The organism is Massilia sp. IC2-477 (assembly GCF_020707265.1).
Lineage (GTDB): Bacteria > Pseudomonadota > Gammaproteobacteria > Burkholderiales > Burkholderiaceae_D > Telluria.
The window spans coordinates 56,301-171,643 of sequence record NZ_JAJFEQ010000007.1; the positions used below are offsets into that span (position 1 = coordinate 56,301).

Genomic DNA, 115,343 nt, shown 5'->3' on the forward strand with positions numbered 1-115,343 from the left:
TCGATCTTCCAGGCCGCGACCCAGATCAACGAAGCGACCCTGTCCTTCATCCCGAAGCTGGTCGGCATCTTCATCGCCCTGGTTGTGGCCGGGCCCTGGATGCTGTCCACCATGCTCGACTACATGCGCCAGGTGTTCACCAGCATCCCGGGACTGATCGGCTAATCGCATGTTGAGCCTGACCACGGGCGAGATGAACGCCTGGATCGCGGGCCTGATCTGGCCGCTCACCCGCATCCTCGGCCTGGTCGCCTCCGCGCCCCTGTTCGGCAATGCCGGCGTGCCGATGTCGATCAAGGTCGCCCTCGGCGTGCTGCTGGCGTCCGTCATCGCCCCCACCGTGCCCGAGATTCCGGCCGTCGACCCGAGCTCCTGGGCCGGCATCCTGATCCTGGTAAAGGAACTCCTGATCGGCGTGGCCATGGGCTTCGCCATGCGCATCGTGTTCGCCGCCATCGAATACGCGGGCGAGGTGGCCAGCATGACCATGGGCCTGGGCTTTGCCGTATTCTTCGACCCGTCCACCCGCGGCCGCTCGGCGGCGGTGGCACAGTTCCTGACGCTGGTGGCGACCATGGCCTTCCTGGCGGTGAACGCGCACCTGGTGCTGCTGGCGGCGCTGGCCGAGAGCTTCCATGCGATGCCGATTTCCGCCACGCCGTTCTCGGGCAATGCCCCGCTGGAGCTGGCGCGCTGGGGCGCCAAGATCTTCTCGAGCGGGCTGCAGCTGTCGCTGCCGATCATCGCTGCCCTGCTCGTCACCAACGTGGCCCTCGGCATCCTGACGCGCGCCGCGCCCCAGCTGAACATCTTCGGTATCGGCTTTCCGGTAACCCTGGGTGTCGGCTTCCTGACCCTGAGCCTGGCCATGCCCTACCTCGGCATGCCGATCGTGAACCTGTTCAACGAGGGCATCGAAGCCGGCCGCGCCGTGCCGCGTGCCGGCCTGCAGCGCAATGCGGCGCCGCCACCGGCGCCTTCCGTCCCCGCGCCCGCGCCCGGCTAGGTAGCGGCACGCGCGAAACCGGATTTTCGGTTAGGGTGGCAACAACGGAACTTCCTGCGATTCCCATGCCGACCATCCGCTTCCTTGCCTCCAGCGTCCTGGCCGCCGTTTGCCTGAGCGCGAACGCCGCCCCCACCCCACCCGCCATCCGCGCCGAGATCGACGGCCTGATGGCGAAGATGAGCAATTCCGGCTGCGAGTTCGAACGCAACGGCAGCTGGCACAGCGGCGCCGATGCCCGCAAGCACCTGCTGCGCAAGCTCGACTACATCGAAGGCCGCCGCGAGACGCTGCAGAGCACTGAGCAGTTCATCGATCTGGCGGCATCGAAAAGCAGCTTTTCCGGCCGGCCCTACCGGGTCAAGTGCAGCAGCGGCGAAGCGCTGCCCAGCCGCGACTGGCTGCACCGTGAACTGAAGACGCTGCGCGGCACTGGACGCCAGGCGGGATAGGCAAGCACTTGCGTGGCGACACGCCGGCGCTCGCCCGGCTACAGTCGAGTCATCAATTGCCACCCGCACAGGAGTTTCCAAATGTCTATTCGCAGCCTCCTCCCTTCCTTCCTGATCGGCGCCGTCGCCAGCGCCCGCTCGATGACGCCGATGGCCACGATCGCGACGGCGCGCCTCAAGGGCCGTGCTACGCCGGGAGAACTGTTCCTGCTGGATCGCCCGCTGTTCAAGTACGGCGCACTGGCCATGGGCGTGGGAGAACTACTGGGCGACAAGATGAAAACGGCGCCCGACCGGACCGTTTTCCTCGGCCTGCTGGCGCGGGTCATGAGCGCCGGGATCGCCGGCGCCGCACTGGCCGCGCCTGGCCGGGAACGGGCTGGCGCGGCCGCGGCGGTCGCTACCGCGGTTCCCCTCGCCTACCTGACCCTGGCCGGCCGCAAGCGCGCGATGGCCAGCATCGGGCAGACGAAGAGCGGCCTGATCGAAGACGCACTGATCGTCGCTGCCGGCAGCGCCGTCGTGGCCCTGTCGACCAGGCCGGAATACCGCTGACCGGTCTATACTGGCGGCCCCGCAACCATCTGGATCGACATGAAACGAAGTTCAAGCGGCGGCCTGGTGTATTCCACCGAGAGCGGACGCATGTGTCCGGAATGCCGCAACGCGGTGGCGCAGTGCACGTGCAAGGCGAAGGCCGTTCCTGCGGGCGATGGCGTGGTGCGCGTATCGCGCCAGACCAAGGGCCGTGGCGGCAAGTGCGTCACCCTGGTGAAAGGACTGGCGCTCGACGCCACCGCCCTCGCCCTGCTGGGCAAGCAGCTGCGTACCGCCTGCGGTTCGGGCGGCACCGTCAAGGATGGGGTGATCGAGATCCAGGGCGACCATTGCGACCTGGTGATGGACACGCTCGGCAAGCTCGGCCACGCGCCGAAGCGGGCCGGCGGCTGAGAATTACAGGTAATTGAAGAGCGACAGGCCCGACATGGTCTTGAACGACATCTGCGCCGCCTGCAGCGTGTTCTGCTGCATCGAGAAGTCCGAGATCGCCTTGACCATGTCGAGGTCCTGCAGGTCGCCCAGGGTGGCGGCGTACTGGATGTCGAGGTCGTCCCCGGCGCTGTCCAGGTAGTCCAGTTCCTTCATGTGCGCGCCGACCGAGGCCTGTACCGTCAGCACGTTGTCGTGGGCGCCCTTCAGGTTGTCGATCGCGGTATTGAGCCTGTTGGTGAGGGCCGCCTTGCCGGTCGAGCCGTCGACCGGGGCGCGCAGCGCGGCGACCAGCTCGGTCACCGTCTCGAAGACCGACTTGTTCTTGCTCGGCTCGGCCGTGAAGACGTCGCCATTGGCGGGCACACCCTTGATGTCGAAGCTCAGGCCACCGAAGCTGATGGTCTTTCCGTCTTCATAGGGAATGCCAGTATGGGTCGCGAGCGCGACGTCGGTGCCGCTGGTGGTGTCGTACACCGTGTAGGTGGTCTGCGGCGGGGTGCCCGGCGCCACCGAGAAAGTCAGCTTGTAGGAAAGGTCGTCGTTGACCAGGTCGCGGTCGACCACCGCGCCCGAGGAGATGATGGCGGCGCCGGTGTTGAGCGCGCCGGCCTGGGTCTGGAAGGCGCCGTTGCCGGTCGGGTTGGCGTCGAACACGGCCGTGCCGGAAGCCGACAGCGGGATCTTGCGCGAGGCGCCGACCTGCAGCTGGCGCTGCCCCTGGTCGCCCTGGTAGTCGGCGCCCGTCGGCGTGCGGGTGTAGGGCTGGGTGGTCGCCTTGTAGCCGGAGAACAGGTAGCCGCCGGCGCCGTCGGTGGTGTTGGCCACGCCCAGCAGGTCGTCCAGGCGCCCTTCCAGCTCGATGGCAAGGGCTTCGCGGTCCTGCGGCAGCATGCTGCCGTTGCCGGCCTTGACCGCCAGTTCCTGGATATCCTGCAGCAGGTTGCCGGCATTCTGCAGTGCGCCTTCGACTGCCGCCAGCGAGGAGCGCGCGCTGGCGCGGTTGCTGGCGAATCCCTCGTTCATCGCCTTCGACTGGCTCACTTCGAGCGCACGCGCCGAGGCCACCGGGTCGTCGGCCGGGGTCAAGATGCGGCGGTTGGTCGACAGCTGCATCTGGGTGCGCGCCAGTGCGCTCTGCAGCGTGTTCAGCTGGGAGGTGGCGTTGCCGTAGATCGACAGGGTACTGATGCGCATGAATGCCTCGTAATCGGTTTCGTCTTAATCGTCAGCGGCCGATCGACAGCAGGGTGTCGAAGATGGTGCCGGCAATCTGCATGACCTTGCCCGCGGCCTGGTAGGCCTGCTGGTACTTGATCAGGTTGGTCGCTTCCTCGTCCAGGTTCACGCCCGAGACGTCGGAGGCGCTGGCCTTGGCCTGGGTCAGCAAGGCCTCGGCGGCTTCGCCGTTGGCCTGGACCTCGCGGGTCTTGTTGCCGACCGTACTGACCAGCTGGGCGTAGGACGACTGGATGGTCGCGGTGTTCTTGTTGAAGATGTTCTTGGTCTGCAGCTCGCCCAGCAGGCCGACGTTGCGGGTGTCGCCGATCCCGTCCTTGTTGCTGGCAATCTTGAAGCTGTCGTTGTTGCCGGGCGCGCCCGTCATCGTCACGCTCATGCCGCCAAAGCTGTAGGTGGAGCCGGCGGTGAAGGCGACGTTGGTGGCCGGCGCCGGGTAGTCGATGAACGCGCCGGCCGCATTGGTCACGCGGACCGCCATGCCGGCCGGGAAGCCCGACAGAGTGCCGGTCGTGGCATTGCTCTGGAAGCTCAGGGTCACCGGCAGCGATACGCCGCTGGTCAGGAAGCCCGCATCGACCTTGCCTTCGCTGATCTTGCCGGTACCGGTATTGGTGTTCGGGAAGCTGGTGGCGATCGGCGCGGCCGCGGCGATGCTTTCCGTGTCGCCGGGATTCAGCAGCAGCTTGAAGTTGGCGGCGCCGCCGATGGTCGGACGCACCAGGAACTCGTCGCCCGCGGCGCCGCTGCCGGTGATGTTGAATTCGATGCCGTCGGCACTTGGCGGAGTGCCGGTCAGGATGACCGGCTTGTTGTCGGACAGGCGGATCACGTCGTAGCCGCTGCCGTTGTACTTGACCTTGTAGTCGCTGTCGACCAGCTTGGCTGGATCCCTGACGATGGCCTTGACGGCCGCGGTACTGGATTGCGCGTTGTTGATGTTCTTGCCGACGAAGGCTTCGGCCACGTTGAAGACATCCTTGCCGGGCTGGCCGTTCTGGTCCAGGCCCAGCTTGTGCTGGGCATTGAACTCGATGGCCAGGCCGATCGCCACCTTGCCCAGCGCACTCTGGGCAGGGTCGAGCGTCTTGCTGCGGAATTCGAGGGCGCCGCCGAGCGTGCCGCCGGACAGCGCGTTGTCTCCCAGCACCGAGACCTTGTTGCCGGCCACGTAACCGACTTCGATCCGGCCCTTGTCGGTCGGCGAGGCGATCGCCGCCAGCTGGAAGGTACGCTGGCCGACCACCAGCGGCTGACCATTGCCGATCGAGATCGTCAGGCTGTTGTTGTCGCCCGGGGTCACGTTCGCCTTGACCTGGGTGTTCAGTTCCATCACCAGCTGGTCGCGCTTGTCGAGCAGGTCGTTCGGCGCGCGCTGCTGGGCGGCGGCGAAGGTACCGATCTGGTCGTTCAGGTCGGCGATCTGCTGGGCGTAGGAGTTGATCAGGGTGACGCTGGACTCGATGGTGCCGTTGACGCCGTCGCGGATCTCGTCCAGGCGCGTGTCGAGGGCCTGGAAACGGGTCGCCAGGGTGTCGGACGCGGACAGCATCGACTGGCGCGAAGGCAGCGAGGCACGGTTGCGCGCCATGTCCTGCAGGCCTTCGAAGAAGCCCTGCAGCGCCGGCGACAGGCCGGACGTCTGGTCGGCCAGCATGTTGTCGATCTGGCTGATCTGGGAATAATAGGAATCCAGCCCGCTCTTGCTGGACTGGGCGCTGCGCACCTGCGAATTCAGGAATTCGTCGCTGTAGCGCTTGATCTGGGAAATCTGGGTGCCGGTGCCCTGGAAGCCGACGCCGGTATCGAGCATCGGGCCGGTGGCCTGCACCACGACCTGGCGGTTGTAGCCGGCGACGCTGGCGTTGGTGATGTTGTGGCCGGTCGTGGCCAGGCCCGCCTGCGCCGCGAACAGGCCGCTCTTGCCAATGCTGAGGAGGTTACCGGACATATGCGTATTCTTTCTCTGACTAATCCATCAACGGCAGATTTTGGGAAAACTTGATCGTGTCTTTATGCCAACGAATTCTTGATAATGCGCGTCAGCTTGGCCGCGTACATCGGGTCGGTGGCATAGCCGGCGCGCTGCAGGCCGTGGGCGAAAGCGGTCGCGTCGCCACCGCTGGCCAGCACCTTCTCGTAGCGCGGGTTGCGGGCCAGCATGTTGGCGTAATCCTTGAACGAATCCGCCGGCGTGTCGTAGGCGCGGAAGCGCTCGACCTTCTGGCGCGCCACGCCGTTGACGTATTCGGTGGTGACGGCGGTGGCGACCTTGCCCTTCCAGCCCGGGCCGGCCTTGATGCCGAACAGGTTGTTGCTGCTGGTGCCATCGGCGTTGCGGATCATGCGCTTGCCCCAGCCGCTTTCCAGCGCCGCCTGGCCCAGCATGAACTTGGCCGGCACGCCGGTGGCGCGCTCTGCCGCGGCGGCGTGAACGTGCAGCTTTTCCTGGAAGGCGCGCACGTGCGGCGCCTGGATGCGGCCGCTATCCGTGGTGTAGGGCAGCGCCGGGGCACCCGGCTGGGTGGCGCCGGTCTTGAGCATGGTGGCCGCGTCCATGCCCGGACGCATGCTGCCGTCGAGCGGCGCCAGGGCCGATGCCGCAGCCGCCGCCTTGCCCGCGGCCACGCCGTCGGCGCCGATGGCGAGCGCCTGGGCGCCCACCTGGTTCGAGGTCAGCTGGCGGGTCAGCACGTCGGCCAGGCCCATGCCGCGCTTGGCCAGGTTCTGGCTCATCTGCTGGTCCAGCATGCCGGTGAACATCTTGGACTGCTGGTTGTCCATCAGCCCTTCCTGCGGCGTCGCGTCGCGCATGCTCTTCATCATCATGTTGATGAACATGGCTTCGAACTGCGTCGCGGCCTCCTTCAGCGCGGCGGGCGAGCCGTTCTTGGCGCCTTGCTTGAGTTCGCCCAGACCCTTGGTGTCGAGGGCGAACTTGCTGGTCAGGTCAGTGGAAGGAGAGCCGATCATGGGGTGCCTTGTTGCTGATTAGATGATCTCGAGTTCGGCGCGCAGCGAACCGGCGGCCTTGAGCGCCTGCAGGATCGCCAGCAGGTCTTGCGGAGTGGTGCCGATCGCATTCATGGCCTTGACGACTTCGGCCAGCGACGCGCCGCCCTTGATCATCAGGACGCGGCCCGGGTCTTTCTTGACGTCGACCGAATTGGTCTGGGTCACGGCGGTGACGCCGCGCGAACCGGCCTGCGGCTGGCTGACGTTGGTCTCGGCGCCCACGGTCACGGTCAGGTTGCCGTGCGAGATCGCGCAGTTGTCCAGCATCACGGCCTGGTTCATCACGACCGAACCGGTGCGGGCATTCATGATGACCTTGGCCGCATCCTTGGCGCGCGCGACGTCGATGCCTTCCAGCTGGCCGATGAAGGCCACCCGCTGGTCGCTCGAAGACGGGGTGCGCACCCGGATCACGCGGCCGTCCAGGGCGGTGGCAATGCCGGCGCCAAACTGGTCGTTGATGGCTTCCACCACGCGCGCGGCGGTCGAGAAATCGGTCTGGTTCAGTTCCAGGCGGATCTGGTTGTCCGCGCCCAGGTTCGAGGCGACGGCGCGCTCGACGGTGGCGCCGCCGGAGATCTTGCCCACCGACAGGTGGTTGACCTGCACCTGCGCCCCGCCCGCCTGGGCGCCGACGCCGCCCACCAGCACATTGCCCTGGGCCATGGCATACACCTGGCCGTCAGCGCCGTGCAGCGGGGTCATGAGCAGGGTGCCGCCGCGCAGGCTCTTCGCATTACCGATCGAGGACACGGTGATGTCGATGGCCTGGCCCGGCTGGGCAAAGGCCGGCAGCGAGGTCGTGACCATCACGGCCGCGACGTTCTTCAGCTGCAGCTGGGTGCCCGGCGGCAGGTTGATGCCCTTCTGCTGCAGCATCGCCTGGATCGACTGCACGGTGAAGGGCGTCTGGCTGGTCTGGTCGCCGGTGCCGTCCAGGCCGACGACGATGCCGTAGCCCGACAGCTGGTTCTGGCGCACGCCGGCGATGCTGGCGAGGTCCTTGATGCGCTCGGCCTGGGCTAGTGGCGCGGCGCCGAGCAGTGCGGCACAGACGAGGGCGATGGAAGCGATTTTCATGACAACGATCCTCAGAACGGCAGCATCGACTGGAAGAAGCGCGAGAACATGTTGCTCAGTTCGGCGCGGTCGACACGGCTGTTGGTGCGGTATTCGACGCGGGCGTCTGCCACCACGGTCGAGGAGACGATATTGCCCGGCTGGATGGTGTCCGGCGCGACCATGCCCGAGAAGCGGATGAACTCGACGCCCTTGTTCATGGCGACCTGCTTCTCGCCGGCCACGATCAGGTTGCCGTTCGGGAGCACCTCGGTGACGGTGACGCCGATCGTGCCGCTGAAGTTGTTCGACGCGCTCTGGGTGTCGGCATCGGCGAACTTGTTCGCGCCTTCCAGCCCCACGTTGGCGCCGATACGCGCCTGCAGCGGGCCCGGCACCGCGAAGCTGGCGCTGCCCGACTTGCTGCCGGTGCTGGCGCCCGACTTGCCGGCCGAGGTGCGCTCGGTGATGTTCACGGTCAAGAGGTCGCCGATGTGGCGCGCGCGGCGGTCTTCAAACATCGGACGGTAGCTATTGGCGTTGTAGATCGCGCCATCGCTTGGCGGCGCGGTCTGCACCAGCATCGGGCGGGCCGTGGTCGGGCCCTGCACGATGGTGCTCGGGGTGGTCGAGCACCCGGCAATGGCGACCAGCGCGGCCGCGGCGAAGATGGTTTTCATGCTCATGCTTTTGCTTACAGCTGCGACAGCTTCTGCAGCATCTGGTCGGACGTGGTGATCGCCTTGCTGTTGATCTCGTAGGCGCGCTGGGTCTGGATCATGTTGACCATTTCCTCCACCACGTTGACGTTCGAGGATTCGACATAGCCCTGCATCAGCACGCCCGAGCCGTTGGTGCCCGGCACGTTCAGGTTCGGGTTGCCCGATGCGCCGGTCTCGACGTACAGGTTTTCGCCGCGCGACTCGAGGCCGGCCGGGTTGATGAAGGTGGCCAGCTGCAGCGAACCCACCTGGGTCGGGGCCACGGTGTTCGGCAGCTTGACCGACACGGTGCCGTCGCGGCCGACGGTGATCGACTCGGCATTGGCCGGGATGGTGATGGCGGGCTGGATCACGAAGCCGCTGGAGGTGACCAGCTGGCCGTTCTGGTCAGTCTGGAAGGAGCCGTCGCGGGTATAGGCCTGGGTGCCGTCCGGCAGCAGGACCGGGAAGAAGCCCGAGCCGTTGACCATCACGTCCTTCGAGTTGCCGGTCAGCTGGGGATTGCCCTGGGTGTGGATGCGCTCGGTAGCGACGGTGCGGACACCGGTACCGATCTGCAGGCCCGAAGGCAGGTTGCTCTGCTGCGAGGACTGGGCGCCCGGCTGGCGGATGTTCTGGTACAGCAGGTCTTCGAACACCGCGCGCGAACGCTTGAAGCCATTGGTGCTGACGTTGGCGAGGTTGTTCGAAATGACGTCGAGGTTGGTCTGCTGCGCTTCGAGGCCGGTCTTGGCAATAAACAGCGAACGGATCATGGAATTCTCCTTAAGGCGGCAGACGAAGTCCGCCACGTACAGGAGAATTATGCTGGAGCAACTATCAATTCAAAGCGAGGATCTGGGTGGCTTTCATCGCGTTATTCTCGGCGTTCTTCATCAGGCTCATTTGTGTCTCGAAAGAACGTGCGAGGTTGATCATGTTGACCATGGAATCGACGGCGCTGACATTGCTGCCCTCGAGGGCGCCGCCTGCCACGCTCACCGCCGGATCCGGCTGGGCCGTGCCGCCATCCTTCAGGCGGAACAGGCCGTCGTCGCCGCGCACCATGTTCTCCGTCGGTGGATTGACCAGCTTCAGGCGGCCCAGGATATTGGCGGCTGCCGGCTGGTCGGTGGTCGAGATCGTCGAGATGGTGCCGTCGCCGCCCACGGTGATGGTCACGTCCGGCGGGATCGTGATCGGACCGCCCTCGCCCGCGATGGTGGCGCCGCCGGCGGTGGTCAACAGGCCGTTGGGGCTGGTTTGCAGGGAACCGTTGCGGGTATAGGCTTCAGTCCCGTCCGGCATCTGCACCGCGAACCAGCCCTGCCCCTTGATCGCGACATCGAGGTCGCGTCCCGTGACCTGCAGCGCGCCCGCCGTGAAGTCCGCCGCCGGTGTCGAATTGACCACGAAGGCGCGCGTGGGCAAACCTTCGCTCTGCACCGGCACCGCGCGGAACACGTCCAGCTGGGCGCGGAAGCCCGTGGTGTTCACGTTAGCCAGGTTGTTCGAGGTCGTGGCCTGCTGTTCCAGGATGTGCTTGGCGCCGCTGGCGGCGGTGTAGATCAGGCGGTCCATTTTGTTCTCTCCATTGTACGGCTGCGCTTATGCTGGCTGAACGCGTGGGCGGGAGACCCGCCCACCCTACGGTTCGTGGAGTCTGTAGGGTAGGCGGCTCGTAATCAGGGCCGCTGGCCCTGATACCCCACGGGTCAGCGAGCGTCTGCTATTTCGATTAGCGCAGATTGACCAGGGTCTGCAGCACCGAATCCTGGGTCTTGATGGTCTGCGCATTCGCCTGGTACACGCGCTGCGCCGTGATCATGTTGACCAGTTCAGCCGTCAGGTCGACGTTCGAAGCTTCCACCGCCGATTGCTGCAGCACGCCGAAGCTGCCCGAGTTCGGGGTGCCGAGCAGCGGCACGCCGGAGTTGGACGATTCGGCGAAGGCGTTGTTGCCCAGCGGCTCGAGGCCGTTCGGATTGGTGAAGTTGGCCAGGATCACCTGGCCCAGCGGCTTGGTCTGGCCGTTGCTGTACTGGCCCAGGATCGTGCCGTCGGTACCGGTGCTGAAGCGCTGCAGGGTGCCGGCCGCATAGCCGTCCTGGCTCAGCTTCTTCTCGCTCATCTTGGTGCCGTACTGGGTGGTGCCGTCGAAGTCGATCGTGATCGGCATGGTGTTCTCGGAGCCGGTCGACGGGAAGACCGGCAGACTGATGGCGAACTTGCCGCCCGCCGTACCGGCGGCATCCTCCGTGAGGGCCTTGTTCAGGCCGCCGTTGGTGTCGAACACCAGCTTGCCGACCGGGAGCGCCTTCACCTTGACAGTCTTGGTCATGGCGGCGTCGATCTCGTCCGGGGTCGCGCCCGGCACCGCCGCGGCATTGGTGGCGGCGGTGGTGATCTCGGTCTGGTGCGTGGTAGTCGCGCCGGCACCGCCGGCAGCAGCGCTCACCATCGCTGCGGCAGCGGTGGCATAGGTGTTCAGCGCGGCGGCAATGGTGGCCGGCACCGGCGGTACGGCCTTGGTCGCGGCTTCCCAGGCGGCGCGGGCATTGTTCACCGCAGTAAAGGTGGGGCCGGTGCCGGTGGCGGCGCTGGCGACTTCCAGGTTGGTCACTTCGGTGCCGTCGTTGGCGGCGTACACGTCCCAGGTGCCCGGGCCGGTCTTGACGTAGTAGGTCGACATCGTGTGGGCATTGCCCAGCGTGTCGTACACGCTCATCGGCACCTGCTTGTTGTAGGTGGTCGGATCGTCCGCGTTGAAGGGCGAATTGGTCGGGTTCAGGCTGCGCGAGTCGAGGTTCAGCTCGATCTTCGCCGCCGTGGTCGTCACCGGCGCAAGGTCGGACGTGTCGATCTGCAGCGGGGTCGGGGTGCCGGCCACCAGCTGGCCGTTCTGGTTCAGGCCGTAGCCGGTCAGCTTGGCGCCCTGGGCGTTGATCAGGAAACCGTTCTTGTCCAGCGAAAACTGGCCATTGCGGCTGTACTGCACGATGCCCGAGGCTTCGGTACGGAAGAAGCCGGCGCCATTGATGGCGATGTCGAGCGGGTTGTTCGAGGCTTCCACGTTACCTTGCGTGAACTGCTGGGCGATATTGGCCACCTTCACGCCGATACCGGCCGAGATGCCGCCGGCGCCGTTCAGCGAGCTGGCGTAGACGTCGGCGAACTGGGTGGTCGAGCCCTTGAAGCCGACCGTGCTCGAGTTGGCGATGTTGTTACCGATGACGTCGAGGGATTTGGCTGCGCCGTTCAAGCCGCTCAGGCCTTGTTGGAAAGACATGGTTTGCTCCTGAAAATAAGTGGTGCGAAGTAAGCGGCTCGGCTTACAGAACTTGTTTAATGTCGGCCATGGTGACCACGCCCTTGACCGGCAGGTTCAGCTTGACGCCATCCTTGCTGTTGGTGGTGACGCTGGCAACGCTGTCGAAGGACAGTGCCCGGGCATCGGTCAGGGCTTCGCCAGAGCGCGTCGCATTGATCCGATAGGTATAGGTCCCGTCCGGCAGCACCTTCGCCTTGCCGTCGGCATCCAGGTCGTCCGGGTCGGGCACGCCGTCCCAGGCGACCGGCAGCACGCCCGCTTCCTGGGCGCCGAGGTCGATGGTGGCGACCACCTTGCCGGTCTTGGCGCTGGTGATCTCGATCTCGACCTTGTCGGCGTCGCTCTCGAGCTCCACGCCAAGGATGGCCTTGCCCTGGCTCAGGCCCAGCTTGTTGCCTTCGACCAGTACGCCATGGCCGATCAGGTTGGTCGCCTGCATCGCTTCGGCCGACTGGTAGCTGGTCTTGAGCGATTCCAGGGTGGCGTTCAGCTTGTTGACGCCGGTGACGGTGGAGAGCTGGGCCAGCTGGCTGGTGACCTGGGCATTGTCGAGCGGGTTCAGCGGATCCTGGTTCTTCAGCTGGGTGACGAGCAGGGTCATGAACTTGTTGGTATCGGCTTCGACGCCGTCGACTTCGGCCTTCTTGCCGTTCATGGTCGACATCAGGTCGTTGATGTTCGCGGTGCCAGTGGTGTTGGTGACGGTGGTCATGATCTAGTCTTGGTTATTGACCGAGGGTCAGGGTCTTGAGCAGCATGGTCTTGGCCGCATTCATGGTCTCGACGTTGGTCTGGTAAGAGCGCGAGGCCGACAGCATGTTGACCATCTCGTCCACCACGTTCACGTTCGGCATCGAGACATAGCCCTTTTCGTCCGCCATCGGGTGCTTGGGGTCGTAGACCTGCTTCAGCGGCGACGGATCCTCGACCACTTCGCGCACGCGCACGGCGGTGGCGCCGGACTGCTGGGGCACGGCCTCGAACACCACCGCCTTGGCGCGGTAGGCTTCGCCGGTGGGGCTGGTGGCGCTGTCGGCGTTGGCCAGGTTGGAAGCCACGGTATTCAGGCGCTGGGCCTGGGCGCTCATGGCCGAACCGGAAACGTTGAAGATATTGAAGAGCGACATAAATTAACCTTATTGGCCCTGGATGGCCGCCAGCAGGCCCTTGATCTGGTGGTTGATCATGGTGATTCCCGCTTCGTAGCGCAGCGCGTTGTCGGCAAACTGGTTGCGCTCCACGTCCATGTCGACCGTGTTGCCGTCCACATTGCCCTGCACTTCGCCGCGGTACAGCACCGGGGTGCCGTTGGCCAGCAGGTCGCCGCCCGGCTTGCCGCGGCCGATGTGGTTCTGTGCGGTAGTCGCCAGCTGGGCCGGATTGCCGGTCTTGCCGGCAAGGGCGTTCTGCAGCGCGTTGCTGAAATCGATGTCGCGCGCCTTGTAGTTCGGCGTGTCGGCATTGGCGATGTTCGACGCCAGCAGTTCCTGGCGCTGGGCACGCAGGGACAGGGCTGTTTCGTTGAAACTCAGGTACTGGTCGATCTTGCCGATCATGCCGCCTCCTGGCGAGACTTGTTGGGACAGCACCGATGATACGGACAGGCAACACTTCCCAATCGATCGATAAAGGCCGCCAAACCCCGGCTATTCAAAGTTTCACTACGGAATCACGCTGCCTACAATGGCAGCATTCCCAGTTTCCCTGCCGGACTTTTCCATGAAACGCAGCCTTGCCGCCTTCCTGCTCGTTTGCGCGCCTTTCGCGTGCGCGCAACAGGCCCAGTCCGCTCTCCAGCGCCAGAACCTGCCGGCGCTGCGCACGGTCGTCGAGCAATACCTGCAGACCCAGACCGCCGGCCTGCCGGGCCAGGTGACGGTCAAGGTCGGCCAGGTCGACCCGCGCACCAGCCTGGCCAGCTGCCCGGCGCCGGAAGCCTTCCAGCAGCCGGGCGCGCGGGCGTGGGGAAAAACAACGGTCGGGGTGCGCTGCACGCTGCCTTCCCAGTGGACGGTGTATATTCAGGCCACCGTGAACGTGGTGGCGGATTACGTCGCGGCCGCCGTGCCGCTGGCCCAGGGCCAGCCGGTGGACGCAAGCCAGCTCGTCATGATGAAGGGCGACATTGCCGCCATGCCGAACGGCATCATCACCGACATGAGCCAGGCGATCGGCCGCACGCCAACCGCTTCCCTGCCCGCCGGTACGCCGCTGCGCCTGGATACGCTGAAATCGAAGCCCGTGGTGCAGCAGGGCCAGGCGGTACGCCTGGTGACGAAAGGCACGAACTTCTCGGTATCGAGCGAAGCGCGCGCAATCAGTAATGCCGGCGAAGGTCAGGTGGCGCAAGCGCGCACCCAGGCGGGCACCGTGGTAAGCGGCACGGCGCGCGCTGGCGGCATCATCGAAGTGGCGATCTGACGCCCTTGGCAGCGAAACCGCATATTTTCATTCGACCACCTTCTTCTGCGCTAAAGTTTGTGAAATCCTTGCCGATACACGAAGCAGATACCGGAGTTTCCGGCTCCGACCAGAGAAGGATGATGCTGTGAAAATCAACGATACCCTCAAAAGCAACCCAGGCCTTCAGCCGACCAATACCAACGGCACCGCGAACGCGCGCGGCGCCGACAAGGCGGCCACGACGTCCACCGCCGCCGCATCGACCCCGACCCCGGCAGCCACCGACAGCGTGCGCCTGTCCTCGGCCGGCCAGGCCATGGCCAGCGCCGTGGGCGGCAACAACGGCGTGTTCGACACCAAGAAGGTCGAACGCATCAAGATGGCCATCGCCGATGGCCAGTTCCAGGTCAACTCCGAGAAAGTCGCCGACGGCCTGCTCGACACCGTGCGCGACTTGCTCCATTCACGCAAGCGATAAACCTTCATGCCCACCAGCCCAATCACGACCGTCCCTCAAGAAGTGCAACACGTCAGCTCCCTCATCGAGCTGATGAAACAGGAACAGCAGCTGCTCGTCGCAGCCGACGCCGATGGGCTGGCGCAAACCACTCCCCGCAAGAACGCACTGCTGCAGGCGCTCGCCGAACTGTCGGCCCAGCGCCACGCGGCGCTGCTGGCGGCCGGCTGCGAAGGCTCGGAAGCCGGCATGGAGCCCTGGCTGGCCGTGGGCGGCAGCGAGGAGGCGCGGGCCCAGTGGGAAGAGCTCCTGGCGCTGGCGCGCGAAGCCAAGGAACTCAACCGCGTCAACGGCATGCTGATCAACAAGCAGCTGGCGCACAACCAGGGCGTGCTGAACGCACTGCGCATGCCGGCCGGGCCTGAAGCCGGCGGCGTCTACGGCGCCAGCGGCCAGGCAGTCGGCAGCGGGCCGTCGAAACGCTATGTGATCGGCTGAACAGATCGCCGGACAGGGTATATCACTTAAGTTGATTGAACTTTTCGAGCTACTCTTGCCCCTTGATCAGTAGCACATCCTGTCTTCTTCTCCAAGCACCGTATCTTTCTTTTGAACTATCGCTTCTTTCCCCTGCACACAATTGACGATAGCAAAAAAACCACGTACCCTGCATATTTCAGTGAAGAAATGACTATCTGTTAAGGGTTTACGATGCTGGGACGAGTTGATGACCGCTTGGAAAAAGATATAAGCTCGCCCCAAAACGCCTTTTCAGGGCACCTGGTCTCCTGGTGTCTTCGCAATGATGTGCGGCTTGCCGAGTTTGCGATCCTGGCATTTCTTAGCATTCTTGCAAACCTCTACTTTATTTCCACGTTTTCGCTGTCGATTGACGACGAGCTGGCAGCTATCAGGTCAACGCCGGATATATGGATAGCACAGAACCGTTTTACCGTGTTCTTGGTAGAGCTCCTTTTATTTCCACAGCCTGCCCTCCCTTATTCGCCATATCTTTTCCTGGCCTTAACGCAGGCGGCAGCATATATCTTGCTGGTACGTAGCCACGGACTCCAGGTTAGCTGGAAGACGTATGTCAGCTATTTCGCTTTTGTCTGTTTCCCGGCATGGTGGGCAATTTCTGAGTTCGCCGCTAATGTTCCAGCAACTGGACTTGGCTTCTTGTGCGCGACCTGCGCCGCGTATCTGGCGCGAAACATTGATGGGATGCGGTTCTTCTCCAAACATCCTTCGCGAGCTGCTTGTATCGTCCTGTTGCTTACCATTGCTGCAGGCGCTTATCAGTCGCTGCTGCTGGTATTCTTGAGCATATCCTTGGGGATCCGCCTCGCTCGCAGCATGCAAGGATCCCACACGCAACCCCAGCCGCTAGCCCAATCCTTCCTGGAATTGATACGGCACGTCGTGCCAAGCGGCATGTTGCTAGTAGCCTCAGTAGTTCTTTATGCCGCCATCAACAAGGCATTACAGCATACGCTGCACATTGCGCCCTCGTACATCGAGCAGTTCGTGCATCCAGAAATCATGCTGCATGCTCCCTTCTGGTTCTTTGGCAATCTAGCGAAACATATTCTCGAAACCTACGTCGGCTCAGCTAACGTGTATGGCGCCAGCATGTGGGCTGCCCTTCCCTTCATGCTCGCAGCAATACTGGCCACATTTCGCGGTAGCCGGAAGGCGTGGTTGGGCTCAGCCGTGCTCTTATGCTGCATATTGCTGATGCCGTTTTTCCTTAATATCGCAACGGGATCCGTGAAGTTACCCAACCGTTCGATGCTGGCGCTGACCTACGTTGTCTGGCTGTTAGCGATCGTGCTGCTCAGCAAAACGAGCAAACGGTGGCTGCCGTGCGCCGTCTTAGTCCTTGGACTTTATCAGTTGCAACTCGTTAACCTGTTATCCCAATATATCGCCAGCGCTTCTATGAGCCAGGCGTTCGACAGGATGATCGCCCAAGATATTGGCAAACAAATCTTGACAATGCATAACGGACCCGCGAACAAACCTGTTCTTGTCGACTTTTATGGTTACCGCGCTAATATCCAGGCTGGCGTCTACCCTCAGCAGGATTCGAGTGTGACCAGTGCGTCCTTCTTCGGCTGGGACAAAGGCAATATCGCACGCATCACCGGATACATGAAGGTATTGGGGTTCGGCCAGCTCGGCGCGCTAGATCCTGCATCGCGCCTTGCACTCACGCCAGAATTCGCCGCTATGGAGGTGTGGCCTCGTCCTGGCTCGATAAAACGTGTCGGCGATAATTTCTTGGTAAAACTCGGTGATCAGCCTGATCAAGCCCATATTCCATCTAAATAGTTCAAGGATTTTTGATGCAAGCGATTGTTCCCCTCTTCTCTGCAGCAACAGCCAATGCGGGACTGGATCTCGTCGGTCCGATGAAGCGTGTGGTAGAACGCAACTGGTTCGTCCTTGGTGAGGAAGTAAGCAAGTTCGAAGCCGAATTTGCCGCTTACGTTCAAGCCAGATCCTGCATCAGCGTTGCCAACGGCTCGGATGCTCTTGAAATCGCGTTGCGCGCACTAGGTATTGGTCCCGGCAAAAAGGTTGCGTTGATCGCCAACGCGGGTTTTTATGGAAGTACTGCAGTCCATGCGGTGGGCGCCACACCTGTGTATATCGATGTCGACACGCAGACTCTGACGATGGCGCCGGCTTCCCTTCGGTGTGCGCTCCAGGACGGCGTCGATGCAGTAATCGTCACCCACCTGTTCGGACAAATGGCCGCCATCGAGGAATTGTCGGAATTGGCACGCACGGCCGCGGTGCCGCTCATTGAAGATTGTGCACAGTCGCACGGCGCGCGGCGAAATGGCAAGATGGCAGGCTCGTTCGGCGATCTCGCCTGCTTCAGTTTCTACCCGACAAAGAATCTCGGTGCGATCGGTGACGGCGGTGCCATTGTCACCAGTGATCCAGAACTCGACAAGAAGATCCGCCAACTGCGTCAGTATGGATGGTCGAAGAAATACCACGTCGACGTGCCAGGGGGACGTAACAGCCGGCTGGACGAATTGCAGGCCGCCGTGCTACGAACCAAACTACCGGAACTGGATGCGTGGAACGCGGCGCGACGTGACATCGCCCGCCGTTACAACGACGCCTTCGCCGACCTGGGGTTGCAGTTGCCGCATTCTCTGGGGGAGGACTACGTGGCGCATCTATACGTTATCCGTGTCGGCGAGCGCGCCCGATTTATCGAAACGATGCAGGCAAAAGGTATCGGTACAGACATCCACTACCCCGTTCCCGACCACTTGCAGACAGCTTATCCGGGATTCGAGTCGGTATCGCTACCGGTGACGGAACAGGCATGCGCACAGATTGTCACACTTCCGTGCTTCCCCGGCTTGTCGGGCGAAGATGTCGAGCGCGTCATCGACGCGGTGCATGCTTACGCTGAAGCAGCTGCCTGAAATGCTAAGCTTGGTCATTCCGGTCTATCGCAATGAAGAGTCGCTCGACGACCTGCTGGCGGCCATTCATGGTCTCGATACCAGCCTGAAGGGTGATTTCGAAGCGGTGTTCGTTGTTGACGGCAGCCCCGACGCCTGTTATCCAAACTTGCGCAGGCGCCTGCCGGGCTGTGCGTTTCGTTCGCAACTTATTCTGCTGTCCCGCAATTTTGGCTCGTTCACGGCGATCCGCACTGGACTCGAGCATGGCAAGGGCGACAGGTTCGCCGTAATGGCCGCCGATCTCCAGGAGCCGCCCCAGCTCGTGCTGGACATGAATGAGATCCTCGTGCGCGACGAGGCCGATGTCATTCTTGGCGTACGCGAGGCCAGGAACGATCCGTTGAGCTCGAGGATCTTCTCGCGCCTGTACTGGGGGATGTACCGAAAGTTCGTGATGCCAGATATTCCTCCCGGCGGCGTCGATATGTTCGGATGCAACAAATTTTTCCGCGACATGCTGCTTGAATTGCAGGAGCAAAACACCTCGCTCGTCGGCCAGCTATTCTGGCTCGGTTTTCGTCGCAAGACGGTGTCGTATATCCGTCAAGCGCGCCAGCACGGCAAGTCAGCCTGGACCTTCCACAAGAAGTGGCGCTATGTCATGGACAGTCTGTTTTCGTTCACTGATCTGCCAATCACCTTGTTAGTCCGCCTGGGCGCACTGGGGACCATGGCTGCCGGTCTGCTCGGCATCATCGTCCTGGTCGCGCGCCTGCAAGGCCTGATCGATGTCCCCGGGTATGCAATGACTATCCTGACCATTGCGCTGCTCGGCTCCATCAATCTCCTCGGCATCGGCATCGTAGGTTCCTACGCTTGGCGAACCTACGAAAATACGAAGAAGCGCCCGCTTGCCATCCCCATGAAAGTATCTGTTTTCGGATCAAACAATGAACGCCAAACCTGATTATTTCGTTCACTCGCATGCTCTGTGCGAGTCGGAACATGTCGGCGCGGGCACGCGCATCTGGGCGTTTGCCCATGTATTACCGAATGCGCGCCTTGGTGCGGAATGCAATATTTGCGATCATGTTTTTATCGAGAACGACGTGCTGATCGGCGATCGGGTCACCATCAAATGCGGCGTGCAGGTATGGGACGGTGTGACGCTGGAAGACGATGTCTTTATTGGCCCGAATGCCACCTTCACCAATGATATTTTTCCACGTAGTAAAAAATATCCTGAGCAATTCGGGCGCACGGTAATCCGGCAAGGCGCTTCGGTTGGTGCCAACGCCACCATCCTGCCTGGCATCACGATTGAAAAAGGCGCCATGATCGGGGCGGGCGCGGTGGTGACACGTTCGGTCCCTCCGAATGCGATTGTCGTCGGGAACCCTGCGAAGATCGTCGGCTATGTCGATGCGCGGCCGACCGGCACTGAATTCTCGGCGCCGCGTCCGGCCGAAAAACCTCCACGCGTGATTCCCACGACGGTGAAGGGCGTCACCATCCACCATATCGATGAAGTCGCGGATATTCGCGGCAAGCTGGCGGTGGGGGAATTTGGCAAGGAAATCCCGTTCGAACCCCTGCGTTACTTCCTGGTGTATGACGTACCGACTGCGGAAACGCGAGGCGAACACGCCCACCATGTTTGCCACCAATTCCTGACCGTACTCAAGGGCTCGGTGCACGTCGTGGCTTTCGACGGGGTCAACCGAGAAGAATTCGTGCTCGACTCAAGCAAAAAGGGAATTTATCTGCCGCCAATGGTATGGGGTATTCAATACAAGTATTCGAGCGACGCGGTCTTGCTCGTCTTCGCTTCCCATCATTATGATTCCGCCGATTACATCCGGAATTATGACGAGTACCTGCGCCTGGTAAATGCATAAGAAGAAAGACAGCGGCTGATGGCTGAGCTTTATCTTCGCGCGGGTGCGCTTTTGCAGCGGCCCGTGGTGCGCTTCCTGCTGGCAGGAGGCTTGAATACATTGCTGACCTATGTACTCTACCTCGTCCTGCTGAACGCGTTTTCCTACAAGACCAGCTACGCCATTACCTATGTGGCTGGCTTGGTCATCGCCTACCTGCTGAATCGCTTATTTGTGTTCAACAGCCACCGCGGTGCGGCCTCGGCACTCTTGCTGCCCTTGGTCTATCTGTTCCAGTACCTGATCGGCGCCGGCATCGTGTATGCATGGGTCGAACTCATCGGCCAGGACGAGCGGGTAGCACCATTAATCGCAGTCGTGGTCACCATACCGCTTACCTATGTGCTTTCCCGCACGATTTTCGTGAAACACGCATGAGAACGACCGTTTGGACGCACCCTTCTCGGCTCAGCGTCCGGCGGCCTGACTGAGCGCGATGGGGCCAATCGCTTCCGCAGCATTCGCCCCAGCATGACTAGCCAACAGCAAGATCGCCACGAAGGCGGCGGCAAACAGGCGGTTGAGTTTCATCCAGGCTCCATAATTGTTCTAACAGGAAACAATTATGGGGCTTATGTTGTTCAGGGAGGCCCCCCACGGGTGGTGGAATCGGCCCACGCCAGGCTAACTCCTGGCCAGCAAGACCGCGATGCTTGCAGGCGCCACCGGCCGGCTGAAGCAGTAGCCCTGCATCTGGTCGCAGCCGTGTTCCTGCAGGAAGGCCAGCTGCTCGCGGGTCTCGACGCCTTCGGCGATCACGTTCAGCTTCATCGAATGGGCCAGCGCGATCACGGCGTTGACGATGGCGGCGTCGTCCGCGTCCTGGGTCAGGTCCATCACGAAGGAGCGGTCGATCTTCAGGCTGTGGATCGGGAAGCGCTTCAGGCTGGCCAGACTCGAGTAGCCGGTGCCGAAGTCGTCGATCGCCAGCTGCACCCCCATCGCCGCCAGCCGGCCCATGGTCTCGGTGGCCGCGGCCGGGTTTTCCATCAGGACGCTCTCGGTGATTTCCAGGGTCAGCATGGCCGGGTCGCAGCCGGTTTCCTCGAGCAGCGCTGCCACGCGCTGGGCCACGTCCTGGCCCAGGAACTGGCGCGCCGACAGGTTGACGCTGATGCGCACCGGGTCCAGGCCCGCCTCGTTCCAGGCCACCTGCTGGCGCATGGCCGTGGCCAGCACCCAGTCGCCGATCGGCACGATCAGGCCGGTTTCCTCGGCCAGCGGGATGAACTCGGCGGGCGACACCATCGGCCGGCCCACCGGCTGCCAGCGCAGCAGGGCTTCGACGCCGGCCACGCGGCCGCTGCCGATGTCCACCACTGGCTGGTAGACCAGCAGGAATTCCTCGCGCTGCAGGGCGCGCTGCAGGGCGCCTTCCATGCGCAGGTGCAGGGCCGCCTGCTCGCCCATCTCGCTCGCGTAGAAGGAATAGTGGTTGCCGCCCTGCCCCTTGGATCCGTACATGGCGCTGTCGGCGCACTTGAGCAGGGTGGCGCTGTCCGCGCCGTCGCGCGGGTACATCGCGATGCCGATGCTCCCGGAAGGGAACACCTCGTGGCCGCACAGCAGCATGGGCTGGAACAGGTTGTCGAGCAGCTTGCGCGCCACCTTGGTCGCGTCGTCCTGGCCGGCCAGGTCGGGCAGCACCACCACGAATTCGTCGCCGCCCTGGCGCGCCACGGTATCGCTCTCGCGCAGGCTGGCGGACAGGCGGCGCGCGATCTCGACGATCAGGGCGTCGCCCGCATCGTGGCCGAGGCTGTCGTTGACGTGCTTGAAGCGGTCCAGGTCGATGAACATGACCGCCACCTGGCGCCCCGCGCGGTGCGCGTGCATGATGGCCTGGCCCAGGCGGTCCTGCATCAGCACCCGGTTCGGCAGGCCGGTCAGGGCGTCGTGATTGGCCATGCGCAGCAGCGCTTCCTCGGCCTGCTTCTGGCGCTGGATGTCCTTGACCACACAAATGAAGCGCTGTCTGCCGTTGGCGTCGCGCATGGCGGAGACGCTGACGCTGACCCAGACCTGGGCGCCGTCGCGCCGCTGCAGGCGCTTCTCGCGCTGGTAGTCGCTGATCTCGCCCGCCTTCAGGCGGTTGATCAGCGCCTGTTCCTCGGCCAGGTCTTCCTCGCACATCAGCTGCTGGTAGAAGCGCTGCAGCAGCTCGATCTCGGAGTAGCCGAGGATCTGCGACATCTTGCTGTTGGTGCGCAGCACGCGCCCATCCCCGCCCAGCAGCACGATGCCCACCGCGGCCTGGTTGAAGGTGAGGCGGAAGAACTCCTCGCTTTCCTGCAGGCGCATGCGCGCCCTGCGGCGGAAGGTGATGTCCTGCCCGATCAGCAGCAGCATGTAGCTGCCGTCCTTGCGCGTGCGGCGGATGTTGAAGTCGACATAGCGCACGCCGTCGGCGCGGCCGTCGAGCGTGACCAGCACGTTGTCGTGCGGCGCGCCCGAGGCCAGCGCCTCGGCGGCGCGGTTGGCCAGTTCGTCGCAGGGAATCAGCGCTTCCAGCGCCGGGCGCTGCTCCAGCAGCAGGCCGTCCGGCACGCCCAGCAGGTCGGCCATCATCCGGTTCATCGAATGGGCGCGCAGCTCGGCGTCGACCACCAACAGCCCGGCCGGCATGCCGTCGATGACCTGTTCGAGGTAGTTCTGGTTCTGCAGGCTGCTGCGCTGGCTGGCGTGCGCATAGGTATCGAGCGCCAGGCCCATGTCGAAGCAGACGATCTTCAGCACCGCATCGACCGCCGCCTCGTAGCGCTCCGGCTGCGCCTGCAGGCGCCGGCCCAGCATGCCGACCATCTCGGCCAGGTACTTGCGGTAGGCCCCGATGTACCACTTCGGATCGAGCCCGATGCGCTGGTGGGTGGCGCCCACGCGCAGGCGTTCGCGGATGTAGTCTTCGTCGTAGTCGCCCGCCGTGAGGCTGCTGAAGTAGGACGCCTGGACGTGGCGCAGGCGGCGTTCGGCGCCATCGCCCAGCATCGCGCGCAGCTTCGGGAAGGACATCAGGTGCGCATAGAAGCGGTCCGAGAACGCGTCACGGTTGCACTCGAGCAGCTCGTGGACGTCGCGCAGGGCCTCGACATCCGCCTCACTCAGTTCCAGGAAAGCCTTGCGCGCTTCCACTTCCTCGCGGTCCAGTCCGATCTCGCGGGCGAGGTCGTCGACGTAATTGTGGAGGCCGTTCATGACCGGCCTCCCGTGCGCGCAGGGCGGGAGGGGGACTGGGAGTTCATCGGAGAAAACCTGCAGGAAAGGAGTATTTACTTGCGGATAGAGTGATTGCATCATAGCAATGCACTGCCAATTAATCGAGCAAATGTTGAACAAATGACCAGCAATACACGCTTCTGTTGTTAATTGGCCATATTGGCAGTGTGGTTTTGTTGCCCGCAGTAAATATACGCTTGGGATTGCTCAAGGTGGGCGGGAAGCGCCGGCGCACAGTAGGCAGGTAGCCATTCCTGAGGAGCCCGCCATGCATCGCCGTTCGTCCCCCTTTGTCCTGCCAGCCCTGGCCCTGTTCCTGCCCGTACTGGCCCTGCCCGCGCTCCCTGCCCTGGCGCAGGAAGTCAGCGTGACGATCGCGCCGGTGCGCGACAAGTTCGCGCGCAGCGACGAGGTGCTGGTGCGGGTCACCCTGCTCAACAACAGCGCCGCGCCCCAGTTCCTGCTGAAGTGGCATACCCCTGCCGGCGCCATCGAAGCGCCGCTGTTCGAGGTGCTGCGCGACGGCCAGCCCGTGCGCTACCTCGGCATCAAGGTCAAGCGCGCCGCGCCCGGGCCCGGCGACTACCTGCGGCTCGAGCCGGGCGCCTCGCTCAGCAGCACGGTCGAGCTGTCGGCGCTGTACGAGATGAACGTGACCGGTCCCTACCAGCTGCGCTACCGCACCGCGTCCAGCGGCCTGTTTGCCGCATCCGGCATGCGCCCCCAGCCCGGCGCGCTGGCCTCCACCCCGGTCTCGATCTGGATCGACGGCCGCCTGCCGCGCGGGGCCAGGGCACCAAGCAAGCAGGCCGCGGGCGGCGGCGGACTGGAATTCAGCAAATGCTCCAACGCCCAGCAGGAACAGCTGGTGGCGGCGGTCGACGCCGGACGCAGCATGACCGTCGACGCCCACCAGTACCTGGCGGCCGGAGCCGGGGGCGCGCAATACGGCGCACGCTACGGCAGCTGGTTCGGCGCTTTTGACGCCGGCCGCGCCGCCACCGTCAACAGCAATTTCAGCGCCATCCGCGACGCTTTCGAGACCAAGCCCGTGAAAATTGACTGCGGCTGCAATGCCGACTATTTCGCCTATGTCTACCCGGCCCAGCCCTACAACATCTATGTCTGCAAGGCGTTCTGGACCGCGCCGCTGACGGGCACCGATTCGCGCGGCGGCACGCTGCTGCACGAGATGAGCCATTTCGACGCGGTGGCCGGCACCGACGACCACGTCTACGGCCAGCAGGGCGCGGCCGAGCTGGCCCGCAGCGACCCTGCGCGTGCGGTGCGCAACGCCGATTCGCACGAGTATTTCGGCGAGAATTCGCCGCCCCAGCAGTAGCATGCAGATGTCGAACACCCAGCACGCATAGTCCTTCCGGCCGGGCGCTCGCCCGGCCGCAACTCCCCCCTCCCGGGGTGGTTTCTTGCTCGCAACTTCTAACGCACACTCCTGCCCGTCAGAGATCGCGTGCGGCCCTGGTCCCGCACCCATCTCGTTTTCCTTGAATCCCGCCTTCGTTCCGTGAGCCGGCGAGCCGACAGAATCTGAGGCGCACAAGCGTGCACGGTCTTGCGCCGACGCCCGCTTGTCCGATCAGAGCACCCGGAACACACCGGGAAATTTTGATCCTGAAAGGAGCAGTATATGTACGATAGCAATACCCAGGCGGTCAGCGACAAGCTGAAAGCGGCCTCTTCGACGGTCTTCAGCCAGGAGACCATCGACAGCATCCTGTCGCTGGTAGCCACCAGCACCGATACCAAGGTCGTGGTCGATACCGTGGACGGCGCCAACAACGGCACCGTCAGGCCAGCCGCGGGCACCGAAGTCGTGTTCGTCAGCACCTCGGAGACCTCGGTCACCAAGCTCACGGTTAGCGCTAATACGCCGGCCGTGTTCTTCCAGGGCGCCGGCGGCGTCGATGCGACCATCACCACCCCGCCGCCGAGCGCCGCGGGCAACCAGTCGGCAGCCGTGGGCGATCCGGACGCCATCCAGCGCGTGATCGTGGGCACCGCGGGCGCCGATACCATCACGGTCGCGGACAACAGGAACACCCAGATCATCGCCGGCGACAAGGACGTGATCAAGGCGGGCAGCGGCCACACGGTCGTGGTCGCGGCCCAGGGCAGCAGCACCGTGATCGGCGGCGCCGAAACCCTCGTCCAGGCCAAGGGCGATGACGACGACTTCACCATCACCGTGAACGGCGCCCACGCCAAGATCAGCAACGGCAGCACCAAGGTTGCGGTCGACCTCGTGAACGTGCACTACGTCCAGCTGGACAACAAGCAGGCCCTGATCTTCGCCGACAACGTCAAGCAGGCCACCGTCGCCAACCTGTACCAGGCCGTGCTCGGCCGTACCGCCGACTTCTCCGGCCTCGACTACTGGTTCGACCTGGTCGACAAGGGTGTGTCCGTGCGCTCGATCGCCCAGAACTTCCTGGCATCCGGCGAGTACAAGCTCGGTGCGCTCAACAACACCCAGTTCGTGGACGCGCTGTACCACGGCATGATGGGCCGTAATGCCGACGCCGCCGGCGCCCAGTACTGGGCCGACGCGCTGGCGCACGGTGTCTCGCGTGCCGACGTGGCACTTGCCTTCGCCGAAGCGGCCGTGACCGGCAACGAGGCGAGCGTGGTCGGTTCGGTCACGATCGTCCCCGACATCTTCACCCACCAGTAACAGCACCGCCATGCACGATCCAAAAGGGGGCCCCGCCCCCTTTTTCCTCTCCACGTGCGCGCCCCGCCTGCGGGACGACGCACTCCTGAACCGCGCCTTGGCATCGTTCGCGGCGGGCCGGCTCGCCGATGCGCTGCTGGACGCCGAATACGTTTGCCGGCGCTTTCCCATGAAGCCGATCCCGGCCATCCTGCGCGCCCGCATCCTGCACAGCGCCTACCCCCGGTTCGGCGCGCGCGCCTGGCATGCGGCCTGGGCGATCGCCCCCGAAAACCCGCTGCTGCAAGACCTGATGCTCAAGAGCTGGCTGGAAGAAGGCGGCCGCCGCGACGTCGCCAGCCTGGGCCCGGCCTTCCTGCCGGCGCGCTGCCGCGCCAATCGCCACGCCAGCCTGCTGCCGCTGTTGCGCGCCGCCGGCGTGGTCCATACCGGCGCCTGCTGGAAGGACGGCGAGGCGATCGAGGCCATGGTCTTCCTGGGCGCGGTGGCCGGCAGCGCCGGCGCCGAACGGGCGCCGCGCGCCACCCTGCTGCTTTCCAACGAGACGGACGAGTACCGCGTCGAGGTCCCGGGCGACGGCAGCCGCGTGCGCCTGGCGCCTCCGCGGCCAGGGGCCGTGTGGTCGCTCACCCTGCTCTCGCCCGACGGCCGGCGCCGGCTGCTGCCCGGCTCGCCCCTGGCCTTCTACCCGCCGCCCGCGATCGCACCCACGGCCGCCCCCGCGCAAGACGCTGCGGCCTGCCCGCGGCCGGTGGCGATCGTGGTGCCGGTCTACCGCGAACTGGCCCTGGTGCGCGCCTGCCTCGACAGCGTGCGCGCCAGCCTGGCGCACAACCGCATCCCCAGCCGCATCGTGGTGGTGGACGACGCCAGCCCCGAGCCCGCACTCTCGGGCTGGCTCGACACCCTGGCCGCCGGCGGCCACATCACGCTGCTGCGCAATGCCTGCAACCTCGGCTTCATCGAGACCGTCAACCGCGGCATGCGTGCCGCACCAAGCCACGACGTCCTGCTGCTGAACGCCGACACCCAGGTCCATGGCGACTGGATCGACCGCCTGGCGGCAAGCCTGTACGGCGCCCCCGACGTCGCCTCGGTCACGCCCTGGACCAACAACGGCGAAATCAGCAGCTTCCCCGTGATGCGCCAGGCCGCCCCTGCCCCCGGCGCGCGCGAACTGGCACTGCTCGACACCGGCGCGGCGCGGGTGCGCGCCGCCGGCGGCCGGGACGTCGAACTGCCTTCCTGCTGCGGTTTCACGATGCTGATCCGGCGCGAGGCGCTGGACGCGATCGGCATGCTGGACGGCAGCGCGCTGGTGCGCGGCTACGGCGAGGAAGTCGACTGGTGCATGCGCGCCCGCGCCGCCGGCTGGCGCCACCTGCAGGCCACCGGCGTGTTCGTGGCCCATGCCGGCACGGTGTCGTTCCGCGCCGAGAAGACCCTGCGCGTCGCGCAGAACCGTAGCGTGCTGCTGGCGCGCTATCCCGGCTACTACCCCGAGTTCGCCGCCTTCGTGCGCACCGACCCGCTGCGCGCGGCGCGCGCCGCCCTGCGCGAAGCACTGGCGGCCACTCCAGCCTGCGACTGGCTGGAAAAGGCGGCAGGCACGCCGCACAAAGCGGCCTTGCCCGACACCGTGGCCGCGACCCCGCTGCCGGCCGCGCCGGCGGCCCTGCCTTCGTCCTGCCGGCGCATCGGCGTCTGGCGCCTGGTGGCCGGCACTCCCGCCGCGCGCGCGGTGCTGGCGCTGGCGCGCCTGATCGCCGGCGCGCCCGGACTCGGCCTGCGCCTGCTGGTAACCGGCGACGGCAGCGAAGCGTTGTGGCGCAGCGGCGTGGCCGACCAGCTGCCGGCGCCGGAGGGCGACACGCCGGCCCTGCTGGACGACGCCCAGCTGCTGCAGGCGGCCGGCTGCCGCACCGTGCTTGCCGCCGACCCGGCGGGACTGCCCGCCGGCCTGGACACCGTCCTGCTGGACGCCGGCTTCGACGCCGGCGCCTGGCTGGAAGACTGGATCGATCGCAACGAGGCCGCCCTGGCCGCCTGACCGGAAACCTGACATGCACTTCGAATCAGATATCACCGTGGCGGCCGGCGCCTCCACCCTCCGCTGGCACGGCGCCGTCGACGGCGTCCACCAGCGCCTGTTGTACGGCTGGGCCTTCGACAGCGCCCGTCCCGACGCCCGCGTGGTCGTCGAGATCTGCCTCGACGACCTGGCGGTCGGCTGCGTGGTGGCCGATTGCGCCCGGGCCGACCTGGCTGGCCGGCTGGAAGCGCTCGGCGCAGCCGATCTGTGCCACGGTTTCGTCGCCGATCTCGGCGCACTCCCCTTCGAGGCCGGCGGCTCCGTTTCGGCGCGCGTGGCCAACACCGCAGCCGTGCTGGCGGGTGGCTTCCGGTTGGACGCGCCGAAGGCGGCCTCGCCTGGCGCCGTCAGCACAGTGACCGGCGACGGCGGCCTGCGCCTGCACGGCTGGGCCCTCGACCCGGCCGATCCCGGGCGCACCGTGAACGTGCGCGCCTACGTCGGCCACACCCTGGTGGCGGAGGCGCCCGCCAATGTGATCCAGCCCGCGATGCGCGGCCACATCGACGGCGCCCACGGCTTCGACCTGGCCCTCCCGGCCAGCCTGGCCGACGGTCGCGTGCACAGCGTGCGCGTGGTCGACGAGGACGGCCGTCCGCTGAACGGCAGCCCGCTCACGGTCTGCTGCACCCTGGACGGCATGGCCGCCCTGCTGCCGGAGGCCAGCGACGCGCTCCTGCAGCGCGTGGCCGACACCTACGAACGCCACCTGCCGCGCAGCCTGCCGCTGTCCGCCTGGCCGGAATGGTCGGCGCGCTTCGACGCCGAGGGCCCGTTCACGCTGCCGGCCCTGTCAGCCGCGGTACTGGTCACGGGTACGCCCGATGCCGGTACGCCTGACCCCGACGCGCTCGAGGCCACGCTCGCCAGCGTGCGCGCCCAGCGCGGCATCGCGCTGCAGGTGTTCGCCGGCGAAGCCTTTCCGGCCATGCTGGCGCAGGCGCTGGAATCGCGCTGCGAGGTGCTGTGCTGCCTGCGCGCCGGCGAAACGCTGGCCCCGCACGCCCTGGCCTGGGCCCTGCACGGCTTCGCGGTCCCTGGCGCCCAGCTAGTCTACACCGACAGCGAAACCGATGGCCAGCCCTGGTTCAAGCCGGCCTGGAACCCGGACTACGCGCTGGCCAGCGACTATCCGCTCGACCTGCTGCTGGTACGCCGCGCCCTCGCCCGGGACCTGGTCGATGCGCGCAACCACGCCGAGTTTGCGTGGTCGGCGCTGGCCGCCGCCTGGCCCCGCGGAATGGAGGCGATCGTGCACGTGCCGCGTGTTCTGGTGCGCAGCCTGGCGCCCATCATCGATGAACGCGCGCAGCGCTTCGCCGCGGCGGCGCGCGCACTGCGGGTCATCGCGCCGCAGGCCGTACTGGAAGAACTGGACGACCTCCCGTCTGGCCTCACCCATGCCGCCCGGCGCGTGCGCCATCCGCTGCCGGACAGCGCGCGTGACATGACGGTCAGCCTGGTGATCCCGACACGCGACCGCGCCGACCTCCTGCAGCGCTGCCTCGACAGCATCGGCCAGCATACCGACTGGCCGAAACTGGAGATCATTGTGATCGACAACGGTTCGGCGGAGGAAGCGACCCAGGCGTATTTCGACCGCATCGCCAAGGGTGGCGTGCGGGTGCTGTCCATGCCCGGCCCCTTCAACTACGCGGACCTGAACAACCGCGCCATCGCCCAGGCCAGCGGCCAGATCATCGGCCTGGTCAACAACGACATCGAAGCCCTGCACGCGGACTGGCTGGAAGAAATCGTGTCGCAGCTGCTGCGCCCGGAGGTTGGCGCGGTCGGCGCCAAGCTGCTGTGGCCGAATGGCATGGTGCAGCACGGCGGCGTCGTGATCGGCGTCGGCAACGTGGCCGGCCACTACGGCAACCGCCTGCAGGACGCCGACTGGGGCAACCATGGCCGCAACCAGCTGGTGCAGCAGCTCAGCGGCTGCACCGCCGCCTGCCTGTTCCTGCGCCGCCAGGATTATTTTGCGCTCGGCGGCATGGACGGCCACGCCTTCCCGGTGGCCTTCAACGACGTCGACCTGTGCCTGAAGCTGCGCGCCGCCGGCAAGGCGATCGTGTGGACGCCGCACGCCAGGCTGCTGCATGCCGAGTCGGCCAGCCGCGGCAGTGAGGACACCCCGCAGAAGAAGGCAAGGGCCCAGCGCGAAGTCGACGGACTGCGCCGCAAATGGGGCCACGTGCTGCTGCAGGACCCGGCCTACCACCCGAGCCTGAACCTGGACCCGGCCAGCCAGGCCTTCGGCGGGCTGGCGCTGCCGCCGCGCGAGCGCAAGCCGCGCACAGCCGGGATCGCGTCCTGCCAAGCGCCAGCGTAGCTGAACTCCTCGTTGGCACCATGCCGTCCATGAACCGAACACCAGAACCATGCAGATCAACCTGAGCCACAAGAAGTTTGTCCTGTTGAACGACTACCTGCCGTTTGGCTCGGCAGACGTGGATACGTTCACGCTACTGCGTTTCCTGAGCCACCCGGACAATATCGGCAATATCGTCTTCCTGGACGCCATCAATCGCTCGCTTCCGGGCATCCGCAACGTTTCGTCGCGCGATTTCATCCGCTTTCGGGAGCAGTTCAGCGCCGACCATGTGATCGTGCTGGCGCTTGCGAACTTCCTGTCCGCGACCTGGACGGCGCCGGAAGGCTTCGTGGAAGCGCTCGCACAGCACCGCATCGTGCTGTTCTCGGTCGGCGTGCAGAGCGAATTCGGCGAAGAAGACAGCATCTGCCTGTCCAGGGACGCCCAGGCCGTGCTGGATCTCGCCAGGACCTCGGGCACGCTGATCGGGGTGCGCGGGGACAAGACCCAGCGCTACCTGGCACGCAGCGGCATCGCGTCCCAGGTGATCGGTTGTCCTTCCGTGCACCTGGCTCCAGAACGGATCGCTTGCGACAAGCCCCTGGGGCGCGCCCGGGTATGCACCTCCAACACGATGCTCGGCATTCACCGCGACATCGCCAAGCGCGTCAACACCTTCGCCACCAAGTTCTGCTCCGGCTACATGCTGCAGACGGAGGCCTCGATCATCGCGGACTGCATGGAGCTGCCGGAAGAAGTCATCGGCTACATCGCAGATCAGTCGGGCAATCCGCACCATGCGGGACTGCTGCGCAACAAGGTGTTCGACTACGGCTACTACAACGAAGACCCGGAACAATGGAAGGTGCTACGTGCATGGTTCAAGGAACATGCGCGCTTCCACTACACGGTGGCGGATTGGCGCGCCTACGCCGCCGGCTTCGATTACTGCATCGGCACCCGTTTCCACGGCAATGTCATGGCGCTGCAGGCAGGCGTTCCTCCCCTGATCATCCCGATCGACTCGCGGGTGGCCGATATGGCGGAGTTCCATCGGCTTCCGCGCGTCTCCATGGAAGATTTCGAGCAGATCCGCGACGTGACGGAACTCGCCCCCTACCTCGACTTCACTGACTACAACGATCACCACACCAGCAACAAGAAACTGTACTTCCAATTCCTGAAAGAGAACTTCCGATGAAAAAAAATAGAAAAGACACGCACGTCCTCGTCGAGAAATCCACGCCCGAGCAAGCGCCCAACAAGCGCGTCTGCATCGTCACCGAGGAGTGGCCGGGCCTGCCGGGATGCGGTGGCATTGGTACGGCCTTCTTCGAACTCGCTACCCTGCTCGATCGCTCGGACTGGGCAGTCACGGTCCTGTTCGTGCCGATGGGCGAAGCGCCGACCCAGCTCGCAGGCCTCGGGAACATCCAGTTCACCGTGCTGGACCTGAAACAATACGTGTACGAACCGTTCTCGTACGAGAAGAAGAGCTTTGCCGTCGCCATGTGGCTGCGCGCGCAAGCCGCGTTCGGATCGGTGCACTTCTGCGACTACAAGGGCCTGGGATGTGCGGCTACCAGCATGAAGTCGCAAGGGATCGCATTCGGATCGAGCACCCTGTGCGTGCAGCTGCATGGATTCACGCGCTGGGCCACGGAACTCAACGGCTGCTTCTTCGACCACGAAGACCAGATCCTCATCGACCACCTCGAAAGGACCTCCTCGCTCAATGCCGATGTCATCGTCAGCCCGAGCCAGTATCTGCTCGACTGGGCCGAGGCGCGCGGCTATACCAGCGCGGCGTCCGTCAAACACTGCATCCCCAACTGTCACGTCGCACTCGAGGGACGCCGTGCGCTTCTCCCCGCGCGGGACGCGCGGGCTGTCACTGAAATCATCTTTGTCGGGCGCCATGAATCACGCAAGGCGCTCGACGTGTTTGTCGGCGCGATCCTGAACAACGCCGATGACATCCTGAGGCGCAACATCCAGGTCAGCATCCTCGGTTCCTTCGGGACGGTCAACGAAACCCCGTCCGGCCTGTACCTGATGGACGCGCTTGGCCCGACCGGCATTTCTGTCAACCTGATCACCGGCCTTGACCGGTTCGGCGTCATCGACTACCTGTGCGAGCGCCAGCAAGCGCTGGTGATCGTCCCTTCGCCGGAAGAGAATTCGCCATACACGGTACTGGAGTCGCTGGTGCTGGGCATTCCCGTGATCACTTCCGAGCGTGGCGGCGCGCGTGAACTGTATGCAGACGACAGCGTCGGCGAGTATGTGTTCGAGCCGAGCCTGTCCGCCCTGTCCGACAAGCTCGCCGCCATCCTGGCGCAGGGCGCCAGGGCGGCTCCCGTCTCCGCCGCCGTCCGCTGCACGCACGAGACCTGGCTGGCGCTGCTGGCCGGCATCGCAAGGCTTCCCGCACCGCAGGCCCAGGCCGCACACGACCTCATGGTCACCGTCGGCATCACCCATTACGAGCGTCCGGACAAGATCATCGACGCGGTGAGCTCGATGCTGCTGCAAACCTACCAGAACATCGAACTGCTGGTGGTGGACGACGGCTCGCGCAGCGACGAAGCCCTGCAGACCCTGGCCTATGTCGAAGCACTGGTCACGCGCGCCGGCGGCCGTGTGATACGCCAGCCGAACGGCTACCTTGGCGCCGCCCGCAACGCCCTCATTCGCGAAGCGCGCGGTGAACTGCTTGTCTTCCTCGACGACGACAACGTTGCGCTGCCGCATATGGTCGAAACGCTCGTGCAGGCGATCCAAAACAGCGGTGCCGATGCGGTGACTGCACAGTCGATCTTCATGCCCCTGTCGGCACGCAACGAAATGATCGCGAAGAAGACCAGCCTCGAGGAGCCGGTCTCGTACGTGCCGACGGCAGGACCGCTGGCGCTTGCCCCGATCAGGAACGTATTCGGGGATGCATCCGGCATCTACCGCAAGCAAATGCTGAAGGACCTGGGCGGCTATACTGAGCTGCGCAATGTGGGCTACGAAGACTACGAGCTGTACACCCGCATTGCCCTGGCCGGCTACCGCATCGCGAGTTGCCCGCTGCCGCTCTACCTGTACGAGATCGGCCGTCCGAGCATGCTGACCAGGAACAGCATGGTCAAGGACTTCCAGCGCGTCTTCCGGACCGTGAAGGAGGGCGCGGGCGACCCGCGCTTCGTCGATCTGATCGAGATTGGTACCGGCGCGCGCGTACGCGAACTTGCTTTCAACCGCAAGCACTGGGAATACAGCCATCATCCGGACGCGGAACACATGCTGCCGCTGCTCGAAGATCCCGACAACAAGGAACGCTACATCAACTGCCTGCTGCAGCTGGCGATCGGCCGTGGCTACCGGAATTTCGTCAGCGCCCTGCTGCTCAGCCAGACGCCGGCTACCCTGCAGGTGGCCAAGCCGCGTGCGATCGTCGCCGAATGCAAGCACAGCCTGCTGTCGATCGGCGAGCTGAGCGCGCTGTCGTCCAGCTGCTGGGACGAGGATCCCAACCTGTTCATCCTGAATTTTGCCAAGGCGGCCTTGACGACTGTCGGAACCGAACCGATGGTCGACCAGCTGCTGAACACCTGGCTGGCGCGCTTCGACAGCGATGCTCGCCTGGTCCGGGCGCTGTCGCCACAACTGCTCCACACGCTGGCCGTGATGCTGCGCGACGACCTGGCCAGCCGTCCGCAATTCCTTTCCATGTTCCACACGCTCGCGCTGCACGCCGTCAAGGCAGGGGCGCCAGACGTGTTCAAGGTCGCTTTCGGCGAAGTTTTTTCGCTCGAAACCGCAGAGTATCTCGAGCGCTACCGCGACGTCGGAGAAGTCTTTGGCAAGGTCCCTGCCAAGGGCTTCATGCACTTCCTGAGGCTGGGCGGAAAGGAGAATCGATCAGGCTTCGCCAACACCTTCCCGATCGTGAAGTCCTGTCTCGCCGACGACCCGAACGCGGAGATCCCGATGCACTTGCGCACCATGCTGGCCAAGGCGGACGAAGCCGCGCTTGCCTGAGCCGAACGCTCAGCCATTTGCTAGCACTTGTATACACAGATAGCCAGCGCACGATTGCGCATTTTTGCGTTTTATTGACACTTCGCAAAAATTGTCACGTTCAGGCTGATTCAACTTTACACATGTCCATGTTTCCGTAAATATGCTTTGAGTTATCTCATGTCATATGGGTAACGCGATAAGGCTGAAGCAAAGCCACATAACTAATTTTCATACGGAGAATGAGCATGAGCTTGAAAGGCATCTGGAAGTCGGCATTGGGCATGGCTGCGCTCGCGGCAGCATGCAACGTACAGGCGGCGCCGAAAGGCGTGGCCGTCACCGTGGTCCCCGAAAAGACCGCGCTCGGCCAGAGCGACGACGTGGTGGTGCGCGTCACCATCACCAACAATTCGGGCGCGCCGCAGTACATCCTGAAGTCGCGCACGCCCTTCAACGGCGTGGAGGAAGCGCTGTTCGAGGTGCGCCGCGACGGCCAGCCGGTGGTCTACCTGGGCGCGCACATCAAGCGCGCCGCCCCGACCGCGGCCGACTACTTCCTGCTCAAGCCGGGCGCCTCGCACAGCGTCAAGGTGGAACTGTCCGCCCTGTACGACATGAGCGTGAGCGGCGACTACCAGATCAGCTTCAAGCAGGCCTCGCCGCAGCTGTTCCTGGCCACGCCGGCAGCCAGCGGCCGCAGCGGCGCCGCGGCGGCCTTCGATGCCGACGATGCCAGCGGCGACAACGCCAGCCTGGTGTCGGCCCCGGCCTCGGTCTGGATCGACGGCCGCGTGGCGCGCGGCCAGAAGTCGCAGGTGGTGCTCGACATCGAAGCGATGAAGCAGGCCGCGGTCCAGCCGGCCGCCGCCAGCCTGAGCTTCAGCAAGTGCACCACCTCGCAGCAGACCACCATCTCCCAGGCGATGTCGGCCGGCTCCAGCATGGCCAGCAACAGCGACGCCTACATGCAGCGCGGCGTGATCGGCACCCGCTACACCAAGTGGTTCGGCGCCAACAACAGCAGCCGCGTGGCCACCGTCAAGTCGCACTTCGTGGCGATCAAGGATGCCTTCGCCAACAAGCCGGTGACCGTGGATTGCGGCTGCAACCAGAACTACTACGCCTACGTGTATCCGACCCAGCCGTACAAGATCTACGTCTGCAAGGCCTTCTGGTCGGCGCCGATGACGGGCACCGATTCGAAGGGCGGCACCCTGGTGCACGAGATGAGCCACTTCAACGTGGTGGCAGGCACCGATGACCACGTGTACGGCCAGTCCGGCGCCGCCAGCCTGGCGATCAGCAACCCGGCCCAGGCCGTCGACAACGCCGACTCGCACGAGTACTTTGCCGAGAACACCCCGGCGCTGAACTAAGCTGCGTTCCACATGGCGCGGCCCTTGCCGCGCCATGCTACTTCCTAGCGCGCCGGCGGCGCCAGCCCGCGCTGGACGACATAGTCCGCCACCCGGTGCGACATCGCGATCCCCGCCTGCTTGTCGAACTGCCAGTGCACGCCGAGGTAGATGCGGCTTTGCGCGCCCTCCTCTTCCGCATGGCTCAGGTTGCGGTAGCTGCGCGAGATCTTCGGCCGCACCCGGCCGTTGTTGTCGCGCGTGACGCCATTGAATTCGTCCGAGACGAAGCTGAAGGGCTGGTTGTCGCCGTACAGCCGGCGCAAGGTATGGAACAGGGCCCCGCCCAGGCTCGCGTGGCCGGACGGATAGGACGGGAACGAAGGCGTGAAGTCGGGGCCGGTCAGGTTGCTGGCGGGCGAACCGAGCGGCGTCCAGTTCGGATCGCCCTGGGTGTCCGGATTGCCGTCGCCCCTGCCGGTCGGGCCGCTGCCTGGGCTGGCTTCGCGCACCCCGTGCACCGGGCGCCAGACATCGTAGTGGTACTTGGCGTCCCAGCCGGCGATGGTGGCGTCGGCGATCGCCACGTTCACCAGGGCCAGCGCGCGCGCCAGCGCCATCGGATCGGACGTCTTCCTGAGCAGCAGCTGGAGCGCGATCTGGTTGTACATGCGCACCGGCGTGCCGAGCCAGGCGACGCTGTCGTAGCCCCAGAAAATGCCGGTCACGGTCTGGTCCGGCGTGCGCCGGGTGGGCGTCCGGACGCCATCGCCGCCCAGCTGCTTCACCTCGTTGAAGGCTTGGGTGTAGGCACTGCTGTTCAAGGCCGGCGGCGGCGCCGGGCGGAACTGGCTGGCTGACGGGATCACGAAGGGTTTCACCCGTCCCCACCAGGCGCCGACCGCATACGGGATCCGGCTCACCGGGTCGGAGCGCCACTTGCCGGGCTCCTTGTGCAGCGGATAGTCCTGCCCCACCACCGGTTCGCCCTGGTAGCTGCCGTCATTGGCGCGCAGCGCCAGGATCGCGGCGGCGGCGCGGCGGCCGACCTCGATGCCGTTCAGCTTGGCGCGGCCGTCCGGCAGGCGCGCCAGGTCGTCGCGCAGCCAGGCAGCGATGCGCGCGGCCTGGCGCGGGTACAGCGCCGCCAGGGTGTCGTGCGCGGCCTGGGCGATGGCGGCGTCGCGCGAGCTGTCGGGATAGGCCGGGAGCGGGCCGACATACGGCCGGTATTGGCCGCAGATCGCGGCCAGCGCATCGTGCATGGCGATGTGGACGATCGCGAACACGCGGCTGACGCGGGTGCGGCCCATCTGCTCCGGCATCGGCGAGGTCGCACCTGGCCGGCTCGGGGGCGTGTGGTCGTAGCCCTGCACCCGCTGCGCCAGCTCGTTCCAGTAGGCCAGCCGCAGCGCCGGATTGGCGCCGTTCGGGGCCGCGTAGCGCCATGGCGGCTCCTTCGAGTCGGGCTGGGTCAGGTACTGCACGGGCATGGGTGGCGGCGCGGAGAAGCTGGACGGCGGGGAAGCGCCGGCGGCCAGGGCCGGCATGGCGAGGACACAGAGCAGGATCCTGATGCGCGATGTCATGGTGGTACTCCGGTGGTGGGCCCGGCTCCGGGATGAAGCCGGCGAGGTAAGCGAACTGACTGGCTCGACAGTACAAGCCGGCCCACCGGCCCACAAGCGGAAGCGTCAGGACAATTGATTGACCACAGGAGGGATGCCAGCCGGCACCGAGCCGGCGTTGGCTTGACGCAAGAACCTGGATTTTCTTGCGTTTTTACATGTCTCGCAGGACAGCTTCAGCGGCCCGTGAAGCTGAAGCGCAGCGGCGCTGCGGGACTCTGGCGGATCGCGTCGAGCTGCGCCGTGTCCGGCAGCCAGGGACCGTCGTAGCGGATCTCGTAGCTGCCCTTCCCCTTCCTGAACGCGTAGGTGGGGGTGATGTCGATGGTGTTCATGTGCATGCTGTGCGGGGCCACGGCCTGCCAGTCGGCCGCCGTCAGCGGAGCGCGCTTGACCATCATGCCGGTATAGGCCAGCGGCTGGCCGGCCTTGCCGGCGCGGACTTCGCGCACATCGAAGCGCGGACCGGTCAGCTCGTCGCCGGCGGCCACTTCGCGCGGCACGTAGATCGTGGTCTCGCCGTGGTTCTCGACCAGCAGGCGCAATTTCACCCTGCCCCCTTCGGTCTCGACTTCCAGGCGGTGCTGGACAGTCTGCTCGGTCTCGACGGCGCCGACGGTAGTCACGAGGCCCCCGAGGACGAGCAGCAGCGGTGGCAGGAATCGTTTGGCATGCATGGAAACCCCTGAAATATTATTTCAAACCAAGCACTAAAATGAAAGATTATTGCACCCCGGCTGGCAGGGCTTCCGGCACCGACGCCAGGATCATCACGGCCACCCGCCGGTTGCGCGCCTGGCCGGCCGGGCTATCGTTGGCGGCAACCGGACGCGTGGCGCCGTGGCCGATGGCCGACAGGCGCGCATCTGCAATCCCGTTCTCGATGAACAGGCGCACCACGCTGGCGGCGCGCACCGCCGACAGTTCCCAGTTCGACGCGTACTTGTCGTTGGTGATCGGTAGCAGGTCGGTATGGCCTTCGACCTCGATCCGGTGCGGATCCTTCTTCAAGAGTCCCGCCACCTGGCCCAGCACCTCTCGCGCATCCTGCTGCAGGGTCGCCTCCCCTTGCGCGAACAGCACGCTGGCATTGAGTTCGATGCCGATCCCGCGCGCGTTCTGCGTCACCCTGACCTGCCCCGACTTCACCAGCGGCAGCAGGGTCGCATTCAGGTCTTTCGCCAGGGTTTGCATGCGCTCGCGCTCGCGCTTTGCGGCCTCGATGCGCTTGCGGTTCACGATGTGCGACAAGGGCAGCACCGGCTCGACGCTGGTATAGGCCTGGGGCGCGACCTGGCGCCCGCCGAAGGCGTCGCCCAGGGCTTCGGACAGCACCGCGTACTTGCCCTCGTTGACGATCGAGATCGCGTACATCACCACGAAAAAGGCGAACAGCAGCGTGATGAAGTCGGCGTAGGAGATCAGCCAGCGCTCGTGGTGTTCGGCTCCTGTTCCCTCGTCGTAGCGTTTGCGCGCCATGGCCTGGTCACCCCGTCAGTGGCGTGTCAGCAGGCTCGCCACCCGTTCGTCGACCACGCGGGTGTGGTCGCCGGTGGCGAGATCGTGGAAGACTTCGGCGAGGATTTCGTACTGGGCCACCTTGTCGCTGACGATGGCCTTGAGCTTGTTCCCGACCGGGTAGAAGAACAGGTTGGCCAGGCCCACGCCGTACACGGTGGAGACGAAGGCCACCGCGATGCCCGAGCCCAGGCGCGAGGGATCGGACAGGTTTTCCATCACGTGGATCAGGCCCAGCACCGCACCCAGGATGCCGATGGTCGGCGCGTAGCCGGCGGCGGATTCCCAGATGCGCGCCGCCTGGCGCTGCGAGAATTCGTAGGCCGTGATTTCGCTTTCCAGCAGGCTGCGGATCTTTTCGGGGGCGATGCCGTCGACCACCAGGCGCAGGCCCTTCTGGATGAATTTATCTTTCGTGGCCATGTACTGCTCGAGCGAGAGCAGGCCGTCGCGCCGCGCGGACAGGCTCCACAGCGCGATCTCGCGCGACAGCTTGTCGCGGCCGGAGGGTGGCGGGAAAAACACCCAGCGCAGCATGGAGAGGCCCAGCATGAAGCTGCGCCGCTCGCTCTGCAGCAGCACGGCGCCCGCGGTGCCGATCACCACGATGGCAAAGGCCGCCGGCTGGATCAGCGACGCGAAGCGACCGCCGTCGAGCGTATGCCCGACCAGCACGCCCGCGATCGCGAGCACCAGGCCGGCTACGCTGGCCCAGTCCATAACTGCTCCTTGAGTGCGGCGCGCAGGCGCGAAACGGCCTGGGTGTGCAGCTGCGACACGCGCGATTCGCTCACGCCCATGACGGCGCCGATTTCCTTCAGGTTGAGCTCTTCTTCGTAATACAGGCCCATCAGCATTTTCTCGCGCGGCGGCAGGTTATCGATGGCGTCGATCACGGCCTGGCGGAAGCCCGTATCGAGCAGGCTGCGCAGCGGATCGTCGTCGTCCACCGCATAGCGGTCGAGGAAGCCGTCGCTGCCGCCTTCCTCGTCGTGGAAGTCTTCGTAGTACAGCAGCTGGTGGCCGCCCGAGTCGCCCAGCATCTCCTGGTAGTCGGCGAGCGACATCTTGAGCGATTTGGCGATCTCGGATTCGCTGGCCGGACGGCCCAGGCGCTGCTGCAGCGCCTCCATCGCGGCTTCGACCTTGCGCATGTTCTGGCGCGTCGAGCGCGGCATCCAGTCGCTGTTGCGCAGCTCGTCCAGCATGGCGCCGCGGATGCGCAAGACCGCATAGGTCTCGAACTGGGCGCCGTGGTTGTCCTCGTAGCGGTTGATCGCATCGAGCAGGCCGATCATGCCGGCCTGGACCAGGTCATCGACTTCCACCGAAGGCGGCAGCTTGGCCTTCATGTGGTGGGCAAGACGCTTCACCAACGGCATGTGCTCCGTCAGCAAATGGTTCTTGTCCGCTTTCCCTTTGACCGTGTACATGCGTTCTGCTTATCTTTCCCGCGTTTCGTGTTCTTCTTAATGCCCGACATGTGCGCTGCCTCCCCTGCCCAGCCCGGGCATCGCGTGCAGCGCGAACTTGCCCGCCAGGCGCCGGAAGGCGACCGAGGCCCCCGCCAGCGGGAAGGCGTCGACCACCGCCCGGCCCAGGCGCGCGGCCCGGTGCAGGTATTCGTCGGCCGGCACCGAGCCCATCGAACTGAGGCTCACTGCCAGGTAACGTGTTGCCGCGGTAGACATATTATCGTATACCACCTTGGCCTCCGCCTCTGTCGCGCCGGTCACGAGGATGCCGAAGGGACGGCGGCCCAGCTGCTGCGACAGGCGCTTGATCAGCGCGTAGGCATTCGTGATCGAGGCGGCGGACGTGCCGACCTGCACCACGATCTCGGAACTGGCCATCAGGGGCAGCGGGAATTCGCCATCCGGGCCCAGTTCGCCGTCGACCATCACGATGCCGGCCTGCTTGACCAGCACGTCGAAGGTCTTGGCCAGGCGGCGTGCGTCGGTGTTGCCGATCGCTTCGCCGAGCGAGGCCACGGAAAAGCCCTGCGGCACCGCGTGCAGCACCTGGTTCAGGCCGCACTCCTGGCGGGCCACGTTGGCCAGCGTCGCCGCGCGGGACAGTCCCAGGCGGCGCGCCACGCCGTAGTCGCGTTCGCAGGCGTCGACGATCAGGACTTCGTCCCCTAGCTGGGCCAGCGAGGCGCCCAGGTTGACCAGCATCGCGCCCTTGTCGTCTTCAGGGGTGGCGGAAAGGAAGGTGACGATGCGCGGGCGCGGGCCCTGCAGCATCCGGCGCAGGCCTTCGGCCTGGTCGAAATCGAAACTAGCCAAGGTGCACCTCGCGCAGCGAACGGTCGGCGGCAGCTGCCGCCATCATCAGCGGCAGGTCGGCGTCGCCGAACTGGGCGGCGCTATTTTTGGTGTTGCGGAAGGCGCGGTCGATCAGCATGGCGCGGTCTGCCAGGTGCAGGTCTTCCGGCACGCGCTGGCCGTTCGAGATGTAGTGCAGGTTCAGCTTCTGGCGGATGACCACGTCGAGCACGTTGCCGATCGAGGCGGCTTCGTCCAGCTTGGTCATGATGCAGCCGGCCAGGCCCGAGCCTTGATAAGCACGCACCACTTCGTTCAGGGTCTCGTTGGTCGAGGTCGCGTTCAGGCACAGCAGGCGCTTCACGTCGGCGCCCGATTCGCTCAGCATGGCCACCTGTTCGGTCACCATCTGGTCGCGCTGCGACATGCCGATGGTGTCGATCAGCACGGTGTGCTTGTTCTTGAGTTCCTTCAGGGCGATGCGCAGGTCGGCCTCGTCCTTCACCGAGTGCACCATCACGCCCAGGATCTTGCCGTAGATGCGCAGCTGCTCGTGGCCGCCGATACGATAAGCGTCGGTGGTGATCAGGGCCAGCTTGTCCGGGCCGTGGCGCATCACGCAGCGCGCGGCCAGCTTGGCGGTGGTGGTGGTCTTGCCGACGCCGGTCGGACCGACCAGGGCGAACACGCCGCCGCGGTTCAGGAGGTCGTCTTCGTTGGCGATGGTGGTCAGGTTGCGCGCCAGGACGGTCTTGATCCAGCGCAGGGCTTCGGCCGCATCCTTCGTGACTGGCATCTTGTCGATCAGGTAGCGCGCCAGGGTGGCCGAGAAGCCGGCGGCCAGCAGCTCGCGCAGCACGGCCGCCTTTTGCGGCTCGCGCTGGGCGGTGGCGTTCCAGGACAGCTCGGCCAGCTGGGTTTCCATCAGGCCGCGCATGGCGCGGATCTCGTTCATCATGCCGCTCATTTCCACCGCGGCCGATTCCTTGGCCTGGGCGATGGCGGCGCTCATCATCTGGGTCATGGCGGCCATGTCGACCGTCGCCTCCGGCGCCGGGGCACGGCGGTTGACGTAGGTCGGCGGCACTTCCGGTTCCGCTACCGGAGCGGCGCGGCGTTCCACGTATGGCTGGCCGGCGAACGGGTCCAGCTTGGCTTGTGCGGCGGCGGCGCGCGGGGCCGGGGCCGGGGCGCGGGTGAAGACCGGTTCCGGGTCGAAGTCGTTGTCGAAGGCGGCGAAGCTGGGGGCCTGCGGCTCTTCGATGGCCGGCGAAGCCAGCGAAGCGACGTCGTCGTTGTCCAGGGCGAGGATCTCGACCACGCCGTCGACCGGACGGTTGGAGAGGATGACCGCGTCAGGGCCGAGCGCCTCGCGCACCTTGCGCAAGGCGTCACGGGAAGTAGCCGCTGTAAATTTCTTCACGTTCATCGTTTTCTCCGCACTTCAATCAGCTGTTCTATGTTTGCTGCGGGCGCAATTGCCCGTCCATAGTCAGCATTATTGGCGATGCCGCAAGGAAACCATCGAGCGAAAAGGATGGGAAAAGCCTGTTATTTCACTGGCGCTGGGTGTTGGAGCGTGGCGCCAGCAGATACGTCGAGTGAATTGGCTGCGATGGCGGCCAGGGGCCAGCTCAAGTCAAAGTGCCCGCCGCGATAAGCATAGGTATTCCCACATTCCAGGCTTTCGACATAGCGGAAAAAGGGATCGTCCTCAGGCAGGTAGAAGGCATCGTCCGGCAGGTAGCGAAGATCGGCAGACCTGGTCTGCTTGAAGGCCACGGCCCGGTCGACCAGGGAGGACACGGAGGCCATGTCTACCGTCGTCAGTTGGCCAATCTGGGAACAGAATGCCGCCCGGTCGAAGCTCTGGCTGGCGAAGGTCGGGCAAATAAACGAGCGCGAAAGGAAGCTGGTTTGCAGGTACATGGCAAGCCAACAACCAAAGGAATGCGCAATCAGATGCGCCGGCTTGTCGCCGATATGCGCATCGATCTTCGCTGCCAACTCGCCGGGAGCGTCGCTTGAGCGGAGCAGCGCGTCGTAATCCACGCTGACCAGGGTCAGATGGAAATCGGCGAAGCGTTCCAGGTAAGGTAGCCAGAACGCGCTGTTGGTGAACAGGCCGTGGATCAGCACCACCTGGGCGGGCGCGCGCCGCCGCAGCGTTTGAACCTGGAGCAAAGGCGTCACTCGCCCGATCGGTGGACGGCGATCACCTTCGCCGGGCTGCCAAACACCGTGACATGGGGCGGCACGTCCTTGGTGACGATCGAGCCGGCACCGATGACCGCCCCCTCGCCCACGCGCACATCCGGCAGGATGCTGGCGTGCGGATGGATGGTGACATTGCGCCCGATGTGGGCGCCGCCGCCGATGAAGACATGCGAACTGACGGTGACGCCGTCCTCCAGCACGACGTCGTGGCCGATGCACGCGAAGCCCTGGACCAGGACGAAGCGGCCGACCTCGACGGTGGAGGAAATGCTGCAGACACCGAGGAACATACCGCCGGGGACCTGCGTCACGTCGGATGCATAAAGACCCATCGGCGCCACCATGGTTCCCATGCGCGCACCGCGGGCGAGCAAGCGCTCGCCGACCGCGATCCGGTCGGCGCCATTGCCGAGACAAACGAGATAGTCCGCGTCCGGGACGATGGTGTGGGTGTCGATGCGCCCAAGCACCTGCTCGGCCGGTTTGACGTCGTCGACGAAACCGCAGACGACATTTCCGCTCGCATACGACGGGAGCCAGGCCGCTATTTCGCGGCCAAATCCCCCGGCTGCGGCCAATACATATTTTTTCATGTTATTGCACCGAGTAGCCGCCGTCCACAACCAGGTTCTGGCCTGTCATGAACGACGCATGGTCGGAAACCAGGAAAGCGATCACGCCTGCCACCTCGCGCGGCTCCGCGTACCTGTTACCCAACGGGTATTTGGCCAGGTCGATTTTCTTGGCCTCCTCCGAGAAGGAGCTCAGGTTGTCCACCAGCTCGGTGTTCACCATCCCGGGCGACACGCAGTTAACCCGGATGAGCTTGGGGGCAAGCTCCAGGGCCAGCACCTTCGACATGCCGACCAGTGCCGCCTTGCTTGCCGCATAGGCTGAAATGCCTTTCGTGCCAATGCTGGTGCCGCTGATCGAGGACACGAAGACAACCGATCCCTTCGGGTTGAGCTTCGATGCGCGCACCAGTTCGGACGTCAGCAGCAATGGGGCCGTCTGGTTCGTCGCGGTGATCCGCTCGTATTTTTCGAGGGAGAAGTAACGTATCGGGGCGTTCTCCACGATACCCGCCGAATGCACTACCCCGTCAAATCCCGGCAAGCGGGCCACGAAATCGCGGTAGGCGTCAAAGTCCAGCATGTCGAAGGCCAACGCATTGCCGCCCCCCAGGCCCCCTGCCGCCAGCGCCTCGAGGCGTTCGGCATTGCGGCCCAGTCCCCACACTTCGGCGCCCATATCGACCAGGCAGCGCGCCGTGGCCAGGCCGATCCCCGAGGTAGCCCCGGTCACCAGCACGCGTTTCCCGCTCAAGTTCATGACATCATCCGCAAATAGGTTTCGTGAAAATGTGCCAGCCGCCCTTCGATCTCCTGCAGCTGATGGGGGCCGCGCGCATGGCGGATACCGATCTGGGAGTTATTTAGCACGACCAGGTCTTCGCCCAGCACCTTGCGGGTAAAGTCGATGGCCTGCTGTTTGATGTAGTTGCGCACAGCTGTCTTTTGCGCCATCAGCAGCGGGGTTTCGAACAACTCCCATTCCAGTAGCGTCTGTCCGGCCGACTGGGGCTTGAAGTGCGAGATGAACCCGACGAGACCGCCCGTGATCGACACGAACAGGTTGGGGAAGATATAGGCGTGCAGGTAGTCTCCTGTCGCTCCCGGGATCAGCCGGCCCTTGCTGCCATCCTGGTTCTTGTTCGCCGTATGGGCGCAGGAATCGCGGCCGAAGAACTGGTTCGTGGACCGGGATGTCGACGAGATCCCGGTCGGCACGAAGCTGGACTCGTGCACGATCGACACATGGTAGGCTTCGATCACATTCTCGACCAGGAACTTCCAGTTCGCGCCATGCTCCAGCGTCTCGTTGTGGAAGCTTTCACCGAGCTCGAACCCGATTGCGTCCAGGGCCGCGACACCGGTGCCTGGGTCGAGCTCGCCTTCGGGCGCCACGAACACCATTCCGCGGTTCTCGACAGTCGCATACGACTGCAACTGCCGGCGGCCGATACATTCCTGGTTCGCCAAGGGCGCGCGCTCGAGCGTCCCGTCGGCGTCGTATTGCCAGGCGTGGTAGGCGCAGCGAAACGGCCGGTTACCCCGGCCGGGCGGGTCGATCAGGTTGGCGCGGTGAAGGCAGATGTTCTCGAAACTGCGCGGCTTTCCGTCGATGTTACGGGTGACAATGGGCCGGCCACACACCTGGTAACTGCTGTAGTCGCCTTCGGCGCGCAGCCCGTTCGCGTTACCGGCGTAAAACCCGCGCGAGAAGATCCGCTGATATTCCTGCTCCAGCACGTCCTCTTGCCAGTACGCCCTGGGATCAATAGACATGATCGCTTTCGAACAGGTGCAGGACCGTGCCGGGCTGGAAAACGACCGTGGCACTGCCCCAGGACAGTCCCACCCCGAAACCGCATAGCAGGACCCGTCCGCCCTGTGCCAATTGTTCCGCCCCCGCGGTCAGCGTCAACGGAACGGAGACAGAGCTCGTATTGCCGTACTTCCTCAAGGTGCTGATCTCGTGTTCCGCCGTATAGCCAAGCTTCTTGCGGATCATGTCGTTGATCATCTTGTTGGCCTGGTGCAGGACGAAATAATCCACCGATCCCACTTCCCAGCCGGCAGCATCGAGCACCCGGCGGATGCTGGGCGGCACGGAGCTGATCGCGAAACTGAAGATGTCGGCGCCCTTCAACTGGAGCTGGAAGGCGTTACGCGCAATCCCGGCCGACACCTCCACTTCCTCGAAGTCGCCGGGCTGGGGCGGATGGCGGGCAGCCAGGCCGCCTGCCGCGACGATGATGGCGTCCTTGCCGCTGCCGTCGGAATTCAGGTCGAAATGGATGGGCTCGGCCGCATCGTCCAGCTCCAGCGCCGTGGCCGATCCGGCATCGCCAAACAGCGGCCAGCTCGACTTGTCGTTGTACGAGCACACGCGGCTGGACACATCGCCTACCAGCAGCAACGCACGCGTCAAGCCCAGGGTACGCATCATCGAACCCAGGATCGCGATGCCATAGGGATAGCTCGAGCAACCCAGGTTGACATCGAAGGCCGCGCACGATTTCGGCAGGCCGAGCTTGTGCTGGATAATGATCGAGGTCGCGGGTATCGGATAGTCGCCGGACTGGGTGATCATGACAAGGGCTTGCACCCCTTCTTTTTCCCATCCCAGGCGCGTGAGCAAGTCCTCCGCCGCGGCGATGCACAGGTCGGACGAGTATTGCTTGTCGGCTGCAAGGCGGCGCTCTTCGATGCCGGTACCCTGGCTAAACTTCTCGCGCTCCTGTTCCGTCAACAGCGTGTAGTCAGCAATCCTGGCAACCCGCGTCGGTACGGCCGTACTGATGCCGCGAATCGCAACACCCTTCAGCGCTTCCATCATGCAATCCGTTGCGCCAGGCGGTCCCACAACTCCTGCAGGGTGCGCGACTGTTCGAGGTCGGCGCCACCTACCGCAACGTTGTACTTCTCGTCCGTCATCGCGATCACGGTCAGCGCTGCCAGCGAGTCCCAGTTCGCCAGTTCCTTGAACTCGGACTGGGGCGACAGCTCGCCAGGGCTCATCTCAAGCGCCTCGGCGAAATTCTCGATAAAGGTTTGGACCGTCATATTCTGTTCCACATAAAATTAAATGATTCAGCCAGCGCACTAGCCACCCTGCAAGTATCCCACGTTAAACCAAAGCAAAACAAGGCATGTCGTTCTGGCGCGACGTCGTGTCATGCACGCTTGAAGCGGTGGCCGACACTGACCGCCTCGATCCGGACCCGCTTGGGGACCATGTGCGGCTGCAGCCTGCTCTTCAAGTACGCGGTCAAGGCATCCTTGTCGACAAGGGTGTCGGGCACGGCCTGGACTGTCAGTTCGACATGCTGTCCGGTGATCGGATTCGATTTCGGGAACGCCTTCACCAGCGACACGTTCGGGAACTCCAGGGCCACGCGCTCCACTTCGGAAGCCATGAACTTCAGTCCGCCCACATTGATCACGTCGCTGACGCGCCCCACCACCTTGTAGTGGCCGTCCTTCACCTCGACTACATCCTTCGTGTCATACCAGCCCTCGCTGTCGAAGGGAGATGGCGCGTTGAGATAACCGAGCATCCGCGAGGCCGAACGGATCTGCAGCACATTGTCGACCACGCGCGTCTCGACGCCCTCGCCGCCCACCTGCATGAACAGGCTGTCGCGCGCCGCCGACTTCACGCGCACGATGCCCAGTTCCGACATGCCGAAGGTCTGCCGGAAGTCGACCTCCGGCAGCAGGCGGCACAGTTCATCCAGCGTCGGCTGGTCCATGCGCTCGGTGCCGTAGGTGATGACTTTCAGGGTGCCTGGCACCTTGTCCGGCACGGCCCCGCTGATCAGCATCAAGCGCAGGAAAGTGGGCGTGGTCGGAAGGACCTCGACCTCGTACTTCCGGCAGACCTCGAGCACGGAGTCGACCGTCCTGGCTTCCGGCGCCACCACCACGCCCTTGTTGAACAAGGTATGGAGCAGCGTGTTGATGCCGCCGATATGATCGAACAGCAAGAAATTAATGGTGCGTAGCGTCGGCCGCGGCGTGTCGAAGCGCTGCAGGAACAGGGTCAGGTCGTGCAGGATCGCCTTCGGCCGGCCTGTGGTGCCCGTCGAAAAAAGAACCAGGCCCGCGTGCCCCCGCTCGCGCAGCGAATCGATCAGCGGGTGCGACCCGTCGTGCGGTCGTCGTACCACGCGGCCATCCTCGATGACCACGTCGACCAGTGCCGATTCGAAGAAATAGTCGTGCTGGTTCGCGGTGTCGACCGTGAGCGGCACGACGATCACGTTCAGGTCGATCAGGCGCAGCAAGGTGAGAATGGACGCCGGGTTGAAGTCGCCGATGAGGGCCACGACGTCACCCGGCTTGACCTGCGCAAGGTCCACCGGGTGTTGCGACGCGATCTCCGAAAACCTCAGCGCGTTCCCGTTATGAATCAGGAAGGGCCAATCGACCCCGCTCCAGATCTGCCCCAGCTTTTCCAGGAGCTTCATCAGGCGCCCCCCACATGCAGGACCTGTCCCGACAGCGAACTGCTGCGCGGATCGAACAAGAGTTCGACCAGGTCGGCGACTGCGTCCGGCGTGAATTGTTTCGGAATAATTTGTTGAGAAACGATCTTGCCAATCTGGCTGGAAGTAATCCCTTTCAGCAGGCTGGTATCGATCGGCCCCGGCGCAATGCAATTCACGTTCACGTTGAAGTCGGCCATTTCCCGGGCAAACGCGCGCGTGAAGCCTTCAACGCCGGCCTTCGATGCCGCATAGATCGACTCGCCCTTCAGGCCGAGTGCCACCGCGATGGTCGAGAAATTGATGATGCTGCCTTGCTTATGCCTGAGCATCAGCGGTGCGATTTGCTGGCAGCAATAGATGGTCCCGAGCAGATTGGTCTGGACGATATTTTGCGAAACAGTTGCCGGGGTAGTGACCGCCAGGTTCATGGACGCGATACCCGCAGCGTTGACCAGCCCGGTTACCTTCGCGCCCTGCTTCTTCAGCGCCTGCGCGAGGGCCTTGACCTCATCGGCCGAGGAAACATCGCACCGCATGCCGGGAAACGGCAGGCCGTCGACATTGCGGGCGACGCCGAAAACCTCGACATTTTTCGCCAGCAGCCTTTCACAGATTGCCCGGCCAAGCCCTTTGCTCGCGCCCGTGACAACGATCATTGCTTCGCTTCCATTTGCTTGATGAACTCGTCGGCAAGCGCGCCTGCGGAACGGAACATGCTGCGCGAACGCGACATGGCGACATCGGACGTCCAGTCGAAGTCGAAACCGATGTCCGACGCCTTGTCCTCCAGGGCGATGCACAACTCCACCAGCTTCATCGAATCGAGCACGCTGCCGTCGCCGATCAGCGGGGTAGCGTCGGATACCACCGCAGCCTTGTCTTCCAGGAGTTCGGCAATGACGGCAAACACGTCGGATTTAATGGTGCTAGCGGTGGACATATAAAAACCTCATTGATGTGTGTTGTGTTCGATCAGGTCGGCCACTGCCAGCGGGCCAAGCGACAGCGAGGCGGACGCCCAGGAATAGCCGACGCCGAAACCGAACATGGCCAGTTTCTGGCGGCCCTGCTTCAACCCCTGCGCCATGTTCGTCGTCAACAGCAGCGGAATCGTCGCCGAACTCGTGTTGCCGAACCTGTCGATATTGACCGGAACCTTATCCATCGGCAGTTTGCACTTCTTCGCGAACTGCTTGAGCATGAAATGGTTCGCCTGATGAAACAGGAAGCCGTCGTACTCATCCACCTTTGCAGCGGCGAATTCCATCGTCCGCGTGGCCAGGGCCAGTACGGTTTGCAGCGTGAAGACGAAGACCTCTCCGCCATCCATGTACATGCAGTCCGGATCGCGGCCATCGAGGCGCTTGTCTCCGCTCAGCGAGTAATCCCTGAACCCGCCCCGCGGAATGATCAGGTTGGTGGCGCCAGTGCCGTCGGAGCCGAGGACGAAATGTGCCACCTCGTCTGGGCCACCCTGTTCGACCGCGGTGACCGTGCCCGCGTCGCCAAACAGCATGGCTGTGGAACGGTCATTGTGATCGATAATCTTGCTCATCGTTTCGCCAACCGCCAGCAGCACCCGGCGGGCGGCGCCGGATTGCACCATCGTCATCGCCAGCCACAAGCCGTAGGTGTACCCCGAGCAGCCCAGGTTGACATCGAAAGCGATACAAGCGGGCCCGATGCCAAGATCAGCCTGGAGTACGCAAGCGGTGGCCGGCATGCGGAAATCGGGCGTCTGTGACACGAACAACACCGCGTCCACGGTGGCAGGATCCCACTCCAGCCTGTCCATCAGGTGCAGGGCGGCGGTCCGGCACAAGTCGCGCGTGGTGGTCGATTCGCCCGCCCAGCGGCGCTCCTGGACGCCGATCATTTTGGCGACTTCGTCGATCTTTTCCTGGCCAAACGATTCACGGAAGTGCTCATTGGTCACGATCGTCGAAGGAACGCAAGAGACGACTCCAGCGATGCGGGCACCCGTCGTCGCGTTTTCCCGCCCAATGGACAAGCTCATTCTTTACTCCGCCCAGATCTGCATGATATTTATTTTGCAAAAGCCTTCATTCGACCCACAAGTATCCCACACCGCTCGTAGGCAATACAAGCAATCAATTGCCTTGTAGCAACAGACTGCGCGCGCCCTTTCCCACCGCGGAACTGATCGAGATGCCGGACCCAGGGCGATCACATCGGCACACCCACCAGGCTGGTCACCCGGATCGTCTTCGATTCCGGGATCTCGTTATGCGACAGCACCTTCAGCTGCGGCACCGCGCGGCGCAGGAAGCGCGACAGCAGCACGCGCAGCGGGGCCGGCACCAGCAGCACCGGGGACAGGCCCATCTGCTCCTGCTGGGCCGCGGCGTTGGCGGCCTGCTGGGCGATGGTGTCGGCCAGGCCCGGTTCGATGCCGGTGCCGTCGCCGCCCGCGCCCATGGCCTGCATGAGCAGGCGCTCGAGGCGGTTGTCGAGGGTCATGACGGACAGCTCGTTGGTGCCCGGGAACAGCTGCTGCACGATGGCGCGGCCGAGCGCCACCCGCACCATGGCGGTCAGCTCGCTCGGATCCTGGGTGAGCGCCGCGTTTTCCGACAGCGATTCGATGATGGTGCGCATGTCACGGATGTGCACGCCTTCCTGCAGCAGGTTCTGCAGCACTTTCTGCAGGGTCGACAGCGAGACGACCTTCGGCACCAGGTCTTCCACCAGCTTCGGGGTCTCCTTCTGCAGGTGGTCGAGCAGCGCCTGCACTTCCATGCGGCCCAGCAGTTCCGAGGCGTGGGTCGTGATCAGGTGGTTCAGGTGGGTCGCTACCACGGTGCCGGCGTCGACCACGGTATAGCCCAGGCTTTGCGCTTCGTCGCGCAGGCTGGCGTCGATCCAGGTGGCCGGCAGGCCGAAGGCCGGATCGGTCGTCACCAGGCCCGGCAGCGTGCCGCTGGCCATGCCCGGGTTGATCGCCAGGAACTGGCCGTTCATTGCTTCGCCGGTCCCCACTTCCACGCCCTTGAGGGTGATGCGGTAGGCCGAAGGCTTCAGCTCCAGGTTGTCGCGGATGTGCACGGGCGGGGCCAGGAAGCCGACTTCCTGGGCGAACTTCTTGCGGATGCCCTTGATGCGCTTGAGCAGCTCGCCACCCTGGGTCTTGTCGACCAGCGGGATCAGGCGGTAGCCCACTTCCAGGCCCAGGGTGTCGACCGCCATGACGTCCTGCCAGGTCGCTTCTTCCGACTCGGCCGGGGCGCCGCCGCCGGTGGCTGCCGTCGCCGCTGCCGCTTCCGCCGCCGCGGCAGCCTCCTTGGCCGGCGCTTCCTTCTTGCGCTTGGCGATCATCCAGCCGCCGCCGCACAGGGCGCTGCCCAGCAGCAGGAACACCAGGTTCGGCATGCCCGGGATCAGGCCCAGCGCGAAGATGATGCCGCCGGTGATGTACAGCGCTTCCGGGCGCGCGAACAGCTGGTTGGTGACCTGGCTGCTGATGTCGTCCTCGTTGGCCACGCGCGAGACCACCATACCGGCCGCGATCGAGATGATCAGGGACGGGATCTGCGCCACCAGGCCGTCACCGATGGCCAGCAGCGTATAGGTCTCGGCCGCCTGGCCGAAGGCCAGGTCGTGCTGCACCACGCCGACGATCAGGCCGCCGATCACGTTGATCAGGGTGATCATGATGCCGGCGACGGCGTCGCCCTTCACGTACTTCGAGGCACCGTCCATCGCGCCGTAGAACTCGGCTTCCTGCGCCACTTCGTTGCGGCGCTTGCGGGCGTCCGCTTCGCCGATCAGGCCGGCGTTCAGGTCGGCGTCGATCGCCATCTGCTTGCCCGGCATCGCATCCAGGGCGAAGCGCGCGCCGACTTCGGCGATACGGCCCGCGCCCTTGGTCACGACCGAGAAGTTGATGATGGTGAGGATGACGAAGACCACGATACCGACAGTGTAGTTACCGCCGATCAGGAAGTGGCCGAAGGCTTCGACCACCTTGCCCGCCGCCGCGCCGCCGGTGTGGCCTTCAGTCAGGACAATACGGGTGGACGCCACGTTCAGCGCCAGGCGCAGCATGGTGGAGATCAGGAGGATGGCCGGGAAAGCCATGAAGTCGAGCGGCTTGACCGTGTACAGGGCGGTCAGGAGCACGATGACGGACAGTGCGATGTTAAAGCTGAAGAACACGTCCAGCACGAAGGCCGGCAGCGGCAGGATCATCATCGCCAGCAGGACGACGATGAAGATCGGGGCCGCCAGGGCGCTGGCGCCGCGCGCCCCGAGGCCGCTCATCCATGCCGGCAGTTTCATGCTATTCATTAATGCAATACTCCATTATTCGCGCTGCCCGGCCCTTTGTAGGCGGGATCGTTCGGGTCCATCTCGGCCGGCACCGCCAGCTTCGCCGGGCGATCCGGGTACTGGCCTTCGCCCTTCTTGTAGGCGCGCAGCTGGTAGACATAGGCCAGCACTTCGGCCACGGCCGAGAACAGCTTTTCCGGGATCTCTTCGTCGATGTCGGTGTGGCGGTAGAGCGCACGGGCCAGGGCCGGGGCTTCCAGCAGGGTGACCTTGTGTTCGGTGCCGAGCTCGCGGATCTTGGCCGCGACTTCGTCCACGCCCTTGGCCACCACCCGCGGCGCGCCCTTCTGGCCGTCGGTGTACTTCAGCGCCACCGCGTAGTGGGTCGGGTTGGTAACGATCACATCCGCAGTCGGGACATTCTGCATCATGCGGCCCTGCGCCATTTCGCGCTGCATCTGGCGAATCTTCCCCTTGATCTGCGGATTGCCGTCCGACTCCTTGGACTCCTGGATCATCTCCTGGCGCGTCATCTTCATCTTGTCGTGGTAATGCCACAGCTGGTAGGGGCCGTCGATGGCGGCGATCACGCCCAGGGCGCCGACGATGAACAGGAAGGCCTTGGCCACCATTTCGCCCACGTGGGCGCTGCCGGCGTTCAGGGGCTCGACCGCCAGGCCCAGCACCGCTTCCTTCTGGCCCACGATGACGACCCAGGCCACGGCGCCGACCACCAGGGTCTTGGCGATGGCCTTCAGCAGTTCGATCAGGGCGTTGGTGGAGAACATGTTGCCGATGCCGCTGATGGGGTTCAGCTTCATGAAGTTCGGCATGAAGGCCTTGGACGAGAAGTTCCAGCCGCCGATCAGGAGCGGCGAGGCCAGCGCGACCAGCATGACCAGGCCCGCCAGCGGCAGGCAGGCCAGCAGCACCGCCACCAGGTCGGTGGTGATGCGTTCGATCAGGATGCTCGGGTTGTAGACCTGGTCGCGACTCAAGGAAAGGCCGGAATGCAGGGCCTGCTCCAGCTTGCCGATCAGGGAGCCGCCAGTGGCCCACAGGCCGGCGCCGGCGGCCATCAGGACGGTGAAGGTGGCGATTTCGCGCGAACGGGGAACGTCGCCATCCTCACGCGCCTTTTCAAGCCGCCTGGGTGACGCTGGTTCTGTCCGTTCTGCGTCGCTGTCGTCCGCCATCCACCGCTCCTGTTAACGAAATACATCCGAAAACAGGATTATCGCAGGTGTTGCCGTACGGCTATAAGGGGAGAAGGATGGGAAAAGCCCGCTTATTTGGGGTCAGGCAAAGGTCTCGGCCGCCGCGAAGGCCAGGCCCTTGTCATCCTTGCCAGACACCAGCGGCGGGTTCTTGAGGGGCCAGTCGATCGCCAGCGTCGGGTCGTTCCAGGCAATGCAGCGCTCGTGCTCGGGCGCATAATAGTCGGTGGTCTTGTAGAGGAATTCCGCCGATTCCGACAATACCATGAAGCCGTGGGCGAAACCTTCCGGCACCCATAGCTGGACCTTGTTCTCCGCGCTCAGGATCTCGCCCACCCAATGTCCGAAAGTAGGAGATGAACGGCGCAGGTCGACGGCGACGTCGAACACGCTGCCGGCGGTGACGCGTACCAGCTTGCCCTGGGTCTGCTGCACCTGGTAATGCAGGCCACGCAACACGTTGTGGGCCGACTTCGAGTGGTTGTCCTGCACGAACCCGACCTTGCGGCCAAGCGCCTCCTCGAAACGGGCCTGATGGAAGCTTTCGAAGAAGAAACCACGGTCGTCGCCGAACACGCGGGGTTCGATGCGCAGGACATCGGGAATGGCAAGGCGGGTAATGTGCATCAGAAAACCGTTTCTCGTAATACGCGCATCAGGTACTGGCCGTAGCCGTTTTTCTTCAGCGGTGCGGCGAGGGCCTCGAGCTGCCCGGCGTCGATCCAGCCCTTGCGGTAGGCGATCTCCTCGGGGCATGCCACCTTCAGGCCTTGGCGCCGCTCGATGGTGGCGATGAACTGGCTGGCATCGAGCAAGGACTCGTGGGTGCCGGTGTCGAGCCAGGCGTAGCCGCGTCCCATGATCTCGACATCCAGCTTGCCCATGTCCATGTACAGGCGGTTCAGGTCCGTGATCTCGAGCTCGCCGCGCGCCGACGGCTTGAGGGTACGCGCCAGTGCCGACACGTTCTCGTCGTAGAAATACAGGCCGGTGACGGCATAGTTCGAGCGCGGCACCGCCGGCTTTTCTTCCAGGCTGACCGCCTTGCCGGCATCATTGAATTCGACCACGCCGTAGCGCTGCGGATCCTGCACATGGTAGGCGAACACGCTGGCGCATTCGGTGCGCGCATTGGCGCGCTCGAGCAGCGTGTTGAAATCATGGCCATAGAACAGGTTATCGCCCAGCACCAGGGCGGAAGGTGCATTGCCGAGGAAATCTTCGCCAATCAAGAATGCCTGGGCCAGGCCGTCCGGCGATTCCTGCACCGCATACGTCAGGTTCAGACCCCAGCGGCTGCCGTCGCCGAGGAGCTGCTGGAAGCGCGGCGTGTCCTGGGGCGTGGAAATAATCAGGATGTCGCGGATCCCACCCAGCATCAGCGTGCTGAGCGGGTAATAAATCATGGGCTTGTCAAATACCGGCAACAGCTGCTTGGAAATCGCGAGCGTGGCAGGATGCAGGCGGGTTCCGCTGCCGCCTGCGAGGATGATGCCTTTGCGCTTCATGGAATCACTCATGGATGTCCCTACAGATTACCCTGGGCGGCCAGCTCGGCGACCAGGCGATTGACGTGGTAACGCCAGTCCGGCAACTGCATGCCGAAACTTGCGCAGAATTTACTGCTATCGAGACGAGAATTGGCGGGGCGGGCAGCGGCGACGGGGAAACTGGCGGCGGGAACCGGCAGCACCTGCTCCGGCCCGGCCTTCAGGACCGCGCCATGCGCCCTCGCCTGCGCCAGGACATGGCAGGCATAGCCATGCCAGCTGGTGTCGCCGGATGCGGCCAGATGGTAGGTACCGGACAGGTCCGCGCCGCCCGGCAGCGCCAGGCGGTACAAGGCCAGTGCCGTGGCGTCGGCCAGCAGCTCGGCCCCGGTGGGCGCGCCGAACTGGTCGGCGACGACGGTCAGCTGCTCGCGCTCCCGGGCCAGGCGCAGCATGGTCTTGGCGAAGTTGCCGCCGCGCGGCGCGAACACCCAGCTGGTGCGCAGGATCAAGTGGCGTGCACCACTGGCGCGTATCGCTTGCTCGCCTTCGCACTTGGTCCGCCCGTACACCGACAGCGGCGCGGTCGGATCGCTCTCGACCCAGGCGCCGGCCTTGCTTCCGTCGAACACATAGTCAGTGGAATAGTGCACCAGCCAGGCGCCGATGGCGGCCGCTTCCTCGGCCAGTACGCCAGGGGCGAGCGCGTTGACGCTGCGCGCCAGCGCTTCGTCCGTTTCGGCCTTGTCGACCGCGGTGTAGGCGGCGGCATTGACGATCGCGTCCGGCGCAAGCCGGCGTACCAGCGCGCGCAGCGACTCGGGATCGGCGAAGTCGGCGCCATCGCGGCCGAAGGCATGCAGCTCGCCGAGCGGCGCCAGCGAGCGCTGCAGCTCCCAGCCGAGCTGTCCGTCCTTGCCGAGCAACAGGATCTTCATGGTCTCAGGGCGCAGGCGCGTACTGGCGCTCGACCCAGTCGCGGTAATGGCCGCTCGTCACGTTGCCGACCCATTCCTGGTTCGCCAGATACCATTCCACGGTCTTGCGGATCCCGGTCTCGAAGGTCTCGGCCGGGCGCCAGCCCAGTTCGCGTTCCAGCTTGCCGGCGTCGATCGCGTAGCGGCGGTCGTGGCCCGGACGGTCTTTCACGAAGGTCATCTGGCTCGCGTAAGACTGGCCGTCGGCGCGCGGGCGCAGTTCGTCGAGGATGGCGCAGAGCGTGCGCACCACGTCGATATTGGCTTTTTCGTTGCAGCCGCCCACGTTGTAGGTCTCGCCCAGGCGTCCCTCGGACAGCACGCGGCGGATCGCGCTGCAATGGTCGGTGACGTAGAGCCAGTCGCGGATCTGCTGGCCATCACCATAGATCGGCAGCGGCTTGCCGGCCAGCGCATTGTGGATCACCAGGGGAATCAGCTTTTCCGGGAAATGGTAGGGACCGTAGTTGTTGGAGCAGTTGGTCGTCAGCACCGGCAGGCCATAGGTATGGTGGTAGGCGCGCACCAGGTGGTCCGATGCGGCCTTGCTGGCGGAATAGGGACTGTTCGGCTCGTAGCGGTTCTGCTCGTTGAAGGCGGGCGCCTCGCTCGACAGCGAACCATAGACCTCGTCGGTCGAGACGTGCAGGAAGCGGAACGCCGCCTTCGCCTCGGCGTCGAGGCCATTCCAGTAGGCGCGGACCGCTTCCAGCAGGTTAAAGGTACCGACGATATTGGTCTGGATAAAGGCGCCCGGGCCTTCGATCGAACGGTCGACATGGCTTTCGGCGGCAAAATTCAGCACCGCCCTGACCTTGTGCTCGGCCAGCAGGCGCGCCACCAGGTCGCCGTCGCCGATGTCGCCACGCACGAAATGATGGCGTGCGTCGCCGGCGAGGCTGGCCAGGTTTTCCAGATTGCCGGCATAGGTCAGCTTGTCGAGGTTCACTACCGGCTCGTCATGGTGCGCGAGCCAGTCGATGACGAAGTTCGAGCCGATGAAGCCCGCCCCGCCGGTCACGAGGATAGTCATTCCTGTTAGTCCTAGTCTGTTCTGTTGTCGAAGATGTGCGCATTGCGCACGGAGAGCGCTTGCCTCAGCTCAAGAATTGTAAATGAAGAACAGTTTTGCTGTCTGTTTGGCAAAACCAATCGTGTGCGGCATACCACGGCGCATTCATGCCGTTTTGCTACGACAGTTAACAAGCAGTCATCATTCTGGGCTGTCGTTAGCGCCGTGTCAATATGAGGCTGGGCTGTTTACAGGCCGCGCTGGATGAAGGAGGAATTGGGCTGCTCGAGAGCGATGTCCGACAGGGGCGCGGACAACGACGCGGCCAGACGCGCCGAGCGCTTGTGGCGGCGGCGCGCCCACCAGGCCGAGACCACGAAGGAGTACACCGACAGGTAGAGCAGGAAGCTGGCCAGCACGCCCTGCAGCAGGGCTTCCGGCACGCTGGCGAAGCGCACCGCCGTCATGGCCGGCACCAGCGCCACCAGCCAGGACACCGGGGAGACGCAGGCATTGCGCAGCGGCGCCGGCAGCGCGCGCAGGTAGCGCGCCACGAGGGCGGTTTTGACCAGGCTGTGCAGGTGCCAGCTGTCCGGGTGGCCCGGATGGCGGCGGCACCACAGGCGGCGCAGGATGGTGAACACGGTTTCGAAAATCGGATAGCCGCAAGCCAGCAGCGGCGCCCAGGGCGAGACCTGCGGATTGCGGTAGACCAGCATCACCGACAGCCAGGCCAGCAGGAAGCCGAGCAGGTAGGCGCCGCCGTCACCGAGGAACAGTTTACCAAAGGGGAAGTTGACCACGAAGAAGCCGGCCGTGACGGCGCAGACCACGAAGCACAGCTGGGCCAGGGTAGCGTCACCGGCTTCCTGGGCGATCATGCCGAGCGCCGCCATGCCGATCAGCACGGTGCCGCTGGCCAGGCCATTGAACCCATCGATGATGTTGACGGCATTGGCCACGCCGCCCACCGCGAAGGCGGTAAACAGCACCGAGGCCGGCAGCCAGGCAAGCAGGACGTCGAGCGGCTCGACGCCGACGTGGATCAGGGTGACGCCGGTCAGGCCCCAGCAGCACACGCCGCTGGCCATGGTGGCGAGCAGGCGCGCGCGCACCGAGACATTGCGGGTCAGGTCTTCGGCCAGGCCGAACACAAAGGCGGGCATGCTCGATACCAGCACCGGCAGCAGCAGCTCCTGCTGCTGCGGCGGCAGCACGCCCAGCGAGAGCCAGAGGCCGAGCATGATGGCGGCGCCGCCGATGCGCGGGGTCGGAGTGAGATGGAATTTCTGCACGCCGTGCGTCGCGTCGAGCGAATAACGCCCGTGCCAGCGCGTCGTCAGCACGAGCAGCAGCGAACAGGCGAGCGACACGGCAAAACCAAGCTCGAGGCCGGCGAATGGCAAATTAATAATACTCATAGAACCAGTTTGTTAACTCGTCAATTCTATCGCATTTCTATTTAACCAACGCCCAATCGTGTTACAGACTGTTTCCTGGGCTGGAAGCGCAAGTTGTTGATTGTTCAAGCACAATTCGGCGATTCTAGGGACCTTGATATGTCGCAATCAACCGCCCTGAAACTTCTCCTAATATTCTGGACAATTCGATACACTTTATCGGCGGCAATATTCCGTAAGCGCCGAGCTCAAGGGAGAGAGCATGGGTTTCACCCGCAGCATCATCCTCGCCGCCCTCCTCCCCCTTCTGTTTCTTCAACCGGTCCTGGCCCAGCCGTCGGGCGAACTGGCCGAACTGCGCGCGCGCCAGCTCGAGGCCGAGGCGCGCCAGGCCCTGGCCGAGGCCGAACGAGCCGAGCTGCTGGCGCGCCTGCCTCCGAGCCAGTCCAAACCCCTGGCCGGCACGGTCGACACCCGCGGTTTCGGCGCCGCCGGGCTGGTGCGCGCGGTCGACCTGGCGCGCGAGCTGGCGGCCCTGCTGTGCACCCGCCTGCCTCCTGGCCGCCCGGTCGCCCTCTACGATCCGGCCGCCGTCCAGGGCATGGTGGCGGCGCGCAGCGTCGACAGCGCCTTGAGCCGCCTGTCGAACGACATGGCCGAGCGCAACAAGGCCCTGCAGCGCTACCTCGACACCCACCGCCCGCCCGGCTCCACCGCGCTGCCACCGGCCCTGCTGGGCGCCCTGACGGTAGTGCCGGCCACCGTGCGCGCCGGCGCCGACCTCGCCGCCCTGCTGCGCAGCGACGTGACGGCAAGCGGCATCGGCTACGGCGAAGGCGCGCGCAGCCTGTTCGCCAGCGCCCTGGCCCAGGCTTGTCCGGAGCGCGTCACGGGACTGGGCGCCGGCTACCTGGGCGAACTCGACTGGGACCGCTACGACAAACTGCTGGGACGGGTGAACGCCCTCGCCGTCCACCGCGCCGGCTACGCCCAGCGCATCGCCGAACTGCAGGCCTTGGCCGATGCGGCCAAGGGAGAGGAAAAGAAGGAATTCGCGCAAGTGGCCCAGGCCGCGCTGGCCCAGCTGAAGGTGGTGGATGCCTTCATCGACTCGCTCAAGGCCGGCGAAGCGAGCGAGCGCAGCCCGCTGTTCACGACGGCGCGCTATCTCGGCTATGGCGAGCGCACCGCCGGCAGCGTCGTGCTGGACATCGACCTGCGGCTGGAAGGCCTGAGCCTTGTGAAGGAAAACCTGTTCAGCGGCCAGCAGCTGCGGCTGTCGGCGGTCGCCTTCCTGTGGTACCGGCTGCACGAGCCGGACGGGCGGCTCCTGCGCGCCGAGGTGCTGCGCCGGATCAGCCGGCCGGTCGAGGTCGACCTACGCGGCAGCGGCGCGCCAGACGGATTCTGGTCGGAGCCTTGATCTTCAAGGCTCCAGCTTTTTGATGGCCTGGTCGATGGCGCCGAAAATGGACTTGCCTTTCTCGTCCAGCATCTCGATGCGGATGCTGTCGCCGAAGCGCATGAAGGGCGTGCTCGCCTGGCCGTCGGCGATCATCTCCAGGCAGCGCTGCTCGGCGATGCACGAGTAGCCTTTACTTGTATCCTTGTTCGACACCGTGCCCGAGCCGATGATGCTGCCGGCCCGCACCCGGCGGCTCTTGGCCAGGTGGGCGATCAGCTGCGGGAAGTTGAACACCATGTCGACGCCAGCATTCGGCTGTCCGACCAGGTGGCCGTTCCAGCTCGAGCGCAGCGGCAGGTGGACCTTGCCGTCGCGCCAGGCCTCGCCCAGCTCGTCCGGCGTGACAGCCACCGGCGCGAAGCTGGTGGCCGGCTTCGACTGTAGGAAGCCGAAGCCCTTGGCCAGTTCGTCGGGAATCAGATTGCGCAGCGAGACGTCGTTGGCCAGCATGAGCAGGCGGATCTGCCCGTAGGCTTCGTCCGGCGTCGCGCCCATGCCGACGTCCCCGGTGACCACCGCCACCTCGGCCTCGAAGTCGATGCCCCACTCTTCATGGGCCAGCACGATGTCGTCCATCGGCCCGATAAAGTCATCGCTGCCGCCCTGGTACATCAGCGGATCTTCCCAGAACGAGGCCGGCATCTCGGCCTTGCGCGCCTTGCGCACCAGTTCGACGTGGTTGACGTAGGCCGAACCGTCGGCCCACTGGTAGGCGCGCGGCAGCGGCGCCATGCACCTGGCGGGCTCGAAGTCGAAGGGACGGCGCGCGCGGCCCTCGTTCAGCAGCAGGTAGAGGTCGGCCAGCTGGGGCGCGATGAAGCCCCAGTCGTCGAGCGCGGCCTGCAGGGTGGGCGCGATGCCGTCGGCGACGTGGGCGGTCTTGAGGTCGCGTGCGACGACCAGCAATTGGCCGTCGCGCGTGCCGTCGTTGAGGGTGGCGAGTTTCATGAGGCGGACTCCTGTTGGGAACCCGCCATTCTAACGTTACCGAGCTTAGTATTGCACCACGACCCCGGCGCCGATGGTGCGCTGGAAGTAGTTGTAGTCGATCAGGCTCTGGCCATAGCCGGAGAACCAGTGCACGTAACCCTTGAGCGGACCGGCCAGCGGAAAGGCCCAGCCGAGCTGGGTCGCGCCCTTGTTGGTCGACAGGTTACGCCGGAGCATGGCCGAGAACTCGTGGCCGTCGACGCGGTAGGTACCGGCCAGCTCGGCGCGGCCCATGTAGTCGACGATGTCGGGATTGTTGTCATCCTCGAGCGACTCATTGATGCGCTTCCACACCCGCGCCGTCATCGACAGGCGGCCGCGCTCCAGGCCCACCTGGGCATACACCCGGTTCCAGCTGCGCGACAGGGTCGAGGACTGGCCGTTCGACTGGTGGTTCAGGCCCAGGTTCAGGTATTTCAGGTTGGCGCCGAAGACGCTGAAGTTCAGCGGCGTCACCACCATCAGCTCGGGCTGGTAATTGGTCTCGCGGAAGGGACTGGAAGCCTCGCGGTTGCCGGCCTGCCAGAAGCTGTTCTGGGTATAGCCGAACCAGACGTCCACCGGCAGCTCGAAAGCGGTCTCGACCATCTTCATCTTGAAGCCGAGCTGGTACTGCAGTTCGGCGTGCGAGAGCTTGCCGGTGAAGTCGGCCGCGCGGAAGGGTTCGTAGGGCGCCTCGTTGGGGCGGTAGGTCCGGGCCGCGATCAGGTAGTTCGGGTTGTGCGGACGGAAGGCGAAGACGCCGCGGCGGTGCTTCTCGTCCAGTTCCCAGTGGCCAGCCATGGTGTATTCCGAAGCGGCCTCGACTACCGGATCGACCGAGGCGGCCGGGTCCGGCTGCGGCTTGGCCGGGAAGGCGGTCGGCGCCTGGCCGGGCGTCATGCTGGCCACGGGCGCCGGCGCCGTTTCGGCAGGCACGGCGGGCGCGGCCGGCGTGGCGCCATGGGCGGCGGCCAGGCGGTCGAAGCAGCTCAGGCGCGCATTGGTGTCGGCGAGCCTGCTGCAATCGCCCAGCTGCTGCTGCACGCTTGGAGAGGACTGTTGGGCGGTGGCTGGGAGGGCGAACAGGAGAGGCAGTAGCGCTGCGGGAATCTTCTTCAAGTGCATGGGATCTTTTCGAAAACGGCTGTGCGGCCGCGATGGCATGGACAAGAGCGTCCATGACATAGCGGATTGTCAACAGCAGTGTCGCGTAAAAGACCAGATCATGGCGCACTGTTTGCGCTTTTTGCTAGGCGCTGTCAGCGTTGGATGTGGAAAATGCCGATTGCTGCTCGCAGCAGATGCTCAGGCTCGGTAATACGCCCTTCGTCCAGCGCCCAGCGCCAGCCAAGGTAGTTTGGCAAGTAGCGTGAGGCCACGCCATGGAAGCGCGACAGCCAGCTGCGCAGGCGCTGGTGATAGGCATTGACGTTTTGCACATGAACGGCGCCGCGCATGCGCTCACCGGCCCGCAGGTTCACATACGCATGCGCAATCCCAGCCTCGCGCGCGAAAGTGCGGTACGCAACATGCCCATCGGTCACCAACAGGACGTCTGGGTCGAGCACGGGCAGCAGGTGCCGGTGCAGCTGCCTGGCCGTGACGGCAGCCCGTCCGGTCACGCAGCAGCAGGTCTGACCGCTGCGGTCACGGGCCACCAGGATGCAGTCGTGCTCGTGGCTGATTCCCCGGCTGTGTGCGCTGCCACCGCGCTTGCGGGCAGGCCGGTCCAGGCAGCGCGAACCCTTTTGCGATTCGAGGATGAACATCTCGTCTGCCTCGGCAATGCCCGCGAGGCGATCGGGCTGGTCCAGCCGCGCCCCGTCAAGGAATCGATGACGCCAGCGAAAGCTGGTGTTGCGGTGCACCCCAATACGCTTGGCCGCCGCGCGCACGCTACGCGAGTTGAGCATGTCCCTGAGGTAGTCGATCCATTTCGCGCGGTGGCGCAGCCTGGCGAGGGGCGTGGCGGTCAAGGCGCTGAAGGTGCGGCCACAAGCACGGCAGCGGTAACGCTGCAGGCCTCGAACGATGCCGTGACGATAATGCCGGGTGCCGCTACAGCCGGGACAACAGAGGGGAGCAGGCCGGACCCCATCGATGGCTTCGCACACCTGATCCAGGCCAAGCGCAGGGCGCAGGAATTCGATCAGCAGCGATCGTTGCTGGCGGCTGAGCAAGCCTGCCTGCTGCAGCAAACGACGAAAGCCCGCGGCATTCATGGTCTCTCCTGGTCATCGACCCAGGTTGGACATCCATTCAGCTCAGCAGTTCAGTTTCTACACGTAGCGGTGACAGCGCCTTTTGCTAACGGTTCAGGCGCTTGAGCAGCTGCATGCGCAAGGCGCGGGCGCTCTCCGCGTCCAGCGGCGCCAGCACCCCGCGCGCAGCCGGCGGGATGTGGACCGCCTCGCTGCCGTCGCTGTCGAACACGTAGTGGCGCAGCAGCTCCTGCCAGGCGCGCCGCTGGGCGGGCGGCAGCTCGCGCAGGGTGAGCAGGGCCAGCATCAGGGTGGCGGCCGGCGAATCCATGTGCGGGGGCGACTGGCGCCACCAGTAGTTGACCAGCACATTGAAGGGCTCGAGGGCCTCGATGTGGTGCCACCACATGGAGGGGATGAAGATGGCGTCGCCCGGCCCCAGCTCGGCCGCGCGGGCGCTGGCCACCGCCTGGGCAAAACGGGGAAAGCGCTGCAGGTCGGGCTTGGCGAAGTCGACCAGGCTGATCGCCTGTCCGGCCGGCGTGAAATCGAGCGGCCCGATGTACAGGTTCGACACCTGCTCCGGCGGAAACAGCGTGAAGCGGCGGCGCCCCGCGGCCACCACCGCGATGTTGTCCGGCACGTCGTAATGGGCGGCGATGCGCGAGCGGTTGCCGATCCAGATGCTCACCAGCGGCTGGCGCGCACCCAGGTCGAGGTCGTTCTCGGTGCGAAAGCCCGGCAGGTAGTGGTCGATCATGGTCGAGCCCACGTAGACCGAGGGCGGATGCACGTCGTCCCGGTGGTCCTCCAGCTCTTCCAGCACCTTGTCGAGCGGCGCCTTGATGGCGGCATAATTGAAGCCGCTCAGGTCCGCGTTGTAGAAGTAGCGCCCCGCCATCTCGGGCGCGCCGAGGAAGGCCAGCACCTGTTCGCCGCGGTAGAAACGGCGCAGGTAGGCGCCCGCTTCGCCCTGCGAGGCGCGGCTTCTCGCCACCATCGGCCAGCTTGACGTCAGGCCGCGCAGCACCACCGGTTCGGTGGAGCTCAGCAGCGCGTCGCCCAGCACGCCTGGTGCGCGGCCGTCGAGCTCGCGGATCGGCGCGGGTTCAGGCAACATGGGGTTGTCCGCGGCGCTCGCGGCGCGCGATCAGGTCGCGGAAGTTCGCCAGCGAGGCCAGCACCATGTAGATCGCTTCCAGGTGGCCGGCGCGGTTCAGGCCTTCCAGCGCGGCGCCCGGCAGGGCCTGCAGGCGCTCCTCGTGAATCGTGTGGAAGCCAGAGAGGCGGTGCTGCGCACCATCGTTCAGCTCGATATCCAGCGCAAACGATTCCAGCAGTTCATGTTCGACCAGCGCCTGTATGAAGGCCGGCATGGCCTGCAGGCCCTGGTGCAGGGTGATCAAGACCGAGTGCATGCGCTCCAGGTAGGGGCTGGTGCCGCCATACGGCAGGAACAGTTCCTCCCCGGCGGTGCGGCTCAGGCGCGGGTGTTCAGGGTCGATGTGGATGTGCAGCTCGTCGCCGTGGCGCCCGATCATGAAGGGCCGGCGCTCGATGTTCAGCGGGATGTAGTGGGCGTCCCAGCCTTGCGGGCCCAGGAACAGGTTTTCTCCTGCTTCGAAGCCGAACAGCGCCAGCGCCTCGTAGCCGGCGGCGTCGGAGGTAGCGCGGAACACGATCGGGTAATGGGCCTGGACCTGGCGGAACTCCTGCGGGAAGGTCAGGCTGAACATCACGCCGTCACCATAGGCGGCGCTGCGCTCCGCAATGACGCGCAGGTCCTTGTGTTCCAGGTTGTTCAGCAACACGGATTGGCTCATGCTCTCCCCTGCTCTTCAATGTAAAAAGGCAGGCCGCGCGAACACGGCCTGCCGGAAAAGGGCGGCGCCTAGGCGAGCGCCGCCCTGCCCACGAACTAGAACTTGTAGCGCGCGCCGACCATGTAGCGGCGCCCGCCGGTGGAAACCTGCAGCACCTGGCTCTCGGAGCGGCCGTGCACGCGCTGGGTGGCGTCGTTCACGTTGATCGCCTCGAGCGACAGGCTGAGGTTCCGGTTGACGTTATAGCCGATCGAGATGTCCAGCTGGCCGTAAGGCTCGACATAGCTGGGATTCGGCTTGCTGTTGTCGTTGGTCGAGGACAGGAAGCGGTCGCGCCAGTTGTAGGCGGCCCGCACCGACCAGTTCGCGTCTTCGTAGATGCCGACCACGTTGGCGGAATCCGACAGCCCGACCAGCGCGAACTGGTTGCCCACCCCCAGGTTGTCGAAGGTCAGGTCCGACTTCACGTAGGTGTAGTTGGCCTGGAAGCCGAAGCCGTTGGCGAACATGTGCTGCCAGTTGACTTCGGCGCCCTTCAGGGTATCGCCCTGGGAGTTGACCAGGGTCGAGACCTGGTAAGGCAGCCCCGGATCGCCCGTGATCCCCGTGATCGTGCCCTGCGCGACGCCCGAAGAATTGTCGCCGGTGTAGGTCACGCCCGGCTGGCCGCCGAAGTTACGCAGGATGTAGTTGCGGATGCAGATGCGGTTGGATACCGAGCAGCCCGACGCCACCGCCGCATTCCAGTACTTGCCGCCCACCGGGGTGGTCGCGCTCGGCGAGGCCTCGGTAATCACGGTGGAACCCGTGTAATCGGTCAGCTTCTTGTGGAACAGGCCGAGCGACAGCATGCTCTGCTTGTTGTAGTACCACTCGGCCGACAGGTCCAGGTTCTTGGACTTGACCGGTTCCAGCGCTGGGTTGCCGCGGCTGACCGTCACGCCGGTGACGCTGGCGGTGGTGCCGTAGGTACTGCCGCCGGCAATCTGGTCGTAACGCGCACGGCCGATCGACACGCCGTAGCTGGCGCGCAGCTTCAGGTCGGAACGCAGGTCCATGTCCCAGTCCACGCTCGGCAGGAAATTGTTGTATTTGCCTTCCAGGGTCTCGAACTGCTGCGACCCGAAGTCGACCGGCAGCTCGTTCTCCGAGATCCAGCGGATGCCGGTCGGCACCTTGGTCAGGCCGGTCGAGGCGACCCGGGTCTGCTCGTAGCGGAAACCGATACCGGTGTGCATCGGCAGCGTGGTATCCCAGTCGGTGTTGAACTGGAAGTAGATCGACTTGGTCTTCTCGATCGTGGTGCGGTCGTAGGCAGGGTTGGCCAGGCTCGGGGTATAGCCGGCGCGGTCGCCCGTGATGGCGATGGCGGCGTTGCGCACCGCCTCGAAGTCGAACGGGTGGATCTGGGTGAACAGGTTCGGGTTGTCGGCGCCGCCCAGCTTGCTGAAGTAGTTGCGCAGGTTATCCGCGTGCCACATGTTCTGGTTGTAGGCGTTCGAGGTGACCGGCACCGTGCCGCCCCAGGTATCGCGCTGCACCTGCTGGAAAATCGACTCGTTCTTGTTCCTGGTGAAGGCCGCGCCGAAGTTCAGGCCGGAGCGCTCGAACAGCTTGAGCTTGCCGCCAAGCTGGGCCTGGTCGAGCATCATCTTGTTGCGGCCGTCCTGGAACCACGAACCGGCTACCTGGTGCGGCCTGCCGACGAAGTCGGCGCCCTGGATCGACAGCACCGGCATCTCGCTGGTGAAGTCGGCGCGCGTGGTGCCGCGGCTGAAGCTGGCGGTCGCCAGGTCATTGTTGAAGCCGTAGGGGCTGTCCGACTTCGCTTCCGCAATCGAATGGTGCGCGTCGAAGCTCAGGGTCAGGTCGGGGCTGGCGCGCCACTGGGTGTTGAAGCCGAGCGAGTTCAGGGTCGACTTGCGGGCCGCGTCGCCGCCGTTCATCGAGATGTCCTGCGGGCTGGTGTAGCGCTCCTCGTAGTACAGCGGCGAGGACAGCGGGCCGCCGCTGAACTGGGCGCCCTGGATATCCATGTTATGGCCGAACCAGGCCGACAGCTCGCTGTAGCGGTGCTGGAGCTTGTTCTCGGCAAAGGTATAGTCCAGGGTGGCGGTCAGTTCCTTGACGGGGCGGAACTGGAAGGTCAGCTGGCCGTTGGTGCGCTGGCGCTGGTAGCCGTTCATCTTGTACGACATGTTCTGCGGCGACAGGTACAGGTCGTTACCGCTCGGCGGATTCTTGATGTTGACGAAGTTCGGGTTGTTCGGCTGCGGGATCGCGCCGTCCGCGGTGTCGCCGATCTTGAAAGGGCCCATCCAACCGTTGATGACGGCGGCCGTGTTGATGCCCATGTTGCGTTCCTGGTAGCTCGCGCTGGCGGACAGGCCGAACATGCCGTCGTTCCAGGTATTGCTGTACAGGCCGGAGACTTCCGGAGTGGCCGAGCGCCTGGCCTTGTTCTGGTCGGGCAGGTTGTTGTTCGACTCGTCGTACACGACCTTGGCGCCGAAGCTGGCCTGTTTGCCGAGGTCGAGCGGACGGCCGGTCATGACGTTCAGGGTGGCGCCGATGCCGCCAGGGGTGACGTCGGCGCGCACGCTCTTGTACACCTGGATCTGCGACACGGCTTCCGCGGCCAGGTTGCTGAAGTCGAAGGCGCGGCCGGACTGGTCGCCCAGGTTCGCGGTCGGCATCTGGCGGCCATTGAGCAGCACCAAATTCAGGTCCGGGCCGACGCCGCGCACGGTGACGAGGGCGCCCTCGCCGCGGTTGCGGTCGATCGACACGCCGCTGATGCGCTGCAGGGCTTCGGCCAGGTTGGTATCCGGGAACTTGCCGATGTCGTCGGCGGCGATGCCGTCCACGAAGCCGTCCGAGTTGCGCTTCAGGTTCAGCGTCGATTGCAGGCTGGCCCGGATGCCCGTCACCACGACGGTGCTGGGGGCGGTGCCGGTAACGCCGGCGGGATCGGCCGCGGTGCTCGCGGCCGGGCTGTTGGTCGTCTCCTGATTCGCTTGCTGTGCATGGGCCTGGGTGACCAGGGTGGCGCAGGCGCTGGCCACCGCAAGGGCAATCAGCCTGTGCCTGGTGGCCAGGTGAAGCGAATCTGCTTTCCTTTTATCGTGCAACACTGTGTCTCCTCTCTTCTACAAATGTGGCGCCGCGCCCGGATGGGAACGTGCCGCTGGTGGCGTTGCTGAAAAACACCTAAAAAACAAATTTGTAGTGGGGTCGAGTCCGTTGTGCCGTGTGCAGGGATCGCACCGCAGGCTTAATAAGATTGCCTGTCGGACTTCATATATTTACCAAAGCGTAATATCAGGAATAGAATTAGTCAATTCGTCGAACAAACGAAATGGGATACGGCATCTATGACGCAGCGCAGCAAATTCATGCTGAAAAGGGTTCGGAAGCGCGCCTGGGAAGCGCGGAACTCGGTTCGAGCATACTGCGTCCCAAGCATTATGAAATCGATTTCACAAACAAATCAAGGACTTCGCGTTTTTCCCGAAAGCGCATTCTTCCTTCAGGGAGAGGGTTATACTTGCCGTTTTGATCCCGCCCTGCCGCAGCAAACGGGTTTTCCGGACCGCGCGCAGCTGTTGCATAATCATCACATTCAACCCCTATCGACCCCATGCCAGTCACCGGTGACCACCAACTGCTGAAGCAACTCAACCGGATGGCCCTGGTCCGGCAGGTCGGCAACCAGCCTGGCCTGTCGCGTGCCTCGCTGGCCGAGGTATTGGGGCTGACCAAGTCGACGGTCAGCATGCTGGTGCGTGACCTGATGGACGAAGGCTGGCTGATCGAACGCGAGCTGATGGCGACCGGCGAAGTGGGCCGGCGCGCCACGCCCCTGCACCTCGATCCGGACCGGCTGGCGCTGCTCGGCGCAGAAATCGGCGTGGACGAGGCGCGCGTGGTGGCCACCAACCTCCTCGGCGAGGTGCTCGAGACCCGCGTGGTGTCCTACGACGACAGCGCCGATCCGGCCTCGTGCGTCAAACTGGTGGCCGCTGCCCTGGTACGGCTCGCCAAGCGCCTCGCGCGCACGGCGGGCACGCCTGGTGCGCGCCAGGTGCTGGGCATCGGGCTCGGCCTGCACGGCGGGGTGGACGAAAAGCTGGGCGTGCTGCGCTACGCACCGCACATGGGCTGGCGCAACGTGGACGTGGATGGCCAGGTGCGCACGCACTTCGCGGGCACCCTGCTGGAAGGCCTGCCGCTGTACATGCAGAACGAGGCGAACGTCGCGGCGCTGGCCGAATTCGAATTCACCGGCCAGACCGGCCTGGATCCGCTGGTCTACCTGTCGATCGGCTACGGCGTGGGCGCCGGCGTGATCGTGGGCGACAACCTGCTCACCGGCCTGGGCGGCTTCGCGGGCGAAGTCGGGCACGCGATCCTGCAGGCCAACGGACCGCTGTGTTCCTGCGGGCGCTCCGGCTGCGCGGATGCGCTGATCGGGCTCGCTTCGCTGCTGGGTACGGAAAAGCCGAGCCCGGCTGCCCTCGAGCGCCTGTTCGACAAGGTGGCGCAGGGCCAGGCGCAGACCTGCGCGGCAGTGGCCGCGGCCGGCGAACAGCTGGGAATCCTGCTGAACAACCTGTGGGCCGCCTTCGACCCGATGGCGATCGTCATCGGCGGCCCGGCTCTGCGGCTGGGCAACACCCTGATCGAACCGGCGCGCCGGGTGCTGGGCGGCTATGCGGATGCGGCGATGCTGGCGGCGCCGGAGATCCGCACCTCACGCTTCGGCGCCGATGCGGTCGCGGTGGGCGCCGCCGCGCTGGCGCGCCACCGGCTCACGCGGCCGCTCGACCTGCAGAGCATGGCACGGCGGGTCGACAAGGCCGGACGCCAGGGGCGGCCGACGGGCCTGGATTCCGTAGGGGTGATCTGGTCCAGTGGACCAAATCACGGTCTCCCGCCCACGCGGTGATAGTTAGCGGCGAAATTATCCGGCAAGAAATAGGAGCCTTCGCGTATCACCGCGTGGGGTAATCAGGGCCGGTGACCCTGATTACGAGCCGCCCACCCTACGGCACCAGCAGCGCCAGCTGTTCCGGCTCCAGGTAGCACCACTCCCCTTCCTTCAGTCCGAGCGATTCCAGCGTCAGGCCGCCGATCTGCGAGCGGTGCAGCGCGCTGCAGTGGTTGCCCGCAGCCGCCAGCATGCGCTTGACCTGATGGTACTTGCCCTGCTCCAGCACGATCTCGAGCAGGTGCTCGCCGCGCTGCACGCAGGAGACCGCCTTCAGGGGCGCCGGCTCGTCGTGCAGCTGCACGCCGGACAGCATCTGGTCGACCAGGGCCTGGGTCACCGGTTCCGCCGTGGTGGCCTGGTAAACCTTGGGCACGTGGCGCTTGGGCGAGGACTGGGCGTGAATGAAGGGGCCGTCGTCCGACATCAGCAGCAGGCCGGTGGTGTCGTGGTCGAGGCGGCCGACCGGCTGGACTTCGCGCCAGCCGAACTGCTCGGGCAGCAGGGTCAGCACGCCCGGATGGTGGCTCGGCTTGCGCGAGCATTCATAGTTGGCCGGCTTGTACAGCGCGATATACAGGTGTTCGCGGTAGCGCCATTCTTCGTCGAACACGGTCAGCACCAGATCGTCGGTCTCGATGCTGGCCTTGTAATTGTCTTCTACGGTGCCGTTGACCAGCACGTCGCCGTCCTCGATCAGGGCGCGGCAGTATTTGCGGGTGCCGAATCCCTGCGATTGCAGGATGCGGTCGAGGGAAAGTTTGCTCATGGGGCGCCACTGTAACAGAAGCGGCCGGGAAGCGGCAGGCCCGGCGACGCCCCTTCCAAAGTGGCAGCGCTTACCCATCGCGGATGGGGCCCGCCCCCTCCTCAGGGGTAATGTTTTCCGACAGCCTTCAGATGCGTCCGTTCATTTGACGCGCGTCAAGCCTAGGAAGTTTCCTATTGATAGACTTCAACGCGTTAGGAATCTGCCTAATGACCCGAGACTTCATCCAGGTTAGCTTCACATAACCCAATAGGAATAAAAACCGTGCACACCAACGCGCAACCGATCGATGGCCCACTCCCGTTCGCAGTCGACCCTGAGGAACGGCGCCGGATGGCCAGATTCCACGCCGCCCTGTTTCCGACCCGCCTCGCCCTGGCGCGCTGGCAACACGGCGGGCACATCCCGCACCTGCACCATGGCGCCCCCGCTTTGCGCGCTGCCTGGTACGCCGCGGCCCGGCGCGACTTCCAGGCCTGGCTCGACCGCGGCGGCTTCAGCCAGCACGAGGACGCCCCCACCCTGTGCCCGCCGCCCGTCATCGACTACCAGCCGGCGCAGGACGGCGACACCCGGCACCTGGGCACCTGCTCCTGAACCCGCGACCCCGGCGGTGGAAATGAAAACGACGGCCGGAGCCGTCGTTTCCACTTCCTGAGAAGGAACACTACTGTGAGGAATTGAATTCTCTCGAAGCTGCACCCGCGGTGCAGGGGGCGCTCCTCTCGATCCGGGTGATCACGATCGGTGTGTGTCGTGGCCGGCCCGCCGTCAAGTCGCTAAACCCAATATAGAACATGTTCCGCAGGATGCAAGCAAAATGTCATCGAACCTGCGGCACCGCCCCCTTGAAGGCCGCACTCACGGCGCCGTGGCCGACCGACGCGCCGAATTTCTTCAGGACGCGTTCCGGCAAGCCTTCGTGGGCCGTGTAGTCGACGATGTCCTCGGCCTTGACGATGTCGCGCGCGACCGTGTCGACCGTGCCGAAGCCGTCGGCCAGGCCCATCTCCACCGCTTTGGCGCCGGTCCAGTACAGGCCGGAGAAGGTTTCCGGGGTTTCCTTCAGGCGCTTGCCGCGGCCGGCGCGCACCACCGAGATGAATTGCTGGTGGATTTCGTTGAGCATCGCCTGGGCGTGTGCCTTGTGCTTGTCCGACTGCGGGCTGAAGGGGTCGAGGAAACCCTTGTTCTCGCCGGCGGTGAGCAGGCGCCGCTCGACGCCCAGCTTTTCCATGGTGCCGGTGAAACCGAAGCTGTCCATCAGCACCCCGACCGAGCCGACGATCGAGGCCTTGTTCACGTAGATGCGGTCGGCCGCCGAGGCAATGTAATAGCCGCCCGAGGCGCAGATCTCGTCCACCACCACGTACAGCGGCTTGTCCGGGTAGCCGCGCTTGAGGCGCTGGATCTCGTCGACGATGATGCCGGCCTGTACCGGGCTGCCGCCGGGGCTGTCGATGCGCAGCACCACCGCGGCCGAACCGGCGTCGGAAAACGCCTTGTTCAGCGAGGGAATCACGGTGTCGGCCGCGCCGCTGCCTTCGGATTCGATCTCGCCGTTGATCTCGATGAGGGCGGTGTGGCGGCCGAGGTTTTCGTCGCCGCCGAAACCGAAGGTCGAATCGTAATAGGTCAGCAGGGCCAGGACGGCCACCAGCAGGAAGCTCAGCTTGAAGAAGATGCCCCAGCGGCGCGCCGCGCGGCGTTCGCGCACGGTGGCGAAGACCAGTTTCTCGAGCGTTTCGCGCTCCCAGTTGCTGGCGGTGGGATTGGCGGCGAGCCGTTTTTCGGCCGGGTATTCGCCTGGTTGATCGTGACTCGCTTGCTCGCTCATTCGCTCAGCATTCAATAATGTTCGGTATTCATTCCTGCGCCGGGGGGCGCACCATGTCGTCGGGCTGCCACCAGATGCCGCCGTCGCGTTCGCTCACGGCAATCGGCCGCAGCCGCCCGCCGCGGCAGGGGCCGCCGGCGCACTTGCCGGTATCCGGCTCGTACACCGCGCCATGAGTGGCGCACATCAGGTACAGGCTGCTCGACTCGAAGAAATCGCCCTGCTTCCAGTCGAGTTCGATGGGCACATGTGCACAACGGTTCAGATAGGCAAATGGTTTACCGTCATACCGTACCACAAAGCCCGTCGCTGGGTGCCCAAAGGCAATGACCGGGAAGCGCACGCCCTTGCCGCCGTCGAGCAAGGCGTCCGCTTCGCACACGAACAGGCCGTCATGTTCGGCCATCCTTACGCGTTCTCCAGCAACCAGGCGTGCAGCTCGGGGATCGAGCGGGCCGAGAAGATCGGATTGCAGGCCTGCAGCTGGTGCACCGGATGGGCGCCGAACTCGACCGCGATACCGGAGGCGCCCGCATTGTTCGCCATCATCAGGTCATGGGTGGTGTCGCCAATCATCACGGTGCGGCGCAAGTCCTGGCCCAGTTCGCGCGTGAGCTCCTGCAGCATGGCCGGGTGCGGCTTGGAAAAGGTTTCGTCGGCGCAGCGGGTGGCGTCGAACATGGACAGCAGGCCGGCCGCGTTCATGGCCCGGTTCAGGCCCACGCGGCTTTTCCCCGTGGCCACCGCCAGGAAGTACCCCTGGGCCGCAAGTTCGCTCAACATTTCGCGAACTCCCTTGAACAACACCAGTTCATGGTCCTTCGTGAGGAAGTGGAAACGGTAGCGCTCGACCATCTTCGGGTACAGCACCGGGTCGATGTCCGGCAGCACGGTCTGCATCGCCTCGGACAGGCTGAGGCCGATCACGTGCGAGGCCGAGGCGTCGCTCGGCACCGGCAGCCCGAGGTCGCGTGCCGCCGACTGGATGCAGCGGACGATCGCAGCCGTGCTGTCCATCAGGGTGCCGTCCCAGTCGAAGACGATCAGGTCAAATTGCTTTCTTGGCATATTATTCTTGTGCGGCGGGCAGGTTTCCCGCCCACATTGCTATTTATATGATTGGTTGCCCCAAGCTTACCAAGAATCGGTCGCACTCGGCCGGCAGCGGCGCGTGCAAGGTCATCGACTGGCCGGTGTCGGGATGGGTGAAGGTGATCTGCCAGGCATGCAGGAACATGCGCTTGAGGGCGCCGCGCTCGTCGTTTGCCTTCTGAAGCTGCTTGTTCAATGCAAAATCGCCGTATTTCTCGTCGCCGAGGATGGGAAAGCCGCTCGAAGCGAGGTGCACGCGGATCTGGTGCGTGCGTCCGGTCTTCAGCTCGGCCTCCAGCAGGGCGAAGTCTTTCCACTTGCGCTTCAGGTTGAACACCGTGTGCGCTTCCTGGCCGCCGGCCTGCACCACCACGCGCCGCTCGCCATCCGGGGTCGTGAACTTATGTAAAGGCAGCTTGACATGCTGGCGCTTGTTGGTCCAGTCGCCGTAGACCGCGGTGAGGTAGCGCTTGTCGGTCACGCCGTCGCGCATCTGGTCGTGCAGGTTGGTCAGGGCCGAGCGCTTCTTGGCGATGAGTAACAAACCCGAGGTCTCGCGGTCGAGGCGGTGCACCAGTTCCAGGAACTTGGCCTGGGGCCGCGCCGCACGCAACTGCTCGATCACGCCATACGACACGCCCGAGCCGCCATGCACGGCCACCCCGGCCGGCTTGTCGATCACAAGCAGGTGCGCATCCTCGAACACGACGGCGAACTCGGCGCCGGGCGCGGCCTGGCTGCTGGCTTTTTCGGCAATCCGGATCGGCGGGATCCGCACCAGGTCGCCTTCGGCGAGGCGGTACAACTGGTCGATGCGGCCCTTGTTGACCCGCACTTCCCCCGAACGGAGGATGCGGTAGATGTGGCTCTTGGGGACGCCTTTGCAGACACGCAACAGGTAGTTATCGATCCGCTGACCGGCTTCTTCTTCGGTAATTGTGACGAACTGCGCCTGGATTGTTGGCTGTGATGAAGGGGGAACAACATCGTTCTGTACCACTGTTCGCATTGTCTTCCCAGAAATTCTCTCTAAGTCCTTCATTTTGAATATATAATCGACAGGCGGCGGTCAAACCTCTGCTGGTGTAAGAATTAAAACGATATTTTACACAGGGGCGCGCTCCACCGGCCCCGCTAATCAGCAAATTCGGTGGAAAAAAACGTGTACGCACATTCAGGCGGCGATCAGGGTTGCACCTGCAGTTGCAATCGGGTTGCGTGGCTGGATGCAGGATGGACTGTTTGGATTTGTATGGATAAGTACCGGCAAGCCGCCCTGTTCGCGGCTTGCCGGGTGATGGTGTCGATAACGCTTGTCGTTTTCGCCCGACCCGATGTAAGCCTCACCTGAAGGCTCCAGTTTACGGAAGGCTGATTGATCGCCTCGGTATCGAAGTCTTGGTTGTTCGCTGGCTACGGTTTGGCTCGTTGTTGCACACTGCCCCGCTGTGTCCGCTGTGCCCACCCCAACGTGGTGGCAGGCGGGCCGGTTGCTGGTCGCGGCGTGCGTAGACAATGACGTTCGACATCATTTGCGCCCTGTGTGGCAGCGATGCCCTGCATCGTCCTGCCCCGTCCCGGGTATTCCCCCCTCCAGCATTCCCTTCTCCGCGTACATCCCTGTACTTTCGCCGCGTCTAACCAGCGCGGCATGACACGGCCTTCGGGTCGCGGAGTTAATAAAAATGAAACGTATGTTGTTTAACGCTACGCAGCAAGAGGAGCTGCGCGTAGCGATTGTCGACGGTCAAAAGCTGATCGACATCGATATCGAGACCGCCGGTCGCGAGCAACGCAAGTCCAATATCTACAAGGGTGTCATCACCCGCATCGAACCCTCCCTCGAAGCCTGCTTCGTCAGCTACGGCGAAGACCGCCACGGTTTCCTCCCCTTCAAAGAAGTTGCCCGTTCTTATTTCCGTGATGGCGTCGACGTGCGTAACTGCACGATCAAGGAAGCCCTCAAGGAAGGCCAGGAAATCATGGTCCAGGTCGAGAAAGAGGAACGCGGTAACAAGGGCGCCGCCCTCACCTCCTTCATTTCGCTGGCCGGCCGCTACCTGGTCCTGATGCCGAACAACCCGCGCGGCGGCGGCGTGTCGCGCCGCGTCGAGGGTGAAGAGCGTCAGGAACTGCGCGAAACCATGGACAAGCTCGACCTGCCGCAAGGCATGTCGGTGATCGCCCGCACCGCCGGCATCGGCCGCAACGTCGACGAACTGCAGTGGGACCTGAACTACCTGATGCAACTGTGGCGCGCGATCGAAGGCGCCGGCAAGTCGGCGTCGGGCCCCTTCCTGATCTACCAGGAATCCTCGCTGGTGATCCGCGCGATCCGCGACTACTTCCAGCCGGACATCGGCGAAGTCCTGATCGACACCGACGAGATCTTCGAACAGGCGCAGCAGTTCATGTCGCACGTGATGCCGGACATGGCGCATCGCGTCAAGCGCTACAGCGACGACGTGCCGCTGTTCTCGCGTTTCCAGATCGAACACCAGATCGAAACCGCCTATGCCCGCACCGTGCCGCTGCCGTCGGGCGGCGCGATCGTCATCGACCACACCGAAGCCCTGGTCTCCATCGACGTCAACTCGGCGCGCGCCACGCGCGGCTCGGACATCGAGACCACCGCCTTCAACACCAATTGCGAAGCGGCCGACGAAGTGGCCCGCCAGCTGCGCCTGCGCGACCTGGGCGGCCTGATCGTGATCGACTTCATCGACATGGAAGTGGCCAAGAACCAGCGCGAAGTGGAACAGCGCCTGAAGGACGCCCTGCACCATGACCGTGCACGCGTGCAGATGGGCAAGATCTCGCGCTTCGGCCTGATGGAACTGTCGCGCCAGCGCCTGCGCCCGTCGCTGTCGGAAGGCTCCCACGTGACCTGCCCGCGCTGCTCGGGCACCGGCCACATTCGCGATACCGAATCCTCGGCCCTGCAAGTCCTGCGCATCATCCAGGAAGAGGCCATGAAGGAAAACTCGGCCGCGATCCACGTGCAGGTGCCGGTCGACGTCGCCGCCTTCCTGCTGAACGAAAAGCGCGGCGAAGTGCTCAAGATCGAGAACCGCCACCGCATCACCGTGATCCTGATCCCGAACAAGCATCTGGACACCCCGCACTACAAGCTCGAGCGCATCAAGCACGACGACCCGCGCCTGGAAGACGTGGCCGCCAGCTACACCATGGCGGAATCGGCCGAGACCGACATGAGCTTCTCCAAGCGCCAGAAGGAAGAAGCCAAGCCGCGCCAGGAAGCCGTGGTCAAGACCATCACCCCGGCCCAGCCGGCGCCGATGGTGGACCGCAGCGAAGCCGCAAAACCGGCCAAGGCCGCCGCGCCCGTCCCGGCCCCGGCCGCTGCAGCGCCGGCCCCGAGCGAACTGGGCTTCTTCGCCCGCGTCAAGGCCTTCTTCATGGGCGCACCGGTGGCACCAAGCCAGGCGCCTGCCCCGGTCGTGGCTGAGAAGCCCGCCGCACCGGCAGCCGGCGAGCGCAGCGAACGCAATGGCCGCAACGGCCAGCGCACCCGCAACGGCCGCGGCGCCAAGGGCGGCCGCGAGCGCGACGAGACTGCGAAGCTCGAGGAAACCGTCAAGCCGGCGGAAGCCGAAGGCAAGCCGGCGCGTCAGCCGCGCGAGAAGCGTGAGCCGCGCGAACCACGTGCACCGCGCGAGCCGCGCGAGCAGCTCGAGGGCGCAGCACCGGCACGCGCCGAGCGTGAGCCGGGCGAACGCAAGGAACGCGCACCGCGCCGCGAACGTGGCGAGCGCGCCGCCCAGCAGGTCGAGGCCAAGGCCGAAGAACTGAAGCTGCAGGCCGTCCCGGCTCCGAGCGAGGAAAGCGAACTGTCGACCACCACGCCGCACGGCGACGTGCTGGACCACGCGGTGAAAGTCGCCGCCACCGGTCCGGATGGCGAGGAACTGGAAACCGAAGGCGGCGACGAGCCGCGCCGCCGCCGCCGCCGCGGTGGCCGAAACCGCAACCGCCGCGACCGTGACCAGGTCGAAGGCATCGAGTCGGCTGAAGGTGTCGACGGCGCACCGGTGTTCACCCCGGTGGCCGACGAAGAGGCCGCCAAGGTCGCTGCCGCAGCCAAGTCGCCGAAGAAAGCTGCCGCCCAGGCCGAGCCGGGTCCGTGGCCCTTCCCGACCGCCGCGTCGGTGGCTGCCAAGGCCAAGGCCGAAGCCGATGCCGCCGCCAGGGCTGCGGCCAAGGCCGCTGCCGCGGCTGCACCAGCGCCAGTCGCACCAGCACCTGCTCCCGCGCCGAGCGTAGCGGCCGATCCGGGTCCGTGGCTGTTCCCGACCGCAGCGTCGATGGCTGCGGCCAAGGCGCCGGCAGTGGAAGCGGCACCGGCGCCGGCACCTGTCGCCGAAGCACCGGCTGCACCGGTTGCCCCGGTTGCCCCGGTTGCCCCTGCACCGGTCGCTGCCGCTCCGGCGCCAGTGGCTGCCCAGGCTCCGGTGGACCTGAACGAAGTCCTGTCCGCCGCCGGCCTGCAGCTCGCTGCGACCGATCCGGAAAAGCTGCGCGCCGCACAGGAAGCCGCCACCCAGGCCACTACTGCACCGCGCATGGGCCGCGCCCGCAAGAAGGTCGAGGCGCCGGTGGATGAGCCGCTGATCCAGGTGGATACGCGTCAGTAATCCAGTCGCGTTCAGACAAGAGGGGAAGCTGCGGCTTCCCCTTTTTTGTTTCATGCCCAACAGGGACGCAAGCAGGCAGTCATATTGTCGGGTTACGATAGCAGGATGCCAAGCTCCATCTCCTTCCGCGAAGCCCTGCTCTACTGGCTCAAGCTCGGCTTCATCAGCTTCGGCGGCCCGGCGGGCCAGATCGCCCTCATGCACAGCGAACTGGTCAAGCGCCGCCGCTGGATCTCCGAGCAGCGCTTCCTGCACGCCCTGAACTACTGCATGCTGCTGCCCGGTCCCGAAGCGACCCAGCTGGCCGTCTACATCGGCTGGCTGCTGCACCGCACCTGGGGCGGCATCGTGGCCGGGCTGCTGTTCATCCTGCCCTCGCTGCTGCTCCTGATCGGCCTGTCGTGGATCTACCTGGCCTGGGGCCACCTTCCCGTCATCGCCGGGGTCATGGCGGGCATCAAGCCGGCCGTGGTGGCGATCGTGATCGGCGCCGCCTGGCGCATCGGCACCCGCACGCTGCGCAACGGCGCGCTGGCGGCGATCGCGGCGCTGGCCTTCGTCGCCATCGCCGTGCTCGATGTCCCCTTCCCCCTGATCGTGCTGGCGGCCGCGCTGGCGGGCCTGGTGGGCGGACGCCTGTGGCCGCAGCGCTTCCAGCCCGGCGGCGGCCATCCCGCCAGCCGCAAGCACTACGGACCGGCCCTGATCGACGACGACACCCCCACGCCGGCGCACGCGCGCTTCTCCATGCGCGGCCTCGCCAAGGCCGGCCTGATCGGCACCGGCCTGGCACTGGGCGCCTGGCTGCTGCTGGCCGCCGTCTATGGTGTGGACGGCACCCTCACGCGCATGGGCTGGTTCTTCACCAAGGCTGCCCTGATGACCTTCGGCGGCGCCTACGCGGTGCTGCCCTACGTGGTGCAGGGCGCAGTCGAAAAATACGGCTGGCTGAGCGCCACCCAGATGATCGACGGGCTGGCGCTGGGCGAAACCACGCCGGGTCCCCTGATCATGATCGTCGCCTTTGTCGGTTTCGTGGGCGGCTGGACCCATGCGCTGTTCGGCCCGGCCGCCCTGCCCCTGGGCGGCATTGCCGGGGCGCTGGTGGCCAGCCTGTTCACTTTCCTGCCCTCGTTCGTGTTCATCCTGGCGGGCGGGCCGCTGGTCGAGTCCGGGCGCGGCAACGTGCGCCTGACCGCCCCGCTCACCGCGATCTCGGCCGCCGTGGTCGGCGTGATCGCCAGCCTGGCCGTGTTCTTCGGCCAGCACGTGTTCTTTGCCGGCGGCCAGCTCCAGCCGGGCGCGATCGCCATCGGCCTGGTGGCGGCAATCGCCCTGCTGCGCTTCAAGCTCGGGCCCATCAAGCTGATCGCCGCCTGTGCGCTGGCGGGGGTCGTGCTATCGTATTGGCATGCCTGAAAAAATCATCCTGCTGAACGACCTGCGCTCGCCCCTGCTTCCGGTGCCGGCGGCGCCGGACGCGCCCACCGGACTGTTGTCCGACGCCCTGGGCCGGCCGCTGCACGACCTGCGCATCTCGGTGACCGACCGCTGCAATTTCCGCTGCGTCTACTGCATGCCGAAAGAGGTGTTCGACAAGGACTACGCCTACCTGCCGCACAGCGAGCTGCTCTCGTTCGAAGAGATCACGCGCGTGGCGCGCCTGTTCATCGCCCACGGCGTCGAGAAGATCCGCCTGACCGGCGGCGAGCCGCTGCTGCGCAAGAACCTGGAACGCCTGGTCGGCATGCTGCGCGCGCTCCCCACGCCGAGCGGCCGCCCGCTCGACCTCACGCTCACCACCAACGGCTCGCTGCTGGCGCGCAAGGCGCGCGCGCTGAAGGACGCGGGCCTGGACCGCGTGACGGTCTCGCTCGACGCCCTCGACGATGCCGTGTTCCGGCGCATGAACGACGTCGACTTTGCGGTGGCCGACGTGCTGCACGGACTGGACGCCGCGCACGAGGCCGGGCTGGGCCCGATCAAGGTCAACATGGTCGTCAAGCGCGGCACCAACGAAGACCAGATCCTGCCGATGGCGCGCCACTTCAAGGGCTCGCCCTTCATCCTGCGCTTCATCGAATACATGGACGTGGGCGCCTCGAACGGCTGGAACATGGTTGACGTGATTCCGTCCGCCGAGGTGATCCGCCGCATCGGCGCCGAGCTGCCGCTGGCGCCGGTCGCCGCCAACTACACGGGCGAGACCGCCGCGCGCTGGCGCTACCTGGACGGCGGCGGCGAAGTCGGGGTCATCTCCAGCGTCACCCAGGCCTTCTGCCAGGACTGCACGCGCATGCGCCTGTCGACCGAAGGCAAGCTGTACACCTGCCTGTTCGCCACCCAGGGCCACGACCTGCGCACCCTGCTGCGCAAGGAGCGTAGCGATGCGGAGATCCTCGGCGCCGTGGCCCAGCTCTGGCGCGGCCGTACCGACCGCTATTCCGAGCAGCGCACGGTCGATACCTCGGGCCTGGCGCGCGGCAAGAAAGTCGAAATGTCGTACATCGGCGGCTAATACTTCGAACAACATGGAAAAGACACTCATCACGGGACTGATCCTGGCGGGCGGGCGTGGCTCGCGCATGGGCAACGTCGACAAGGGCCTGCAGCCTTTCCGCGGCAAGCCGATGGCGCAGCACGCGATCGAGCGCCTGCTGCCGCAGGTCGGCTCGGTCATGGTCAACGCCAACCGCAACCTCGATGCCTGGCTGGAGCTGGCCGCGCCCGTATGGGCTGACGAAACGCCCGGTTTCGCGGGCCCGCTGGCGGGCCTGGAGGCGGGCCTGATGCACTGCGCCACGCCCTGGCTGCTGGCGGTGCCCTGCGATTCGCCCTTCCTGCCGCGCGACCTGGCCGAGCGCCTGGCCGCCGCGGTCGAAGAACACGACGCCGACCTTGCCTATGCGGTCACCCAGGAAGCAGGCATGCGCCCCCAGCCCCACCCCGTGTTCTGCCTGGTGAAGGCGAGCCGGCTGCCGGTGCTGTCGCGCTACCTGCTCGAGGGCGGACGGCGCATGGACGGCTGGTACAAGGACCTGAAGGCGGTCGAGGTGCTGTTCGAGGACGCGGACGCCTTCCGCAACATCAATACCCTCGACGAACTGCAGGGCCTGGACCAGACGGCGGCGCGCAGCCTGGCGCAGGTGGCGAGCTGCCTCTCCAGCTACGATCCGGAAGCCCTTCCTGTACGCGACGCCCAGCGCATCATCCGCGAGTTCGTGCAGCCTGTGCGTGCGGTGGAAAAAGTCGCGCTGCGTGCGGCGCTCGGCCGCGTGCTGGCGGCAGACGTCATTTCTCCGATCAACGTGCCGGCCCACGACAACTCGGCCATGGACGGCTTCGCCCTGCGCGGCGCCGACCTGCGCCCTGACGCGCCGGTCACGCTGTGGGTGCTCGGCACGACCTACGCCGGCAATGCCCTTGGCGTGGTGCCGGCGAGCGGAGAATGCGTGCGCATCATGACGGGCGGCGTCATGCCCGAAGGCTGCGACAGCGTAGTGCCGCAGGAATTCGTCACCCAGGACGGCGACCGCATCACGGTACCGGCCGGCGTGATCCGCCCGGGCGACAACCGGCGCTTCGCCGGCGAAGACCTGAAGGCCGGCGGCCCTGCCCTGACGGCGGGCCGCGTGGTGCGCCCGCCCGACCTGGGGATGCTGGCTTCGCTCGGCATCCCCGAGGTCGCGGTGCAGCGCCGCCTGCGCGTGGCCTTCTTCTCGACCGGCGACGAACTGCGCTCGGTCGGCGAATCGCTGGACGAAGGCTGCGTCTACGACAGCAACCGCTACACCATCTACGGCATGCTGCAGCGCCTCGGCTGCGACATCATCGACATGGGCGTCGTGCGCGACGACCCGCAAGCGCTGGAGGAAGCCCTGCGCAGCGCCTGCGAGAACGCCGACGCCATCATCACCTCGGGTGGGGTCTCGGTCGGCGCCGCCGACTACACCAAGCAGATCATGGCGAAGCTGGGCGACGTCACCTTCTGGAAGATCGGCATGCGCCCGGGGCGCCCACTGGCCTTCGGACGGGTGAACTCGAACGGCCGCAGCGCCTTCCTGTTCGGGCTGCCCGGCAATCCGGTAGCGGTGATGGTCTCGTTCTACTTCTTCGCGCGCGAGGCGCTGCTGCGCATGATGGGCGCCGAGGCTCCGCTACCACTGCTGCGTGCGCGCTCCAGCGGCGCGATCCGCAAGAAGCCGGGGCGCACCGAATACCAGCGCGGCATCCTGGCGCGCGGCGCCGACGGCGAACCGGAAGTGCGCATCACGGGTTCCCAGGGCTCGGGCATCCTGCGCTCGATGTCGGAAGCGAACTGCATGGTGGTGCTGCACGACGAGCAGGGCAATGTCGCGGATGGCGACATGGTGGACGTATTAGTCTTTGAGGGGTTGATGTAGGGGTGGTCCAGTCCAGTGGACTGGACCACGCTCCGCCGACCGCGCGTTCAAACCATGCAAGATCTGCCTGTGCGCCAATTCAAGCGTTAACCATCGACGCGCGGTCGGCAAAGCGTGCGCCAGTCCACCGGACTGGCGCACCCCTACCTAATCGTCGGTATCCAGCCGGTCCGGCCCCAGCATCAGCTGCGCGGCCTCGGACGGCAGTGCCTCCACCGACTTCAGCTTCTTCGCCATCACCCGGCTGCGCACCTCGGCGCTTTCGATGTTCTTGGCTGCCTTCTCCAGCGTCGCCTTGGTCGTGGCCAGCACGTCGCCGAACTTGGTGAACTCCGTCTTGACCGCGCCCAGCACCTGCCACACCTCGGACGAGCGCTTTTCCAGCGCCAGCGTGCGGAAGCCCATCTGCAGGCTGTTGAGCAGCGCGGTCAGGGTCGAGGGGCCGGCGATCGTCACGCGCAGCGAGCGCTGCAGGTCGTCGGCCAGGCCGGGACGGCGCATCACTTCCGCATACAGGCCTTCGGTCGGCAGGAACAGGATGGCGAAATCGGTGGTCTGCGGCGGCGACACGTATTTCTCGCAGATGGTCTTGGCCTCGACCCGCACCGCGCGTTCCAGCTCGGCGCCGTAGCGCGCCACGCCCTCGGCGTCGGCCGTTTCGGCCGCTTCCAACAGGCGTTCGTACTGCTCCTTGGGGAACTTGGCGTCGATCGGCAGCCACAGCGGCGGGCCGCCGTCGACCGTGCCCGGCAGCTTGATTGCGAATTCGACGCGTGCGCCAGTACCGGCGATGGTTTCAACATTCTTGGCGTATTGGTCGACAGTCAGCACCTGCTCCAGCAGCATCTCCAGCTGCACTTCGCCCCAGGTGCCGCGGGTCTTGACGTTGGTGAGCACGCGTTTCAGGTCGCCCACGCCGATCGCCAGCTGCTGCATCTCGCCCAGGCCCTGGTGCACCTTCTCCAGCCGCTCGCTGACCTGTTTGAAGCTCTCCGTCAGACGCGTTTCCAACGTCGCGTGCAGCTTCTCGTCGACGGTCTGGCGCATCTCTTCCAGGCGCTTGGCGTTATCGAGCTGCAGGTCGCGGATCTTGGTTTCCAGCGTGCCGCGCACTTCCAGCATGCGCTGGGCATTCGATTCGGTCAGGTTGGACAGGGTCAGCTGCAAGGTGTCGGCAAAACGCTTCAAGGCGCGTGCCTGCTCCTCGCGGCCGCTCGCGGAATGCAGCTGCATCTGCTGGCGCATGCCGTCGAGCTGTTGCACCGTCGCTGCGTGGTACTGCCCCATGTGGCCGGAGACTTCCTGGCGCGTGGCCTGGGCAGTCGACTGCATCTCGAGCCGCAGTTCACGTTCCAGGCGTTCGATGTGGCGGCCGTCTCCCGCGTTGCGCGCACGGGCGAGCAGCAGGAATTGCAGGACGATGACGACCGCGACAGCAATCAGGATCAGGAGTTCAACCATGCCCATGCGTCAGTCTGCCTTGTTCCGCATCCAGTCGGCGGTATGGTAGAAGGACTGCATCATCCGCATGCGCAGTTCCTCGTCGTAGCCCAGGTCTTCCATGGCCCAGGCCATGGCGCGCAGCCACTGGTCGCGTTCCCTGGTGCCGATGGCGAACGGCAGGTGGCGTGCACGCAGGCGCGGGTGACCATGCTGCTGCACGAACAGGTCGGGACCGCCCATCCAGCCGGACAGGAACATGAACAGCTTTTCGCGCGAGCTGTCGTTGGGTTGCGGGTGCATGGCGTGGATCTCGGCGAATTCCGGCTCCAGCTGCATCAGGTCGTAGAAACGGTCGACCAGTTCGCGCAGGCGCTCGGCGCCGCCCATCACCTCGTAGAGGGTTTGTGCTTCGGGGGTGTTCGATTCGGACATGCCAGCATGATAGCGCGCCGGAGTGACTGCTGGCCACCCCGGCGCCCGGCTGTTGCAATTCAGCCCTTCATGCTTCGCGCAGGGTCTGCAGCGGCGGCTGGCGCAGCACGCTGCGCAGGCCCAGCCAGCCGCCGATCAGGGCACAGACCGCGCCGACCAAGGCGCCCGCCAGCCACACCTGCGGCTCGAAACGCCAGGCGAACTTGAAGACGAATTCCGCCAGCACCCAGCCCATCGCCGCGGCGCCGGTCGCCGCCAGCACGCCGGACAGGCCGCCGACCAGCAGGAACTCGATCCGCTGCGCCGTGGCCAGCTGGTCGCGGGTGGCGCCGAGCGCACGCAGCAGGCCCGCTTCGCGGGTGCGTTCCGACTGCGATCCCATCAGGGCCGCGTACAGCACCAGCACGCCCGAGGCCAGCGTAAACATGAACAGGAACTCGACCGCCACCACCACCTGGTCCAGCACTTCCTGCAGCTGGCGGATGATGCCGGAGACGTCGATCACGGTCAGGTTCGGATAGGCGCGCGTCAGCGCATTGGTGAGGTTTCCGCCCGCATTTGCTCCACCTTCGGGAAGGTGGAAGGCCGTCATGTAGCTGGCCGGGGCATTCGCCATCGCCGCCGGGTTGATGATGACGAAGAAGTTGGCCCGCATCGAACCCCATTCCAGCTTGCGCAGGCTGGTCACCTTTGCTTCGACCGGCAGCCCGGCCATGTCGAAGCGCATCACGTCGCCCAGCTTCAGGCCCAGGGTCTTGGCCAGGCCCTGCTCGACCGAGGCTTCGGCCACGCCGGGCGCGTCCTTGTACCAGCTGCCGGCGACGACCTCGTTGGTCTCGGGCAGGTTCGGCATCGTGGACAGGTTGAACTCGCGCTCGGCCAGGCGGCGCGCGTCGCCGTTCTGGTAGGTGTTGCGGGTGAGCTGCTTGCCGTTGATGGCGGTCAGGCGACCGCGAATCATCGGGTACAGCACGGGCTTGGCCACGCCCGCGCCGCGCAGCTGCTGCTCGACGCCGGCGGCCTGCTCAGGCTGGATGTTGATGATGAAGCGGTTCGGCGCGTCCGGCGGCGTGGCCAGGCGCCAGGCCGCCATCAAGTCGCCGCGCACCACGGTGAGCAGCAGCAGCGCCATCAGGCCCAGCGACAGCGACACCACCTGCACCACGGTGGCGCCGGGGCGGCGCTGCAGCGAGGTGATGGCGAAGCGCCAGGCCTGGTGCTTGAAGGCGCCGCGCAGGCCGCGCAGCAGGCGCAAGCCAAGCCAGGCCACCAGCGCAAACACACCGAGGCCGCCGAGGAAACCGCCGGCCGTCATCAGGGCCAGCTTGGTATCGCCGGCCTGCCACAGCAGGAGCAGCAGGAATACACCGATGCCCAGGCCATAGGTGGCCAGCGCCAGCGGCTGGGGCGCGGCCGCTTCGCGCCGGATCACGCGGTTGTGCGGCACGTTGCGCAGCTGGAGCACCGGCGGCAGCGCGAAGCCGACCAGCAGCAGCATGCCGGTGGCGACGCCCTGCAGCGCCGGCAGCATCGACACCGGCGGCAGGTCGGGCGGCAGCAGGCTGCCGATCATCTCGAGCAGCACGAAGTGGGCGCCGAAGCCGACCGCCACGCCCAGCACGCTGCCCGCCAGGCCGACGATGGCGAACTCGATCAGGTACAGCGCGCCGACCTGGTTCTGGGTCATGCCGAGGCAGCGCAGCATGGCGCAGGCGTCGAGGTGGCGCTGCATGAAGCGGCGCGCCGCCATCGCCACCGCGACCGCCGCCAGCATCGCCGACAGCAGGCCGACCAGCGACAGGAAGCTGTCGGCGCGGTCCAGCGTGGCGCGCATCTCGGGACGGCCGTTCTCCAGCGTCTCGATGCGCACCCCGCGCACGTTGCGCGCAGCGATATCGGCGCGCAGCCATTTTTCGTATGCCGCCACGCCGGAGATATCGTTGCGTGAGGGCGAAGCCACCTGCAGCCGGTAGCTCACGCGCGAGAAGGCGTCGACCAGGCGCGTGGCCGGCAGGTCCGCCATCGACAGCATCACCCGCGGGGCGAAGTTGGCGAACGAGGCGCCCTTGTCCGGTTCGGTGGCGATCAGCTGGGCGATGCGAAACTGCTTGTCGCCGAGCTGGATCGTGCCGCCCACGCCGACCCGCAGCGCCGGCAGCAGGTTGGCGTCCACCCACACGGTCCCCGGCGCCGGTATGCCGTCGGTCTTCTGGCCGAGGGCGCGGCTGGCCGCGTCCGGGTCAAGCGTGATCGTGAGCTGGCCGCGCAGCGGATAGCCGGGCGTGACCGCCTTGACGGCGGCCAGCTGGGCGCTCGTGGCCTCGCCCTCGCCCGCCTGGGCCATGCTCTGGAAGGTGGCGGTTTCGGCGATGAGCAGGCCGCGCCGCGTGGCCTCGTCACGCCAGCGCTGCTGGATCGGATCGTCGGCGTTCAGCAGCAGATCCGCGCCCAGCAACTGGTGGGCGTCGCGGTTCAGGCCTGCGCGCATGCGGTCGATGAAGAAACCCACCGAGGACAGGGCCGATACGGCCACGATCAGGGCCACCAGCAGGAAGCGCAGCTCGCCCGCGCGCCAGTCGCGCGCGGTCATGCGAAGGGACTGGATCAGCATGCGTGTTCCTTAAGCGGCAGTGGCGTGAGCGGTAAAGAAGGCGTCCACCTCGCCGAGAAAAGCGCGCTTGCGCTCCGGATCGAGGAAGGAGGCGGCGAAGCTGTTGCGCGCCAGCTGGCGCGCGTGTCCGGCGTCCAGCGGCAGCGCCTCGAAGGCGGCGATGAAATTGTCGTTCATGTAGCCGCCGAAGTAGGCCGGGTCGTCCGAGTTGACGGTGGCGGCCAGGCCCGCGTCGAGCAGCGCGCGCAGATTGTGGCTGCCCATGACGTCGAACACGCGCAGCTTGATGTTCGACAGCGGGCACACGGTCAGCGCCATGCCCTCGCGCGCCAGGCGTTCGACCAGTTCCGGGCTTTCCAGGCTGCGCACGCCATGGTCGATGCGCTCGACCTTGAGCACGTCGAGCGCGCTTTCGATGTAGGCGGGCGGTCCCTCCTCGCCCGCATGCGCCACCAGGCGCAGGCCGAGCTGGCGGGCGCGCTCGAACACGCGCGCGAATTTTTCCGGCGGGTGGCCGACTTCGGACGAATCGAGGCCGACGCCAATGAACTTGTCGCGGTAAGGCAGCGCCTCGTCCAGCGTGGCCAGTGCTTCTTCTTCCGACAGGTGCCGCAAGAAGCACATGATGAGGGTGGCGCTGATCGGGCCTTCCTCGCAGGCGCGCCAGATGCCGTTGATGACGGTTTCGAAAGGCACGCCGCGCGCGGTATGGGTTTGCGGGTCGAAGAAGATCTCCGCGTGGCGCACATTGTCTGCATGCGCGCGCGCCAGATAGGCGGCGGTCATGTCGTAGAAGTCCTGCTCGGTAAGCAGCACGCTGGCGCCGGCGTAATAGATGTCGAGGAAGGATTGCAGGTCCGTGAAAGCGTAGGCCTCACGCAACGCCTCGACCGAGGGATAGGGCAGCGATACGCTGTTTCTTTGTGCCAACGCAAAGATCAGCTCAGGCTCGAGCGAACCCTCGATATGGACATGTAATTCTGCCTTCGGCATGTTCCGCAGGACGCTGCGCAACTGGTCATTCAGCATGGTGTTCTCCGGCGCTTCGCTTGGTTCGATAGGACATGGGCAACTAGTGTAACGCATACCTGCGCTGCCCTGTGCCATAGGTGCAATGGCCCATTTTTCAGGCCCTCGTATTGACAGTATGCGTGCGCCACAGCTTGCACATATCGTGCAATATCGGATCACAACTGTTGATATTTAAGCAGCCTGAAGCGGCTTGAATCGACCGTTTCAGACCCGCGTCAAAGGCCTTGCCGACACCCTTCTCCGGGCCTCGACCAAGACCGCAAAAAACGGGTTTTCCTTATTCGATTCAAGCACTTGCATATGCATTAGCTACGCGCACGGCACTGCTTTGACTTCGGGAACCATTAGGCACATAATAAATTTCACCAACGCAAAAAAAGACGCTCTCCAAGCAGCGGGAGGCCGGACCGTTCGACCAGGGCGATCCGGGACGACAACAAGAAAATCGCCAGCATTTCCGGCGCCGGCCAACCCGGTTCCGCGTGCGGCGACCCACAAGGAGCACGCCAATAAAGACCGGGGCCCGAGGCAGCCCTTGCACAGTCGGCTGCCATGACAGTGATGTTGTTCGCACACCAGTTGCACATAAAGGACATCGAAATGAGCATCTTTGACAACTACACCGCCCGCTATGAGCGTACCCGGGAAGAGGAATACTCCATGTCGGAGTTCCTTCAACTGTGCAAGAAGGATCCCCTGACCTATGCCAGCGCGCCCGAGCGCATGCTGGCCGCCATCGGCGAGCCCACCCTGATCGACACCCGCCTCGACCCGCGCCTGTCGCGCATCTTCGCCAACAAGGTGATCAAGGTCTATCCGGCCTTCCGCGAGTTCTACGGCATGGAAGAAGTGATCGAGCAGGTCGTCTCCTACTTCCGCCACGCGGCGCAAGGCCTGGAAGAGCGCAAGCAGATCCTCTACCTGCTCGGTCCGGTCGGCGGCGGCAAATCCTCGATCGCCGAAAAGCTCAAGAGCCTGATGGAACACGTGCCCTTCTACGCGATCAAGGGTTCGCCCGTGAACGAATCGCCGCTGGGCCTGTTCAACGAAGCCGAGGACGGCACCATCCTCGAAGAAGATTACGGCATTCCGCGCCGCTACCTGCGCGGCATTCCCAGCCCGTGGGCGGTCAAGCGCCTGCACGAGTTCGGCGGCGACATCAACAAGTTCCGCGTGGTCAAGCGCTATCCGTCGATCCTGAAGCAGATCGCGGTTTCCAAGACCGAGCCGGGCGACGAAAACAACCAGGACATTTCCTCGCTGGTCGGCAAGGTCGACATCCGCAAGCTCGAGGATTACGCCCAGGACGATCCGGACGCCTACAGCTATTCGGGCGGCCTGTGCCTGGCGAACCAGGGCCTGATGGAATTCGTCGAGATGTTCAAGGCGCCGATCAAGGTGCTGCACCCGCTGCTGACGGCCACGCAGGAAGGCAACTACAAGGGCACCGAAGGCTTCGGCGCGATTCCCTTCGAGGGCATCGTGCTAGCCCACTCCAACGAGTCCGAGTGGAAGACCTTCCGCAACAACCGCAACAACGAAGCTTTCCTCGATCGTATCTACATCGTCAAGGTGCCCTACTGCCTGCGCGTGTCGGACGAGATCAAGATCTACGACAAGCTGCTCTACAACTCCTCGCTCGACAAGGCGCCCTGCGCGCCCGGCACCTTGCGCATGATGGCGCAGTTCGCGATCCTGTCGCGCCTGAAAGACCCGGAGAACTCCAGCATCTATTCCAAGATGCTGGTGTATGACGGCGAGAACCTGAAGGACACCGACCCCAAGGCCAAGTCCCTGCACGAGTACGTCGACTATGCCGGCGTGGACGAAGGCATGAACGGCTTGTCGACCCGCTTCGCGTTCAAGATCCTGTCCAAGGTCTTCAACTTCGACAATACCGAAGTGGCGGCGAATCCGGTGCACCTGCTCTACGTGCTCGAGCAGCAGATCGAGCGCGAGCAGTTCCCGCCGGAGACGGAGCAGCGCTACCTTTCCTACATCAAGGAACACCTGGCGCAGCGCTACGTCGATTTCATCGGCAAGGAAATCCAGACCGCCTACCTGGAAAGCTATTCCGAGTATGGCCAGAACATCTTCGACCGTTATGTGACCTTCGCCGACTTCTGGATCCAGGACCAGGAGTTCCGCGACCCGGACACCGGCGAGAGCTTCGACCGCGAATCGCTGAACGCCGAGCTCGAGAAGATCGAGAAGCCGGCCGGCATCTCGAATCCGAAGGATTTCCGTAACGAGATCGTCAACTTCAGCCTGCGCGCGCGGGCCACCAATGCCGGCAAGAACCCGGCCTGGACCAGCTACGAGAAATTCCGTAGCGTGATCGAGAAGAAAATGTTCTCGAACACTGAAGAACTCCTGCCTGTGATCTCCTTCAATGCCAAAGCGAGTGCCGAGGATGCCAACAAGCATGCCGACTTCGTGGCCCGCATGGTCGAGAAAGGCTATACGCCGAAACAGGTGCGACTGCTGTGCGAGTGGTACCTGCGCGTCAGGAAATCGTCCTGAGCTGACAGGCAGCAGCGCGCCGGGCGGCGGCGCAGACCCTGCCCCCAGCGCGTGCGCGTTCGCCACACGCACGCGCAGTACGCGCATTCACGCCGCGTATTAAGATAGGGGCACCGGGTTTGCCGGTCCGCCGCGAACCTAGCAGGAACTGAGCAGGAGGGATGTTTTGACTTACCTCATCGACCGTCGCTTGCAGGGCAAGAACAAGTCCGCGGTCAACCGCGAACGCTTCCTGCGCCGCTACAAGGCGCAGATCAAGGACGCGGTCGGCCGCGCGATCAAGGGCCGCTCGATCACCGATATCGAGAACGGCGAAAAAGTCACGATCCCGGTCAAGGACGTGAACGAACCCCACTTTGGCCACGCCCATGGAGGCGTCTGGGAAACCGTCAATCCCGGGAACACCGAATACCAGAAAGGCGACCAGTTCAACCGTCCGCGCAGCGGCGGCGGCGGGTCCGGGCGCGGTCGCGCCGGCAACAGCGACCAGACCGTCGAAGACGACTTCATCTTCGAACTGTCGCGCGAAGAATTCATGAACTACTTCTTCGAGGATCTCGAGCTGCCGAACATGGTCAAGACGCAGCTCACCCAGACCATCGAATACAAGAACCAGCGCGCCGGCTACAACGTGTCCGGCACGCCCTCCAACATTCACGTGCTGCGCTCGCTGCGCGGCGCTCTGGGACGCCGCATCGCCGTCGGCGGTCCGGCCAAGCGCCAGCTCAAGGAAGCCGAGGAAGCGCTCCAGGCCCTGTTCGACGAAGGCGCGCCGTCCGACGACGAGGAGGTGATCGAACTCAAGGACAGGATCCACCACCTGCACATCCGCCTGAACGCGATCCCCTTCATCGACCCCTTCGACCTGCGCTACTCGAACCGGATCAAGGTGCCCAAGCCGAGCACCTCGGCCGTGATGTTCTGCATCATGGACGTGTCCGGGTCGATGGACGAGACGCGCAAGGACACCGCCAAGCGCTTCTTCATCCTGCTCTACCTGTTCCTGAAGCGCGTCTACGACAAGATCGAAGTCGTCTTCATCCGCCACCACACGGCCGCGGCCGAGGTCGACGAAAACGAGTTCTTCCACTCGCGCGAATCGGGCGGCACGGTGGTGTCCTCGGCCCTGCACCTGCTGCAGAAGATCCTCGCGGAACGCTACGGCAGCGCCGACTGGAACGCCTACGTGGCCCAGGCTTCGGACGGCGACAACTGGGACAACGACTCGGTGCTGTGCCGGCAGATCCTCAGCAATGCCATCATGCCGCGGGTGCAGTACTACACCTATGTCGAGATCACCGACGGCCCGCCGCAGAACCTGTGGGAGCAATATTGCGAAGTGGCCGACAACCACAAGAACTTCGCGATGCAGAAGATCGTCACCCCGGCCGACATCTACCCGGTATTCCGTGAGCTGTTCAAGAAACAGCCCAGGTGACAACAATACGGAGGCCCGCCATGCCAAGAGACCCGAACAACCCGCGCGCCCTGCCCGACCAGTCGGAGTGGACCTTCGACCTGATCGAACAGGCGCACGAGGAAATCAAGCGGGTGGCCAAGCGCTACGGCCTGGACACCTACCCCAACCAGCTCGAGATCATCACCGCCGAACAGATGATGGACGCCTACACATCCGTCGGCATGCCGGTGTCGTACAACCACTGGTCATTCGGCAAGCACTTCCTGACGACCGAGAAAAGCTACAAGCGCGGCCAGATGGGCCTGGCCTACGAGATCGTCATCAACTCGGATCCCTGCATCGCCTACCTGATGGAAGAGAACAGCCTGACGATGCAGGCCCTGGTGATCGCGCACGCTGCCTATGGGCACAATTCATTCTTTAAGGGCAATTACCTGTTCCGCACCTGGACGGATGCCGAAGCCATCGTCGACTACATGGTGTTTGCCAAGAACTATATTGCCGAGTGCGAACAGCGCTACGGCATCGACGCCGTCGAGGAACTGCTCGATTCCTGCCACGCGCTGCAGAACTATGGCGTCGATCGCTACAAGCGTCCGGCCAAGCTGTCGGTGGCACAGGAAACCGCGCGCCAGAAGGAACGCGAGGAATACGCCCAGTCGCAGGTCAACGAGATCTGGCGCACCCTGCCGCTGCGCGAAGAACAGGTGGCCGCCGCCGCTCCGCTGCGCTTCCCGCCCGAGCCGGAAGAGAACCTGCTGTACTTCATCGAAAAGTACGCGCCGCTGCTGGAACCCTGGCAGCGCGAACTGGTGCGCATCACGCGTAAGATCTCGCAGTATTTCTATCCGCAGCGCCAGACCCAGGTGATGAACGAAGGCTGGGCCACCTTCTGGCATTACACGATCCTGCAAGACCTGTATAAAGAGGGCATCGTGGGCGACGGCTTCATGCTGGAGTTCCTGCAGAGCCATACGAACGTGGTCTACCAGCCGCCGGCGACCAGCCCGTATTACAGCGGTATCAATCCGTACGCGCTCGGTTTCGCGATGATGACCGACATTCGGCGTATTTGCGAAGACCCGACCGAGGAAGACCGCCAATGGTTCCCGGACATCGCCGGCAGCGACTGGCTCAAGACCCTCGACTTTGCGATGCGCAATTTCAAGGACGAGAGCTTCATCGCCCAGTACCTGTCGCCCAAGCTGATCCGCGAGTTCCACTTCTTCGCCGTGCTCGACGACGACCGCAGCGACAAGCTGACGATCTCGGCGATCCACGACGAGCAGGGCTACCGCTACGTCCGGCAAAAGCTGGCCGACCAGTACAACCTGGGCAGCCGCGAACCGAACATCCAGGTGTGGCAGGTAAATACCCGGGACGACCGCGCCCTGACCCTGCGACATACCCAGTTCAACCGCCGGCCGCTGAACCAGCAGGCCCAGGAGGTGCTGAAGCACGTCGCGCGCCTGTGGGGCTTCGACGTGCGGCTGGAAACGGTAGATCCGAGCGGCCACGTGGTCAGCTTCCTCGAGTGCCGGCGCGAGAAGCGCGGCCGCTGAGCCACCGGCCGGCTGACCTTCAGGCAGCCCCTTGCAGGCAGGCCCTTTCAGGCAGCACCTTACAGGCAGCCCCTTGCAGGCAACCCTTGCGCGTACCCCGTTCGCATCGCCAGCACCGCCCGGCCGGCAGCGTCCTTGCGGCGCTGCCGGCCTTTCCTCCCACTCTCTGGCAAGTTCGAGCGCCGCACGATTGCCTTTTCGCCTACGGTCGCGTTACACTCCAGCTCACACCCGCTTCGGGTAATTGCCGGTAAGCTCTTGTACGCCGCACTTACTCACCCGGCCCAGCTTTCATTTCCATGCTTGGCCGCATCTTTTACTACCCCTCCCCCTAGCAAATCACCAGTCCGACGTAATTTTTTTTCGCATCCGTGCGCAAACAGACTGTTCAAATCGTCGATTTCCATGTAGTTTTGCCATGCATGAGCATCAGATATCGCGCGCCCTGTTAGCAGAAGCACAACTGAAGCATATCAAGACGCGTTTCCCCCATGAGTTCCAGCTATGGGCGACAGAGGGAAATGGGGCTTCTCGGGCTGCTCAACAGGACGCGGAGCTTCGATGAAACTGGCTATAGTTTGTAAAAAGATCCGCCTTGCAGTATATGAAATTTGCTGTAGAGCTGATTTAGCATGAAAAATTTGGTAAAACTGGCATTCATGCCTGATGATCCACAGATGGAGGACGAGCACTACATAAAATTACAAATCACCCCTGCTTTCTGGACCACGGACACCCTCGCGCCGCGCTTGTATAGATGAGCCAGTTTGGGCGTTTTTAGAGGCAGTTAGGACCCCTTTCGGGGGTATAAAAATGTCTCCTCAAAAAAGAATTCGTAGGTATAATTCTTTGATGTCCCGGATGCGGCCCTAGGTTTTTGTCGTGTTTAGTGGGTTTAGTGGCAACAAAAAAGAGTTGGTATTGGAGAAAGATGGCATGAATTTTACGCATGATAAGCAACCGGGCAGGAATTTCACCGGTCTCGCCATTGTTATCCTGTTGCACGTTCTGGTAGCTTGGGCAGTCATCAATGGCCTGGGCACCCGCATCGTCACCAAGGTAACCGAGGCTGTGGAAACGAAACTGATTGAAGAGGTGAAACCGCCGCCACCGCCGGAAACGCCGCCACCGCCGCCACCGCCAGAGATGAAGGCTCCGCCACCGCCGTTCATCCCGCCGGTCGAAGTGCAGGTGCAGACGCCGCCGCCGCCGCAGAACGCGATTGTCACCGCAACCAATACGCCGCCGCCGACCACCTCGCTGGCGCCTCCGGCTCCTCCGGCACCACCGGCTCCGCCGGCACGTGGTCCGGCCGGCCCGAGCCGTACCGAAGCGGTTGCAGACTTCAACACTTGCGCACGTCCGGAATATCCGCGTTCGTCGCAGCGTAACGAAGAGACCGGTACCACCCAGCTCCAATTCCTGATTGGCGCGGATGGACGAGTGATGGAATCCAAACTGCAGAAGTCGTCTGGCTTCCGCGACCTGGACCGGGCTGCGCAATCGGCCCTGAGCAAATGCCGATTCAAGCCGGCCACGGTCGATGGCCAGCCGCAACAGGCATGGACAGCGGTGCAGTACGTCTGGACGCTGGAATAAACCCGAGACAACTCATCGTCTCAACTCTATGATTTTCGTTGTTACTAAGTTCAGCGAACTGTCTATTTTATATTTTTGGAGGAAGCATGTTTAAGAATACCCGTTTGTCCGCTATGCTCGCGGCTGTCCTGTTCTCGGTATCGGCAGCATCGGCCCTGGTCTCCGCACCGGCCTTCGCTGACGCACCTGCCGCAGGCGCTGCTGCTCCGGCGGCTGACGCGGCTGCAGCACCGGCTGCCGACGCAGCTGCTGCACCGGCTGCCGACGCAGCCGCCGCTCCGGCTGGCGACGCTGCCGCTCCGGCTGCTGGCGCGACCGAAGAAGTCCACAACCCGTACGGCTTCCAGGCCATGTGGGAAGAAGGCGACTTCGTCAACAAGGGCACCATCATCATCCTGTCGCTGATGTCGATGGGTTCGTGGTACATCATCATCACCAAGCTGATCGACCAGCAGAAGATCATGCGCCAGTCGAAGGAAGCTTCGGCCAAGTTCTGGAAAGCTCCGTCGATCGCCGCTGGCTCGGCTCAGCTGAAAGAAGGCTCGCCGTTCCGCTTCATCGCTGAAACCGGCACCAAGGCAACCCAGCACCACGACGGCGCCCTGCTCGAGCAGATCGACCTGTCGACCTGGGTGACCATGCAGATCCAGCGCGCCGTGGACCGCGTCCAGTCGCGTCTGCAAGATGGCCTGTCGTTCCTGGCAACCGTCGGTTCGACCTCGCCGTTCATCGGTCTGTTCGGTACCGTCTGGGGCATCTACAACGCGCTGACCGCCATCGGTATGTCGGGTAACGCGTCGATCGACAAAGTGGCAGGCCCGGTGGGTGAAGCACTGATCATGACCGCATTCGGTCTGTTCGTTGCAGTCCCGGCGGTTCTGGGTTACAACTGGCTGGTTCGTCGTAACAAGTCGGTCATGGAAGACATCCGTTCGTTCTCGGCTGACGTTCACTCGGTCCTGATCTCGGGTGCCATGTCGACCTCGAACGCAGCTGCTGGTGCCAAGAAGGCTGGTTAATCATGTCGATGAGTGTCGGCTCCGATTCCGGAGATGAAGATGCCGTGATGTCAGAGATCAACACGACGCCGCTAGTCGACATCATGTTGGTTCTTCTGATCATCTTCCTGATCACCAGCCCGGTGGTTCTGAATCTGCAGAAGGTTAACCTGCCTGCGGAAACGAACCAGGTCACCAAGTCCAAGCCGGAAGACGTCAACATCACCATCAACAAAGATGGCGAGATGTACTACAACCAGACCCGCCTCGCGAACACGGACGAGCTGTTCAAGTTCCTCGCGGAGCAGTCGGTGAAATTGCCGCAGCCGGCAGTGAAGGTTCGTGGTGACCAAGCGTCGCGTTACGAAGCCGTCGGCCGCGTGATTTACACGGCTCAGCGTGCTGGGATTCAGAAGGTCGGTTTCATCATCGAACCGCCTGACAAGGGCTAATGTCCTGTCCGCGATATCGGGGTTTTCTACGGAAGACCTTGATATCGCGTCCGTGACCCCAACATTTGAAAAGGAAACACCATGGGCATGAACGTAGGTTCGGGCTCCGCTAAAGGAGCTGATCCGGAACCGATGATGGAAATGAACATGACGCCGCTGATCGACGTCCTGCTCGTTCTCATCATCATGATGATTATCACGATTCCTAAACAAGACCACTCGGTCAATCTGAACATGCCGGTCGGCACTCCGCCGCCGCAGACCCAGGAGCCGGTGGTTGTGACGATTGACGTGGACTTCGACGGCACCATCCTCTGGGATGGCCAGGTTGTCCCGGATCGTGCGACTCTGGAAGCCAAGATGAACAGCGTCGCTGCGATGCCGAACCAGCCGGAAGTGCACCTGCGTCCGAACAAGCTGGTCGAGTACAAGGTGGTCGCCGGTGTCATGGCAACCGCCCAGCGTCTCGGCGTCACCAAGATCGGCATGGTCGGTAACGAGCAGTTCCAGTAATCGATCCATGTATGACCAACACGGCAGGGTTTCCCTGCCGTGTCCATTTTGAAGAAGGATGTTTTCAGATGATTAAATTCCGTCTCGCACACCTTGGCCTCGCACTGGCCGCCCTCGGCTTCACTGCCGCCCTGCCGGTCGTCGGCCTGGCACCTGTGCACGCCGCGGTCTCCCTGCGTCCGGAAGTCGGCAAGCCACTGCAGCAAGCGCAGTCGCTGATGAAATCCGGCAATGCCAAAGGTGCCCTGGCCGCCCTGCGCGACGCGGACAAGGCAGCCAAAACCGATGACGAACGCTTCCTGATCGAGCGCGTGCGCGCCTCGGCGGCCTCGTCGGCCGGTGACTGGGGTACCGCCGCCAAATCCTTCGAAGCCCTGCTCGATTCGGGCAAGCTGAGCGCAGGCGAGCGTTCGCAGTTCTCGGAAGGCCTGGTCGGCATCTACATGCGCGCCGGCGACCTGAACAAGGCAAATGAGACCATCAAGAGGCTGCTGCAAAAGGGTAACGATCCGAAGCTGCGCGCCTACCTGCTGCAGAACTACTACAAGCAGGGCAACGTTGCCGCGCTCGAGCAGGAACTGCGCGTCGCCGAAAAGAGCGGCCGCCTGACCGAAGACGAACTCGGCATGCTGGCGAACATCCAGCTCAAGAAGAATGACAAAGCAGGCTATGTCGATACCATCGAGAAGCTGGCCTCCAGCTATCCGAAGGCCCAGTACTGGAACGACCTGCTGAACCGCGTGCAGGGCAAGCCGGGCTTCTCGGGTCGCCTGATGGTGGACGTGTACCGCCTCAAGCTGGCCAACAACCTGATGAAGAAGCCGAGCGAGTTCATGGAAATGGCCCAGCTGGTGCTGCAGGCGAAAGCCCCGGCCGAAGCGCTGAAGGTCATCGACAAGGGCTACAAGGCCGGCGCCCTGGGTACCGGTGCGGACGCCGAACGTCACAAGCGCCTGAAGGATCTGGCCGACAAGAACATGGCCGACCAGAACAAGGGCATCGCCGCCCTCGAAGCCGAATACACCGCCGCCAAGGACAACGACGCGCTGGTGGGCCTCGGCTACGCGCTGGTGCAGGCAGGCCAGGCCGACAAGGGCCTGAAGATGATGGAAAGCGCCATCAAGGCCGGCGGCCTGAAGTACGGCGAAGAAGCCAAGCTGCGCCTGGGCGAAGCCTATGCCGCGGCCGGCAAGAAGTCGCAGGCGATCAGCACGCTCAAGACCGTTTCGGGCAAGGACGGCAGCGCTGACCTGGCCCGCTACTGGATCATGGCGATCAATCGCCCGATCTCGGGCTAAGACGCTTCGATTCAATCGACGCAGAACGCCGCCTGTTCGCAGGCGGCGTTTTTTTATTGCGCCACCGCATCCCACCCTGCCACTCAGACCATTCCTCGTCCTCCCCGGGGATCGTTGCTGTGCAACATGCGAGTTACCGTATAATCAGGTATTTCGCAGGGCAGCAGCCCGCTGCGCAACTGGAACCATTGATGAAGGTATTTCGCGGACTTCCCAACGACAGGGCGCGCGCACCCTGCGCCCTCACGATCGGCAACTTTGACGGTGTCCACCGCGGGCACCAGGCATTGTTGGCGCACGTGCGTGGCGCCGCCGCCAGGCTCGGGATCGAAGCAGCCGTGATGACCTTCGAGCCGCACCCGCGCGAATATTTCGCCAGCCGGGCAAACGACCTGTCCAAGGCCCCGGCCCGCATCGCCAACCTGCGCGACAAGCTCGGCGACCTGTCCAACGCCGGCATCGACCGCGTCATCGTCGAACACTTCAACGAACACTTCGCCGCCCAGTCGCCGCAGGATTTCATCGAACGCGTACTGGTCGAGGGCCTGCACGTCAAGTGGCTGATGGTGGGCGACGACTTCCGCTTCGGCGCCCGCCGCGCGGGAGACATCGCCATGCTGCAGGAAGCCGGCCGCAAGCATGGTTTCGAAGTCCACACCCTACCCGCCGTGATGCTGGGCGAACGCCGCATCTCGTCCTCGGCCGTGCGCGAAGCGCTGGCGGGCGGCGATTTCGGCGCCACCCAGCAGCTGCTCGGCCATCCGTACGCAATGTCCGGCCATGTGATCCACGGCCAGAAGCTCGGCCGCACGCTGGGCTTCCCGACCCTGAACCTGCGCGTGGCGCACCGCCCTGCCCTGGCCGGCATTTTCGTGGTCCAGGTGCATGGCCTGGCGGAGCATCCGCTGCCCGCGGTGGCCAGCCTGGGCGTGCGCCCGACCGTCGAAGACCTAGGGCGCATGCTGCTGGAAGTGCACGTGTTCGACTACGAGCAGCCGAGCTACGGCAAGCTGGTGCGGGTCGAATTCCTCGCCAAGCTGCGCGACGAGGAAAAATACGTCGACCTGCCCACCCTCACCGCCGCGATCGAGCGCGACGCCCTGCAGGCGCGGGCGTTCTTCGCGCACCGCGCCGGCGCCCTGACGGCGACCGACCGAATTTGACATGCGTCCGCCGTGCCGCAAGGCGCGGCCGGCGCATGCAGCCACCGAATACGGCCGACAATCCACGCGGCCACACAGAATCCCCTAGAGAAGAAGCTTATGTCCGATACCAAACCAGTCCAGAACAACGCCGGCCAGAAGGCCGCGAAGAAGCCAGAGAGCAAATACCCGGTCAATATGACCGACACCCCCTTCCCGATGCGTGGCGACCTCGCCAAGCGCGAGCCGGGCTGGGTCAAACAATGGCAGGACAAGAAGATCTACCAGCGCATCCGCAAGGCGGCCGCGGGACGTCCGAAGTTCATCCTGCACGACGGTCCGCCATATGCGAACGGCGACATCCACCTTGGCCACGCCGTCAACAAGATCCTGAAAGACATGGTCGTCAAATCGCGCACCATGGCCGGCTTCGACGCACCCTATGTGCCGGGCTGGGACTGCCACGGCATGCCGATCGAGATCCAGATCGAAAAACTGTACGGCAAGAACCTGCCGACCGCCGAGGTGCTGCAGAAAGCACGCGCCTATGCGCTCGAGCAGATCGACCGCCAGCGCACCGGCTTCATCCGCCTGGGCGTGCTGGGCGAATGGGAAAACCCCTACATGACCATGGCCTACGGTAACGAGGCCGACGAGCTGCGCGCCCTCGGCAAACTGCTCGACAAGGGCTACGTCTACCGTGGCCTGAAGCCCGTCAACTGGTGCTTCGACTGCGGCTCGGCCCTGGCCGAAGCGGAAGTCGAATACCAGGACAAGCGCGACCCGGCGATCGACGTCGGCTTCCCGTTTGCGGAACCGGAAAAAGTCGCAGCCGCCTTCGGCCTGGACTCGCTCCCGACCAACAACGGCTTCATCGTGATCTGGACCACCACCCCGTGGACCATCCCGTCGAACCAGGCACTGAACGCCAATCCGGAAGTGACCTACGCGCTGGTCCAGGCGGAACGCGACGGCGCCCCTCTGCTGCTGATCCTGGCGCAGGACCTGGTCGAAGCCACCCTGCAGCGCTACAAGCTCGAGGGCAGCGTCATCGCCACCACCCTGGGCGCGAAACTGGACGGCATCCGCTTCAAGCACCCGCTGCACGCCCAGGATCCGTTCTACGACCGCACGTCGCCCGTGTACCTGGCCGACTACGTCACCACCGACAGCGGCACCGGCGTGGTCCACTCGGCCCCGGCTTATGGCCTGGAAGACTTCCAGTCCTGCAAGGCGCACGGCATGAAGGACGACGAGATCCTGAAACCCGTGATGGGCGACGGCCGTTTCGCCTCGACCCTGCCGCTGTTCGGCGGCCTGACCATCTGGGAAGCCAGCAAGCCGATCTGCGAAGCCCTCCGTGCTGCGTCCGCCCTGTTCGAACTGAAGATGTTCGACCACAGCTACATGCACTGCTGGCGCCACAAGACCCCGATCGTCTACCGCGCCACCAGCCAGTGGTTCGCCGGCATGGACCTGACGCCGAAAGACGGCGGCCCGACCTTGCGCGAAACCGCCCTGGCCGGCATCGCCGAAACGCAGTTCTTCCCGGACTGGGGCCAGGCGCGCCTGCAGGGCATGATCGCCAACCGTCCCGACTGGACCCTGTCGCGCCAGCGCCAGTGGGGTGTGCCGATGGCCTTCTTCATCCACAAGGAGACCGGCGAGCTGCACCCGCGCACCCCCGAACTGCTGGAGCAGGTTGCCAAGCTGATCGAACAGAAAGGCATCGAGGCCTGGCAGCAGCTCGATCCAAGCGAACTGCTCGGCCCTGACGCGGCGCATTACGAGAAGAACAAGGATACCCTGGACGTGTGGTTCGACTCCGGCTCGACCCACCAGACCGTGCTGCGCGGCTCGCACCAGGAACAGTCCGCCTTCCCGGCCGACCTCTACCTGGAAGGCTCGGACCAGCACCGCGGCTGGTTCCACTCCTCGCTGCTGACTTCCTCGATGCTCAACGGCCGTCCGCCCTACAAGGCGCTGCTGACCCACGGCTTCACCGTCGACGAGAACGGCAAGAAGATGTCCAAGTCGCTCGGCAACACGCTGGCGCCGCAAAAGATCTCCGACACGCTCGGCGCCGACATCCTGCGCCTGTGGGTGGCCTCGACCGACTACACCGGCGAGCTGTCGATCGGCGAAGAGATCCTCAAGCGCGTCACCGAGTCGTATCGCCGCATCCGCAACACCCTGCGCTTCCTGCTGGCGAACACCTCGGACTTCGACCCGACCCAACACGCCGTCCCGGTGGCGGAGCTGTTCGAGATCGACCGTTACGCGCTGGCCGAGACCGCGAAGCTGCAACGGGATATCGCGGCGCACTTCGAGCGCTACGAATTCCACCCGGTGGTGGCGCGCCTGCAGAACTTCTGCTCCGAAGACCTGGGCGGCTTCTACCTCGACATCCTGAAGGACCGTCTGTACACCACCGGCGTCGATTCGCAAGCCCGCCGCTCGGCCCAGACCGCGCTGTGGCACATCGCGCACAGCCTGCTGCGCGTGATGGCGCCGATCCTGTCCTTCACCGCCGAGGAAGCCTGGGCCGTGTTCGCGGGCCAGCAAGCGTTTGCCGAGAGCGACGAGACCATCTTCACCCAGACCCTGTGGGCCTTCCCGGAGATCGCGGATGGCGACGCGCTGCTGGCCAAGTACGCCGCGCTGCGTGAGGTGCGCGCCGAGGTGACCAAGCAGCTGGAAGAAGTGCGCGCCTCGGGCGCCATCGGCTCCTCGCTGCAGGCGGAGCTGGCGATCAAGGCCGCGGGCGACAAGTACGCGCTGCTCTCGAGCCTGGACGACGACCTGAAGTTCGTGTTCATCACCTCGCAGGCCGGCGTCGAGCAGGTCCAGGATGCCGCCAACGAGGCGGTGAGCGTGACCCCGTCGGAAGCGGACAAGTGCGAGCGCTGCTGGCACTACCGCCGCGACGTCGGCCACGATCCGGCGCACCCCGGCCTGTGCGGCCGCTGCACCAGCAACCTGTTCGGCCGCGGCGAAGCCCGCCGCTACGCTTAACCCCTGACGGGGCTCCACCGCCATGCCGGCCCCAGAACCGGCATGGCGGGCACCGACCTACACACCATGGCCACCAAAATCAAAAAAGCCTCACCCGTCTACAAGTCTTCCGCCAGCCTGTTCCCATGGCTCGGCCTGGCCTTGATCGTCGTCCTGCTCGACCAGGTCACCAAGCTCACCGTCGAGCGGACCTTTGCCTATGCCGAGACCCTGCCGATCACCAGCTTCTTCAACCTGATTAAGGTCTACAACCCGGGCGCGGCCTTCAGCTTCCTGGGCGACGCCAGCGGATGGCAGCGCTGGTTCTTCCTCGCGATCGCGATCGGCGCGGTGGGCTTCTGCCTGTACATGATGAAGAAAAACGCCAGCCAGCGCCTGTTCTGCTTCGCGCTGGCCCTGATCATGGCGGGGGCTGTCGGCAATGGCATCGACCGCGTCGTCCATGGCCACGTGATCGACTTCCTCGACTTCTACTGGAAGGGCGTCGGCCACTTCCCGGCCTTTAACATCGCCGACATCGGCATCTCGCTGGGCGCCTTCCTGTTCGTCGTCGACGAACTGCGGCGCGTGAACAAATCCTAAGAAGCAGTCCACAGCAGGAGGCAGCATGAGCATGGAGCTCAAGGACAAGAAAATCGTCCTCGGCCTGACCGGGGGCGTAGCCTGCTACAAGGCGGCCGAACTGTGCCGCGCCCTGGTCAAGGGAGGCGCCAGCGTGCAGGTGGTGATGAGCGAAGCGGCCACCCACTTCATCGGCACGGTCACCATGCAGGCCCTGTCCGGCCGGCCGGTCTACACTGACCAGTGGGATCCGCGCATGCCGAACAACATGGCGCACATCGACCTCACCCGCGACGCCGACGCGATCCTGATCGCGCCCTGCTCGGCCGACTTCATGCGCAAACTCGCGCACGGCGCGGCCGACGACCTGCTGTCGACCCTGTGCGTGGCCCGCCCGCGCCGCGTGCCGCTGCTGGTGGCGCCGGCGATGAACGTCGAGATGTGGGAAAACCCGGCTACCCAGCGCAACGTCAGGCAGCTACAGGAAGACGGTGTGTGCCTGTTCGGCCCCGCATCCGGCTCGCAGGCCTGCGGCGAGACCGGCCAGGGCCGCATGCTGGAAGCCGACGAGCTGGTCGAGGAACTGGTGGCCTCCTTCCAGCAGAAGGTGCTGGCAGGCCGGCGCGTCCTGATCACGGCCGGGCCGACCTTCGAGCCGATCGATCCGGTGCGCGGCATCACCAACCTCTCCTCGGGCAAGATGGGCTATGCGGTGGCGCGCGCCGCGCGCGAAGCCGGCGCCGAAGTCACCCTGGTATCCGGCCCGACCGCCCTGCCCACTCCGCACGGCGTGCGCCGCATCGACGTGCTCACCGCCCAGCAGATGCACGACGTGGTCATGGCCGGCATCGAGGGCCAGCACGTCTTCATCGGCGTGGCGGCGGTCGCCGACTGGCGCGTGGCGAATGCCAGCGACCAGAAGATCAAGAAAGTCGACGGCGGCGGCGCGCCGCAGCTGCAGTTCGTGCAGAACGCGGACATCCTGGCCACGGTCGCCGCCACCACCACCCTGTCCGGCTGGCCCTATTGCGTGGGCTTTGCCGCCGAAACCGGCAACCTGATGGAATTCGGCGCGGCCAAGCGCGAGAAGAAAGGCATTCCCCTGTTGGTAGGCAACATCGGGCCGCAGACCTTCGGGCAGGATGAGAACACCATCATCCTGTTCGACGAAAGCGGCCATACCGTATTGCCGCGCGCCGACAAGCTGACGCTGGCGCGCCAGCTGGTTTCCGAAATCGCGAAGCGCCTGGAACGGCGCTCGCTCCTGACCTAAAAGAAGCACATGAAAAGCATCGACCTCAAGATCCTCGACCCGCGCATGCAGGAGCTGCTGCCGAGCTACGGCACGCCCGGCAGCGCGGGCCTGGACCTGCGCGCCTGCATCGACGCACCCCTCGTCATCGAGCCGGGCCAGACCGTGCTGGTGCCGACCGGCCTGGCCATCCACATCGGCGATCCGGGCTATGCGGCCATGATCCTGCCGCGCAGTGGACTCGGCCATAAGAACGGCATCGTTCTCGGCAATCTGGTAGGCTTGATCGACTCCGACTACCAGGGACAGCTCATGGTCTCGACCTGGAACCGCGGCCATGCCAGCTTTACGCTGCAGCCGCTGGACCGCCTCGCCCAGCTCGTGATCGTGCCGGTGCTGCAGGTGGGTTTCAACGTGGTGGAGGAGTTCGCATCGAGCGAACGGGGCGCCGGAGGATTCGGCAGCACCGGCAAACAATAACAACAGAGCACTCTAGGAGGAACATGAGCCGTATGCATTTGCGCCAGGCCGCCATTGGCATCGCCACCGCCGTCCTGCTGTCGGCCTGCGCCACGCAAGGCCCCATGCAAGCGGGCCGGCCGCTCCCGCCGGGACAGGTAGCACAGGAAGCGCCGCAAGTGACGCCGGAAATGACGGCGGCCGCCGACACCCTCACCCGCATGGCGACGCTGCAGGACCGCCTGTACAAGGTGGCCGCCCCCCTTCTCATCGACAATGCGGAACTGTGCACGCGCCACGCGCGCAACCTGCTCGGTTTCACCGCCAAGAACCGCTATACCTACCCGGGCAGCTTCAACGAAGCCGCGCACCTGGTGCTGGGCATGGGCGAACGCCTGCAGGTGACCAATGTGCTGGCCGGCAGCGGCGCTGCCAAGGCCGGCCTGCGCCAGGGCGACGAACTGGTCGCCGCCGCCGGCAAACCGCTGCCGACCGGTCCCAACGCGCTGTCCCAGGCCGGCGCCGTATTCGGCCCGATCGTCACCAAGCAGGCCTCGCTGCCGCTGACCATCGAGCGCCGCGGCCAGCAGCGCGACGTGACCGTGCCCGTCACCCGCGCCTGCGCCTTCGGTATCGAGCTGGGCAATTCGGACAACGTCAATGCCTACGCCGATGGCCAGCGCGTGATGGTCACGCGCGGCATGATGGGCTTCGTCCAGGGCGACGACGAACTGGCCTACGTCATCGCCCACACGATGGCGCACAACATGCTCGGCCATGCGGCCAATCAGCGCAATGCCGCCACCATCGGCAGCATCATCGACAACCTGACCCGCATCGCGCCGGACACCTCGATGCTGATCGGCAGCGGCGGCATCAAGGCCATGCCGGCCACGCTCGACACCGCAGCCGACCGCCTTGCGGTCTACCTGCTGGCGCGCGCCGACTACCGCATCGAAGGCGTGTCGAGCTTCTGGAAGCGCTTCGCCGAGACCTATCCGGCCACGGTCCTGAACGGCCACACGGCGAATCATCCGTCGCTGGCCCAGCGCACGGCGACCATCGACAAGGCGGTAGCCGAAGTGAAGGCCAAGAAGGCGGACAAGAAGCCCCTGACGCCGTAAGCCGGCGCGTCACCTCCACGAACGGACGCCTGGCGCGTCCGTTTTCTTTTGTAGGGTGGTCGGCTTGCCGACCGCGCGTCCAACTGCCGGATGCGTCGCCACGGAGCATGGTCCAGCTAAACGCGCGGTCGGCACAGCCGACCACCCTACAATTCAACGCGACGCAGCGTTCGGCAGGCTCGGGCCATTTTTTGTATCATTGTTCATTCCGACCACAAGGCACCGCCATGGACAGCATCGACCTCGACGTACTCAAGACCTGCGACGCCTGGCTCGCCGCGGGCCGCCGCTGCCAGCTGGTCACCGTCATCAAGACCTGGGGCTCGAGCCCGCGCCCGATCGGCGCCACCCTGGCTGTCTGCGAAGACGGCAGCGTGGTCGGCTCGGTGTCCGGCGGCTGCATCGAGGACGACCTGATTGCGCGGGTACGCAGCAACGGCATCGAGCTGGCGCGTCCCGAGATCGTCAGCTACGGCATCAGCGCCGACGAAGCACACCGCTTCGGCCTGCCCTGCGGCGGCACCATCGAGCTGGCCATCGAACCGCTCACCCAGGCCAGCTGCATCCGTGAACTGCTGGCGCGTCTGGCGGACGGAGAACTGGTGGAGCGCCGCGTGGAACTCGCAAGCGGCGCCGCTACCTTAGCGCGCGCGCCGGCCAGCGCCATCCAGCGCGTGGAAGACGGCGTCCTGGTCACCATCCACGGTCCGCGCTGGCGCCTGTTCATCATCGGCGCCGGTCCCCTGTCGCGCTTCCTGGCCCAGGTGGCGAGCGGCATGGATTACCGCGTGACCGTGTGCGACCCGCGCGAGGAATACCGCAGCGGCTGGAATCTCCCCGGCGTGGAACTGGTGCACGCGATGCCGGACGACCTGGTGATCGAGGCGCGCCTGGATGCGCGCAGCGCGGTGGTGGCGCTGACCCACGACCCCAAGCTGGACGACCTGGCGCTGATGGAAGCGCTCAAGTCGGACGCCTTTTACGTCGGTGCGATCGGCTCGCGCCTGAACAACGAGAAGCGCCGCGAACGCCTGAAGTTGTTCGACCTCGACGATGCCCAGCTGGCGCGCCTGCACGGCCCGATCGGCATCTACATCGGCAGCAAGACCCCGAGCGAGATCGCGATCTCGATCATGGCCGAGATGACGGCCGTGAAGAACGGCGTGCCGGCCCACATGCTGGTGCCGCATGCGGCCGCGCCCCAGCCGGCCACCGAGGTGGTCTGCGCGACCATCCGCTCGGCCCGGGCGGCGGCGTGAATTCGCGCGCAAGAACCGGATGGCGCGGCCTGCGCCTTGCCGCCACCATCGACCTTTTGTCCCCGCTACTCCCCCGATGAACACCGTGAACATGCTGCGCCTGGTGGCGCTGGCCGCCATCTGGGGCGGCTCCTTCCTCTTCATGCGCATCGCCGCCCCCGTGCTGGGGCCCGCCGTGCTGATCGAATACCGGGTGCTGTTCGCGGCCCTGTTCCTGGCCGCCGTGGCCTGGGTCATGGCGCGCCGCGGCAAAGGGGCGCCGCTCGACCTGCGCCAGCACTGGAAGCACTACCTGATGCTGGGCTTCTTCAATTCCGCCCTGCCCTTCCTGCTGTTCGCCTTTGCCGCGCGCACCCTGTCGGCCTCGGTGCTGTCGGTGCTGAACGCCACCGCGCCGATGTTCGGCGCGCTGGTCGGCGCCGTGTGGGCGCGCCAGAAAGTCTCGGGCCGCGCGGCCCTCGGCCTGGTGCTGGGCACGGTGGGGGTGAGCCTGCTGGTCGGTTTCGACCACGTCTCGGAGCGCCCCGGGGCCGCGCTCGCGATCGCGGCCGCGCTGGTGGCCGCCTTCAGCTACAGCGTCGCCAGCCAGTATGCCAAGTCGGCCAAGGCGGTGGCGCCCTTCGCCAACGCCCATGGTTCGATGTGGGCCGCCACCATCTGCGTGATTCCGGCGCTGGCGATCTTCCCCCAACCCGGCGAGCCCACGGTCGGCATCATGGCCGCCGTGCTGGCGCTGGGCGTGCTGTGCAGCGGTATTGCCTACATCCTCTACTTCAAGCTGATCGAGGAAGTCGGCACCACCTCGGCGCTGACGGTCACTTTTCTCAATCCGATGTTCGGCATCCTGTGGGGCGCGATCTTCCTGCATGAGGTGATCGGCTGGCATACGCTGCTGGGTTCCGCCATCGTGCTGGTCGGTACGGCCCTCGTGACGGGCTTCGTGCCTTCCTTCCTGCGTGCGCGCAGCGCCCAGGCGCGCTAGGGAGCGGCAATGCGCACCGAGCTCGCGATCGCCCTGCCGCCCGGCTACCGCACTGAAGACGTGCTGGCCTTCCACAGCCGCGATGCGGAAGCGATCGCGGAACAGGTGGGACCCGAGGGCCTGCGCAAGGGCGTGCTGCTCGACGGTACGCCGGTGGTGCTGGAAGTCGGTTTCAAGCCGGATGAAGCACGCTGCACGGTCGACGCCGATGGCGAGCTGACGCCGCCCCTGCGCGAGCTCGCGCGCGAAGCCCTGCTGAACATCCTGGGCCTGCGCATCGATCCGGCCGCCTTCGCTGCATTCGTGCGGGACGACCCAGCCCTGGGGCCGGTGGTGGCGCGCCAGCCGGGCCTGCGCATCATCCAGTCCGCGACCGTATTCGAGGCCCTGACCTGGGCCATCATCGGCCAGCAGATCAACCTGCCGTTTGCGATCTCCCTGCGCCGCACGTTCATCGGGCTGGCCGGCCGCCGGCATACGAGCGGCCTGTGGTGCTATCCAGAAGCGTCCGATGTGGCGCGCCTGGAACTCGAGGCGCTCACGAGCCGCAAGTTTTCGCGTGCCAAAGCGGAAACCCTGCTGCGCCTGGCGAGATTGGTCGCCGACGGCGAGGTCAAGCTCGACCGCGAGCGCCCGGTGGCCGACTTCGTGCGCGAACTGCTGGCCGTGAAGGGCATCGGCCCCTGGACCGTGAACTACGCCTTGCTGCGCGGCTATGGCTACCCCGACTGTTCACTCGAGGGCGACGTGGCCGTGCGCACGGCCTTCCACCGCCTGCTGGGCGGCGAGGCGCGGCCGGACATTCCGACCGCGCAGCGCCTGCTGGAACGCTACGCGCCGCACCGTACCATGGCGGCGGCCTATCTGTGGGCCAGCCTCAGCGAGCAGGCCGGTTGATCAATTCCAGCGAGGTAAGCTGTCGAACTGCTGCGCGCCCTCTCCTGAAAACCGTATCAGTTCCGGCAAGGGGACCGTGGCGAGATTGTCGCGGCCGTAATGGCCGCCCAGTGCGCTCGGAATCTTGAGGCAATACTTGCGCCCTTCCGCCAGCGGACCAAGCGTGGATTCCGCCAGGTGCACGACTTCCGGCATATACCAATCGTTGAGGAAGTCCTGGTTGTAGGCCAGCGCGTCGAGCGCGGCGCGGCTGTCGGCTACCGGCTCGCAGCACAGGTCTTGCGGCCGCAAGCGCCAGTAACGCCCTTCGTCGTCGCGGATGATGAGGTTGCCGAATGCGTTGGACCCAAGGACTTCGACGGCGGTCAAGCCGACCCAGCCCCAGGCCTCGTTGATGTCGTCTACGTTGATCACGTGTGCCCCCTGTAGCTTTCCAAGCGTTCCGCGTGTTGGACAAGGCTGGCTCGACAACATTGCATACCGATGCGTCCGGTTTGCGCTGTGTCGTGTAAGGGGAAAAAGGATGCAGATAATGAAAAAGCCGTTGATCCTTGCGAATCAACGGCTTTCGAATTCTGGTTGCGGGGACAGGATTTGAACCTGTGACCTTCGGGTTATGAGCCCGACGAGCTGCCAGACTGCTCCACCCCGCGTCTGATGGAATGAATTATACGCCGAACCGGTCTTTTAGGCAAACCCAATCCTAGCCTGGTGTGTGATTGCAGCACAATATGGCTCAGCCGCAAGCGCACAGGCCTGCGCCGATGGCGGCATGCGGCGGGAAAATCAGTGTAAAGTAAGCACAATCTCAACCTGCCGCCCATCTATGAAATTCTGTTCCGAGTGCGCCCACCCCGTCGCCCTGGCGATCCCCGAAGGCGACAACCGGCCGCGCTATGTCTGCCCGCAGTGCAACACCATCCATTACCAGAATCCCAAGCTGGTGATCGGCTCGATTCCCGTCTGGGAACAAGACGGCAAGCTACAGGTGCTGCTGTGCAAGCGCGCGATCGAGCCGCGCTACGGTTACTGGACGCTGCCGGCGGGCTTCATGGAAAACGAGGAAACCACCGAGCAGGCTGCCGTGCGCGAAACGGAAGAAGAAGCCGGCGCCGACGTTGAACTCGGCAAGCTATTTACCCTGCTCAACGTCGCCCACGTGCACCAAGTCCACCTGTTCTACCTGGCGCGCCTGCGCAATCTCGATTTCGCGCCGGGAGAGGAAAGCCTGGAAGTCGAACTGTTCACGCAGGACGAGATTCCCTGGGACGATCTGGCCTTTCCGACGGTCCGGACCACGCTGGAACTCTTCTTTGCCGACCGCGTCAAAGCGCGCGAGGGCGGCGAGTATGGTTTTCATAGCCGCGACATCGTCCGCCCGATGCTGGCGCCCCGCGAACCCGACTGATCCATCGAGGGCCGCATGATCCCCTGGCTCGAGCCGACTTCGCCCTTCCCCGACGTCTCCGAGGCGCTGACGATCGATGCGCCCGGCCTGCTGGCGGCCGGCGCCGACCTGTCGCCCCAGCGCCTGCTGCTCGCTTACCAGAACGGCATCTTCCCCTGGTTCTCGGAAGGCCAGCCGATCCTGTGGTGGAGCACCGATCCACGCATGGTGCTGCGTACCGAACGATTCAAGGTCAGCGACAGCCTGAAGAAAACCCTGCGCAAGGTCGAGCGCAGCCGGATCGAAGGCGGCCCGTGGAGCATCCGATTCGACAGCGCTTTTGAACAGGTGATGCGCGCCTGCGCCGCTCCACGCAAGGACGGGCCGGGCACCTGGATCTCGGAAGACATCATCGACGGCTACACCGGCCTGCACGCCATGGGCCATGCCCACTCGTCCGAAGTCTGGCTGGACGGCGAACTGGTGGGCGGCGCCTATGGCGTCTGCATCGGCCGCATGTTCTACGGCGAATCGATGTTCGCCCGGGTATCGGACGCGTCCAAGGTGGCGCTGGCCTACCTGGTCGCCTTCCTGCGCAGCCAGGGCGTCGCGCTGATCGACTGCCAGCAGGAGACCGGCCACCTGGCCTCGCTGGGCGCCTCGCCAATCCCGCGCAGCGCCTTCCTGGCGCACCTGCGCGAAGCCATCCGCGAGCCCGCCATCACCCGCTGGGAACCCGTGGCACCGTTGGTTGACTAACAGTGACGCGGCCCCGATTTCGCTAAAATAGGTTCATCACGTCGTCTCGAAAGTTTTACATGACGCACCTAAATGACCTGCCCTTCGCCACGCTGCAGTTCTACACGACGGCGCCCTACCCCTGCAGTTACCTCGATGCCCGCCAGGCCCGGTCGCAAGTCGCGACGCCCTCGCACCTCATCAATGCAGACGTCTATTCTGAACTCGTGCGCAACGGCTTTCGCCGCAGCGGCATCTTCACCTACCGCCCGTATTGCGACGGTTGCCAGGCCTGCATCCCGGTGCGGGTCAAGTGCGAGGATTTCGTCCCCAGCCGCACCCAGCGCCGCGCCTGGAAGCGCCACGGCGACCTGGTGGCCATGGTGGCCAACCTGGCCTTCTCGGACGAGCACTATGCGCTCTACCTGCGCTACCAGACCACCCGCCACGTCGGCGGCGGCATGGACCAGGACAGCCGCGACCAGTACGCCCAGTTCCTGCTGCAGAGCCGCGTCAACACCCGCCTGGTCGAGTTCCGCGAGCCGAACGGCCTGCTGCGCATGGTCTCGATCATCGACGTGCTGTCCGACGGCCTGTCCTCGGTCTACACCTTCTTCGACCCGGACGTACCGGGCGCCTCCTTCGGCACCTACAACGTGATGTGGCAGGTGAACCAGGCGCGCGAGCTCGGCCTGCAATATGTCTACCTCGGTTACTGGATCGAACAGAGTCCGAAGATGGCCTACAAGATCAACTTCCGCCCGCTGGAGGCGCGCATCAAGGGGGTCTGGAGCGTACTCGAAGCCTGAGCGCCACGGTAGAATGGCGGGAGTCATCACTACGAGTCCCCCATGTCCGACAAGCTCCTGTACTCCCTCGCCCGCCCGCTGCTGTTCTCGCTCGACGCCGAGCAAGCCCACAACCTGACCCTGCCGCTGCTGCGCCGCGCCGCTTCGCTCGGCTTGACCAAACTGTCAGCCAAGCCGGCGCCGGACCCGCGCACGGTCATGGGCATCAGCTTCCCGAACCCGGTCGGCCTGGCCGCTGGCCTGGACAAGGATGGCGCCTACATTGACGGCCTGGCGTCGCTCGGCTTCGGCTCGATCGAGATCGGCACCGTCACGCCGCGCCCACAGGGAGGCAATCCGAAGCCGCGCATCTTCCGCCTGCCCCAGGCGCAGGGGATCATCAACCGCATGGGCTTCAACAATGGCGGCGTGGATGCCTTCGTGGCCAATGTCCAGGCCTCGCGCTTCTACCAGGACAAGCAAGGCGTGCTGGGCCTGAACATCGGCAAGAACGCCGACACCCCGATCGAACGCGCCGCCGACGATTACCTGCACTGCCTGCGCAAGGTCTACCCCTACGCCAGCTACGTGACGGTCAACATCTCTTCGCCGAACACCAAGAACCTGCGCCAGCTCCAAGGGGAGTCGGAGCTGGACGCGTTGCTGTCGCAACTGAAGGAAGAGCAGCTGCGCCTGGCCGACCAGCATAAACGCTACGTGCCGGTGGCCCTGAAGATCGCGCCGGACATCGACGGCGACCAGGTGCGCAACATCGCCGGCGCCCTGCTGCGCCACAAGATCGACGGCGTGATCGCCACCAACACCACGCTCAGCCGCACTGCCGTGCAGGGCATGCAGCATGGCGACGAAGCCGGCGGCCTGTCGGGCGCCCCGGTGTTCGAGCTGTCGAACACAGTGATCCGCCTGCTCAAGAGCGAACTGGGCGACGCCATTCCCATCATCGGCGTAGGTGGCATCATGCGCGGCGAGGATGCGCGCGCCAAGATCGCGGCCGGCGCCCAGCTGGTGCAGCTCTACACCGGCTTCATCTACGCCGGCCCGGCGCTGGTGCGCGATTGCGCGGCCGCGCTGCGCAGCTAAGGAGGCAACATGGAACGCAGGCAGCTGGGACAAACGGATTTGATGGTCTCAAAAGTGTGCCTCGGCACCATGACCTTCGGCGAGCAGAACACGGAGCTCGAGGCGCACAGCCAGCTCGACTACGCGCTGGAACGCGGCATCAACTTCATCGATACCGCCGAGATGTACCCGGTGATGGCGAGCGCGGACACGCAAGGAGCGACCGAGCGCTACATCGGCAGCTGGCTGAAGAAGACTGGACGCCGCGCCGACATCGTGCTGGCCACCAAGGTGGCAGGGCCGAACAAGATGATGCCCTGGATCCGCGGGGCCAACCACAACCTGGACGCGACCAATATCCGCGCCGCCGTCGAGGACAGCCTGCGCCGCCTGCACACTGACTACATCGACCTGTACCAGATCCACTGGCCGAGCCGGAACCTGCCGATCTTCGGCGCCAACCGCTTCGATCCGGAGGGCGAACGGCCTGCAGTGCCGATTGTCGAGACGCTGGAAGCCCTGGACGAAATGGTGCGCGCAGGGACGATCCGCCACATCGGCGTATCGAACGAAAGTACCTGGGGCGTGTGCCAGTACATCAAGCAGTCCGAACTGCGCGGCCTGCCGCGCATCGCTACCGTGCAGAACCTGTACAACCTGACGGCGCGCCATGTTGAAACCAGCCTGATGGACGAGGCCTGCTACCGCGAAGGCGTGAGCCTGCTGGCCTACAGCCCGCTGGCCTTCGGACAGCTCACCGCAAAGTACCTGGACAATCCGAATGCAGTCGGGCGCCTGACGGTGTTCCCGAAAAACTGGAGCCCGCGCTATGTGCGCCCGGCGGTGCTGGCGGCTACCGCGGAGTACGCAGCGCTGGCGCGGGCGCACGGAATGACGCCCGCGCAGATGGCACTGGCGTGGTGCTATTCGCGCTGGTTCGTGGGATCGACCATCATCGGCGCGACCAATCTCGCGCAGCTGAAGGAGAACATCGATGCTGCCGACCTGGTGCTGTCAGCGGACGTGATGAAGGGGATCGATGAGATTCACGCCCGCTATATGAATGTGGGTCAGTGAATCCTGTCGCGCTCTCTTCCCGTAGCTAGACTGAAAGGGCCGAACGAGCGCTACGCCAATTCATCCACGTTGTTATTTTTCCACATTGGCATCATCTGCATGCATTTGCGGCAATATGAGTCGCGACACCGAGATCGCGGCCGTTCGGCTGTCTGAGATTCCTGGGCCGCATTCACCTGATGAGGTTAATCATGAAGCTCTCGACTTTAGCTGGTCTCGTCGCAGTTGCAGCCATGGTCATATGGTTGATTGGTGCATCGGTTACGCGCGACGTACATGCTCAGACAAGTAGTGCAGCCCCCGTGGCTCCGCCAGCGTGCAAATGTACGAAATCGATGCTGACCCAATGGGAAGACATCTTCCATTGCAGTTGTGGTGCGCTTCAATGCGTGGCGACCGTCACTGATAAAACGAAGGCGCCGAGTTCGGGACTCGTCTGCGTTAAACCTTAGCGGATGAATTAACGGCAAGGCCAAGTAAGCCCAGACTGGGACGCACTATGGAGGGAGCACTGATAATGCAGTGCTCCCTCGGCGATACTCGAACAGAACGAAATAATTCATGCCGGCGCTTTCCGCGCAAGCCTGTCCGCGCATGCGACGAAGCTGGCTGTGGCCCGTCATGTATGAGACAAAATCGAACGCCCCAGGATGGTCCCGTCCGTCGTTGCGAACCCGGCGGGGCACGGGATCTGCCTTTGCAGTGACACCCTCCGA

Annotated in this window: 102 protein-coding genes and 1 tRNA gene (1 of these 103 only partly in view); 49 read left to right on the top strand and 54 right to left on the bottom strand. The window is 64.8% G+C overall.

Annotation, left to right across the window (positions count from 1 at the left end; all coding sequences use genetic code 11):
- The 5 genes from fliQ to LK542_RS15460 all read left to right on the top strand — a co-directional run.
- Positions 1-165: the 3' portion of a flagellar biosynthesis protein FliQ gene (gene fliQ / locus LK542_RS15440; RefSeq protein WP_227799345.1), read on the top strand. Its footprint begins 105 nt before the window's first position; only the last 165 of its 270 coding nucleotides appear in the window; its start codon lies beyond the left edge, outside the window; the stop codon is at positions 163-165.
- Positions 166-169: 4 nt separating this feature from the next.
- The gene (gene fliR, locus LK542_RS15445) at positions 170-1,006 is read left to right on the top strand and encodes a flagellar biosynthetic protein FliR (RefSeq protein ID WP_227812572.1); all 837 of its coding nucleotides are present in this window, start codon (positions 170-172) and stop codon (positions 1,004-1,006) included.
- Positions 1,007-1,071: 65 nt separating this feature from the next.
- Positions 1,072-1,458, top strand: a complete 387-nt coding sequence (locus LK542_RS15450) for a DUF5329 domain-containing protein (protein WP_227812573.1) — start codon at positions 1,072-1,074, stop codon at positions 1,456-1,458.
- A gap of 81 nt (positions 1,459-1,539) precedes the next feature.
- Positions 1,540-2,013, top strand: coding sequence for a hypothetical protein (locus LK542_RS15455; RefSeq protein ID WP_227799348.1), 474 nt, complete (start codon positions 1,540-1,542; stop codon positions 2,011-2,013).
- Between the two features lie 39 nt (positions 2,014-2,052).
- Positions 2,053-2,409 (top strand): translation initiation factor Sui1, encoded by a 357-nt coding sequence (locus tag LK542_RS15460; RefSeq protein ID WP_227812574.1) that lies wholly within the window; start codon positions 2,053-2,055, stop codon positions 2,407-2,409.
- Positions 2,410-2,412: 3 nt separating this feature from the next.
- Here the strand turns inward: LK542_RS15460 and flgL are convergent, their stop codons facing one another.
- The 11 genes from flgL to flgB all read right to left on the bottom strand — a co-directional run bounded on the left by flgL (position 2,413) and on the right by flgB (position 13,349).
- A complete protein-coding gene (gene flgL / locus LK542_RS15465) occupies positions 2,413-3,645 on the bottom strand; it encodes a flagellar hook-associated protein FlgL (protein WP_227799350.1) in 1,233 nt (410 codons plus the stop codon).
- A 31-nt stretch (positions 3,646-3,676) separates the two neighbouring features.
- Positions 3,677-5,638 carry a flagellar hook-associated protein FlgK gene (flgK, locus tag LK542_RS15470; RefSeq protein ID WP_227812575.1) on the bottom strand — a complete coding sequence of 654 codons (1,962 nt, stop codon included), beginning with the start codon at positions 5,636-5,638 and terminating at the stop codon, positions 3,677-3,679.
- Positions 5,639-5,700: 62 nt separating this feature from the next.
- Positions 5,701-6,660, bottom strand: coding sequence for a flagellar assembly peptidoglycan hydrolase FlgJ (flgJ, locus tag LK542_RS15475; RefSeq protein ID WP_227799352.1), 960 nt, complete (start codon positions 6,658-6,660; stop codon positions 5,701-5,703).
- A gap of 18 nt (positions 6,661-6,678) precedes the next feature.
- Positions 6,679-7,782: a flagellar basal body P-ring protein FlgI gene (locus LK542_RS15480; protein ID WP_227812576.1), complete on the bottom strand. Its 1,104-nt coding sequence runs from the start codon at positions 7,780-7,782 to the stop codon at positions 6,679-6,681.
- Positions 7,783-7,793: 11 nt separating this feature from the next.
- Positions 7,794-8,441 carry a flagellar basal body L-ring protein FlgH gene (locus LK542_RS15485; RefSeq protein WP_227812577.1) on the bottom strand — a complete coding sequence of 216 codons (648 nt, stop codon included), beginning with the start codon at positions 8,439-8,441 and terminating at the stop codon, positions 7,794-7,796.
- A gap of 14 nt (positions 8,442-8,455) precedes the next feature.
- A complete protein-coding gene (flgG, locus tag LK542_RS15490; RefSeq protein WP_227799355.1) occupies positions 8,456-9,238 on the bottom strand; it encodes a flagellar basal-body rod protein FlgG in 783 nt (260 codons plus the stop codon).
- A 64-nt stretch (positions 9,239-9,302) separates the two neighbouring features.
- Positions 9,303-10,043 (bottom strand): flagellar basal-body rod protein FlgF, encoded by a 741-nt coding sequence (flgF, locus tag LK542_RS15495; protein WP_227799356.1) that lies wholly within the window; start codon positions 10,041-10,043, stop codon positions 9,303-9,305.
- A gap of 157 nt (positions 10,044-10,200) precedes the next feature.
- Positions 10,201-11,751, bottom strand: coding sequence for a flagellar hook protein FlgE (locus tag LK542_RS15500; RefSeq protein WP_227799357.1), 1,551 nt, complete (start codon positions 11,749-11,751; stop codon positions 10,201-10,203).
- Positions 11,752-11,794: 43 nt separating this feature from the next.
- Positions 11,795-12,505, bottom strand: coding sequence for a flagellar hook assembly protein FlgD (locus LK542_RS15505; protein ID WP_227799358.1), 711 nt, complete (start codon positions 12,503-12,505; stop codon positions 11,795-11,797).
- A 13-nt stretch (positions 12,506-12,518) separates the two neighbouring features.
- Positions 12,519-12,920, bottom strand: coding sequence for a flagellar basal body rod protein FlgC (gene flgC / locus LK542_RS15510; RefSeq protein ID WP_159702469.1), 402 nt, complete (start codon positions 12,918-12,920; stop codon positions 12,519-12,521).
- 9 nt (positions 12,921-12,929) lie between these two features.
- Positions 12,930-13,349, bottom strand: a complete 420-nt coding sequence (gene flgB, locus LK542_RS15515) for a flagellar basal body rod protein FlgB (protein ID WP_227799359.1) — start codon at positions 13,347-13,349, stop codon at positions 12,930-12,932.
- A 163-nt stretch (positions 13,350-13,512) separates the two neighbouring features.
- Here flgB and flgA point away from each other — a divergent pair, with 163 nt between their 5' ends.
- The 8 genes from flgA to LK542_RS15555 all read left to right on the top strand — a co-directional run bounded on the left by flgA (position 13,513) and on the right by LK542_RS15555 (position 20,402).
- Positions 13,513-14,214, top strand: a complete 702-nt coding sequence (gene flgA, locus LK542_RS15520) for a flagellar basal body P-ring formation chaperone FlgA (protein ID WP_227799360.1) — start codon at positions 13,513-13,515, stop codon at positions 14,212-14,214.
- A 127-nt stretch (positions 14,215-14,341) separates the two neighbouring features.
- A complete protein-coding gene (gene flgM, locus LK542_RS15525; RefSeq protein WP_227799361.1) occupies positions 14,342-14,674 on the top strand; it encodes a flagellar biosynthesis anti-sigma factor FlgM in 333 nt (110 codons plus the stop codon).
- Between the two features lie 6 nt (positions 14,675-14,680).
- Positions 14,681-15,151, top strand: coding sequence for a flagella synthesis protein FlgN (locus tag LK542_RS15530; RefSeq protein WP_227812578.1), 471 nt, complete (start codon positions 14,681-14,683; stop codon positions 15,149-15,151).
- A gap of 213 nt (positions 15,152-15,364) precedes the next feature.
- Positions 15,365-16,987 carry a glucosyltransferase domain-containing protein gene (locus LK542_RS15535; protein WP_227812579.1) on the top strand — a complete coding sequence of 541 codons (1,623 nt, stop codon included), beginning with the start codon at positions 15,365-15,367 and terminating at the stop codon, positions 16,985-16,987.
- Between the two features lie 14 nt (positions 16,988-17,001).
- The gene (locus LK542_RS15540) at positions 17,002-18,105 is read left to right on the top strand and encodes a DegT/DnrJ/EryC1/StrS aminotransferase family protein (RefSeq protein WP_227812580.1); all 1,104 of its coding nucleotides are present in this window, start codon (positions 17,002-17,004) and stop codon (positions 18,103-18,105) included.
- Positions 18,080-19,054: a glycosyltransferase family 2 protein gene (locus LK542_RS15545; RefSeq protein WP_227812581.1), complete on the top strand. Its 975-nt coding sequence runs from the start codon at positions 18,080-18,082 to the stop codon at positions 19,052-19,054. Before LK542_RS15540 ends, LK542_RS15545 begins: the two co-directional genes overlap by 26 nt.
- Positions 19,038-19,985 (top strand): WxcM-like domain-containing protein, encoded by a 948-nt coding sequence (locus LK542_RS15550; protein WP_227812582.1) that lies wholly within the window; start codon positions 19,038-19,040, stop codon positions 19,983-19,985. Before LK542_RS15545 ends, LK542_RS15550 begins: the two co-directional genes overlap by 17 nt.
- A gap of 18 nt (positions 19,986-20,003) precedes the next feature.
- A complete protein-coding gene (locus LK542_RS15555) occupies positions 20,004-20,402 on the top strand; it encodes a GtrA family protein (RefSeq protein ID WP_227812583.1) in 399 nt (132 codons plus the stop codon).
- Positions 20,403-20,432: 30 nt separating this feature from the next.
- Here LK542_RS15555 and LK542_RS24840 read toward each other — a convergent pair whose 3' ends face one another.
- Positions 20,433-20,555, bottom strand: coding sequence for a hypothetical protein (locus tag LK542_RS24840; protein ID WP_267877555.1), 123 nt, complete (start codon positions 20,553-20,555; stop codon positions 20,433-20,435).
- 93 nt (positions 20,556-20,648) lie between these two features.
- Complete coding sequence (locus LK542_RS15560) at positions 20,649-23,216, bottom strand: EAL domain-containing protein (protein WP_227812584.1); 2,568 nt, start codon at positions 23,214-23,216, stop codon at positions 20,649-20,651.
- A 289-nt stretch (positions 23,217-23,505) separates the two neighbouring features.
- On the opposite strand from LK542_RS15560, the gene LK542_RS15565 reads away from it, so the two are divergent.
- The 7 genes from LK542_RS15565 (at position 23,506) to LK542_RS15595 (ending at position 35,725) form a co-directional block, all read left to right on the top strand.
- On the top strand, positions 23,506-24,579 hold the full coding sequence (locus LK542_RS15565) for a M35 family metallo-endopeptidase (protein ID WP_227812585.1): 1,074 nt from the start codon (positions 23,506-23,508) through the stop codon (positions 24,577-24,579).
- Positions 24,580-24,885: 306 nt separating this feature from the next.
- The gene (locus LK542_RS15570) at positions 24,886-25,929 is read left to right on the top strand and encodes a DUF4214 domain-containing protein (RefSeq protein WP_227799370.1); all 1,044 of its coding nucleotides are present in this window, start codon (positions 24,886-24,888) and stop codon (positions 25,927-25,929) included.
- Between the two features lie 97 nt (positions 25,930-26,026).
- Positions 26,027-27,979: a glycosyltransferase family 2 protein gene (locus LK542_RS15575; RefSeq protein WP_227812586.1), complete on the top strand. Its 1,953-nt coding sequence runs from the start codon at positions 26,027-26,029 to the stop codon at positions 27,977-27,979.
- Between the two features lie 13 nt (positions 27,980-27,992).
- Positions 27,993-30,356: a glycosyltransferase gene (locus tag LK542_RS15580; RefSeq protein ID WP_227812587.1), complete on the top strand. Its 2,364-nt coding sequence runs from the start codon at positions 27,993-27,995 to the stop codon at positions 30,354-30,356.
- A gap of 49 nt (positions 30,357-30,405) precedes the next feature.
- Positions 30,406-31,539 carry a polysaccharide pyruvyl transferase family protein gene (locus tag LK542_RS15585; RefSeq protein ID WP_227812588.1) on the top strand — a complete coding sequence of 378 codons (1,134 nt, stop codon included), beginning with the start codon at positions 30,406-30,408 and terminating at the stop codon, positions 31,537-31,539.
- Positions 31,536-34,367, top strand: a complete 2,832-nt coding sequence (locus LK542_RS15590; protein WP_227812589.1) for a glycosyltransferase — start codon at positions 31,536-31,538, stop codon at positions 34,365-34,367. Before LK542_RS15585 ends, LK542_RS15590 begins: the two co-directional genes overlap by 4 nt.
- A gap of 227 nt (positions 34,368-34,594) precedes the next feature.
- Positions 34,595-35,725 carry a M35 family metallo-endopeptidase gene (locus tag LK542_RS15595; RefSeq protein WP_227812590.1) on the top strand — a complete coding sequence of 377 codons (1,131 nt, stop codon included), beginning with the start codon at positions 34,595-34,597 and terminating at the stop codon, positions 35,723-35,725.
- 44 nt (positions 35,726-35,769) lie between these two features.
- Here the strand turns inward: LK542_RS15595 and LK542_RS15600 are convergent, their stop codons facing one another.
- The 24 genes from LK542_RS15600 to LK542_RS15715 form a co-directional block, all read right to left on the bottom strand.
- A complete protein-coding gene (locus tag LK542_RS15600) occupies positions 35,770-37,293 on the bottom strand; it encodes a vanadium-dependent haloperoxidase (RefSeq protein WP_227812591.1) in 1,524 nt (507 codons plus the stop codon).
- A 215-nt stretch (positions 37,294-37,508) separates the two neighbouring features.
- Positions 37,509-38,009 (bottom strand): hypothetical protein, encoded by a 501-nt coding sequence (locus tag LK542_RS15605; RefSeq protein WP_227812592.1) that lies wholly within the window; start codon positions 38,007-38,009, stop codon positions 37,509-37,511.
- Positions 38,010-38,055: 46 nt separating this feature from the next.
- Positions 38,056-38,811 (bottom strand): flagellar motor protein MotD, encoded by a 756-nt coding sequence (motD, locus tag LK542_RS15610; RefSeq protein ID WP_227812593.1) that lies wholly within the window; start codon positions 38,809-38,811, stop codon positions 38,056-38,058.
- A 15-nt stretch (positions 38,812-38,826) separates the two neighbouring features.
- Positions 38,827-39,570 (bottom strand): flagellar motor protein, encoded by a 744-nt coding sequence (locus LK542_RS15615; RefSeq protein WP_227799379.1) that lies wholly within the window; start codon positions 39,568-39,570, stop codon positions 38,827-38,829.
- The gene (locus tag LK542_RS15620; protein WP_227799380.1) at positions 39,552-40,283 is read right to left on the bottom strand and encodes an RNA polymerase sigma factor FliA; all 732 of its coding nucleotides are present in this window, start codon (positions 40,281-40,283) and stop codon (positions 39,552-39,554) included. The genes LK542_RS15615 and LK542_RS15620 overlap by 19 nt, the downstream gene beginning before the upstream one ends.
- Positions 40,284-40,319: 36 nt before the next feature.
- A complete protein-coding gene (locus LK542_RS15625; RefSeq protein ID WP_227812594.1) occupies positions 40,320-41,138 on the bottom strand; it encodes an antiactivator of flagellar biosynthesis FleN protein in 819 nt (272 codons plus the stop codon).
- Positions 41,131-42,546, bottom strand: a complete 1,416-nt coding sequence (gene flhF / locus LK542_RS15630; protein ID WP_227812595.1) for a flagellar biosynthesis protein FlhF — start codon at positions 42,544-42,546, stop codon at positions 41,131-41,133. The genes LK542_RS15625 and flhF overlap by 8 nt, the downstream gene beginning before the upstream one ends.
- Before the next feature lie 122 nt (positions 42,547-42,668).
- Complete coding sequence (locus tag LK542_RS15635; RefSeq protein WP_227812596.1) at positions 42,669-43,310, bottom strand: alpha/beta fold hydrolase; 642 nt, start codon at positions 43,308-43,310, stop codon at positions 42,669-42,671.
- Positions 43,307-43,927, bottom strand: a complete 621-nt coding sequence (locus tag LK542_RS15640; protein ID WP_227812597.1) for an acetyltransferase — start codon at positions 43,925-43,927, stop codon at positions 43,307-43,309. The genes LK542_RS15635 and LK542_RS15640 overlap by 4 nt, the downstream gene beginning before the upstream one ends.
- 1 nt (position 43,928) lies before the next feature.
- Positions 43,929-44,666: an SDR family NAD(P)-dependent oxidoreductase gene (locus LK542_RS15645; protein WP_227799385.1), complete on the bottom strand. Its 738-nt coding sequence runs from the start codon at positions 44,664-44,666 to the stop codon at positions 43,929-43,931.
- A complete protein-coding gene (locus LK542_RS15650) occupies positions 44,663-45,682 on the bottom strand; it encodes an aromatic ring-hydroxylating dioxygenase subunit alpha (protein WP_227812598.1) in 1,020 nt (339 codons plus the stop codon). The genes LK542_RS15645 and LK542_RS15650 overlap by 4 nt, the downstream gene beginning before the upstream one ends.
- The gene (locus LK542_RS15655) at positions 45,672-46,736 is read right to left on the bottom strand and encodes a 3-oxoacyl-ACP synthase III family protein (protein ID WP_227812599.1); all 1,065 of its coding nucleotides are present in this window, start codon (positions 46,734-46,736) and stop codon (positions 45,672-45,674) included. The genes LK542_RS15650 and LK542_RS15655 overlap by 11 nt, the downstream gene beginning before the upstream one ends.
- A complete protein-coding gene (locus LK542_RS15660; protein ID WP_227799388.1) occupies positions 46,733-46,963 on the bottom strand; it encodes an acyl carrier protein in 231 nt (76 codons plus the stop codon). The genes LK542_RS15655 and LK542_RS15660 overlap by 4 nt, the downstream gene beginning before the upstream one ends.
- A 110-nt stretch (positions 46,964-47,073) precedes the next feature.
- Positions 47,074-48,369, bottom strand: a complete 1,296-nt coding sequence (locus LK542_RS15665; protein WP_227812600.1) for a fatty acid--CoA ligase family protein — start codon at positions 48,367-48,369, stop codon at positions 47,074-47,076.
- Positions 48,369-49,046 (bottom strand): SDR family oxidoreductase, encoded by a 678-nt coding sequence (locus LK542_RS15670; protein ID WP_227812601.1) that lies wholly within the window; start codon positions 49,044-49,046, stop codon positions 48,369-48,371. Before LK542_RS15670 ends, LK542_RS15665 begins: the two co-directional genes overlap by 1 nt.
- Entirely contained in the window at positions 49,043-49,330 is a 288-nt protein-coding gene (locus LK542_RS15675; RefSeq protein WP_227799391.1) for an acyl carrier protein, read from the bottom strand. Before LK542_RS15675 ends, LK542_RS15670 begins: the two co-directional genes overlap by 4 nt.
- A gap of 9 nt (positions 49,331-49,339) precedes the next feature.
- Positions 49,340-50,407 (bottom strand): ketoacyl-ACP synthase III, encoded by a 1,068-nt coding sequence (locus LK542_RS15680; protein ID WP_227812602.1) that lies wholly within the window; start codon positions 50,405-50,407, stop codon positions 49,340-49,342.
- A gap of 170 nt (positions 50,408-50,577) precedes the next feature.
- Positions 50,578-52,698, bottom strand: a complete 2,121-nt coding sequence (gene flhA, locus LK542_RS15685) for a flagellar biosynthesis protein FlhA (RefSeq protein WP_227812603.1) — start codon at positions 52,696-52,698, stop codon at positions 50,578-50,580.
- Positions 52,698-53,876, bottom strand: coding sequence for a flagellar biosynthesis protein FlhB (gene flhB / locus LK542_RS15690; protein ID WP_227812604.1), 1,179 nt, complete (start codon positions 53,874-53,876; stop codon positions 52,698-52,700). Before flhB ends, flhA begins: the two co-directional genes overlap by 1 nt.
- Before the next feature lie 102 nt (positions 53,877-53,978).
- Entirely contained in the window at positions 53,979-54,524 is a 546-nt protein-coding gene (gene rfbC, locus LK542_RS15695; protein ID WP_227812605.1) for a dTDP-4-dehydrorhamnose 3,5-epimerase, read from the bottom strand.
- Positions 54,524-55,405 (bottom strand): glucose-1-phosphate thymidylyltransferase RfbA, encoded by an 882-nt coding sequence (gene rfbA / locus LK542_RS15700; RefSeq protein WP_227812606.1) that lies wholly within the window; start codon positions 55,403-55,405, stop codon positions 54,524-54,526. Before rfbA ends, rfbC begins: the two co-directional genes overlap by 1 nt.
- A gap of 20 nt (positions 55,406-55,425) precedes the next feature.
- Entirely contained in the window at positions 55,426-56,325 is a 900-nt protein-coding gene (rfbD, locus tag LK542_RS15705; RefSeq protein WP_227812607.1) for a dTDP-4-dehydrorhamnose reductase, read from the bottom strand.
- A 4-nt stretch (positions 56,326-56,329) separates the two neighbouring features.
- Positions 56,330-57,397, bottom strand: a complete 1,068-nt coding sequence (gene rfbB / locus LK542_RS15710; RefSeq protein WP_227812608.1) for a dTDP-glucose 4,6-dehydratase — start codon at positions 57,395-57,397, stop codon at positions 56,330-56,332.
- A gap of 227 nt (positions 57,398-57,624) precedes the next feature.
- Positions 57,625-58,797, bottom strand: a complete 1,173-nt coding sequence (locus LK542_RS15715) for a glycosyltransferase (RefSeq protein ID WP_227812609.1) — start codon at positions 58,795-58,797, stop codon at positions 57,625-57,627.
- Positions 58,798-59,038: 241 nt separating this feature from the next.
- On the opposite strand from LK542_RS15715, the gene LK542_RS15720 reads away from it, so the two are divergent.
- Positions 59,039-60,199 (top strand): hypothetical protein, encoded by a 1,161-nt coding sequence (locus tag LK542_RS15720; RefSeq protein WP_227812610.1) that lies wholly within the window; start codon positions 59,039-59,041, stop codon positions 60,197-60,199.
- Between the two features lie 3 nt (positions 60,200-60,202).
- On the opposite strand, the gene LK542_RS15725 is transcribed toward LK542_RS15720, so the two are convergent.
- From LK542_RS15725 to LK542_RS15750, 6 genes are all read right to left on the bottom strand, one after another.
- Positions 60,203-61,189: a fumarylacetoacetate hydrolase family protein gene (locus LK542_RS15725; protein WP_227812611.1), complete on the bottom strand. Its 987-nt coding sequence runs from the start codon at positions 61,187-61,189 to the stop codon at positions 60,203-60,205.
- Between the two features lie 45 nt (positions 61,190-61,234).
- Complete coding sequence (locus LK542_RS15730; RefSeq protein ID WP_227812612.1) at positions 61,235-62,338, bottom strand: phospholipase A; 1,104 nt, start codon at positions 62,336-62,338, stop codon at positions 61,235-61,237.
- 134 nt (positions 62,339-62,472) lie between these two features.
- Positions 62,473-63,435 (bottom strand): IS1595 family transposase, encoded by a 963-nt coding sequence (locus LK542_RS15735; protein WP_307728976.1) that lies wholly within the window; start codon positions 63,433-63,435, stop codon positions 62,473-62,475.
- Between the two features lie 85 nt (positions 63,436-63,520).
- Entirely contained in the window at positions 63,521-64,534 is a 1,014-nt protein-coding gene (locus tag LK542_RS15740) for a cupin-like domain-containing protein (RefSeq protein WP_227812613.1), read from the bottom strand.
- Positions 64,524-65,237, bottom strand: a complete 714-nt coding sequence (locus tag LK542_RS15745; protein ID WP_227812614.1) for a SapC family protein — start codon at positions 65,235-65,237, stop codon at positions 64,524-64,526. The genes LK542_RS15740 and LK542_RS15745 overlap by 11 nt, the downstream gene beginning before the upstream one ends.
- Before the next feature lie 95 nt (positions 65,238-65,332).
- Positions 65,333-68,371, bottom strand: coding sequence for a TonB-dependent receptor (locus tag LK542_RS15750; RefSeq protein ID WP_227812615.1), 3,039 nt, complete (start codon positions 68,369-68,371; stop codon positions 65,333-65,335).
- A 506-nt stretch (positions 68,372-68,877) separates the two neighbouring features.
- Here LK542_RS15750 and LK542_RS15755 point away from each other — a divergent pair.
- The gene (locus LK542_RS15755; RefSeq protein ID WP_227812616.1) at positions 68,878-70,185 is read left to right on the top strand and encodes an ROK family transcriptional regulator; all 1,308 of its coding nucleotides are present in this window, start codon (positions 68,878-68,880) and stop codon (positions 70,183-70,185) included.
- Positions 70,186-70,282: 97 nt separating this feature from the next.
- On the opposite strand, the gene LK542_RS15760 is transcribed toward LK542_RS15755, so the two are convergent.
- The gene (locus tag LK542_RS15760) at positions 70,283-70,996 is read right to left on the bottom strand and encodes a pseudouridine synthase (protein ID WP_227799407.1); all 714 of its coding nucleotides are present in this window, start codon (positions 70,994-70,996) and stop codon (positions 70,283-70,285) included.
- Between the two features lie 333 nt (positions 70,997-71,329).
- On the opposite strand from LK542_RS15760, the gene LK542_RS15765 reads away from it, so the two are divergent.
- Entirely contained in the window at positions 71,330-71,593 is a 264-nt protein-coding gene (locus LK542_RS15765) for a hypothetical protein (RefSeq protein WP_227812617.1), read from the top strand.
- A gap of 226 nt (positions 71,594-71,819) precedes the next feature.
- On the opposite strand, the gene LK542_RS15770 is transcribed toward LK542_RS15765, so the two are convergent.
- The 4 genes from LK542_RS15770 to LK542_RS15785 are packed head-to-tail and all read right to left on the bottom strand — an operon-like array spanning position 71,820 to position 74,934.
- Positions 71,820-72,833 (bottom strand): S49 family peptidase, encoded by a 1,014-nt coding sequence (locus tag LK542_RS15770; protein WP_227799409.1) that lies wholly within the window; start codon positions 72,831-72,833, stop codon positions 71,820-71,822.
- 28 nt (positions 72,834-72,861) lie between these two features.
- Complete coding sequence (locus LK542_RS15775) at positions 72,862-73,239, bottom strand: Rieske 2Fe-2S domain-containing protein (RefSeq protein WP_227812618.1); 378 nt, start codon at positions 73,237-73,239, stop codon at positions 72,862-72,864.
- A gap of 2 nt (positions 73,240-73,241) precedes the next feature.
- Positions 73,242-73,901, bottom strand: coding sequence for an HAD-IIIA family hydrolase (locus tag LK542_RS15780; RefSeq protein WP_227799411.1), 660 nt, complete (start codon positions 73,899-73,901; stop codon positions 73,242-73,244).
- Between the two features lie 43 nt (positions 73,902-73,944).
- Positions 73,945-74,934 carry an RluA family pseudouridine synthase gene (locus LK542_RS15785; protein ID WP_227812619.1) on the bottom strand — a complete coding sequence of 330 codons (990 nt, stop codon included), beginning with the start codon at positions 74,932-74,934 and terminating at the stop codon, positions 73,945-73,947.
- A gap of 676 nt (positions 74,935-75,610) precedes the next feature.
- Between LK542_RS15785 and LK542_RS15790 the strand changes: the two genes are divergently transcribed.
- The 4 genes from LK542_RS15790 (at position 75,611) to glp (ending at position 82,983) form a co-directional block, all read left to right on the top strand.
- The gene (locus LK542_RS15790; RefSeq protein ID WP_227812620.1) at positions 75,611-78,580 is read left to right on the top strand and encodes an Rne/Rng family ribonuclease; all 2,970 of its coding nucleotides are present in this window, start codon (positions 75,611-75,613) and stop codon (positions 78,578-78,580) included.
- Positions 78,581-78,685: 105 nt separating this feature from the next.
- Entirely contained in the window at positions 78,686-79,999 is a 1,314-nt protein-coding gene (gene chrA, locus LK542_RS15795; RefSeq protein WP_227812621.1) for a chromate efflux transporter, read from the top strand.
- Positions 79,992-81,098 carry a GTP 3',8-cyclase MoaA gene (moaA, locus tag LK542_RS15800; RefSeq protein ID WP_227812622.1) on the top strand — a complete coding sequence of 369 codons (1,107 nt, stop codon included), beginning with the start codon at positions 79,992-79,994 and terminating at the stop codon, positions 81,096-81,098. The genes chrA and moaA overlap by 8 nt, the downstream gene beginning before the upstream one ends.
- Positions 81,099-81,111: 13 nt before the next feature.
- Complete coding sequence (gene glp / locus LK542_RS15805) at positions 81,112-82,983, top strand: gephyrin-like molybdotransferase Glp (protein WP_227812623.1); 1,872 nt, start codon at positions 81,112-81,114, stop codon at positions 82,981-82,983.
- Between the two features lie 147 nt (positions 82,984-83,130).
- On the opposite strand, the gene LK542_RS15810 is transcribed toward glp, so the two are convergent.
- From LK542_RS15810 to LK542_RS15825, 4 genes are all read right to left on the bottom strand, one after another.
- Positions 83,131-84,450, bottom strand: coding sequence for a DNA recombination protein RmuC (locus tag LK542_RS15810; RefSeq protein ID WP_227812624.1), 1,320 nt, complete (start codon positions 84,448-84,450; stop codon positions 83,131-83,133).
- 3 nt (positions 84,451-84,453) lie between these two features.
- Positions 84,454-84,858: a group II truncated hemoglobin gene (locus LK542_RS15815; RefSeq protein ID WP_227799418.1), complete on the bottom strand. Its 405-nt coding sequence runs from the start codon at positions 84,856-84,858 to the stop codon at positions 84,454-84,456.
- A 67-nt stretch (positions 84,859-84,925) separates the two neighbouring features.
- Positions 84,926-87,469, bottom strand: a complete 2,544-nt coding sequence (locus tag LK542_RS15820) for an ABC transporter permease (RefSeq protein WP_227812625.1) — start codon at positions 87,467-87,469, stop codon at positions 84,926-84,928.
- A 9-nt stretch (positions 87,470-87,478) separates the two neighbouring features.
- Positions 87,479-88,498, bottom strand: a complete 1,020-nt coding sequence (locus LK542_RS15825) for an adenosine deaminase (RefSeq protein ID WP_227812626.1) — start codon at positions 88,496-88,498, stop codon at positions 87,479-87,481.
- Between the two features lie 603 nt (positions 88,499-89,101).
- Between LK542_RS15825 and LK542_RS15830 the strand changes: the two genes are divergently transcribed.
- The 17 genes from LK542_RS15830 (at position 89,102) to LK542_RS15910 (ending at position 109,557) form a co-directional block, all read left to right on the top strand.
- Positions 89,102-91,024, top strand: a complete 1,923-nt coding sequence (locus LK542_RS15830) for a PrkA family serine protein kinase (RefSeq protein WP_227799421.1) — start codon at positions 89,102-89,104, stop codon at positions 91,022-91,024.
- A 166-nt stretch (positions 91,025-91,190) separates the two neighbouring features.
- Positions 91,191-92,462 carry a YeaH/YhbH family protein gene (locus LK542_RS15835; RefSeq protein ID WP_227812627.1) on the top strand — a complete coding sequence of 424 codons (1,272 nt, stop codon included), beginning with the start codon at positions 91,191-91,193 and terminating at the stop codon, positions 92,460-92,462.
- Positions 92,463-92,482: 20 nt separating this feature from the next.
- On the top strand, positions 92,483-94,006 hold the full coding sequence (locus LK542_RS15840; protein WP_227799423.1) for a SpoVR family protein: 1,524 nt from the start codon (positions 92,483-92,485) through the stop codon (positions 94,004-94,006).
- 936 nt (positions 94,007-94,942) lie between these two features.
- Complete coding sequence (locus LK542_RS15845; protein ID WP_227799424.1) at positions 94,943-95,605, top strand: energy transducer TonB; 663 nt, start codon at positions 94,943-94,945, stop codon at positions 95,603-95,605.
- 86 nt (positions 95,606-95,691) lie between these two features.
- Positions 95,692-96,624: a MotA/TolQ/ExbB proton channel family protein gene (locus tag LK542_RS15850; RefSeq protein ID WP_227799425.1), complete on the top strand. Its 933-nt coding sequence runs from the start codon at positions 95,692-95,694 to the stop codon at positions 96,622-96,624.
- Between the two features lie 2 nt (positions 96,625-96,626).
- Positions 96,627-97,055: a biopolymer transporter ExbD gene (locus LK542_RS15855; protein WP_227799426.1), complete on the top strand. Its 429-nt coding sequence runs from the start codon at positions 96,627-96,629 to the stop codon at positions 97,053-97,055.
- 81 nt (positions 97,056-97,136) lie between these two features.
- Positions 97,137-97,568, top strand: coding sequence for a biopolymer transporter ExbD (locus LK542_RS15860; RefSeq protein ID WP_227799427.1), 432 nt, complete (start codon positions 97,137-97,139; stop codon positions 97,566-97,568).
- Positions 97,569-97,636: 68 nt separating this feature from the next.
- Positions 97,637-98,866 carry a lipopolysaccharide assembly protein LapB gene (locus LK542_RS15865; protein WP_227799428.1) on the top strand — a complete coding sequence of 410 codons (1,230 nt, stop codon included), beginning with the start codon at positions 97,637-97,639 and terminating at the stop codon, positions 98,864-98,866.
- A gap of 191 nt (positions 98,867-99,057) precedes the next feature.
- Positions 99,058-100,029: a bifunctional riboflavin kinase/FAD synthetase gene (locus LK542_RS15870; protein ID WP_227812628.1), complete on the top strand. Its 972-nt coding sequence runs from the start codon at positions 99,058-99,060 to the stop codon at positions 100,027-100,029.
- A gap of 99 nt (positions 100,030-100,128) precedes the next feature.
- Positions 100,129-103,023, top strand: coding sequence for an isoleucine--tRNA ligase (ileS, locus tag LK542_RS15875; RefSeq protein WP_227812629.1), 2,895 nt, complete (start codon positions 100,129-100,131; stop codon positions 103,021-103,023).
- A 66-nt stretch (positions 103,024-103,089) separates the two neighbouring features.
- A complete protein-coding gene (lspA, locus tag LK542_RS15880; protein ID WP_227799431.1) occupies positions 103,090-103,605 on the top strand; it encodes a signal peptidase II in 516 nt (171 codons plus the stop codon).
- A 31-nt stretch (positions 103,606-103,636) separates the two neighbouring features.
- Positions 103,637-104,857, top strand: coding sequence for a bifunctional phosphopantothenoylcysteine decarboxylase/phosphopantothenate--cysteine ligase CoaBC (gene coaBC / locus LK542_RS15885; protein ID WP_227812787.1), 1,221 nt, complete (start codon positions 103,637-103,639; stop codon positions 104,855-104,857).
- Positions 104,858-104,866: 9 nt separating this feature from the next.
- Positions 104,867-105,316, top strand: a complete 450-nt coding sequence (dut, locus tag LK542_RS15890) for a dUTP diphosphatase (RefSeq protein ID WP_227812630.1) — start codon at positions 104,867-104,869, stop codon at positions 105,314-105,316.
- Between the two features lie 23 nt (positions 105,317-105,339).
- Positions 105,340-106,419: a M48 family metallopeptidase gene (locus LK542_RS15895; RefSeq protein ID WP_227812631.1), complete on the top strand. Its 1,080-nt coding sequence runs from the start codon at positions 105,340-105,342 to the stop codon at positions 106,417-106,419.
- Between the two features lie 227 nt (positions 106,420-106,646).
- Positions 106,647-107,678 carry an XdhC family protein gene (locus LK542_RS15900; RefSeq protein ID WP_227812632.1) on the top strand — a complete coding sequence of 344 codons (1,032 nt, stop codon included), beginning with the start codon at positions 106,647-106,649 and terminating at the stop codon, positions 107,676-107,678.
- A 76-nt stretch (positions 107,679-107,754) separates the two neighbouring features.
- Positions 107,755-108,660, top strand: coding sequence for a DMT family transporter (locus LK542_RS15905; RefSeq protein WP_227799435.1), 906 nt, complete (start codon positions 107,755-107,757; stop codon positions 108,658-108,660).
- A gap of 9 nt (positions 108,661-108,669) precedes the next feature.
- A complete protein-coding gene (locus LK542_RS15910; protein ID WP_227812633.1) occupies positions 108,670-109,557 on the top strand; it encodes a DNA-3-methyladenine glycosylase in 888 nt (295 codons plus the stop codon).
- Here LK542_RS15910 and LK542_RS15915 read toward each other — a convergent pair whose 3' ends face one another.
- Complete coding sequence (locus tag LK542_RS15915) at positions 109,558-109,971, bottom strand: T6SS immunity protein Tdi1 domain-containing protein (RefSeq protein WP_227799437.1); 414 nt, start codon at positions 109,969-109,971, stop codon at positions 109,558-109,560.
- Between the two features lie 162 nt (positions 109,972-110,133).
- Positions 110,134-110,210, bottom strand: a tRNA-Met gene (locus tag LK542_RS15920).
- A 173-nt stretch (positions 110,211-110,383) separates the two neighbouring features.
- On the opposite strand from LK542_RS15920, the gene LK542_RS15925 reads away from it, so the two are divergent.
- From LK542_RS15925 to LK542_RS15945, 5 genes are read left to right on the top strand one after another with little or no spacing between them, the layout of a single operon-like run.
- Positions 110,384-110,965, top strand: a complete 582-nt coding sequence (locus LK542_RS15925; RefSeq protein WP_227812634.1) for an NUDIX hydrolase — start codon at positions 110,384-110,386, stop codon at positions 110,963-110,965.
- Positions 110,966-110,980: 15 nt separating this feature from the next.
- Positions 110,981-111,703, top strand: a complete 723-nt coding sequence (gene aat / locus LK542_RS15930; RefSeq protein WP_227812635.1) for a leucyl/phenylalanyl-tRNA--protein transferase — start codon at positions 110,981-110,983, stop codon at positions 111,701-111,703.
- Positions 111,704-111,762: 59 nt separating this feature from the next.
- A complete protein-coding gene (locus tag LK542_RS15935; RefSeq protein WP_227812636.1) occupies positions 111,763-112,491 on the top strand; it encodes an arginyltransferase in 729 nt (242 codons plus the stop codon).
- 42 nt (positions 112,492-112,533) lie between these two features.
- A complete protein-coding gene (locus tag LK542_RS15940; protein WP_227812637.1) occupies positions 112,534-113,571 on the top strand; it encodes a quinone-dependent dihydroorotate dehydrogenase in 1,038 nt (345 codons plus the stop codon).
- Positions 113,572-113,580: 9 nt separating this feature from the next.
- Entirely contained in the window at positions 113,581-114,627 is a 1,047-nt protein-coding gene (locus LK542_RS15945; RefSeq protein WP_227812638.1) for an aldo/keto reductase, read from the top strand.
- Positions 114,628-115,343: the final 716 nt, after the last annotated feature.

Bases quoted from the DNA above. Each gene is read 5' to 3' on its own strand.
- LK542_RS15775 (WP_227812618.1), bottom strand. From the start codon at position 73,239: ATGGCCGAACATGACGGCCTGTTCGTGTGCGAAGCGGACGCCTTGCTC.
- LK542_RS15585 (WP_227812588.1), top strand. From the start codon at position 30,406: ATGCAGATCAACCTGAGCCACAAGAAGTTTGTCCTGTTGAACGACTAC.
- LK542_RS15760 (WP_227799407.1), bottom strand. From the start codon at position 70,996: ATGAGCAAACTTTCCCTCGACCGCATCCTGCAATCGCAGGGATTCGGC.
- flgL (WP_227799350.1), bottom strand. From the start codon at position 3,645: ATGCGCATCAGTACCCTGTCGATCTACGGCAACGCCACCTCCCAGCTG.
- LK542_RS15755 (WP_227812616.1), top strand. From the start codon at position 68,878: ATGCCAGTCACCGGTGACCACCAACTGCTGAAGCAACTCAACCGGATG.
- LK542_RS15790 (WP_227812620.1), top strand. From the start codon at position 75,611: ATGAAACGTATGTTGTTTAACGCTACGCAGCAAGAGGAGCTGCGCGTA.
- flgJ (WP_227799352.1), bottom strand. From the start codon at position 6,660: ATGATCGGCTCTCCTTCCACTGACCTGACCAGCAAGTTCGCCCTCGAC.
- LK542_RS15645 (WP_227799385.1), bottom strand. From the start codon at position 44,666: ATGAACTTGAGCGGGAAACGCGTGCTGGTGACCGGGGCTACCTCGGGG.
- LK542_RS15745 (WP_227812614.1), bottom strand. From the start codon at position 65,237: ATGAGCCAATCCGTGTTGCTGAACAACCTGGAACACAAGGACCTGCGC.
- lspA (WP_227799431.1), top strand. From the start codon at position 103,090: ATGGCCACCAAAATCAAAAAAGCCTCACCCGTCTACAAGTCTTCCGCC.
- LK542_RS15655 (WP_227812599.1), bottom strand. From the start codon at position 46,736: ATGATGGAAGCGCTGAAGGGTGTTGCGATTCGCGGCATCAGTACGGCC.
- flhA (WP_227812603.1), bottom strand. From the start codon at position 52,698: ATGAATAGCATGAAACTGCCGGCATGGATGAGCGGCCTCGGGGCGCGC.
- LK542_RS15580 (WP_227812587.1), top strand. From the start codon at position 27,993: ATGCACTTCGAATCAGATATCACCGTGGCGGCCGGCGCCTCCACCCTC.
- rfbD (WP_227812607.1), bottom strand. From the start codon at position 56,325: ATGAAGATCCTGTTGCTCGGCAAGGACGGACAGCTCGGCTGGGAGCTG.
- LK542_RS15730 (WP_227812612.1), bottom strand. From the start codon at position 62,338: ATGCACTTGAAGAAGATTCCCGCAGCGCTACTGCCTCTCCTGTTCGCC.
- flgA (WP_227799360.1), top strand. From the start codon at position 13,513: ATGAAACGCAGCCTTGCCGCCTTCCTGCTCGTTTGCGCGCCTTTCGCG.
- LK542_RS15815 (WP_227799418.1), bottom strand. From the start codon at position 84,858: ATGTCCGAATCGAACACCCCCGAAGCACAAACCCTCTACGAGGTGATG.
- moaA (WP_227812622.1), top strand. From the start codon at position 79,992: ATGCCTGAAAAAATCATCCTGCTGAACGACCTGCGCTCGCCCCTGCTT.
- LK542_RS15570 (WP_227799370.1), top strand. From the start codon at position 24,886: ATGTACGATAGCAATACCCAGGCGGTCAGCGACAAGCTGAAAGCGGCC.
- LK542_RS15900 (WP_227812632.1), top strand. From the start codon at position 106,647: ATGGACAGCATCGACCTCGACGTACTCAAGACCTGCGACGCCTGGCTC.
- LK542_RS15590 (WP_227812589.1), top strand. From the start codon at position 31,536: ATGAAAAAAAATAGAAAAGACACGCACGTCCTCGTCGAGAAATCCACG.
- chrA (WP_227812621.1), top strand. From the start codon at position 78,686: ATGCCAAGCTCCATCTCCTTCCGCGAAGCCCTGCTCTACTGGCTCAAG.
- LK542_RS15825 (WP_227812626.1), bottom strand. From the start codon at position 88,498: ATGCTGAATGACCAGTTGCGCAGCGTCCTGCGGAACATGCCGAAGGCA.
- LK542_RS15555 (WP_227812583.1), top strand. From the start codon at position 20,004: ATGGCTGAGCTTTATCTTCGCGCGGGTGCGCTTTTGCAGCGGCCCGTG.
- ileS (WP_227812629.1), top strand. From the start codon at position 100,129: ATGTCCGATACCAAACCAGTCCAGAACAACGCCGGCCAGAAGGCCGCG.
- LK542_RS15545 (WP_227812581.1), top strand. From the start codon at position 18,080: ATGCTTACGCTGAAGCAGCTGCCTGAAATGCTAAGCTTGGTCATTCCG.
- LK542_RS15845 (WP_227799424.1), top strand. From the start codon at position 94,943: ATGAATTTTACGCATGATAAGCAACCGGGCAGGAATTTCACCGGTCTC.
- rfbA (WP_227812606.1), bottom strand. From the start codon at position 55,405: ATGAAGCGCAAAGGCATCATCCTCGCAGGCGGCAGCGGAACCCGCCTG.
- LK542_RS15830 (WP_227799421.1), top strand. From the start codon at position 89,102: ATGAGCATCTTTGACAACTACACCGCCCGCTATGAGCGTACCCGGGAA.
- LK542_RS15810 (WP_227812624.1), bottom strand. From the start codon at position 84,450: ATGGGCATGGTTGAACTCCTGATCCTGATTGCTGTCGCGGTCGTCATC.
- LK542_RS15925 (WP_227812634.1), top strand. From the start codon at position 110,384: ATGAAATTCTGTTCCGAGTGCGCCCACCCCGTCGCCCTGGCGATCCCC.
- LK542_RS15860 (WP_227799427.1), top strand. From the start codon at position 97,137: ATGGGCATGAACGTAGGTTCGGGCTCCGCTAAAGGAGCTGATCCGGAA.
- LK542_RS15595 (WP_227812590.1), top strand. From the start codon at position 34,595: ATGAGCTTGAAAGGCATCTGGAAGTCGGCATTGGGCATGGCTGCGCTC.
- LK542_RS15485 (WP_227812577.1), bottom strand. From the start codon at position 8,441: ATGAAAACCATCTTCGCCGCGGCCGCGCTGGTCGCCATTGCCGGGTGC.
- LK542_RS15615 (WP_227799379.1), bottom strand. From the start codon at position 39,570: ATGGACTGGGCCAGCGTAGCCGGCCTGGTGCTCGCGATCGCGGGCGTG.
- aat (WP_227812635.1), top strand. From the start codon at position 110,981: ATGATCCCCTGGCTCGAGCCGACTTCGCCCTTCCCCGACGTCTCCGAG.
- flgF (WP_227799356.1), bottom strand. From the start codon at position 10,043: ATGGACCGCCTGATCTACACCGCCGCCAGCGGCGCCAAGCACATCCTG.
- LK542_RS15725 (WP_227812611.1), bottom strand. From the start codon at position 61,189: ATGAAACTCGCCACCCTCAACGACGGCACGCGCGACGGCCAATTGCTG.
- LK542_RS15460 (WP_227812574.1), top strand. From the start codon at position 2,053: ATGAAACGAAGTTCAAGCGGCGGCCTGGTGTATTCCACCGAGAGCGGA.
- LK542_RS15620 (WP_227799380.1), bottom strand. From the start codon at position 40,283: ATGTACACGGTCAAAGGGAAAGCGGACAAGAACCATTTGCTGACGGAG.
- LK542_RS24840 (WP_267877555.1), bottom strand. From the start codon at position 20,555: ATGAAACTCAACCGCCTGTTTGCCGCCGCCTTCGTGGCGATCTTGCTG.
- LK542_RS15665 (WP_227812600.1), bottom strand. From the start codon at position 48,369: ATGAAGCTCCTGGAAAAGCTGGGGCAGATCTGGAGCGGGGTCGATTGG.
- LK542_RS15660 (WP_227799388.1), bottom strand. From the start codon at position 46,963: ATGACGGTCCAAACCTTTATCGAGAATTTCGCCGAGGCGCTTGAGATG.
- LK542_RS15455 (WP_227799348.1), top strand. From the start codon at position 1,540: ATGTCTATTCGCAGCCTCCTCCCTTCCTTCCTGATCGGCGCCGTCGCC.
- LK542_RS15905 (WP_227799435.1), top strand. From the start codon at position 107,755: ATGAACACCGTGAACATGCTGCGCCTGGTGGCGCTGGCCGCCATCTGG.
- LK542_RS15530 (WP_227812578.1), top strand. From the start codon at position 14,681: ATGCCCACCAGCCCAATCACGACCGTCCCTCAAGAAGTGCAACACGTC.
- LK542_RS15480 (WP_227812576.1), bottom strand. From the start codon at position 7,782: ATGAAAATCGCTTCCATCGCCCTCGTCTGTGCCGCACTGCTCGGCGCC.
- LK542_RS15670 (WP_227812601.1), bottom strand. From the start codon at position 49,046: ATGATCGTTGTCACGGGCGCGAGCAAAGGGCTTGGCCGGGCAATCTGT.
- LK542_RS15780 (WP_227799411.1), bottom strand. From the start codon at position 73,901: ATGCCAAGAAAGCAATTTGACCTGATCGTCTTCGACTGGGACGGCACC.
- LK542_RS15650 (WP_227812598.1), bottom strand. From the start codon at position 45,682: ATGTCTATTGATCCCAGGGCGTACTGGCAAGAGGACGTGCTGGAGCAG.
- LK542_RS15550 (WP_227812582.1), top strand. From the start codon at position 19,038: ATGAACGCCAAACCTGATTATTTCGTTCACTCGCATGCTCTGTGCGAG.
- rfbC (WP_227812605.1), bottom strand. From the start codon at position 54,524: ATGCACATTACCCGCCTTGCCATTCCCGATGTCCTGCGCATCGAACCC.
- rfbB (WP_227812608.1), bottom strand. From the start codon at position 57,397: ATGACTATCCTCGTGACCGGCGGGGCGGGCTTCATCGGCTCGAACTTC.
- LK542_RS15535 (WP_227812579.1), top strand. From the start codon at position 15,365: ATGCTGGGACGAGTTGATGACCGCTTGGAAAAAGATATAAGCTCGCCC.
- LK542_RS15505 (WP_227799358.1), bottom strand. From the start codon at position 12,505: ATGACCACCGTCACCAACACCACTGGCACCGCGAACATCAACGACCTG.
- LK542_RS15870 (WP_227812628.1), top strand. From the start codon at position 99,058: ATGAAGGTATTTCGCGGACTTCCCAACGACAGGGCGCGCGCACCCTGC.
- LK542_RS15450 (WP_227812573.1), top strand. From the start codon at position 1,072: ATGCCGACCATCCGCTTCCTTGCCTCCAGCGTCCTGGCCGCCGTTTGC.
- LK542_RS15715 (WP_227812609.1), bottom strand. From the start codon at position 58,797: ATGAGTATTATTAATTTGCCATTCGCCGGCCTCGAGCTTGGTTTTGCC.
- flgB (WP_227799359.1), bottom strand. From the start codon at position 13,349: ATGATCGGCAAGATCGACCAGTACCTGAGTTTCAACGAAACAGCCCTG.
- LK542_RS15605 (WP_227812592.1), bottom strand. From the start codon at position 38,009: ATGCATGCCAAACGATTCCTGCCACCGCTGCTGCTCGTCCTCGGGGGC.
- dut (WP_227812630.1), top strand. From the start codon at position 104,867: ATGAAAAGCATCGACCTCAAGATCCTCGACCCGCGCATGCAGGAGCTG.
- LK542_RS15945 (WP_227812638.1), top strand. From the start codon at position 113,581: ATGGAACGCAGGCAGCTGGGACAAACGGATTTGATGGTCTCAAAAGTG.
- LK542_RS15565 (WP_227812585.1), top strand. From the start codon at position 23,506: ATGCATCGCCGTTCGTCCCCCTTTGTCCTGCCAGCCCTGGCCCTGTTC.
- LK542_RS15735 (WP_307728976.1), bottom strand. From the start codon at position 63,435: ATGAATGCCGCGGGCTTTCGTCGTTTGCTGCAGCAGGCAGGCTTGCTC.
- flgK (WP_227812575.1), bottom strand. From the start codon at position 5,638: ATGTCCGGTAACCTCCTCAGCATTGGCAAGAGCGGCCTGTTCGCGGCG.
- LK542_RS15560 (WP_227812584.1), bottom strand. From the start codon at position 23,216: ATGAACGGCCTCCACAATTACGTCGACGACCTCGCCCGCGAGATCGGA.
- flhF (WP_227812595.1), bottom strand. From the start codon at position 42,546: ATGAACGTGAAGAAATTTACAGCGGCTACTTCCCGTGACGCCTTGCGC.
- LK542_RS15895 (WP_227812631.1), top strand. From the start codon at position 105,340: ATGAGCCGTATGCATTTGCGCCAGGCCGCCATTGGCATCGCCACCGCC.
- flhB (WP_227812604.1), bottom strand. From the start codon at position 53,876: ATGGCGGACGACAGCGACGCAGAACGGACAGAACCAGCGTCACCCAGG.
- motD (WP_227812593.1), bottom strand. From the start codon at position 38,811: ATGGCGCGCAAACGCTACGACGAGGGAACAGGAGCCGAACACCACGAG.
- LK542_RS15740 (WP_227812613.1), bottom strand. From the start codon at position 64,534: ATGTTGCCTGAACCCGCGCCGATCCGCGAGCTCGACGGCCGCGCACCA.
- flgC (WP_159702469.1), bottom strand. From the start codon at position 12,920: ATGTCGCTCTTCAATATCTTCAACGTTTCCGGTTCGGCCATGAGCGCC.
- LK542_RS15850 (WP_227799425.1), top strand. From the start codon at position 95,692: ATGTTTAAGAATACCCGTTTGTCCGCTATGCTCGCGGCTGTCCTGTTC.
- LK542_RS15855 (WP_227799426.1), top strand. From the start codon at position 96,627: ATGTCGATGAGTGTCGGCTCCGATTCCGGAGATGAAGATGCCGTGATG.
- LK542_RS15820 (WP_227812625.1), bottom strand. From the start codon at position 87,469: ATGCTGATCCAGTCCCTTCGCATGACCGCGCGCGACTGGCGCGCGGGC.
- fliR (WP_227812572.1), top strand. From the start codon at position 170: ATGTTGAGCCTGACCACGGGCGAGATGAACGCCTGGATCGCGGGCCTG.
- LK542_RS15600 (WP_227812591.1), bottom strand. From the start codon at position 37,293: ATGACATCGCGCATCAGGATCCTGCTCTGTGTCCTCGCCATGCCGGCC.
- LK542_RS15765 (WP_227812617.1), top strand. From the start codon at position 71,330: ATGGCCAGATTCCACGCCGCCCTGTTTCCGACCCGCCTCGCCCTGGCG.
- LK542_RS15935 (WP_227812636.1), top strand. From the start codon at position 111,763: ATGACGCACCTAAATGACCTGCCCTTCGCCACGCTGCAGTTCTACACG.
- LK542_RS15500 (WP_227799357.1), bottom strand. From the start codon at position 11,751: ATGTCTTTCCAACAAGGCCTGAGCGGCTTGAACGGCGCAGCCAAATCC.
- LK542_RS15720 (WP_227812610.1), top strand. From the start codon at position 59,039: ATGGGTTTCACCCGCAGCATCATCCTCGCCGCCCTCCTCCCCCTTCTG.
- LK542_RS15675 (WP_227799391.1), bottom strand. From the start codon at position 49,330: ATGTCCACCGCTAGCACCATTAAATCCGACGTGTTTGCCGTCATTGCC.
- LK542_RS15865 (WP_227799428.1), top strand. From the start codon at position 97,637: ATGATTAAATTCCGTCTCGCACACCTTGGCCTCGCACTGGCCGCCCTC.
- glp (WP_227812623.1), top strand. From the start codon at position 81,112: ATGGAAAAGACACTCATCACGGGACTGATCCTGGCGGGCGGGCGTGGC.
- LK542_RS15910 (WP_227812633.1), top strand. From the start codon at position 108,670: ATGCGCACCGAGCTCGCGATCGCCCTGCCGCCCGGCTACCGCACTGAA.
- LK542_RS15540 (WP_227812580.1), top strand. From the start codon at position 17,002: ATGCAAGCGATTGTTCCCCTCTTCTCTGCAGCAACAGCCAATGCGGGA.
- LK542_RS15785 (WP_227812619.1), bottom strand. From the start codon at position 74,934: ATGCGAACAGTGGTACAGAACGATGTTGTTCCCCCTTCATCACAGCCA.
- LK542_RS15640 (WP_227812597.1), bottom strand. From the start codon at position 43,927: ATGAAAAAATATGTATTGGCCGCAGCCGGGGGATTTGGCCGCGAAATA.
- LK542_RS15840 (WP_227799423.1), top strand. From the start codon at position 92,483: ATGCCAAGAGACCCGAACAACCCGCGCGCCCTGCCCGACCAGTCGGAG.
- coaBC (WP_227812787.1), top strand. From the start codon at position 103,637: ATGGAGCTCAAGGACAAGAAAATCGTCCTCGGCCTGACCGGGGGCGTA.
- LK542_RS15770 (WP_227799409.1), bottom strand. From the start codon at position 72,833: ATGAGCGAGCAAGCGAGTCACGATCAACCAGGCGAATACCCGGCCGAA.
- LK542_RS15940 (WP_227812637.1), top strand. From the start codon at position 112,534: ATGTCCGACAAGCTCCTGTACTCCCTCGCCCGCCCGCTGCTGTTCTCG.
- LK542_RS15680 (WP_227812602.1), bottom strand. From the start codon at position 50,407: ATGAGCTTGTCCATTGGGCGGGAAAACGCGACGACGGGTGCCCGCATC.
- flgG (WP_227799355.1), bottom strand. From the start codon at position 9,238: ATGATCCGTTCGCTGTTTATTGCCAAGACCGGCCTCGAAGCGCAGCAG.